This window comes from Pantoea sp. PvP021 (genome assembly GCF_054056055.1).
In genome coordinates this window covers 230,686-346,028 of sequence record NZ_JBSRXX010000004.1, presented here as the reverse complement: position 1 = coordinate 346,028, position 115,343 = coordinate 230,686, and the positions used below count along the sequence as shown (strand labels likewise).

The 115,343-nt window shown below is 47.4% G+C and carries 77 protein-coding genes and 18 pseudogenes (2 of these 95 only partly in view); 45 read left to right on the top strand and 50 right to left on the bottom strand.

The window, feature by feature from the left end; all coding sequences use genetic code 11:
• Positions 1-818 carry the 5' portion of a tyrosine-type recombinase/integrase gene (locus tag ACVKSX_RS14600; RefSeq protein ID WP_163763183.1) on the bottom strand. It extends 211 nt beyond the left edge of the window, so only the first 818 of its 1,029 coding nucleotides appear in the window; the start codon lies at positions 816-818; the stop codon falls past the left edge of the window.
• A 488-nt stretch (positions 819-1,306) separates the two neighbouring features.
• Between ACVKSX_RS14600 and ACVKSX_RS14595 the strand changes: the two are divergent.
• The 3 genes and pseudogenes from ACVKSX_RS14595 to ACVKSX_RS14585 all read left to right on the top strand — a co-directional run.
• Positions 1,307-1,721, top strand: a pseudogene (locus ACVKSX_RS14595) (DUF2913 family protein); the annotation flags it as partial.
• A 2,049-nt stretch (positions 1,722-3,770) separates the two neighbouring features.
• Positions 3,771-4,691 (top strand): manganese catalase family protein, encoded by a 921-nt coding sequence (locus tag ACVKSX_RS14590; RefSeq protein ID WP_163762546.1) that lies wholly within the window; start codon positions 3,771-3,773, stop codon positions 4,689-4,691.
• Positions 4,692-4,852: 161 nt separating this feature from the next.
• The gene (locus ACVKSX_RS14585) at positions 4,853-8,674 is read left to right on the top strand and encodes an FAD-dependent oxidoreductase (protein WP_163762547.1); all 3,822 of its coding nucleotides are present in this window, start codon (positions 4,853-4,855) and stop codon (positions 8,672-8,674) included.
• 97 nt (positions 8,675-8,771) lie between these two features.
• Here the strand turns inward: ACVKSX_RS14585 and ACVKSX_RS14580 are convergent.
• Together ACVKSX_RS14580 and ACVKSX_RS14575 are read right to left on the bottom strand one after the other, a co-directional pair.
• Positions 8,772-9,782 (bottom strand): annotated as a pseudogene (locus ACVKSX_RS14580) (DUF4158 domain-containing protein); the annotation flags it as partial.
• Positions 9,783-10,054: 272 nt separating this feature from the next.
• Entirely contained in the window at positions 10,055-11,857 is a 1,803-nt protein-coding gene (locus ACVKSX_RS14575; protein WP_163762545.1) for a glycoside hydrolase family 13 protein, read from the bottom strand.
• A gap of 487 nt (positions 11,858-12,344) precedes the next feature.
• Here ACVKSX_RS14575 and tnpB point away from each other — a divergent pair.
• Positions 12,345-12,689 (top strand): annotated as a pseudogene (gene tnpB / locus ACVKSX_RS14570) (IS66 family insertion sequence element accessory protein TnpB); the annotation flags it as partial.
• Positions 12,690-12,935: 246 nt separating this feature from the next.
• A pseudogene (locus tag ACVKSX_RS14565) lies at positions 12,936-13,207 on the top strand (IS66 family transposase zinc-finger binding domain-containing protein); the annotation flags it as partial.
• Here ACVKSX_RS14565 and ACVKSX_RS14560 read toward each other — a convergent pair.
• Positions 13,204-13,863, bottom strand: a complete 660-nt coding sequence (locus tag ACVKSX_RS14560) for a DUF421 domain-containing protein (RefSeq protein ID WP_163762543.1) — start codon at positions 13,861-13,863, stop codon at positions 13,204-13,206. The pseudogene ACVKSX_RS14565 and the gene ACVKSX_RS14560 sit on opposite strands and share 4 nt — an antisense overlap.
• Before the next feature lie 200 nt (positions 13,864-14,063).
• On the opposite strand from ACVKSX_RS14560, the pseudogene ACVKSX_RS14555 reads away from it, so the two are divergent.
• The 8 genes and pseudogenes from ACVKSX_RS14555 to ACVKSX_RS14520 all read left to right on the top strand — a co-directional run bounded on the left by ACVKSX_RS14555 (position 14,064) and on the right by ACVKSX_RS14520 (position 24,182).
• Positions 14,064-14,766 (top strand): annotated as a pseudogene (locus ACVKSX_RS14555) (IS6 family transposase).
• A 329-nt stretch (positions 14,767-15,095) separates the two neighbouring features.
• Positions 15,096-15,725: a hypothetical protein gene (locus ACVKSX_RS14550; RefSeq protein ID WP_163762542.1), complete on the top strand. Its 630-nt coding sequence runs from the start codon at positions 15,096-15,098 to the stop codon at positions 15,723-15,725.
• Between the two features lie 912 nt (positions 15,726-16,637).
• A pseudogene (locus tag ACVKSX_RS14545) lies at positions 16,638-17,460 on the top strand (IS3 family transposase); the annotation flags it as partial.
• Positions 17,461-18,836: 1,376 nt separating this feature from the next.
• On the top strand, positions 18,837-21,677 hold the full coding sequence (locus tag ACVKSX_RS14540) for an RHS repeat protein (RefSeq protein WP_163762541.1): 2,841 nt from the start codon (positions 18,837-18,839) through the stop codon (positions 21,675-21,677).
• A 128-nt stretch (positions 21,678-21,805) separates the two neighbouring features.
• Positions 21,806-21,925 (top strand): annotated as a pseudogene (locus ACVKSX_RS14535) (recombinase family protein); the annotation flags it as partial.
• Positions 21,918-22,130, top strand: a pseudogene (locus ACVKSX_RS14530) (IS481 family transposase); the annotation flags it as partial. The pseudogenes ACVKSX_RS14535 and ACVKSX_RS14530, both read left to right, overlap by 8 nt.
• Positions 22,084-23,106, top strand: a pseudogene (locus ACVKSX_RS14525) (AAA family ATPase). The pseudogenes ACVKSX_RS14530 and ACVKSX_RS14525, both read left to right, overlap by 47 nt.
• Before the next feature lie 677 nt (positions 23,107-23,783).
• Positions 23,784-24,182 (top strand): H-NS family histone-like protein, encoded by a 399-nt coding sequence (locus tag ACVKSX_RS14520; RefSeq protein WP_132500316.1) that lies wholly within the window; start codon positions 23,784-23,786, stop codon positions 24,180-24,182.
• Positions 24,183-24,373: 191 nt separating this feature from the next.
• On the opposite strand, the gene ACVKSX_RS14515 is transcribed toward ACVKSX_RS14520, so the two are convergent.
• A complete protein-coding gene (locus ACVKSX_RS14515; protein WP_242459348.1) occupies positions 24,374-24,844 on the bottom strand; it encodes a transposase in 471 nt (156 codons plus the stop codon).
• 72 nt (positions 24,845-24,916) lie between these two features.
• Positions 24,917-25,138 (bottom strand): hypothetical protein, encoded by a 222-nt coding sequence (locus tag ACVKSX_RS14510; RefSeq protein ID WP_242459349.1) that lies wholly within the window; start codon positions 25,136-25,138, stop codon positions 24,917-24,919.
• Between the two features lie 656 nt (positions 25,139-25,794).
• Here ACVKSX_RS14510 and ACVKSX_RS14505 point away from each other — a divergent pair.
• Positions 25,795-26,885: pseudogene (locus tag ACVKSX_RS14505) on the top strand (IS3 family transposase).
• A 42-nt stretch (positions 26,886-26,927) separates the two neighbouring features.
• On the top strand, positions 26,928-27,257 hold the full coding sequence (locus ACVKSX_RS14500) for a hypothetical protein (protein WP_163762540.1): 330 nt from the start codon (positions 26,928-26,930) through the stop codon (positions 27,255-27,257).
• 172 nt (positions 27,258-27,429) lie between these two features.
• On the opposite strand, the gene ACVKSX_RS14495 is transcribed toward ACVKSX_RS14500, so the two are convergent.
• Together ACVKSX_RS14495 and ACVKSX_RS14490 are read right to left on the bottom strand one after the other, a co-directional pair.
• A complete protein-coding gene (locus ACVKSX_RS14495) occupies positions 27,430-28,410 on the bottom strand; it encodes a DUF6685 family protein (protein ID WP_163762539.1) in 981 nt (326 codons plus the stop codon).
• 239 nt (positions 28,411-28,649) lie between these two features.
• Complete coding sequence (locus tag ACVKSX_RS14490; protein WP_307378441.1) at positions 28,650-31,136, bottom strand: autotransporter outer membrane beta-barrel domain-containing protein; 2,487 nt, start codon at positions 31,134-31,136, stop codon at positions 28,650-28,652.
• A gap of 388 nt (positions 31,137-31,524) precedes the next feature.
• Here ACVKSX_RS14490 and ACVKSX_RS14485 point away from each other — a divergent pair.
• From ACVKSX_RS14485 to ACVKSX_RS14460, 6 genes and pseudogenes are all read left to right on the top strand, one after another.
• Positions 31,525-31,900: pseudogene (locus ACVKSX_RS14485) on the top strand (transposase); the annotation flags it as partial.
• Between the two features lie 854 nt (positions 31,901-32,754).
• The gene (locus ACVKSX_RS14480; protein WP_163796328.1) at positions 32,755-33,375 is read left to right on the top strand and encodes a helix-turn-helix domain-containing protein; all 621 of its coding nucleotides are present in this window, start codon (positions 32,755-32,757) and stop codon (positions 33,373-33,375) included.
• Positions 33,376-33,819: 444 nt separating this feature from the next.
• Positions 33,820-34,071 (top strand): type II toxin-antitoxin system TacA family antitoxin, encoded by a 252-nt coding sequence (locus ACVKSX_RS14475; RefSeq protein ID WP_307378610.1) that lies wholly within the window; start codon positions 33,820-33,822, stop codon positions 34,069-34,071.
• A gap of 342 nt (positions 34,072-34,413) precedes the next feature.
• Positions 34,414-37,362 carry an RHS repeat-associated core domain-containing protein gene (locus ACVKSX_RS14470; RefSeq protein ID WP_457170972.1) on the top strand — a complete coding sequence of 983 codons (2,949 nt, stop codon included), beginning with the start codon at positions 34,414-34,416 and terminating at the stop codon, positions 37,360-37,362.
• A 249-nt stretch (positions 37,363-37,611) separates the two neighbouring features.
• Positions 37,612-37,821, top strand: a pseudogene (locus ACVKSX_RS14465) (recombinase family protein); the annotation flags it as partial.
• A gap of 591 nt (positions 37,822-38,412) precedes the next feature.
• Positions 38,413-38,636: pseudogene (locus ACVKSX_RS14460) on the top strand (Tn3 family transposase); the annotation flags it as partial.
• Positions 38,637-38,766: 130 nt separating this feature from the next.
• On the opposite strand, the gene ACVKSX_RS14455 reads toward ACVKSX_RS14460, so the two are convergent.
• Positions 38,767-41,571 carry an RHS repeat protein gene (locus ACVKSX_RS14455; RefSeq protein ID WP_354439165.1) on the bottom strand — a complete coding sequence of 935 codons (2,805 nt, stop codon included), beginning with the start codon at positions 41,569-41,571 and terminating at the stop codon, positions 38,767-38,769.
• Between the two features lie 548 nt (positions 41,572-42,119).
• Positions 42,120-42,479: pseudogene (locus tag ACVKSX_RS14450) on the bottom strand (Tn3 family transposase); the annotation flags it as partial.
• Positions 42,480-43,930: 1,451 nt separating this feature from the next.
• Here ACVKSX_RS14450 and ACVKSX_RS14445 point away from each other — a divergent pair.
• The 16 genes and pseudogenes from ACVKSX_RS14445 to ACVKSX_RS14370 all read left to right on the top strand — a co-directional run bounded on the left by ACVKSX_RS14445 (position 43,931) and on the right by ACVKSX_RS14370 (position 64,189).
• The gene (locus ACVKSX_RS14445) at positions 43,931-44,386 is read left to right on the top strand and encodes a tail fiber domain-containing protein (RefSeq protein ID WP_163762668.1); all 456 of its coding nucleotides are present in this window, start codon (positions 43,931-43,933) and stop codon (positions 44,384-44,386) included.
• Between the two features lie 1,647 nt (positions 44,387-46,033).
• Positions 46,034-47,425 (top strand): UDP-N-acetylglucosamine--undecaprenyl-phosphate N-acetylglucosaminephosphotransferase, encoded by a 1,392-nt coding sequence (wecA, locus tag ACVKSX_RS14440; protein ID WP_163762667.1) that lies wholly within the window; start codon positions 46,034-46,036, stop codon positions 47,423-47,425.
• 101 nt (positions 47,426-47,526) lie between these two features.
• Positions 47,527-48,657, top strand: a complete 1,131-nt coding sequence (locus tag ACVKSX_RS14435) for a polysaccharide export protein (protein WP_163762666.1) — start codon at positions 47,527-47,529, stop codon at positions 48,655-48,657.
• Between the two features lie 2 nt (positions 48,658-48,659).
• Positions 48,660-49,106, top strand: a complete 447-nt coding sequence (locus ACVKSX_RS14430; protein ID WP_163762665.1) for an arsenate reductase/protein-tyrosine-phosphatase family protein — start codon at positions 48,660-48,662, stop codon at positions 49,104-49,106.
• A gap of 255 nt (positions 49,107-49,361) precedes the next feature.
• Positions 49,362-51,494, top strand: a complete 2,133-nt coding sequence (locus ACVKSX_RS14425) for a polysaccharide biosynthesis tyrosine autokinase (protein ID WP_163762664.1) — start codon at positions 49,362-49,364, stop codon at positions 51,492-51,494.
• Between the two features lie 276 nt (positions 51,495-51,770).
• Positions 51,771-53,006 carry an oligosaccharide flippase family protein gene (locus ACVKSX_RS14420; protein WP_307378448.1) on the top strand — a complete coding sequence of 412 codons (1,236 nt, stop codon included), beginning with the start codon at positions 51,771-51,773 and terminating at the stop codon, positions 53,004-53,006.
• A gap of 94 nt (positions 53,007-53,100) precedes the next feature.
• Positions 53,101-54,288, top strand: a complete 1,188-nt coding sequence (locus tag ACVKSX_RS14415) for a hypothetical protein (RefSeq protein ID WP_163762662.1) — start codon at positions 53,101-53,103, stop codon at positions 54,286-54,288.
• Positions 54,281-55,249: a glycosyltransferase gene (locus ACVKSX_RS14410; RefSeq protein WP_163762661.1), complete on the top strand. Its 969-nt coding sequence runs from the start codon at positions 54,281-54,283 to the stop codon at positions 55,247-55,249. The genes ACVKSX_RS14415 and ACVKSX_RS14410 overlap by 8 nt, the downstream gene beginning before the upstream one ends.
• Before the next feature lie 59 nt (positions 55,250-55,308).
• Positions 55,309-56,406 (top strand): glycosyltransferase, encoded by a 1,098-nt coding sequence (locus tag ACVKSX_RS14405; RefSeq protein ID WP_163762660.1) that lies wholly within the window; start codon positions 55,309-55,311, stop codon positions 56,404-56,406.
• Positions 56,407-56,448: 42 nt separating this feature from the next.
• The gene (locus ACVKSX_RS14400) at positions 56,449-57,591 is read left to right on the top strand and encodes a glycosyltransferase family 4 protein (protein WP_163762659.1); all 1,143 of its coding nucleotides are present in this window, start codon (positions 56,449-56,451) and stop codon (positions 57,589-57,591) included.
• A 12-nt stretch (positions 57,592-57,603) separates the two neighbouring features.
• Positions 57,604-58,728 (top strand): annotated as a pseudogene (locus ACVKSX_RS14395) (nucleotide sugar dehydrogenase).
• 126 nt (positions 58,729-58,854) lie between these two features.
• Entirely contained in the window at positions 58,855-59,115 is a 261-nt protein-coding gene (locus ACVKSX_RS14390; protein ID WP_163762658.1) for a hypothetical protein, read from the top strand.
• A 62-nt stretch (positions 59,116-59,177) separates the two neighbouring features.
• Positions 59,178-59,822: a YjbF family lipoprotein gene (locus tag ACVKSX_RS14385; RefSeq protein ID WP_163762657.1), complete on the top strand. Its 645-nt coding sequence runs from the start codon at positions 59,178-59,180 to the stop codon at positions 59,820-59,822.
• Entirely contained in the window at positions 59,822-60,571 is a 750-nt protein-coding gene (locus ACVKSX_RS14380) for a capsule biosynthesis GfcC D2 domain-containing protein (RefSeq protein ID WP_163762656.1), read from the top strand. Before ACVKSX_RS14385 ends, ACVKSX_RS14380 begins: the two co-directional genes overlap by 1 nt.
• Positions 60,568-62,676 carry a YjbH domain-containing protein gene (locus ACVKSX_RS14375; protein ID WP_163762655.1) on the top strand — a complete coding sequence of 703 codons (2,109 nt, stop codon included), beginning with the start codon at positions 60,568-60,570 and terminating at the stop codon, positions 62,674-62,676. The genes ACVKSX_RS14380 and ACVKSX_RS14375 overlap by 4 nt, the downstream gene beginning before the upstream one ends.
• Positions 62,677-63,142: 466 nt before the next feature.
• Positions 63,143-64,189: pseudogene (locus ACVKSX_RS14370) on the top strand (capsular polysaccharide export protein, LipB/KpsS family).
• A 344-nt stretch (positions 64,190-64,533) separates the two neighbouring features.
• Here ACVKSX_RS14370 and ACVKSX_RS14365 read toward each other — a convergent pair.
• Positions 64,534-65,572, bottom strand: a pseudogene (locus ACVKSX_RS14365) (IS481 family transposase).
• A 339-nt stretch (positions 65,573-65,911) separates the two neighbouring features.
• Complete coding sequence (locus ACVKSX_RS14360; protein ID WP_197745986.1) at positions 65,912-68,827, bottom strand: RHS repeat-associated core domain-containing protein; 2,916 nt, start codon at positions 68,825-68,827, stop codon at positions 65,912-65,914.
• A 502-nt stretch (positions 68,828-69,329) separates the two neighbouring features.
• On the opposite strand from ACVKSX_RS14360, the pseudogene ACVKSX_RS14355 reads away from it, so the two are divergent.
• Positions 69,330-69,620, top strand: a pseudogene (locus ACVKSX_RS14355) (IS630 family transposase); the annotation flags it as partial.
• 860 nt (positions 69,621-70,480) lie between these two features.
• Here the strand turns inward: ACVKSX_RS14355 and lysC are convergent.
• On the bottom strand, positions 70,481-70,717 hold the full coding sequence (gene lysC / locus ACVKSX_RS14350; RefSeq protein ID WP_423241766.1) for an Rz1-like lysis system protein LysC: 237 nt from the start codon (positions 70,715-70,717) through the stop codon (positions 70,481-70,483).
• A complete protein-coding gene (locus tag ACVKSX_RS14345; protein WP_163762653.1) occupies positions 70,620-71,075 on the bottom strand; it encodes a hypothetical protein in 456 nt (151 codons plus the stop codon). Before ACVKSX_RS14345 ends, lysC begins: the two co-directional genes overlap by 98 nt.
• An 811-nt stretch (positions 71,076-71,886) precedes the next feature.
• Between ACVKSX_RS14345 and ACVKSX_RS14340 the strand changes: the two genes are divergently transcribed.
• Complete coding sequence (locus ACVKSX_RS14340; RefSeq protein ID WP_163762652.1) at positions 71,887-72,093, top strand: hypothetical protein; 207 nt, start codon at positions 71,887-71,889, stop codon at positions 72,091-72,093.
• 1,153 nt (positions 72,094-73,246) lie between these two features.
• Here the strand turns inward: ACVKSX_RS14340 and ACVKSX_RS14335 are convergent.
• The 23 genes from ACVKSX_RS14335 to flgB form a co-directional block, all read right to left on the bottom strand.
• Entirely contained in the window at positions 73,247-73,468 is a 222-nt protein-coding gene (locus tag ACVKSX_RS14335; RefSeq protein ID WP_354439162.1) for a hypothetical protein, read from the bottom strand.
• An 873-nt stretch (positions 73,469-74,341) separates the two neighbouring features.
• Entirely contained in the window at positions 74,342-75,004 is a 663-nt protein-coding gene (locus tag ACVKSX_RS14330) for a DUF2913 family protein (RefSeq protein WP_132499874.1), read from the bottom strand.
• Between the two features lie 1,395 nt (positions 75,005-76,399).
• Positions 76,400-78,811 carry an RHS repeat-associated core domain-containing protein gene (locus tag ACVKSX_RS14325; protein ID WP_307378460.1) on the bottom strand — a complete coding sequence of 804 codons (2,412 nt, stop codon included), beginning with the start codon at positions 78,809-78,811 and terminating at the stop codon, positions 76,400-76,402.
• A gap of 768 nt (positions 78,812-79,579) precedes the next feature.
• Positions 79,580-80,209 (bottom strand): glycoside hydrolase family 19 protein, encoded by a 630-nt coding sequence (locus ACVKSX_RS14320; protein ID WP_163762649.1) that lies wholly within the window; start codon positions 80,207-80,209, stop codon positions 79,580-79,582.
• A gap of 1,376 nt (positions 80,210-81,585) precedes the next feature.
• A complete protein-coding gene (locus ACVKSX_RS14315) occupies positions 81,586-82,089 on the bottom strand; it encodes a chemotaxis protein CheW (RefSeq protein WP_163762648.1) in 504 nt (167 codons plus the stop codon).
• Positions 82,086-84,035 (bottom strand): chemotaxis protein CheA, encoded by a 1,950-nt coding sequence (gene cheA / locus ACVKSX_RS14310; RefSeq protein WP_163762647.1) that lies wholly within the window; start codon positions 84,033-84,035, stop codon positions 82,086-82,088. Before cheA ends, ACVKSX_RS14315 begins: the two co-directional genes overlap by 4 nt.
• Positions 84,025-84,927 carry a flagellar motor protein MotB gene (gene motB / locus ACVKSX_RS14305; protein ID WP_307378463.1) on the bottom strand — a complete coding sequence of 301 codons (903 nt, stop codon included), beginning with the start codon at positions 84,925-84,927 and terminating at the stop codon, positions 84,025-84,027. The genes cheA and motB overlap by 11 nt, the downstream gene beginning before the upstream one ends.
• Positions 84,924-85,820 carry a flagellar motor stator protein MotA gene (gene motA / locus ACVKSX_RS14300; protein ID WP_132499866.1) on the bottom strand — a complete coding sequence of 299 codons (897 nt, stop codon included), beginning with the start codon at positions 85,818-85,820 and terminating at the stop codon, positions 84,924-84,926. The genes motB and motA overlap by 4 nt, the downstream gene beginning before the upstream one ends.
• A 101-nt stretch (positions 85,821-85,921) precedes the next feature.
• A complete protein-coding gene (flhC, locus tag ACVKSX_RS14295) occupies positions 85,922-86,479 on the bottom strand; it encodes a flagellar transcriptional regulator FlhC (protein ID WP_132499865.1) in 558 nt (185 codons plus the stop codon).
• Entirely contained in the window at positions 86,469-86,834 is a 366-nt protein-coding gene (flhD, locus tag ACVKSX_RS14290) for a flagellar transcriptional regulator FlhD (protein ID WP_307378468.1), read from the bottom strand. Before flhD ends, flhC begins: the two co-directional genes overlap by 11 nt.
• 346 nt (positions 86,835-87,180) lie before the next feature.
• Positions 87,181-87,909, bottom strand: coding sequence for an RNA polymerase sigma factor FliA (locus ACVKSX_RS14285; protein WP_307378613.1), 729 nt, complete (start codon positions 87,907-87,909; stop codon positions 87,181-87,183).
• A 165-nt stretch (positions 87,910-88,074) separates the two neighbouring features.
• Positions 88,075-89,715, bottom strand: a complete 1,641-nt coding sequence (locus ACVKSX_RS14280) for a methyl-accepting chemotaxis protein (RefSeq protein WP_163762677.1) — start codon at positions 89,713-89,715, stop codon at positions 88,075-88,077.
• 64 nt (positions 89,716-89,779) lie between these two features.
• Entirely contained in the window at positions 89,780-90,667 is an 888-nt protein-coding gene (gene flgL, locus ACVKSX_RS14275) for a flagellar hook-associated protein FlgL (RefSeq protein WP_132499862.1), read from the bottom strand.
• A gap of 11 nt (positions 90,668-90,678) precedes the next feature.
• Complete coding sequence (flgK, locus tag ACVKSX_RS14270; RefSeq protein ID WP_163762645.1) at positions 90,679-92,310, bottom strand: flagellar hook-associated protein FlgK; 1,632 nt, start codon at positions 92,308-92,310, stop codon at positions 90,679-90,681.
• A 107-nt stretch (positions 92,311-92,417) separates the two neighbouring features.
• Positions 92,418-93,344: a flagellar assembly peptidoglycan hydrolase FlgJ gene (flgJ, locus tag ACVKSX_RS14265; RefSeq protein ID WP_132499860.1), complete on the bottom strand. Its 927-nt coding sequence runs from the start codon at positions 93,342-93,344 to the stop codon at positions 92,418-92,420.
• Positions 93,344-94,447 carry a flagellar basal body P-ring protein FlgI gene (locus ACVKSX_RS14260; RefSeq protein WP_274594800.1) on the bottom strand — a complete coding sequence of 368 codons (1,104 nt, stop codon included), beginning with the start codon at positions 94,445-94,447 and terminating at the stop codon, positions 93,344-93,346. The genes flgJ and ACVKSX_RS14260 overlap by 1 nt, the downstream gene beginning before the upstream one ends.
• 27 nt (positions 94,448-94,474) lie before the next feature.
• On the bottom strand, positions 94,475-95,188 hold the full coding sequence (locus ACVKSX_RS14255) for a flagellar basal body L-ring protein FlgH (protein WP_132499858.1): 714 nt from the start codon (positions 95,186-95,188) through the stop codon (positions 94,475-94,477).
• Positions 95,189-95,239: 51 nt separating this feature from the next.
• Entirely contained in the window at positions 95,240-96,022 is a 783-nt protein-coding gene (gene flgG, locus ACVKSX_RS14250) for a flagellar basal-body rod protein FlgG (RefSeq protein ID WP_132499857.1), read from the bottom strand.
• A 20-nt stretch (positions 96,023-96,042) separates the two neighbouring features.
• Positions 96,043-96,780: a flagellar basal body rod protein FlgF gene (locus ACVKSX_RS14245; protein ID WP_132499856.1), complete on the bottom strand. Its 738-nt coding sequence runs from the start codon at positions 96,778-96,780 to the stop codon at positions 96,043-96,045.
• Positions 96,781-96,789: 9 nt separating this feature from the next.
• Positions 96,790-97,998, bottom strand: a complete 1,209-nt coding sequence (gene flgE / locus ACVKSX_RS14240; protein ID WP_163762644.1) for a flagellar hook protein FlgE — start codon at positions 97,996-97,998, stop codon at positions 96,790-96,792.
• 28 nt (positions 97,999-98,026) lie between these two features.
• Complete coding sequence (locus tag ACVKSX_RS14235) at positions 98,027-98,710, bottom strand: flagellar hook assembly protein FlgD (protein ID WP_132499854.1); 684 nt, start codon at positions 98,708-98,710, stop codon at positions 98,027-98,029.
• Between the two features lie 11 nt (positions 98,711-98,721).
• On the bottom strand, positions 98,722-99,123 hold the full coding sequence (gene flgC / locus ACVKSX_RS14230) for a flagellar basal body rod protein FlgC (protein ID WP_132499853.1): 402 nt from the start codon (positions 99,121-99,123) through the stop codon (positions 98,722-98,724).
• 6 nt (positions 99,124-99,129) lie between these two features.
• Complete coding sequence (gene flgB / locus ACVKSX_RS14225) at positions 99,130-99,540, bottom strand: flagellar basal body rod protein FlgB (protein ID WP_163762643.1); 411 nt, start codon at positions 99,538-99,540, stop codon at positions 99,130-99,132.
• Between the two features lie 318 nt (positions 99,541-99,858).
• Between flgB and flgA the strand changes: the two genes are divergently transcribed.
• From flgA to ACVKSX_RS14210, 3 genes are all read left to right on the top strand, one after another.
• Positions 99,859-100,494, top strand: coding sequence for a flagellar basal body P-ring formation chaperone FlgA (gene flgA / locus ACVKSX_RS14220; RefSeq protein ID WP_238697674.1), 636 nt, complete (start codon positions 99,859-99,861; stop codon positions 100,492-100,494).
• A gap of 74 nt (positions 100,495-100,568) precedes the next feature.
• Positions 100,569-100,871 (top strand): flagellar biosynthesis anti-sigma factor FlgM, encoded by a 303-nt coding sequence (gene flgM, locus ACVKSX_RS14215; protein ID WP_132499850.1) that lies wholly within the window; start codon positions 100,569-100,571, stop codon positions 100,869-100,871.
• 20 nt (positions 100,872-100,891) lie between these two features.
• Entirely contained in the window at positions 100,892-101,335 is a 444-nt protein-coding gene (locus tag ACVKSX_RS14210; RefSeq protein ID WP_132499849.1) for a flagella synthesis protein FlgN, read from the top strand.
• 77 nt (positions 101,336-101,412) lie between these two features.
• On the opposite strand, the gene ACVKSX_RS14205 is transcribed toward ACVKSX_RS14210, so the two are convergent.
• Genes ACVKSX_RS14205 through fliD form a run of 3 tightly spaced genes read right to left on the bottom strand, consistent with a single transcriptional unit; the run spans position 101,413 to position 103,688 of the window.
• Complete coding sequence (locus ACVKSX_RS14205; RefSeq protein WP_163762641.1) at positions 101,413-101,733, bottom strand: flagellar protein FliT; 321 nt, start codon at positions 101,731-101,733, stop codon at positions 101,413-101,415.
• The gene (fliS, locus tag ACVKSX_RS14200) at positions 101,723-102,133 is read right to left on the bottom strand and encodes a flagellar export chaperone FliS (protein WP_132499847.1); all 411 of its coding nucleotides are present in this window, start codon (positions 102,131-102,133) and stop codon (positions 101,723-101,725) included. The genes ACVKSX_RS14205 and fliS overlap by 11 nt, the downstream gene beginning before the upstream one ends.
• Before the next feature lie 43 nt (positions 102,134-102,176).
• Positions 102,177-103,688, bottom strand: a complete 1,512-nt coding sequence (gene fliD, locus ACVKSX_RS14195; RefSeq protein WP_163762640.1) for a flagellar filament capping protein FliD — start codon at positions 103,686-103,688, stop codon at positions 102,177-102,179.
• Between the two features lie 291 nt (positions 103,689-103,979).
• Here fliD and ACVKSX_RS14190 point away from each other — a divergent pair, with 291 nt between their 5' ends.
• Positions 103,980-105,530, top strand: coding sequence for a flagellin N-terminal helical domain-containing protein (locus ACVKSX_RS14190; protein ID WP_163762639.1), 1,551 nt, complete (start codon positions 103,980-103,982; stop codon positions 105,528-105,530).
• 658 nt (positions 105,531-106,188) lie between these two features.
• On the opposite strand, the gene ACVKSX_RS14185 is transcribed toward ACVKSX_RS14190, so the two are convergent.
• Positions 106,189-107,370 (bottom strand): hypothetical protein, encoded by a 1,182-nt coding sequence (locus ACVKSX_RS14185; protein WP_163762638.1) that lies wholly within the window; start codon positions 107,368-107,370, stop codon positions 106,189-106,191.
• Between the two features lie 921 nt (positions 107,371-108,291).
• Here ACVKSX_RS14185 and ACVKSX_RS14180 point away from each other — a divergent pair.
• Positions 108,292-109,101, top strand: coding sequence for a winged helix-turn-helix domain-containing protein (locus ACVKSX_RS14180; protein ID WP_163762637.1), 810 nt, complete (start codon positions 108,292-108,294; stop codon positions 109,099-109,101).
• On the top strand, positions 109,067-109,591 hold the full coding sequence (locus ACVKSX_RS14175) for a hypothetical protein (RefSeq protein ID WP_163762636.1): 525 nt from the start codon (positions 109,067-109,069) through the stop codon (positions 109,589-109,591). The genes ACVKSX_RS14180 and ACVKSX_RS14175 overlap by 35 nt, the downstream gene beginning before the upstream one ends.
• 13 nt (positions 109,592-109,604) lie before the next feature.
• Here ACVKSX_RS14175 and fliR read toward each other — a convergent pair whose 3' ends face one another.
• The 9 genes from fliR to fliJ all read right to left on the bottom strand — a co-directional run.
• A complete protein-coding gene (gene fliR / locus ACVKSX_RS14170; RefSeq protein ID WP_163762635.1) occupies positions 109,605-110,384 on the bottom strand; it encodes a flagellar biosynthetic protein FliR in 780 nt (259 codons plus the stop codon).
• Positions 110,384-110,653, bottom strand: coding sequence for a flagellar biosynthesis protein FliQ (gene fliQ, locus ACVKSX_RS14165; protein WP_163762634.1), 270 nt, complete (start codon positions 110,651-110,653; stop codon positions 110,384-110,386). The genes fliR and fliQ overlap by 1 nt, the downstream gene beginning before the upstream one ends.
• 10 nt (positions 110,654-110,663) lie before the next feature.
• On the bottom strand, positions 110,664-111,410 hold the full coding sequence (gene fliP, locus ACVKSX_RS14160; protein WP_163762633.1) for a flagellar type III secretion system pore protein FliP: 747 nt from the start codon (positions 111,408-111,410) through the stop codon (positions 110,664-110,666).
• Positions 111,410-111,736, bottom strand: a complete 327-nt coding sequence (fliO, locus tag ACVKSX_RS14155; protein WP_161973551.1) for a flagellar biosynthetic protein FliO — start codon at positions 111,734-111,736, stop codon at positions 111,410-111,412. The genes fliP and fliO overlap by 1 nt, the downstream gene beginning before the upstream one ends.
• 76 nt (positions 111,737-111,812) lie before the next feature.
• Positions 111,813-112,193, bottom strand: coding sequence for a flagellar motor switch protein FliN (gene fliN / locus ACVKSX_RS14150; protein WP_132499837.1), 381 nt, complete (start codon positions 112,191-112,193; stop codon positions 111,813-111,815).
• A 6-nt stretch (positions 112,194-112,199) separates the two neighbouring features.
• On the bottom strand, positions 112,200-113,192 hold the full coding sequence (fliM, locus tag ACVKSX_RS14145) for a flagellar motor switch protein FliM (protein ID WP_132499836.1): 993 nt from the start codon (positions 113,190-113,192) through the stop codon (positions 112,200-112,202).
• A gap of 5 nt (positions 113,193-113,197) precedes the next feature.
• Entirely contained in the window at positions 113,198-113,695 is a 498-nt protein-coding gene (locus ACVKSX_RS14140) for a flagellar basal body-associated FliL family protein (RefSeq protein WP_132499835.1), read from the bottom strand.
• A 127-nt stretch (positions 113,696-113,822) separates the two neighbouring features.
• Positions 113,823-114,968: a flagellar hook-length control protein FliK gene (locus ACVKSX_RS14135; protein WP_163762632.1), complete on the bottom strand. Its 1,146-nt coding sequence runs from the start codon at positions 114,966-114,968 to the stop codon at positions 113,823-113,825.
• Positions 114,965-115,343 carry the 3' portion of a flagellar export protein FliJ gene (gene fliJ / locus ACVKSX_RS14130; protein WP_132499834.1) on the bottom strand. The gene runs 71 nt beyond the window's last position, so only the last 379 of its 450 coding nucleotides appear in the window; the start codon falls outside the window, past its right edge; it ends in the stop codon at positions 114,965-114,967. Before fliJ ends, ACVKSX_RS14135 begins: the two co-directional genes overlap by 4 nt.

Below are 115,343 nucleotides of genomic sequence, written 5' to 3'. Positions count from 1 at the left end.
GAAGTATAACCTGTGTGCCGCCTTGCCCGACGCCAGATGTCTTCCAGGCTTGGCGCACTCATGGGCACGGTAGGTACGGCGGTTATTTTATTTGACCGGTGAACGGGGCAGAACAGCACAGCCTCCGGCTCGTCCACCAGACCTGCCGCGCGTAACCACTCCATCAGCCGTAGTGAAGAGCGGGCACTCAGCGCCTTAACGATGCCGCCCGACTGCAGGATGGTTTTGGTCCAGCCCACGTCGAGAATAACGCGGCCGTCGGCCGTGAGCGTGATATCCCGCATCCGCAGGCGTGAGAGCTCGCTCATTCGCAGTAAGGTGCAGTATGCAACGTGGATGAAAGCCAGATCTCGCAAGTGCTGCAGACGGGCCGAATGCTTCCATAGCGAATCCAGATGATCGAGATCCGGACGGCGGAATGGTACAGCCTGTCCAGTGCGCTCGCCGGAAATAATAGCGGTACGTTTAATTTTCTTTTTTGCGCGCACCACGTCGGGTGACACCGTCGGAGGCACAAGACCAGCGTTACGGTGTAACATTGAAATGAGCGCAGCGTGTACAGAAATTGTTGATGTCGCTCGGCCAGCTGCCTGAAGGTGAAAGAGATAGGCCTGCAGATCTTCCGGCGACATGGGCAGGAACGAGCGCCGGTTTGCCTGTGACCAGCGCCAGCAGATCCGCATAACACTCAGCAGCTGCTGCCACGTATTGGGCGAAAATGCCTCGCGGTGACGAACGAAAGAAGCCAGCCTTCTTGTAAGGTCTTCATCCGACGCTGAGCCAGGGATGAGGCCGTTAAAAACGGAGAGTTCGTTCATTCTGTTCAGTTTTCCCCCATGTACGCTCTGGCGACGTTACGTGAATTCTGAGGGCCAGTCAGGCATTTTGCCCTGCAAGATTTCACGTAGCGCTTTTGGATTTGCAGCCGATATCATAACCGCATACCGCGCCTGTAAACTGCCAGAAAGGTCAGGCTCCTGACTGGAGCCGCATGATACAGGGTTTCCGGCGTCATGTCTGGAATTATAAATATACTTATATAAGGTTTAAAAATGGCTCAAGGTTGTTTTTCTGATAAGTCGAAAGCGTATATATAAAAGACGCAGAAAGTTAATTTGGTCCGTTCAGGAAAGGTATGGTGCTGCAGTAATTTATACGCCAGTAACCGGCTACGCCGGACTTCCGGAGCCATTCAACCACTGTACCTTGTCAGAGATCATCTGGTGCCTTCACGCCGCAGCGCGCCATACAGAGCATAATCTTTGGTGTATTGCCAATCGCTAATAAATTTACCCGTACATATTTTATTTCAAAGGGAAGCACGGTCGGGATAGTGAATTTCGTTCGTTCTGCTGCTCAAGAAAATCTCTTTCTGATACGCTGGCCTGCAACCGCCCTGAAGCAGCGCAGCTTTTCCCTTGATATGGCCCTGACATTGAGTGGCGGCTAAAGCAGAGGCGTCAGTATGATGTTAGCGCAAAGCTTGCTGGCAATCTCGACTAACTCTGGCGCTCCTGTAACGGCAAGTTATCTCAGCAGAATGGCCTGTTCCGGCTGACATATGCACCGGTGATGGCACAAGATATTCGCTGAGCTTCCCGGCTCCTTAGCGACCGGGGGGGGCGGGAAGGGATGCCACTGTACTGAACGCTGCCTTAAATGAAGTTTTTTTGTCCCGGAGCAGCCTGGATACTTCGTTTGACGATAAAGGCCAGCAGGTCATGTGCGCTTTGTGCTGCGGCGCAATACTGCTAACCTCTTCACGGAGCAGCTGTGCTATGCGCATGCAGGAACTTATGATGTCCGCTGGCGTGCCAGTGGACTGGTATTTCTCCAGCCAGTATCCCTCACGCACTGCATCGCCCGGCAGCCCGTCGTGCAGTTGCAAGAGCGCACTGAGGGCGCAGGCGGCTCCTGGGTGAGGGTTCCTCAGAAATGGGTAACAGGCCAGCCTGCATCCACCTTATTCTTTTCAATCGTTATTTCCATGCCGCGGAAAATCTCGCGGCAGTGGTGAGGGTTGGCCAGCGATACGCAGAAGCCTGTATCATGCAAGTCAGTGGCGAGTATCTCGTGATAGACGCCGGTTAACTTTCATCTTCCTTGTTTAACAAGCCGTTTATACCCTCATAAAGCATGCACAGGTCAGGCAAGCACTTAGTTACGTCTATACTCGCTGAAAACATAATCTAGCTTCCCTCACAGAACCCGTCACGTCTGTTAGGCATGTACATTTGGCGTCATGCCCACGGTAACCGTTCAACCTGATCTGCTGGCGTGAAAGGTGAAGCGGGAAGGGCCTGATGCTGCTCAAAGATTGTTGTTTGTGATACCAAGAACATCGTAGTCAGCTTTGTTTCAAGCTCATAAAAGATGTCATTCTCTGCGTAGGTTCGGGCCACAAAATATTACATACAGAATTTATCTAAGGGCGCTTTAACTGCATGACCTAAGGCAGGATGCTGTTAAAGCACATAAAGCACAAGATAGAAACGAGACAAAAACCGATATATCCTCTACAAGTGCTGCAAACGAATCCTCTTCATTGACTTCGTTAAGAAATTGTCAGGTCGGCTATTTGAAGAACTCTCATCCGCTCCGGCTTGGCCTGCTTAAATTTACACTATCTGACGACAAGTTTTTGCAGCAGAGGCAAATCGCCCACCTCATTAAAATATATTAAAGTTCATTAAAATATGAACATAAGCGTAAAATTAATGATTATTCAATATACTCTAAAAAGGGGGCGGGTAAGAACCAACCTGGAAAATTGCAAACAATGCAAACAACCAAAACATTCATACTATCTTCTTCATGCTGGTACTGGTGAATGAGGTTCAAACTTGTTTTTGAGGGGTTTCGAGACTATACAAGATCAATGTTATTTTCTAATCCTAAGAAGCATGGTTTTCTAATCCTTAATGGAAAAACCCAACTAGACTCACTAGTAGAGAAAGATGAGTTCTTATCAGAGTGTGGTGGCTGCTTATTTTTTGCCATACTCAGATCCTCTACTAATGCAATACCGGTGATGACATTGATGTTGCTGAAATTTACTATTTATAATCGATGTGCCTCAATGTCAGCAATGCAGTTTTCAGAATATGAAGTTCAGCTTTTCGCTCAAAATGACTTGTCACGCCTGAGTAAGGAAAACGATTAATGTAGGAGTCTTTCATTTTAAAGTTGGGCCAAAAGATACGGGCGAAAATAACATTGGCAGCATGAAGAATTAATTTTTGAAAGGTAAAGACCTTTGTCTATTCATTCATAATGAGAGCTTAATCTTGACCGATTTATCTAAATAGACAGAAGCCTGAAAGGTAAAATAATTTTGTTTAAAACTCTCGCAGGCCTGTTTATTCATGATTTTTCAAATATTTACCGCACAGAAAAAAACACACGTGCATCGTTAAAAATGGTCAGTGCCGGTACGGCTAACGAACTCATGTATGCCATTCATTGCTCCTAAGGCTGGGTTACAAAAAGGCGGCAGCGCTATTGGCTGAAACTCTGCAGGAATAGAAGAGTACTGACGAAGTGCTGACTGCAATGGCAGGTAAACAGTAAGCCACCACTTCAGGCAGGCAGGAGGTCCGGTCAAACCCGGAGAAACAACCTGAGCAGATTCTAAGAAGAAAATTATTTGGGAGACATGCATAACGTCTCCGGTTAGTTAATGGTGCGGCTGAAGGCATTTAAACCAAAAATAATTCGCGGAGCCTATAAACGTCCCTGACAAATTTTTCCCATAAATAATGGAGCGAGCAATGTTCAGACACATTAAACAACTACAGTATACCGTGCGCGTCGCCGGTCCTAATCCGGGACTTGCCAATCTGTTGCTGGAGCAGTTTGGTGGTCCGCAGGGTGAGCTTGCTGCGGCCTGTCGATATTTTACCCAAGGGCTGAGTGATGAAGATGCCGGTCGTAAAGACATGCTGATGGATATCGCCACGGAAGAGCTTAGCCATCTGGAAATTATAGGCTCACTGGTCGGCATGCTGAATAAAGGGGCCAGGGGCGACCTTGCAGAAGGCACTGAACAGGAAGGAGAGCTTTACCGTAACATTACGGGCAATGGCAATGACAGCCATCTGACCTCTCTTCTGTATGGTGGGGGCCCCTCCCTGACGAATTCCGCTGGCGTTCCCTGGACTGCGGCTTATATCGACACAATCGGCGAGGTCACCGCCGATCTGCGTTCAAATATCGCGGCAGAAGCGCGTGCAAAAATTCTGTATGAACGACTGATAAACGTTACGGATGATCCGGGCGTCAAGGATGCTCTTGGCTTTCTGATGACTCGTGAAGTGGCTCATCAGATTTCCTTTGAGAAGGCGCTTTATTCAATTCGCAATAGTTTTCCACCGGGTAAGTTGCCTCCAATTAAAGAGTACGCGGGGGTTTATTACAACATGTCCGCGGGTGGAGAGGTGCGCGGTAGCTGGAATTCAGATGAAAACTTCACCTACGTCGCTAACCCGACGGCGGCCGTGGACGGGGGCAATGGCATGGCGAGCGTAGTCTTACCCGAGGACCAGCAAGCTAATATTGATCGTCTCAAACTCCGTACGGCATCTGATACCACACTCAACCCTGTCACTGGTACGGATTTGTGTGCTGTGACTCCTGATGAAAATAAAGGGGCATGGATAAAACCGGCTTTTACAAAAATGAGATGTCCCTAAAGATAGTCGGCAATCATTTCAGGATGAACCAAAGCCAGCAGATATTACGCCCTGATTTTTTCAACCTTGCCGGTACGAAAACAACCTCGACCAGCAGAGCCATAACTTCAGGTAGTTGCTAATTCATCCTGACAATAATGCAAAATTTCAAAGGAGATGGAATGACGTTATTTTCCAGCTTTTGGCAAGCCGGCTATGAGGGAGCTGATCATATTAATCCTAGTGGCCTCAGGCTGTCGATGAACGAAGTTAACGATCACCTGAATCGGGCATGTGAAGATTATGCCGTACTACGGCGCTTCAACATCCGCACCGTACGTGAAAGCGTGGGCTGGCACCTCGCGGAACCAAGTGAAGGAGAGTATGACTTCTCGCTGGTCGCACTGCGGATGAAGGCAGCACAAGAACATGGCATCCAGATCAGCTGGACAGTATGTCACTATGGCTGGCCTGAAAATCTAAGCCTGTTCTCCATTGATTTTGTGCCGCGCTTCGCGACGTTTTGCGGGGCGCTTGCTCGCTATCTTGTCCCCTGGTATCAGGACGCGCCTGTATATTCTCCCATGAATGAGATCTCTTTTCTCAGCTGGGGAATAGAAGCTGGCGTATTTTCCTGCCCTGATGCACCAGAGCATGACCGGGGCGAGGGTAGTAAACGTCAACTGGTGCGCGCCACGCTGGCAGGTTGTGAGGCCATCTTGCAGGCCGACCCTCGTGCACGTTTTTTGCATTGTGATCCTGTCATTCACGTGATCGCTGAAGAGGAAAGTGAAGAGTGTCGCGCTCTCGCCCGCTCTTTGTGTGAATCTCAGTACCATGCATGGGACATGATTGCTGGCAGGCTCGCACCTGAACTAGGCGGGGCTGAGCGTTATCTTGACCTGATCGGTATTAATTATTACCACGCAAATCAATGGGAAGCCTTTTCGAACCATCGCCTTTACTGGCATCTGGGTGACAGGCGGCGTAAGCCGCTACATAAGATATTACAGGATTTGCAACAACGTTATCAGCGGCCCCTGTTACTGGCTGAAACCAGTCATGTCGGTAGTGGCAGGGGGGCCTGGATTTCTCAAATTGCTACGCAGGTTGCCCAGGCGCAGCTGGCCGGGGTAGATCTGCTAGGTGTATGTATCTATCCGATCATCGATCGTCCGCAGTGGGAAGATACAACAATCTGGACACACAGCGGACTCTGGGATCTCGACCGGTCTGGCCCTGATCCCTATGCGCGTCATTTACAATCTACTTACGCCCAAGCATTGTACCAGGCGCAACGTTCGCTGGGGCAATTTCACAGGATTATTACATCTGCCAAGATGGCTCAGGAGAAAGATATGAAACAGACGACTCTAATTGTATTCAGTCACTTACGTTGGAATTTTGTTTTTCAACGCCCTCAGCACTTAATGACGCGTCTGGCGCAACATTATGAGGTTATGTTTATCGAAGAGCCAGTTTATCAGCCTGGGCCGGCGGGCCTGCACCGGAGTTTACCTGCGCCGAATATTACGGTAATTCAGCCGCACACAGATATTGACACCCCAGGCTTTCATGACAGCCAGATCGCTCTTCTGCAACAGCAGCTCTCTACTCTCGTTAATGAAGATGAGCGCCCACTAATCTGGTTTTATACCCCTATGGCATTACCGTTATTAACAACGTTCCAGCCCTGTGCAGTTATTTATGACTGCATGGATGAACTTTCCGCTTTTAATTACGCGCCACGCCAGCTGCAGCAGCTTGAGTCAGCGTTGATCAGCCGCGCTGACCTGGTTTTTACCGGAGGCACAAGTCTCTACGAGGTGAAAAAATCGAAGCATCCGCGGGTATATTGCTTCCCCAGCAGCGTTGACACTGTGCATTTTGAACAGGCTCTGGATCGGAACAACGGGCATCCTCTGCAAAGCTCGCTGCCCTCACCACGTCTCGGTTACTACGGGGTGATTGATGAGAGAATGGATATAGAACTAATTGCCGCTCTGGCTGACAGTCATCCGGAATGGCAAATCGTTATGGTAGGACCGGTGGTTAAAATTGATCCCGCATCCCTGCCCCGGCGCGACAATATTTACTGGTTTGGTCAGCAGCCTTATGAAGCGCTGCCGCAGTTTCTGGCGGGCTGGGATGTCTGCCTGATGCCTTTTGCCCTGAATGCCTCAACGCGCTTTATCAGCCCCACTAAAGTACTTGAGTATATGGCCGCACAGTTGCCTGTTGTAAGTACTGCTATTACCGACGTTGAAAGGCATTATGACGGGCTGATCGCCATTGCTCACTCTCAGAAAGAATTTATCCTGGCCTGTGAGAGTGCGCTACATCTGCCTCCAGAATCACGTCAGAAGCTGGCTGAACAAATGCGAGTCAGGGTCTCGGCTACCTCCTGGGATAAGACAGCAGAGCAGATGTATAAACTGATTTATCAGGCAAACCACACAACAGACGGGAAAACGCCCTGTGCGGGCGAGTCTACTCAGCCGCCGCCAGCGATTGCTGAGATGGCCACCTTAATGGAAAAAACAGATCTCGTGTCCTGTCTGATTATTGGCGCAGGCCCTACCGGCTTGAGTGCGGGTTATCACTATGGTGAAGGTGCTGTAATTCTGGAGAAAAATGACACGCCGGGTGGCTGGTGTCGTTCTATTCAGGATAAGGGCTTCACTTTTGATTATGCAGGACACATTATGTTTTCACAGGATGCCTATGTGCATCAACTTTACGAGATGCTGTTGGGTGACAACCTGCACTGGCAGGAGCGAGAAGCCTGGGTCTATAACGACGGAGTCTATACGCGCTACCCCTTCCAGTCAGCACTCCATGGTTTGCAGCCGGAAGTGATTAGGGAATGTATTCTCGGTGCGGTCGAAGCGCGTTATGGCGTAACTGAAATGAGTGCTATGCCAGTGGAACTAGAAGCCTCTGTGGTGAAGGACCCATTGCTTAGCGAAAGTCATAGCTATATTCATGATAGCTGTACCGAGGATGCTGCTCAGAATGAAGAGCACTGTCTTGCAAAGAGTGATGAGAAAGCCACCGAGAATTTTGAACAGTTTATTATGCGCACCTGGGGCAGGGGGATCGCCCGCCACTTTGCACTGCCTTATAATAAAAAACTCTGGAAATTACCTCTGACAGAGATGGAAACTTCCTGGCTGGGTGGACGTGTGCCTCTGCCGGATCTTGCTCAAATCATTGATGGTGCGCTTCAACCACCAGCGAAACCGATTGGTCCTAATGCGCGTTTTGGTTATCCGCTGCGCGGGGGTTTTCAGGCTCTGATGTCCGGCTTTCTGCCTCATCTGAAATGTACCCTTCAAACCAATGCCGCTATTGTAAAAATTTTGCCGCAAGCTCATGTTGCCATCTTAGATGACGGGCGCAACTACCACTATGACCAGCTGATTAGTACCATGCCATTGCCAGAGTTGATTAAGTTGTTAAGCAACGAAGCCCCTGAAAATGTCCAGGCCGCGGCGAGGCAGCTACGTCACGTTTCGGTGCGTTGTGTGAACCTGGGTATTGGTCGTACTTGCCTGACAGAGAAACACTGGATTTACTATCCTGGCGAAACCCTTTTTCATCGTATTTTTGTACAGGGCAATGCCAGTCCGGAATGCAATCCGGAGGGTGGGTTTGGGATCACCTGCGAAATTACCTACAGTCAGGATCAACCTTTGCCGCTGAAAGAAGAAGCACTGATTGCTCGCTGTGTGGGGGACTGCATTAAGGTTGGTATAATTCGTCCCGATGACGTCATTCTAACGGCAAACGAGGTTGATATGCCATATGCCTATGTGATTTATGATCACGCACGTAAGGCAAACGTTGATCTGATTCGCCAATGGCTGCTGACACAAGATATCCATCTATCTGGGCGTTATAGCGAGTGGGAATATTATAACTCCGATCATGCTTTTCTTGCCGGGAAACGAGCTGCGGAAAACGTAAGAAATCAGATGCTGGTAAAGAACATGCATTGTTAGCCAGTACCTTTAATCTGTGCATATTGTACAGAGAGGAGTAACTTAAGCAGAGTAGTATGGTGTGGAAGTTACACGCTCCGTTCGTATACAGGAAAATGGGTACACAGTTGAGGATGACCCGCCTCAGTTTTGGATCATCTGCATTAAATCCAGCGACAGTGAACACTCCTGTAACAGCGCTGCTCGCTCAAGATCTTACGGCGTCCTGAGCCGTTTTCTGTCTGGCTTTCTTTTAAGTCCAGAATCAGCATACCGAGCACGTTGACGGCCTCATCCAGCGCTATTAATTAGCGCTATATATTTTCCCGGCGCCATACCTGCGTAATACGCCAGATTACGCAGGTATGGCGAGCAGGCCGGTAAAATTCAGTCGAAAAAACTCAAGGTTCCTAAATCGGCTATACCGCTCAAGTGCCTCAGTAAACTCAGGTCCGTTGACTGTAACCGGAAAATTTTTCAACTGTTTCGGTGGCGATACACGCACCCGCTGACCTTACGTAATGTCCAGAAACTCCGTCACACTGACGGTCTGCCAGCTCTCCGGCAAGGGGCCAGCTTTTTCCACAGTCGCTGATTTGACCGTTCGCGAATTTCGCTGATGGGACGTATAGGTGTGGTTACTCAGGGCAATAGTACCTTATTTTAAAGCAACCACGCGTTGGCAACATTATACATCAGACCGAGGCGCTCATTACTGAATCATGCCCCGGTGTAGAGCAGGCGCTTCAGGAGGAAAGACTATGGAGAATCGCCAAATTCATTGGTGCCGTAATATTCGTTAATGGATGCAGTAGTATGCTCTCTGAGGTTGGTGTGCTTTCTGCATAGAGGGAGAGCACTTTCTGAGGGTAGATATTAAGCTCTACCACGACAAATTGCTGAACACCCGGCAGTGACTGGATTCAATCCGTAATAAAGGTCCCCAGAAAACGAGCCGTTGTGAGTTGAAGCGCTATTCTCAGCCGGTTATGCTTTCCCGTCGTTTGTTAACAAAATAAAATTCCTGTTCATCAAAATTAAGATAGCGAGCCAGCTGAATGTCATTGGGTTTTGCAACATAATGTCTGAAATTCTGATCCTGGTTACTGGTCAGGAAATCGACGGTAATATCATCCCCTTTGCATGACTGGATTTTTAAAAATTTGTAATTGCCCGATAATTTATAATGTTAAAGAAAGGGAAAATAGCATCAAAAAAACGCCTTACAAATCGGAAAACCTAAGTTCAGAGAAGTTTCTGTCAATGTATTTTTTAAAAAAACTTTAACGCTCAACGTGAGTATTCGCTCTATTGAGCATTAAAGTCATTATTTAAAAACCGGCACGAGGCGTCTACGGTGAAATCTTAATACTTTAACATCACCTGTTTAAATAAATTCCCTTACTGATTTAATTTATATATTCCTGACTGCCATGGTTGTAATTCAAGAATTGCGTCATTCTTTTTAACAGCATTCTTACTGTTGCTTTCGATAATGACTTTTTCGACAGAAAGTTTATCTGGTAATTTATAAATCATTGCCTGCTCCCGAAAGTTAACAACTACTAGAAATTTATCCGGCCCAAGGCTGCGCGTATAAGCATAAACAGATTCATTTTTAAGATCTAAATCTTCATACCGACCATAAGTAAGTGCTGGGATGTCATGTCGTATCTCAATCAACTGCCGATAATAATTTAATACAGAGTCAGGGTTTTTGATTTGATTTGCCGCATTGATTTTTGTGTAGTTTGGATTAATAACGAACCAAGGCTTTCCACTGGTAAATCCTGCATTTAGGCTTCCATCCCATTGGAATGGGGTTCGGCTATTGTCTCTGCTAGTCAGGTGTACGTTTTGCAAGAACTCGTTGGCTTGCACCTTTCCTGTTTCAACGTAATCATGCCAAAATCCCTTGACCTCTATATCATCAAAATCATCAATATTTTTGAAGGGGTAATTGGTCATACCCAATTCTGAACCCTGATAAATGAAAGGCGTTGCTCGTTGTGTTAGCAACAATGTTGCAAGCGCTTTAGCTGATTTTTCACGCCACTGTGGACGTTCATCACCAAAGTGAGAGACGGAGCGCGGATTATCGTGGTTATCCAGGAAAAAAGCATTCCAACCATATTTACCTGCAGTATGATCAACCCTATTGATAATCTGTCGGAATTGCGACAAAGTCCAGTCTTTATGACGCCATCTTTCGTTAGAGTCTCGATCCAATCTGATTAAGTCAAATGTAAATGCAATGTCAAGCTCGTTACGACGTCTATCAAAAAACTTTATCGATTGATCTAAAGGGACACCAAAAATTTCACCAGCAGTCGCAACATCATATTGTGATAATACTTCTTTATTCATTTCTTTAATATAACGGTGAATGTTAGGGCCTTTAGTATACTCCTCTGCGAAATTATTCAACTCTTGTTTAGTAAGATTTGGAAAATTCGGTATTTTTGAGTAAGTGGCCACCGTATCAAAGCGTAGCCCGGAAACACCTTTATCTAGCCAGAAACGTAGCATTGTATAAAGATCTTGACGGACTTTTGGGTTATCCCAATTTAGATCTGGTTGCTGTTTAGCAAAATAATGTAAATAGTATTGATTGGTTTTTTCATCCTTTTGCCATGCAGAGCCACCAAAAAATGAGGGATAATTATTTGGTGGTGCACCTTCTTTCGGATCTCTCCAAAAGTAATAGTTGCGGTAAGGATTATCTTTACTACTTTTGCTTTGAACAAACCATTCATTTTGGTCGCTAGTGTGATTGATTACAACATCAATCATCAACCGCATATTACGTTTTTTCATTTCAGTAATCAGGCGGTCAAAATCTTCCATTGTGCCATATTCAGCCATGATTTTTTTATAGTCACGTATATCATAACCATTATCTGTATTAGGAGAGTCATAATGAGGATTGATCCAAATGGCATCTACACCCAGATACTTTAGATAGTCTAATTTAGCTATGATACCATTAATATCACCGATACCATCTTCGTTGGTATCTTTAAACGAGCGCGGATACACTTGATAAAAAACAGCCTCCTTCCACCATTTAGGTATGTTTTCCGACTGTTTGATAAGTTTTTCGTGATGTGCGGTTTGCGAACCCCCAAATGCTTGATGACATGAACCATATAATGAAGTGGTTAGAAATATGGCAAGTGCAGTTTTCAATCCTTGATGTGACATTAAATACAACCCTTATCTACTTGAAGTAATTATTATAACTTCATGCCCAAAGATATTAAATGATTTTAATCTCTAGTCAGAAACCATTACTTTAAAAATTGACCAGAGATTTCAATTATGCGATCTAACAGTGGATTGGTAAAGATGGGAAACCGATTTATAAATTTTTAAGTGATATTTATTTTTAACTAATTAATTTTCAGCACATTCTGCTAAATCATGCTTTCCAAATATACATAAGCGTTTCAAAAGACTATTATTTTGCGGAGATAAAAAACATTTATATTATCGTCAGCAGCTTTAACATAGCACGATAATAATTAATCATGAAGTAATCACACCTGATATAGCGATGCTAAGCCTGCCGCCAGGCAAAATAAAACTTTATCGGCAAATCTGCCACCGGTCATCAGCGGAAAACTAATACTACAGAGCGGCAGCCTGAGCTGCTGCGTGCACTGGCTAGCGAATTCAGGGAGGATGAAGCATGATTAAATTTCCGCGGGGCTCACGCATCTGGCCGGTCGCTGGTGTGACGGATATTCACTGCAGCCTCAACGGGCTTGCGGCTACGATGCATAAAACGCTGCGCACGGACTCGCTTAGTGGTCACCTGTTTTATCGTTCGCGGCCGGCGGGGCGACATGATAAAAGTGCTGTAGGCTAACCGGGATGAACTTTGCATATTTACCAAACGCTGGAGCGGGAGCGCATCATCTGGCCAGTAACACACGACGCTAAAGTTCATATGATACCGGCGCAGCTTTCCATACTGGTGGTGGGCATCAACCGTAGGTATCCGCAGCGGACGGAATACCTTGGCCTGCGGTTAACCTGCTGTAAAGCGGATTCATGTGAAACCTCACTCCCAGATGAATATACCCGACACAGAGCGTAGCTGCAGGAGCAACACACTACCATCCACAGAATGGCGAATTAAAACCGCCTGTATTTAAAGCTGGCGGCAGCATACGCACGCCTGCGAAATAAACCGGCTAAGGTGCTGGTCGCCAAACTTCAGCATGTGAAGTTCGGCAACATTACCTAAAATCTACATGAGTAAACGGCTTGCAAGGTGCGCGAAAACCGAACACAGGCACCAGCCGAAACCGCCTGTCCAGCGTGCGGCGGGGAGCTTCTCAACGTGCTGGGCTGCAATGTGCAGGAGCAGCGGGAGCTCATAAGCATCTCTTTTAAAGTCATCGAAACGCAGCGGCCAAAACTGGCCTGTTTCAGCTGTGGCCACATTGTTCAGGCAGGCATGCCTTCCAAACCATCGGGCGCAGCTATGCAGGTCTCAGTTCGCTGGCCCTCATTAAGCTTTCTCTCAGATATCAGGCTAAAATCTATGGGTGTGATTTCTTAACTTCCCCATCTTTCAGAATGAATGTTAGTCGTCCACTCCAGAATTCGGCAATGAAAACATCTTCATAAATCACAGATGCCTTTTTCATCTCATCTTCTAGCCATCGGGTATCCTTTCCTATCTCATTGAGTGCATATTCACGGGCTTTGCCACTTTTCATAATGATAACGGAAGGCATTTCGGAACCTTCGCACACTGCCGTTATCTGTCCGTTGGGTTCAATCTGCGCATAGACAATCTCCTGAAATGAATAGATGCCCTGCGCATGAAGCTGAGATGACACATTCAAAATATCTATCTTGTTCCTTTTATTAGATATAGTTTCGACCAAAAACCTCCCTTTCTTTATGATTGGAATCGGCTGACCTATAGTCATTTCTCTGAAAAAATGCACGTACTTACTTATCGCATTAAGTAAAGAAATCAGACATACCCCGATAAGAAGTACGAATACATATTGATATAAGGGAATAGAGTCACTGTAAATGACGCCCCCTATGATTCCACCTAAAACAAAATTCCCTATGAAGTCTATCGGCGTCATCTGGGACAACTGTGTTTTTCCTGATAAGTTGAGGTGGGTTATGACGATCATAAAACCAATGATGAATTTTACTAACACGAGCCCATAGTATTCCATGCTAACGTTGCTCCCGAACATCAATTTCTATGAAAACAGCTCAGCTCCCTGAGCCCCCCTTACGGCATTGATATGTATACCGTAATTTCGCAACCTGTCTGTAGCTGCGACCACCCATGGTAGCCATAAAATTATAGACTCTGCAGCAAAAAACTTGAGGTGGTAAACTTATCGCCCCCTTTTTGCTGGCTGAGTAGCGCATGAAACCATTCAAAGGCCGGCATTTTCAGCGTGACATAATCCTCTGGACGTTACGCTGGTACTGCAATACGGCATCAGCTATCGTGAACTAAAGGAGATTCTGGCCGAGCGTGGTGTCAATGTCGATCACTCCTCTGTTTACTGCTGGGTGCAGCGTTGTGCCATGAAATAGAAAAGCAACTGCGCTGTTACTGGCTTAACCTTTCCGACCTTTGCCTGTGGTACATATATGAAATATACCTAGAGGTAAATGGCACCGCAGCGCTTATCTTAACCAGGCCGTTGAAAACAGGATTCATAATGTCGTTTTTTCCTCGCCCCACGTGGTAACAGCAAGGCGGCATACCGTTTCAGGGTAAAATATTCAACAACGTGAAGAAGTGGCAAACCTCTGACTCATCAACACGGATAAAGCGCCCACCTATGTTCGTGTACTCGCTCTGCTAAAACGCGAAGGTAGATGTACGCCTGCGTTGAAAACCGACATATAAAGTACCGGAATAACGTCAATGAATGCGATCATGGCAGGCTGAAAAGGATAATCGGCGCCACGCCGGGATTTAAATCCATGAAGACGGCTTGTGTCACAATTGATGCTATTAAGGTGATGCGTGCGGCCAAGCCGCACCGTTTTAAGATAGTGATCCCCCGGGCAAGATGCGTCTGGTAAGCAGGCCTTTGAAATGTAAGACCTTTCGATAAATCTTCATTTCAGTCTCATCCAAGTAACGAGGTCAAACTGGAGGTAATATACAATTAAAGGACATTTGCGGATATTTGAGCAATTTCATGTTTACATAGTCACTAATAACACCTTTCGTCCAAGGAAGATATACTTTCAGCAAATTTATCGTTATTCATAAAGCCACGGTTAACCGTCTGAATATAAAGAGAAAAAGGGGGTGATATTACGTAAGCTTTATATAATAAAAATAATCATCTGTAAAAGGAGTGTTGTTTACTTTTTGTTGCAACATTATTTTATATTATTTGCATGAGCTGGTTTTTTACTAATTAAAAGGGTGAAATTAATGAAGCTATTCGGAACATCGTCATTATTATTCGGTTGCATGATGGTATCCAGTATCGCACAAGCCAGCGATATCCATATGTGGCGTGAACCCAAACCTGTTGTACATAAGGGGAAATATTACAGCTTAATAGTAGATCGTGGCGAATTACAGAAAGCAGTAAAGAACAGCAATAGCGACTATCTCTTTTCCGAAAAAGGAGCAGGAGTTAAGCCCTTGGTATTGGTTGGCTCTCCGGTAGAGATTAGTGAATTTCTGTTTCAAAATGAAAGTCGCGGCATTGAAAACCATATTAATGAGCTACCAGATATTTATATGGGAGTCGCAAATTATAAACCAAAGAACCGTTTTACCGGCTTGTTTCCGCTACAAGATGTATTGACTCAAACTATTGATCAGGTATCGAAATTTGTGCCCGGTACCTATATCACCGATGCGGCGGGAGCCCCCTCCGACCTAAAAGCATTAAAAAAAGCCATATTGGCTATGAAGCATAAGGATAAAACCAGCAGTAATATATTGTATGTTAAATTTAGCTACTTGCCTGAAGATGGTATGGTGAAAGTAGGACGCAAAACAGTTTCTTTCGGTCGCATTCTGGAGCAAATGCAGCAGAGTAATCGTCTTTAGAGTGAATAAGTGAGAAGCCGCCAGTATTTCCATGTTCAGCAATACTGGCGGAGTAAATCGCTCAGATCTTTGCCTGGACAGGGGTATTAGGCAGAATGTTAAGATTTTCCAGTATTCGACACCACACCTGATTCAATAGCTTTGTTCCGTCAACTCGCAATTGGCTATACGGAGCAATATACCTGTAAAGAGTTTACAGGATTATCTTCAGTTTCTGACATTTGTCTCTGGTCGTACCATTGATGCGATTATCGGTTGCAATTTTATTGAGGTAATTTTCCGTCGTTTCGTCCGCTTGCACTTGTTGATGCCAAGCCTGCGGTTATTCTCTCGGTAATTGATTAACGTTCAAACTCGGACAGTGCGGCAAAGATCTTTAGAGATGAGATAGCCAGCAGTGATCGTGGTATCAGTGGCCGCCCCCGTGGCCGGTCACTACGCTGTAGTTGCCAAAATTGACGGAAAGTAAGATTTAATCGGCAAAAATGTGGGTGTCGTTCATATAACTGATCAATAAACCTTTCAGGAGTGACAACGCTACGTGAATTCTGGGGAAAAAGCAGGGGTAAGACCCGTCAGATTTCATGTAGCGCTGCCTTTATTTTAACCGGATTTTGCCAGATCTTTTGACAATGACGGAGCTCAATACAAGCTGTGGCGAAAATATGGCCGACAAGCTCAAGATCCTCTGCCTCGATCTAAGTACTACAAAGTTCCTCCGACCATTTCTGGCCTTATATAATAGTAATTATATAAGGTTTTTGATTTAATAATTTATCGACTTAGGGCCTATCTCAACAGGACTTTATTCCAGACGATAAGACCGCTGGCAAAATGCAGCATAATGAATATCCACCGGTTTAACAGACACCTCAGAGTCATTTAAAATGGCTTAAGAGAGGTGCCCATGAGCTGTTACGTTATCCCGAAGAGTTCAAAATTGAAGCGGTCAAACAGGTTGTTGATCGCGGCCATTCCATCGCAAGCGTCGCCACCTGTCTTGATATCACCCGCCTCAGCCTCTATCCCTGGGTAAAAAAGTATGGCCCTGATTCATCAGCCACTAAAACGCAGTCCGATGCCTACTCTGAGATCCAGCGACTTCAGAAAGAACTGAAGTGTGTTAATGAAGAGAGAGACATACTAAAAAAAGCCGCGGCGTACTTCGCGAAACTGTCCGACTGAGGTACGCCTTTATCCGTGACAACAGCCATTGCTGGCCTGTTCGTCTGCTCTGTCGGGTTCTGGATGTTCATTCGAGTGGATTTTATTTCTGGCTTCAGGAGCCACATTAACAACGTCACTAGGCAGACCAGATGCTGACCGGGCAGAAATAGTTCTGGCTTGAGTATGAGAGTCTCTACGGTTATCGCAAGATCCATCTCGATCTGTGTGCTACCGTGCTATACATTGCGGAGTGAACCGGGTCTGCCGGTTGATGAGGCGTGCCGTAATAAAAGCTTACGTCGGGTACCGGAGCCCACTAGCACGCAAAAGTGAGGCCAGCATCGTGGCACCCAACAGGCTCCAGCGGCAGTTCAATCCGAACACACCGGATGAGCGTTGGGTGACGGACATAACCTACATCCAGACCCATGAAGGCTGGCTGTATCTGGCCGTAGTGGTTGATCAGTTCTCCCGAAAAGTTATCGGCTGATCAATGCAACCCCGGACGACAAAAGATATTGTCCTGAACGCATTACTGATGGCGTTATGGCGGCGTAATCCTCATAAATAAGTGGTGGTTCACACTGATCAGGGCAGTCAATACATAATTCCTGAAATCACACGGTCTTGTTAGTCGGAAAACCGCTTCTTCATGGGGATGTAGTTTATGAAGACATTACTAACATCGCGGTGGGTTAATCAACGGGGAGCAGGTCAACAAGTCAACAAGTCAACAAGTCAACAAGTCAACAAGTCAACAAGTCAACAAGTCAACAAGTCAACAAGTCAATTTATATTCATCACATAATGATACGAAATCGAAGATTTTTTATTATTACTGAGAGATTTTTATCAAGGTTCGAGTACAGACTTATATTTTATATTTTCGTTAGATATTCATTGAGCACGCAGGAAACATAAAAATAACGATAGGTAAAAGTGACACTGTCACCTATGACATTAAGCCTCACTTCCATGCTAAAAATAAAACAATATAAGGCTCTTTTAAGAGATAAAATGCGTAGCCAATAAATGAAAATTAGCAGTACAGACTTCTCTGACAATTTTAAACAAGAGCAGGATAAAAAATGAAATTTAAACTTGTTGACCATGTGAACGATACTTTTAACGTCGTTCTGGTAGTTATCCATATATTTAACCCGATTACCGAATTGAGTCCCGCTCTTCAAATTGATACCAACAGGCCACACTGACCCCTTTTAAATGGCGCTGCCGGTGTTTTTGGGACTATCCGGCAGCTGTGTACCGCGGGCGGGCAGCAGACTCGGCTGCTGCAGGGGCAAAGCCTTATCGGGACGCCGCGCAACGAGCGGCTGAAGTTAGCTGGCAGAAAGCCAGATGCATTCAGAAGACGCGACGGGTGTTCCACTGGACATAGTGCAAACCGGACGGCATAAGGTTTACTTCATGTGGCACTTTGTGGGTATGCCCGTGTTTCAAGCAGCAACACCTTAGCAAAGTTGTAAGCATTAAAGCGTCAGCCAGTCCTTAAATGTAGAAGCAGGTCTGGGTACTGGTGAGTTCTTGCCGCCCATGCTGACCACCTACGAATGATATAAGGGCCACGACAGCCTGGGCGTTTCTGTAAAATATATCTGCTTATACGCTGCAGGCACTGGTTCATCATTTTGTTAATTTGCCATTATTACGACCCCGGTGAAATGTATAGCATTTATCATTTGCAATTAACTGTAAGGGCTAGCAAACGCAGTTTCGGCTCACATTAAGTGATAATGGGCTCGCATCTATCCTGCCAGACTCGCCATCCATTTTATCGGGCTCACAATAACTGAAAATTAAATTTAACTATTAGCGTCTTTTTCCATGCGGCCCTGAAAGCTCCCATACACGCGAAACCATCCAGATTACTGTATGATTTTCTGTGCAGTCATACCGGCTGCACAGCATAAACAGGAGATTACCATGTGCACATCACCGTTCAGCAACTCCCCGGCTGTCACTGCCCTCGATAACCGCGGCCTGACCGTGCACGATATCGCGTACTACCGCCACCCGGATATCCCGGAGGTCACCAGCATGCGCATCACCCGCTACCGGTACGACGCCCGCGGCTTTCTGACACAGAGCGCTGATCCGCGTCTGCATGAATTAGGGCTGGCAAACTTCAGCTACCTGACGAACCTGGCCGGCAACGTCCTGTGCTCACAGGGAGTCGATAGCGGCATCACCTTCAGCCTGAACGATGCCGCAGGACGGCAGTTTATCGCGGTCAGTAACATCGGCACCACTGATGAAGATACGGAAGACCTGTGTCAGGCGGTGACCCGCACCTGGCAGTATGAGGACGCAACACTGTCGGGGCAGCCGTTAAGCATCACAGAGCAGCTCACCGGCGAAGCCGCCTGCATCACAGAACGCTTTGTGTATGCCGGCAATACGGATGCAGAAAAATCCCTGAACCTGGCCCTTGCCTGCGTCAGCCACTATGATACCGCCGGCCTGTTGCAGACGGACAGCGTGGCGCTAACCGGCGTACCGCTCGCTGTGACCCGCTGTGTGCTGAAGGACGCGGATAACACTGACGTCATGGCCGACTGGCAGGGCGGGGAAACCTCTGCCTGGAATGACGTGCTCGCAGGGGAGAGCGAGGGGTATACCACCCTGACCACTGCCGACGCTGCCGGCACGGTGCTGACCACCACTGATGCACAGGGCAATATGCAGCGGGTGGCATATGACGTGGCCGGGCAGCTGTCGGGCAGCTGGCTGACCCTGAAGGGCGGCACGGAACAGGCTATCGTGCAGTCCCTGACGTATTCTGCAGCCGGGCAGAAACTGCACGAGAAGCACGGTAATGGCGTGGTGACCACGTATGCGTATGAGCCACAGACGCAGCGGCTGGTTAGGATTAAAACGGCGCGACCAACAGGGCATGCATCAGGTGTGAAAGTGCTGCAGGACCTGAGATATGAATATGACCCGGTGGGCAATGTCCTGAAGATCACCAATATTGCCGAAGAAACGCGCTTCTGGCACAACCAGGAAGTGGTGCCGGAGAACACATACACTTATGACACTCTGTATCAGTTGGTTAGCGCCAGCGGGCGCGAAATGGCGAATGCCGGTCAGCAATGCAGCAGCCTGCCGCCCGCCACTATCCACCTTCCCACCGACAGTTCCGCATATACCAACTACACCCGCACTTACAGCTATGACAACGCTGGCAACCTGACACAGATACACCACAGCTCACCGGCGACGGGCAACAATTACACCACGGCTATCACGGTGAGCGACCGCAGCAACCGTGGTGTGCTGAGCACACTGACACCAATGCCATCCGAAGTTGACGCACTGTTCACAGCGGGCGGACAGCAGAAACAGCTGCAATCAGGGCAGAGCCTGGTCTGGACACCACGTAATGAGCTGCTGCAGGTGACGCCGGTGGTGCGAGATGGAAGCGCGGATGACCGGGAAAGTTACCGCTATGACGGTAGCAGCCAGAGACTTCTGAAAGTCAGCATGCAGAAAACAAACAGCAGCCAACAGACGCAACGCGTGCATTACCTGCCGGGGCTGGAGCTGCGCACGACCTCAACAGGCAATACAGAAACGGAGCGTCTGCAGGTGATAACCGTGGGCGAGGCGGGCCGGGCACAGGTGCGGGCGCTGCACTGGGAGAGCGGCAAACCGCCTGACATCCGCAACGGTCAGTTGCGTTACAGTTACGACAACCTGACTGGTAGCAGCCTGCTGGAGCTGGACGGCAACGGCAACATTATCAGCATGGAGGAATATTACCCGTACGGCGGTACGGCGGTATGGACAGCACGCAGCGCGACGGAAGCGAATTACAAGACCGCGCGATATTCGGGCAAGGAGCGTGACGCAACGGGGCTGTATTATTACGGGTACCGCTACTACCAACCGTGGGTGGGTCGGTGGCTTAGCGCAGACCCGGCTGGCACAGTGGACGGGTTGAATCTTTTCAGGATGGTACGGAATAATCCTCTAAGGTATTTTGATAAGGATGGACTTGCTCCAAATGAGGGGGAATTCCAACAGAAGAACGGCAGAAACTATATTAAAGAAGCTAAATATTTAGCTGCAGAACAATTATCAGTCGCTGAAAAATTTTTGAATAACTCATCTAATAATGAAGTAGCATTAGATATCTATAAGACGTTTTTTGGGTTGCATATGGGAGAAGAAAAACTAGGTATATGGAAGACACAAATAAAAAGCGTGTTAGAGGGGGTAAATAAACTGGATACGAAAAGAAATATCCAATATTCGCCGCTGAAGATAACCGCATCTGGAGAAACCTCGCAGAGTGTAGCAGCCGAAGTCGATACTCAGGCATTTCAGCGAGGGGAGAAAATTTACATGAATGCCTATACGGATATACTGGGAAAAGTCAAAAAAAATGAGACACTTGGCGTTGATCATTTGGCTCATATTTTGATTCATGAAATTTCTCACCTCCGCCTGAACACGGAAGATAAGGCGTATATTGGGGTGGTGAAGAATGAGGGATATCATGAGTTAAATGGTATGCTCGCTCTTCTTGAACCAGACAAGCTACCGACAAGTAAAGGAGAGCGCGAGGAAACTATCCTACAACGACGTACCCGAGGAAGTCTGGATGCGCTGAAAAATGCAGACTCTTTTACAACAGCGACTCGTTATCTCGCTTATGCTGCAAAAAATGCTAATTCCTACAGCTATTTTTCCCAGCAGAAAAAAAATTTCAAACCCGGATCCCCGGCTCTTATCGCGAGTCCGCGTTGGAAATCATTGTAATTTACTAATACTATTCAGGCTATTTTTTCAAAATATTTTGATTTGCCTTTTATAAGTAGACCCAAAGCAGTCAATCCGATGAGACAGTATTTCTGTCTCATTTGGGTTATTTTTATACCACTCTGGTGTTGTGTTTTCACCATTTCGAGTTAAACGAGATAGTTTTCATCATTATGGCACTTTACAGCTATGTCCGTATTTCAACCAGCGACCAGGATCTGACCCTGCAGACACAAATTCTCCGCGCTACCTCAGCCCTTCGATACCCGAAAATTTGATTACCACTTTCCTAAATTTATTGCGGCAAAACTGGCAATTGCCGATGTTCTAGCCATACCGCTGGCCAGAATGTCGCTTGAAGACCGGGCGTTTATCGACAGTATTCTGACTGAGATGCTTAACCGTAGTGAAGTACTCGCCCACATCAGAGACTATTTTCGTAACAGACCATAAGGAGAAGACCATGCGGGTTGAAGTGATAGAGCATTATGGACTGACGCAGTCTATTGAACCGGCGGGGTATTATGAAACTGTTCACCATAATCCACTGTTGAAAGACCTTAAGGGGCGATACGCGAAGGACGACTGATAGCCGTCTGTGGCGTGGCCGGAAATGGCAAAACGGTCACTCTGCGACGGCTGCAGCAGCCACTGATGGATGAAAAAAAAATTATTGTCGCCCACTTCCTGTCGTTTGACAAACAGAGTGTCCGGCTCGCCATGCTGATTAACGCCCTGTTCTACGACCTGGCGCAGGATAAGCAGGTGCCGAGCCCCAAACAATGTGAACGCCGCAAACGGGAACTGCTGGAGCTGGTCAAAAAAGGCAAACGCCTGGTGGCACTGTTTGTTGATCAGGCGCATGACCTGGACGGCAACACACTGACGGGGCTCAAACAGCTGATGGAGGTGGTTGAAGATGGCGGTCGACGGCTGTCTGTCGTTGTGGCCGATCACCCAAAACTGCGTAATGACCTGTGTCATCCGACAATGGAGGAAATCGGTTATCGTATCGATATTTTTACTCCGGACGGGATCACCAGCAACCAGCGCGAATATATCCAGAGGTTGCTGAAGACCAGCACCGGAAAGGATAAGCCGGAAGATATTCTGACGAGCGAAGCCGTTGACCTGCTAGCGATGAGACTTAGTACAACATTGCAGGTCCAGTTGCACCTGACTCTGGCGATGGAAGCACGATACCAGATAGTTAAAAAGCCGATTACCGCCACGCTGATTTAATCTATGCTGTCACGCCAGCCGGATGACCTGGAACCGAGGCTCACCCGGCATGGTTAACGGTTAAAGACATGATACAGCAGTTCGATGCAAAATCTGCTGAAATCAGAGCATTATCTAACAATAAGTAGACCCTGCCCGTATGGCAGAACTGCGCGACAGAATGCTGGCGGTTAGTCTACCGATATGACAATGTTGATTTGCAGTTATTGTGAGTCCGGTGGAATGGATTGCGAGCCAGGCAGAATAGATGCGAGCCCATTACCACTTAATGTCAGCCGGTGGTGTTTTTCATTTGCAGTTAATGTGGGCCGAAATTTACGCTGATTGCGAGTCGGAGGGGTTTTGATTGCAAGCCGCTACTATTACCATGCGCAAACAGGCGCTTATTAGCTTTAGCAGATTTTTTATCCATCCGTGCGAAGCCTTTTGAACTGATCAAAATCTACTATTTTTAATCTAACCCGATGCTTTGAGAAAATGCTCATAAGCATGATTGAAATCCTCACTGTTGGTCTCAAAATCTGCATCTCGCCTTTCTCCAGGGTAAAAAACTTTGCTGATTTTATGAATTTTTCATAGTCAACGCCAATGCTTGAAAAACTGTAAGTAAAAAGCTATTACAGATATATTCTAATGTATAAATTATAACCGCATGAGATACCATTAAAAAGTATTTATTGAGGGTAGATACGTATCCTACTTTCGAAAATAGTACTGCATGCCAGTATAAATTTTACCGTTTATTGAACAGTGGGATCACAATAATTTCAAATACAACTATTTCCGCTTGAAATATTACATAACCTATGTATAAGGATATGACATCCAGACAAATGACAATTTTCCTTCTATCGAGAGGTTTTAATGAGTGACAGCCTGAAGTCTTTGAACAACATCCGTACACTTCGCGCACAAGCGCGTGAATTACCACTCAGCATTCTGGAAGAAATGCTCGAAAAGCTTACGATTGTTGTTGAAGAACGCCGTAACGATGAAGCAGCAAATGCTGATGCCATTCTCGAACGTGCTGAAAAAGTTGCAAAATATCGTGCTATGCTAATCGAAGATGGTATCGATCTTGACGATCTTACATCTGCACAGTCTTTTGAAAAACCTCGCAAAACGCGCACTGAACGCCCTGCAAAATATAAGTACACTGATGAAAACGGTGACGAAAAAAGTTGGACAGGGCAGGGCCGTACTCCACGTTACATCAAAGAACAAATTGACGCTGGTAAATCGCTGGCCGATTTTCTGATCTGAAACCTGCATGATCGAACCGCCACATGGCGGTTTTATCCTTATTTTTAACTCTATTCGGTATGCTTTTCCCTCCTTCATTTCGATACTCATCACAATCTAAGCGCGAATAGCTATAAGATATTGTTCCTCTTCTACAGCATGCATTCAATGCAGACTTGCAACCGTGTCAGCTACTGTCTTGATAGTCAAATTTATGAGCTGTAATTCGGGTCAAACTCCTGCTGTTTCATCAGCACTGCATAACAGATATGAACCAGCTTCCTCATCACTGCGCACAGGGCTGACATTTTAGCCTTAACGGCTTTTAACAGGCGCTCGTAGAAAATCCTGAGCATGGAATTGTGTTTTATCGCCGTCATGGCCCTGAGATAAAGTTTAGCCCGTAAATCGGCCGGACCCGTTTGGGTCAGACGTGACCGGCCGTTCACTGAACTGCCTGACCGTTTCTTCTGGGGAACAAGATCCAGCCATGCCGCCGCCTGTTTCGGGCTGCTGAAGGCGTTTCCACGCAGCACTGCCAGCGTATTCGAGCCCACCTGCTTACCAATGCCTTTCACCGACGTCATGTACTTCATGTCCTGCTTCAGGCCCGGATAGTTATCAATATGATCGCCGATCTGTTGCTGGATCGAAAGCAGCTCTGCATCCAGCGCCGCAATCATTTTTGTTACTGAAGCTTCTACGCGTGTGGAAAAGCGGGTGACGTGCAGTTTTTCCAGCCGGTTCTGCTCACGCTACATATCTTCCCGCAGCACATCGCGCCTTTTCAGCAGCGCTTTCAGTTCCCGGATGGCCGGTTGCGGGGACACCCATGCTTCCGGCTGGCGCAGTGCGCCATAGAGTGCCAGAACATGGGCATCTACATGGTCGTTTTTCGTCAGAATGCCCATACCTGTTGCAAAAGAGTGTAAGCGGACCGGACTGGCAACCACCACGCGAAGTCCTTTTTCATGCAGACCATAAGCAAGATGCTCATGATAGGTTCCCGTCGGCTCCAGGATGACCTGCAGCTCAGAGAGAATGACTTCTCTGGCTACCAGTCAGTCCATTAACTGCCAGGCCACGTCCGGTCCGTTAGAAAGCACCTTAGTTTTTTTCCTAACCCGGGCCTTCCGCAAGCAGGCAGACATCAATTTTACTTTTCCCGACATCAACACCGGGCTGTATCATTTTGCGTCTCCTTTCACCTGATACCATCACGCCTGTTTCCCTTGTGCATGCGGAGTCGCTGCTTCTGGCAACTGTTCAAAGCTAATGCTGGCGTGAAAGGGGAAGCAGGAGACCTAAGCTGACACACAGGATCGAATCCTGATGGATGACACAGATTCATCGGAGCTAACAACTACAGAAAACAAGATACAGGGATGACCAGCGATTTGAGCATACTTTCAGTCTTTTGGATCTTTCATGTCTTTTATGACAAGTTAATTTTTCCACTCTCTTTTGAAGTCTTCTAAAGCTAAGCGTCTAATCATTATAAGATGGTGTGATTTTATGCCTTCATAATCTATAGATTGCAGGATGACCTACTCCCCATGTATTTACACGCCGCGATGTCAGTGACGTCTTTGAGGAAACCCCCATGAAGAAGCGTTTTTCCGACTAACAGAGCATCAGTATCCTCCGCGAGGCTGAAGCCGGGTTTTCTGCCCGTGAGCTCTGCCGTAAGCACGCCATTTCCGACGCCACCTTTTACACCTGGCGTAAGAAGTATGGCGGTATGGAGGTGCCCGAGGTTAAGCGCCTGAAGTCGCTTGAGGAAGAGAACGCCGGGCTCAGGAAGCTGCTCGCCGAGGCCATGCTGGATAAGGAGGCGCTTCAGGTGGCTCCTGGGCGAAAGTACTGACGACAGACCAGAAGCGCGAAGTCGTGGTGTTGATGTGTGATGCGACCGGTCTGTCGCAACGTCGTGCCTGCAGACTCACAGGTTTGTCCCTGTCGACCTGCTGCTATGACGCTCAGCGTCCGGCGGCTGATGCCCATTTATCAGGGCGTATTACTGAGCTGGCGCTTGAACGCAGTCGTTTTGGTTATCGGCGCATCTGGCAGTTGCTGCGTAGGGAGGGCGTTCACGTCAATCACAAGCGGGTATACCGTATTTACCACCTTAATGGACTGAGCGTAAAACGCAGACGACGCCGTAAAGGGCTGGCGACCAAACGGTTTCCGCTTCTTCGCCCGGATGCGCCGAACCTTACATGGTCGATGGATTTCGTTATGGACGCACTGGCCAACGGTCGCAGGATAAAGTGCCTGACCTGTGTGGATGATTTAACGAAGGAGTGTCTGACGATCACCGCTGCTTTCGGTATTTCAGGCGTTCAGGTCACACGTATTCTGGACAGCATCGCGTTGTTTCGGGGCTATCCGGCGACAATAAGAACCGACTAGGGCCCGGAATTTACCTGCCGCGCGCTCGATCAATGGGCCTTTGAGCATGGTGTGGAACTAAGGCTTATTCAGCCAGGTAAGCCGACGCAGAACGGATTTATTGAGAGTTTTAACGGACGCTTTCGCGATGAGTATCTGAACGAACACTGGTTCAGCGATATCGTTCACGCCAGGAAAACCATTAACGACTGGAGGCAGGATTATAACGAGTGTCGTCCACATTCGGCACTGAATTATCTGACGCCGTCAGAGTTTGCAGCACGGTGGCGAAATGGAAAATGTGAAGGTAAACAAGTCGACATTACTAACTGACGGTTGTATCTAATCCTGGGGGCAGGTCAGATCCATAAAAAGTTGGCCAGCCTGACTACAGATCATCAATTGCTTGAGAAGCAGAGCGCCGATCTCCTCCAAGAAGTGAAAGACAAAACCAGCCTTATTGACTCAGCTGATTTGAGGATTAAAGAACTTGAGAGTATTCAAAATGAGCTTATCGCGTCTGGCCTTGCTAAAGATAAAAGGCTTGAAGAAAAAGATGAACGATATGAAAACACCCTGGAATTATTGCATGAAAGCAGGAAAACATGCTCAGAATTGGATGGGGCTTTAGCTGCGGAGCGCAACGCAAGCCGCTCTGCATTTGATAAAAATAAGAGCATTACAGATCAGCTGAAAGAAGCTTAAGCACAGATAGGTAAGCTCCTGACGGCAGTGGGTAAAAATAAGGCTTAAAAAGAACAAGCGTTCCTACGTGAATTCTGACAAAAAGGGAAGGGGGGTAATTCCCTGAATTTTCACGTAGCGCTGCCTAAAAATGAACATGTCATCATTGAGAATAAAATTTCCATGAACGAAATTATTGGTTCAAACTACCTGCTGATTTTCCCAATGCATCAAGAATAAGGCCAAAATCCGCAAACCCACTTATATCCAATACCTGAGCTACTGCTAAAGCTTTAGGATCGTATTTACTTAGCCAGATGACGGTAAGCTGCTCGTCTCTTTCCTGGGCATTGTGCAAATTTCTTGGTAATTCGCATTGGCCGAAAGCACACTGAAACGCAGCCATCGACTCATAGAATTTTCCAAAGACCTTATGTTTGGGCAACAGGTACATCGACCATCGGTTTCTCAGCTGAAAAAGGCAGTCACTATCTACAGAATACCTGTTCAGCTTGCCAGACAGAGTTACGCGGCAACCAAGACGAATAGCCTGATAGCGGGCAGCGGCAAAATGGTGTGATCCGCCTGCGTTATGCCAGTGAATTCGTCGCTTAGCCCACTCGAAATCTGAAAATCGCATATCATCAAGCCTGATTTCTCCATGAGACATGTTCTTTTGAAGATGTTCTATTGATATCGGCTCAACAAAATCCCGACAACGTAGCAACGGAAAGTCATCAATGCTTTCTATGTCATGGGTCATAGACTTAGAAGCAGATATCCCAAACACATCATCAATGTTCAGTCTGTAGTTTTCAAAAGTTTTCTTTTTGATCAAACTATCCAGTTCTGGAATGCGTAAGAAATCCTTTTCAAGTCTGTTACGCTGACCATTAGGGCAACGATAGTCAATTCCGTTTTCAGCGCTGCCAGAGAAGCGTAATCGTTCACCTTTCCAATCTTCCCACCGCACCACAGATCGTGTCCACAGGGTGTCCTGTGCAGGTTGTAAAGGGACAGGATATAGAGAGCCATCCCCGATGTAACGTAAAAGCGTTTGAGGGCGCATCAATTTGTGGCAAATGTCTTCGTATAAATACAGAGCTATTTTTTTCCAGATGGAATGACCAGGCATAAACAAGTCGTCATCGATTTTGCTGTTACGAATTTTCATAGTTCCCACTGTATCCAGCTCAGGTAGGTATAAATGTCAAATTATCCATTAATTAGGATGAACACGGTTTCAATAAGTCCTTCCCAGGTTGAGAATGTAACATTCTTAATGCTGAACCAGTTAGATTAGCGTCATTATAAAAAAATAAGCCTAGCAGGTTACCAGGCATTATTTTAATGCTACTGATTAAAAACCTATACAGATTTTTCCGTTAATTTTGCAATTTGGTTACTGCATGATCAGAAGCTTATCCGGACGCCAGCACTCCCGCCAAAAGGCGTTTCGTTATGCTCACCTTTACTGTATGTTGCTTCGATCCATATACGTGACAATGGCGTTACCGATATGCTGACACCAGCCCCGGCCCGACCACTTATTCCAGTGTAGTCATTTTCAAAATTAAAATCGTTATTAATTTTCACACTATCGCTCTTCGCCATTTCCTGCAAAATTGCAATATTTGCATATGGTGTTACGTTAGCTCCCGCAATATGCAAATCAACCGCCGTTCTTATACCTGCCTCACCTCGCAGTGAACGGCCGTTGCCCAATTCAGCGTTCATACCGTTATCAAGACTAATGTGCTTATCTTGATTCTGAAAGCTGCTAAGCCCGAGGTAAGGTGTCAGACTCGCATTTTCGGTGGGATAAAAGTGATAACCTGCTTCCAGCATTCCCCCCCAGCCGCTGGAATCCCATGAGCCGGAAACGGCTGAACCATCACTCATCTCGGCTGAAAGGTCGTTGCTGAACCGGTTTACTTTTAATATTCCGCTTGCATACCAGCCTGAGGCAGTATTAAAAACTGCGTACAGGCCGGTTCCCCATGCATCCACGTTGCTTTTACCACCACGAGCATGCTTCACATCACCTCCGGATTGGCTGAGAAAAATACCCGTTATGAGGTTTCCAAAGGACGTGTACGTCGCCGTATCTACTCCGAGCAAAAGTCCATTCTGATGCAAACGATATTCGGAGCCCCATGCACCATTGAAGCGTGAGGCATTATTGATGAAAGTTCCCCATGCTCCGCCAGCAAAGTTGTTTTCGCTCGTTCGATTCCTGAGTATATCCATTTCTCCATAAAACATATTTTTCTGTACAGATGCCATGCTCAGCACGGCATCTGTTGATGCTGAGGTCGAAAGGCCGGGTGATGGGTTGATGGAGACAATATCGTCAACAGGCTTATCAGGGGTAGGGGTAACAGGGGTAGGGGTAACAGGGGTAGGTGTAACAGGAACAATACGTCCATCAGGGTCAACAAATGCGGTGCCAGCCTGCACCAGTCCCCATTCATTTCCATGTTTAACCAATTCATATTGCCAGGTTCCGATATCTACTTTGCCGTTGGTCAGACTGAAGTTGGCGTCACCACTACCAGCATGAACCAAGTCCGTGATAACTGCAGATTTTTCAGGTTCAGCACCGGTATTAGCTACGTGCAATAGATAGCTTCCAATTGCACTGCCGGTAACGTTGAGGAAATCTCTTTTCTGGCCTGCCACATCAGTCTGCATGTAAAATTCGCCATTACCACTCAATTCTCCGAGCGTTAGCGTACGGAACTCAGATGATCGCGATACACCGAAATTTACGGAGCCGGCATTCATCACCATGGCACCAACGTTACTGTTCTGCGTCATCTCCCAGGTTGACCCTGTTGAAACTGTCATGCTATTCAGGTTTAGCACTCTTCCCCGAAGATAACTGCTGTTATTGAGGGACATTTCAGCGCTGCTTGTATCATCGACGATAATATCACCTTCAATACGACTAGCATCACTGCGAAGTTTGGCTTCGCTGCCATATTGAACATTCATGGCGGTGCCATTACTGGCATTTAGAAGGCTATTATTGGACATCAGGATGTCAGCCTTGCCTGCATTTTCGGAACCAAAACTTGCAAAACCCACGTTTATTCCAGGTCCCGTCGTTGAGCTGACAGATGAGTGGTCGACGATTAATGAAGTAAAATTATTAGTTGCAGCAGCTTTGTCGAATTGTACGCCGACAGAACCTTCAACAGTGCTTCCTATCAGTTTTGCAGCGCTTTCATCTGTCATGTAGAGCGCTGCTATGCTGGATGTATCTGACGCGATGTGGCTATTCGTCAAGATAACATTATTAACGGCTGAGCTTAAACTGATGCTGTTAATCGACGAGTCGCTCGCCTGAATCGTACCGCCTGAAGCCTCTATCACGCCGAGAACAGAAGAGCGCTTCAATACTAAATTAGAGTTAGTGTCAATTACATAAATACTGGAAGTTACGGTTGCATCATCAAGCTCTGCTGAACCGTTATCATACAACTCAATAAAACCGTTTATTAACGACCCTTCGGTTAAATGAACTCTACCCGATGTAGGATCTGTGAAGGAACCGACGGAAAGGTTGCCTGTTCTAGCTTCAGATCCAGATAGTAGTGCGCCGCCGTGCACGCGATAGTAATCCTCGGTAGTGCTTGATGAAATGTCGGTATCTGTGACGATCTCGACTGTGCTGGCATTAGCATTTATCGCAGCAGAGAGTGCTAAACTAATGCACGCCACTTTCCATTTGAAGTCAGAAACTCGAGAATAAAACGAATGATTAGATTTCACGATACTTCTCCCCAATATTTCAGGCATATACAATCGATTTAAAATAGCTGTGTTAATTTTTACCCAAAAGGGCGCCATAGCTGGTTGAATATGAATACGCAGCCAGCTAATTTCTCCCGCCACTTTTCGATAAAAGCTTAGTCACGCTCATCCAGATTGAATTACCTAGCGTGCTAATTTTATAGTTATGCCCTGCGAAGAGCATGGTTTCCGCCTAAAGTGAGGTCAAAAAACAATCAATCACCGCATATGGTTTTATAATTAAGTATTCTCCTGTTAATAATGTCAACAGTTAATGATTTTAGCCCTTTCGAAAATACTTAGACCATGGTATCAAAAAAGAGTGATAGCAAAATTTTTTTCTTCTATGAGTCTACACAGTAACAATACCATTTTCTGAGACCGACATTACATTAATGGCAACTGCAGAAATATCTTCCTGACCTGCTCCCCGTTGATTAATACATCATAATGTCAGTAGTATCTTCATCAGTAACGTGAGGGCTTCCCTATGAAGCAGCGTTATTCTGACGAACAAATCATCAGTATTCTCCTAGAGGCCGGGGTTTCTGCTCGTGAAATCTGCCGCAAGCATGCTATTTCAGACGCCACTTTCTACACTTGGCGCAAGAAGTTTGGTGGCATGGACGTTATCTGAGGTAAGCGGCTTAAGTCGATTGAAGAGAATAACGCCCGCCTCAAGAAGCTGCTTGCCGAAGCCATGCTGGATAAGGAGGCGCTTCAGGTGGCTCTGCGTCGAAAGTACTGACGACAGATCAGAAGCGGGAAGCCGTAGTGTTGATGTGTGATGCGATCGGTCTGTTGCAACGTCGTGTCTGCAGGCTTACAGGTTTATCCTGTCTGCCTGCCGTTATGACGCTCAGCGTGCTGAAGGTTGTATCTGATTCTGGAGCAGGTCATTCCAGCCAGTATAAGCAGGCTGTACAATGTGCTGACTCTGGGACTGATTGTATTTTCAGTAAAATGATGTAGCCCGGAGGGTATCAGGGATATTGTTTTAATTGAGGTAGAAGTGTCGTGAGTTTAGTTTAGGAGGTGATGCCTTAAATCAATGACTAAACATAAAAACCATCTAATTTAACATAATCTATGTTATACGCACTACGGTCCCAGTGCAAAGCGTTATTGTTGTGTTTCAGCAAATGTAAAATGTCATACTTCGGTCAGCCTGTCCTTATTCATACAGCAAGGAGTATCACTATTATGTTGGTCACCATAAGCCAGAAAGAACTCGACCGCATATCTGTTTTACAGCAACTATATGATAAACATCTGACGCTGTCGCGCGTAGCTAAACTTATGGACCTCGGCATCCATCAGGTGCAACGACTTCTCAGCCGCTATTAGAATGACGGTACTGGCGGACTGTCATCCCGAAAACTTGGCAAGCCCGCAAACAATCGTGCCCCTGATGAGTTGCGATTTAAAATACTGACGCTGCTTCCTGAAAAGTACAGCTATTTCGGCCCTGCGTTAACCACCGAGGGGCATTTCTAACTTCATAGCATCAGAATTTCCATTGGGACGCTGCGCAGCAGGATGATCGCTGATGGTCTCTGGGATCCGCACTCGCGACGTAAGTCACGGATCTATCAGACTCGTTAGTATCCAGAGGATTTGCACCGTTCTTCAGACATAATGTCTGAAGAACGCGATAATATCTTTGCCTGGCAGGACCAGCATAAAACTCCCGGAATCGCTGACATTTCAGTATGCTAAAATGATATATATAATTGAACCGATTGATGAAAACATCTGTATCGCTGGTGAAAAATCCACGGTCAACGAGTATCCGGACAGCAGAATCGCCTTCCGGTATGCGCACAGGCTACGACGCTATCAGGTCTTTGACCGTCTCGCCTGCGTGGATCAGGACGCGATCGTTGATAACAAGCGACTGGGTGCGGTGCTAAGGCTGGCGCTGGAAAAGCAGGACGGACTGGAAGCAGAAGTCCAGCGTTCACGGAGTAAAAAAATGCCGCGCAGGCGGGTTCTGAAACGCGCACTTAAGGAGCCGAAAGCCACGAACTGGAGCTGGTCAGCCCTTAAGACTTTATTCCCTACTGAAGCGATGAGGTCTTTCCCCTGCCCGCTTTGGCTGGCGGCAATAAAAGGTGGATACACGAGTGAAGATAAATCTTTAAGACTTCTGCGTGGCCAGCTTCGGGCAGACGTCATTGAAGCGCATCTGGCGAGGGATATCTCGCTCGATGAAGCTGCCGAATCGATGGAACTGAACCACCGGCAATGCCGTCGCCTGGTTGAGCTGTATCGCGAAGGCGGCCCGGAAGAACTGATTAACAAGCGTCATGGCGGTTATTCAATGCCGGCTTCGGGCTGAGCATCTCAAAGCAAACCGTCTGGAAGCTGATGATTACCAAAAATACATGAGCAGCATTTATCCGGGCGCTAAAATAATCTTCACGAACCTGCTGGTGAACTTTATGGACGTAAAGTCCTGTACAAAATAAAGCTGAAGTAATGTATTTATCGTCTGGCCTATACCGTTACAGATGACGTTGTTACGGTATTTTTTATTGGCGTCGGTCAGCGTGAAAAAGACAACATATATTAATCCGATGAATATCGGGAAAAAAAGTCCTGACGTGGCGCTGACCGGCCACCGGCACAGACAGGGAAGCTTCGTGCCTTTGACTGCCTGACGTGTAGCGTTTAGTTATACGTCAGCGTATACTTTACACACAATCGCTACACAGAGATAATCATGAGCGCACAAATCAAAGAAGCCCCGATCAACATTCGCGCAAAGCCCTTATAACGCGAGCTGATTGATATGGCCGCCAGCCTGTTATCCAAATCACGCACGGATTTCATGCTTGAAGTCGCTTGCCGCGAAGCAGAGAACGTTTTGCTGGACCAGCGCCTCTTCATTCTGGATGCAGAACGCTACGACGCATTTGCTGAAGCCCTCAATGCGCCGGTAACGTCAGAGCAGCATGAGAGATACGGTGAAGCGCTCTTTGAACGTGGCGATTCACGCAGGCGCGAAAGCCATCCAGGTTCACGCACTGAGTAACGCAGTGAGATACTTTTATATTAAATGGGGCTTCGCACCTTCGCCGGTCGCAACGCATACCCTTTTTCATCCGCTCGATGTCAAATAACAGTAATGCCATAGCGGATGGACCGGTACGATTACCGCACCTGCGTGTAATCACATCCCTCCCCTGCCCGCACTTTATCAGCCCCCTAAAGATTGAGCCCTATCAAAGCCCCCAGAAACGATGGCTTCTCCACTAGTTTCCTATGATCTGTTTGCTCATTTCACGAATAGTAGCCATCCAAGTGAAACCATCCTGATTGCTGTATGATTTTCTTTGCAGCCTGACTGGCTGCATAATAAAAAAAGGAGAATACAATGAACACATCGTTGTTCAGCAACACCCCTGCTGTCACGGTTCCCGACAACCGCGGCCTGACCGTACGCAACATCGCCTACCATGGCCACCCGGATACACCCGACGTCATCAGTGAGCTCATCACCCGTAATCAGTACGACGCCCGCCGCTTTCTGACGCAGAGCGCCGACCCGCGCCTGCACGACGCCGGACTGGCGAACTTCACGTACCTGACTGGCCTGTCCGCAAGCATCCTGCGCACGCAGGGAGCCGATAGCGGGACCACCGTGGCACTGAATGATGCCGCCGGACGGCCGTTTATCGCGGTCAGCAATATCCGCACCCCCGACAGTGGCAAAGACGACCGGAGTCAGGCGGTCACCCTCACCCGGCACTATGAGGACGCAGACCTGCCCGGTCGTCCGGTCAGCGTGACGCAGCAGGTGACAGGCGAGGCTGCCCGCATCACGGCACGCTTCGTGTACGCCGGCAATACGGACGCAGAGAAGGCCCTGAACCTGGCGGGAGCCTGCGTCAGCCATTACGACTCGGCGGGCATGGTGCAGACCGGCAGCGCTGCCCTGACCGGCATGCCGCTCTCCGTCACCCGCCGCCTGCTGAAGGATGCGGACAATCCTGACGTTATGACTGACTGGCAGGGTGCGCATGCGCCGGCCTGGAACGACCAGCTGGGCGGTGAGGCATACACCACCCGGACCGCCGCCGACGCCACCGGGGCGGTGCTGACCACCACCGACGCCCGGGGCAACCTGCAGCGCGTGGCGTACGACGTGGCAGGCCTGCTGTCGGGCAGCTGGCTGACCGCGAAGGGCGGCAGGGAGCAGGTTATCGTCGCCTCCCTGACGTACTCGGCTGCCGGGCAGAAGCTGCGCGAGGCGCACGGCAACGGCGTGGTGACCTGGTACGCGTATGACGCGCGGACGCAGCGCCTCTCCGGCATTAAAACGGCACGCCCCGCCGGCCACGCCGCCGGTGCGAAGGGGCTGCAGGACCTGCGCTATGCGTACGACCCGGTGGGCAACGTGCTGAACATGACTGACGACGCCGAAGGGACCCGCTTCTGGCGCAACCAGAAAGTGGTGCCGGAGAATACGTACGCCTACGACAGCCTGTACCGGCTGGTCCGCGCCACCGGGCGCGAGATGGCCGGTGCCGGCCTGCAGGGCAGCAGCTTAACGTCCGCTACCGTTCCCCTCCCCACAGACGGCTCCGCGTATACCAGCTATACCCGCCACTACACCTATGATGAAGCCGGCAACCTGACGCAAATCCGTCACCGCGCCCCCGCCACGAGCAGCGGTTACACGACAAACATCACCGTCTCAGACAAAAGCAACCGGGGCGTGCTGAGTACGCTCACCGAAAGCGCCGCGGACGTGGACGCGCTGTTCACCGCGGGCGGACAGCAGACCCGGCTGCAGCCGGGTCAGAGCCTGGTCTGGACGCCGCGTAACGAGCTGCTGAAGGTCACGCCGGTGGTGCGTGACGGTGTAACGGAAGACCGGGAGAGCTACCGGTATGACGGCAACAGCCAGCGGCTTCTGAAGGTGAGCGTGCAGAAAACCGGCAGCAGCACGCAGGTGCAGCGGGCGCTGTACCTGCCGGGGCTGGAGCTGCGCACGACTGAAGCAGGCAGCACGGAAACGGAAAGCCTGCAGGTGATAACCGTGGGTGAGGCGGGCCGGGCGCAGGTGCGGGCGCTGCACTGGGAGAGCGGCAAACCGCCTGACATCAGCAACGGTCAGGTGCGCTACAGTTACGATAACCTCACCGGCAGCAGCGGGCTGGAGCTGGACGGTGACGGGAACGTCATCAGCATGGAGGAGTACTACCCGTACGGCGGCACGGCGGTGTGGACGGCGCGCAGTGCGGTGGAGGCGGATTACAAAACGGTGCGCTACTCGGGTAAGGAGCGTGACGCGACGGGGCTGTACTACTACGGGTACCGGTACTACCAGCCGTGGGCGGGCCGGTGGCTGAGCTCCGACCCGGCAGGTACCGTGGACGGGCTGAACCTGTTCAGGATGGTGCGGAATAATCCTATAATATTCAGGGATGTAGATGGTATGTATCCTGAGATCGCTCATTATATTTGGTTGGGTAATGCTGAGATCCCGGCTAATGCAATAAGCAATATGATACATTTCAAATCAAATAACCCAAGTTATAAGGTAAATCTCTGGAGTGATTCTCCTGACAAACTAAAGAATAATCTAATTGAGAGAGGTTACAGCAAGGAATTATTAAACAAAATAAGTATCCAGACACCGCCAGAACTTCCTCACGTATTGAGTTCAGCTATAGCTCGTGAATCACGGAATACCCCTTATGCAAACTATGCAGCTGCTTCTGACCTCATGAGATTAGCAGTTCTAAAAAAAGCAGGCGGTGGAATTTATATGGATGTCGATGTGATGTTAAAGAGTAGTTTAGGGAAAATAACATCCCAAAGGGTAAGCAGTACTGGGCCATCCGACCTCCTCATCCATTACGAATTATGGCAGAGGAATCCGAGAGTTTCAAATGCAGTAATAGTTGCCAGTGAAAATTCAGCCAGTCTCGACAGAATGATATCGTATGCCACAGCTCCTTATAATGGAAAATTATATGACATGGGGATTGGCCGAGCAGCAGGAAAAGACTGGCTCAGTAAAAAACTCCAGTCATCACCCTATAACCGGGTTTCTGTTGATGATGTTATGTGGAGACTAAAAAGATTTATACCGATGGTTCGTCGTGAAATAACAATGTTTGTCTCTGGTCCCGGTATGATTGATTCCTGGGTTCAGGCATCCGGCCTGAGTGCACGTTTACAACCATCAAAATTTTTAGCTTCGCCTGAAATATTTGGGCAAAGAGCTTCAGGAGCATTAGGGGGGTGGTCAAGAGGAATGAATGGAGATGGAAACTGGGCTAGCTTATCAGGAAAAAGGCGTGCATCATTATGATGGAATTAAAAATTTAATTTTACTATCACATAGTATATTGATGATTAGTTACCTTTAAAAAGGATAAACATTAAAAATAATTAGTGAATGACAATAAGATATTAGCTTGCTGAACTTGATCGGCATTTATGAGTCTACTCAATACCGGCAACCCTGTGAGACAGTTTTTCTGTCTCATTTGGGTTGTTTTTTCCTCATCTGCATGTTGAGTCTTTCTCATTTGAAGCCTAAAGAGACACTTTTAGCAACATGGCATTTTATGACTATGCACGCGTTTCACCAAGTGACCAGGATCTCTCCTGCAGACGCGAATTCTCCGCGCTGCCGTGCGTGAAATCATTCATGCAGAAAAAGCCAGCGAAAGCAGCCGGACCGGAAGTAGCGACTTGCAGCTCCTGCGTCTCGTTGATGGTGACACGCCTGGATCGACTGGCCCACAGCATTAATGACCTGCAGGATCGCCTGCCGCCAAAAATTGCTGAACGCACCACTCAGATTGCCGCTGCCGCGCATTTCAGCCACGACGGTCTGCCATGCCCTTCGCTTTGTCCTCATGCCACGCAAAGCTCACCGCCGCTATCATGATCTGCTACGGATACTCTCCTCGTCTGAACTGGAACATTATTGTGAACTGATTGCCGCGCCGAAACTGCGAACTGACACCAAAGGTCAGGTCTGAATTTCCTTTGCAGGACCGTCGGAAAAAGCTGTACCATCGATAATGGACCTGTGATCAAAAGCCATGTATTCCAGAATGTGATGCAGCTCCTGAAGGTTGACTGGTTGACGCATACACCGGCAGGCAAGGATGGCACCCGGACGTCGGTACGGTCCAAAGGTAAAGTAGTTTATCCGCTCTGGACCGTCAAAGAGGCGCATGAAACCCTGTATCAGTTCATAAACCGGAGACAGCGCTGCAGGACAACGTATGGCTATGGAACTATCTTAATCGTTACAATCCACAGCGTTACCGCAGCGAAAAACACTCCTGACAGGAGGACTGGCTGGCAAATACCCCCCCGGGACGCCGTGAGAAATATGTGCAGCCGGGAACTATTTATCAAAGGGAAAGCGTACCAATACCCGGTACTTCAGTCACTGATATCAACAAGCAGCCTGAACCTGAAAGAGATCGAAATTCACTGGCGTGGAGTGCTGCATCTGGTAACCTCAATAAAGCAGGGAGCAGTGACAGCATCCCTGATGTTAAAAAAGTTTTCTAGTTATCCCAAACAAAAGGGCTGACCAAAGCGCTGAGAGAAATTGATCGCATTTAGCGAACTCTCTTCATGCTAGATTGTGCAGCGATTCTGCATCGCGTCGGGGGGACCAAGCAGGTTAGAATAAAGAAATTGATTGACTGCCTGAAGAACAGGCAGTGCAAATTTTACTGACTTGCCACCGTTAATGCGAAAGAACGCTTTTCAACCTTCCACTCAACTTATTGAAATTTGAATGATTCTGGTTAACATGCGATAGTACCCTTTCTTCAATCTCGGTGTTGCTCCTTCCTTCTGAGGAAAGATGCCTGATCAGAGCGAGAGACTGTTCAGAATCATTTTTATCGACATCCATTCTCGAGAGAAAACCCGCAATCAGCAATTCTGGCTTCACATGCGGAGTGGGATCCGAACCGAGAACTAAACCTGCAACTTCAAATATATTATAAGTTCCAATATCCACAATTTCTTCATGTACAGGTGAATTCGAGAATAATTTTATATCGACATTTTCCTGATCTTCCTCTTCAAAAGGGTCGATATATAGTGAAGTTTCGTTGACTATCATCCTATGTTTAATATGTAGAACTCCAGATTTCTCTGCAACAGACTCTATTTTTATCAAACTGTCGGGCAAGCTTATATACTTATTTTCCAAGCCTTTTATTTTTGACTTGTATTTACTTACACTGATGGGTGAGCCATCACGATTTCCAATGTCAATATCAATATCTTTGGGGGCACGCGCTGCTCCGTATAGCCTGGCAACTAGACTTCCACCTAGCTTGGCATCTATTTCAAACTCAAGAAGATAACTGGTCAACGCCATGCCTAGTATTGCTTTACGCTGTACTTCAGGAGACTCACTTTTCATTTTTTCTTCCAACTTACTAAAGTCTTTTCGTGGATTATACTCTGGAGCACACCCATCTTTGTCCAGCATTGGTACGGGGTTATTCCTGCACATTCTGAACAGGTTGAGCCCGTCCACCGTGCCCGCCGGATCTGCACTAAGCCACCTGCCCACCCACGGCAGGTAGTATCGATAGCCGTAATAATACAGTCCCGTCGCATCACGCTCCTTGCCTGAATAACGGATGGTTTTATAATCCACTTCTGTTTGGCTGCGTGCTGTCAGGATGGCTGTCCCGCCATACGGATAGTACTCCTCCATGCTGATAATATTGCCGTCAGCATCCAGCTCCAGCCCACAGTTACCCAACATGCCAACGTAGCTGTAACGTGGCTGGTAGTCAGTGATTTCCCCCGGCCCGCCTGACGTCCAGTGCAGCACGCGTACCAGCGCCCGTCCCGCTTTACCCACCGTAATCACCTGAAGGCTCTCAGTTTCCCTGTTTATGCTGGCCGTGGTTCGCAGCTCCAGTCCCGGCAGGTACAGTACCCGCTGCGTCTTCGTGCCGGCTCCGGTTTTCTGCACGCTGACCTTCAGGATACGCTGGCTGTCACCGTCGTACCGGTAATTCTCCCCGTCATCTGTGCCGCCGTCGCGCACCACCGGCACTACCTTCAGCAGCTCGTTGCGCGGTGTCCAGACAAGACTCTGTCCCGGCTGCAGCTGCCTCTGCTGCCCGCCCGCCGTGAACAGCGCATGCACGTCCGCGGCGTTTTCGGTGAGCGTACTCAGCACGCCCCGGTTGCTTTTATCTGAGACGGTAATTTTTGTCGTGTAACCGCTGCCCGTTGCTGGAGAATGGCGAACCTGCGTCAGATTATCGTCAGTATCGTAGCTATAAACACGGGTGTAGTTTGTATATGCTGAATTGTCGGTGAGAAGGGGAACGGTAGCGGGCGGTAAGCTGCTGCCCTGCAGGCCGGCACCGGCCATCTCGCGCCCGGTGGCGCGGACCAGCTGGTACAGGCTGTCGTAGGCGTACGTGTTCTCCGTCACCACTTTCTGGTTGCGCCAGAAGCGGGTCTCTTCGGCGTCGTTGCGGACGCTGAGCACGTTGCCCACCGGGTCGTACTCATAGCGCAGGTCCTGCAGCACCTTCGCACCGGATGCGTGCCCGGCGGGGCGTGCCGTTTTAATACAGGTCAGGCGCTGCGTCTGCACCTCATACGCGTACGAGGTCACCACGCCGTTGCCGTGCGCCTCGCGCAGCTTCTGCCCGGCGGCCGAGTACGTCAGGGAGGCGACGATAACCTGTTCTTTGCCGCCCTTAACGGTCAGCCAGCTGCCCGACAGCAGGCCCGCCACGTCGTACGCCACGCGCTGCAGGTTGCCCCGTGCGTCGGTGGTGGCCAGCACCGCCCCGGTGGCGTCGGCGATGGTCAGAGTGGCTTGAGATTCACTATCCAGCAGGTCGTTCCAGGCCGGCGCGTCCATTCCATGCCAGTCAGTCATAACGTCAGGATTGTCCGCGTACTTCAGCAGGCGGCGGGTGACGGAGAGCGGCGCGCCGGTAAGGGCAAAACTGCTGGTCTGCATCAGACCGGCCGTGTCGTAATGACTGACGCACTGGCCAGCCAGATTCAGTTTTTTCTCCGCTTCAGTATCGCCTGCGTACACGAAGCGTGCCGTGATACGGGTAGCGCCACCTGTGACCTGTTCCGTGACGCTCAGCGGCCGTCCGGGCAGATAACCCTCCTCATACTGCCAGTTGCGTGTCACCGCCTGACTCAGGTCTTCCGTGTCGTCCTCAGTGGTGAGGATATTACTAACGGTCATAAAAGCCCGGCCGGCGGCGTCGTTAAGCATCACAATAGTTCCGTTGTCTGCGCCTCTGGCGCGCAGGACGCGGCCAGCCGCGTCCGTCACGGAACTGAAGTTGGCCAGCCCTCTTTCATGCAGACGCGAATCGACGCTCTGTGTCAGGAAGCCACGGCCGTCATACCTATGACGGGTGATGCGCTCATCAGTGGCTTCCGGTGAGCCGGGGTGCCGATGATACACGATATCGCGTACGGTCAGGCCGCGGTTGTCATGACCAATGACCGTGGGAGTGCCGCTGAACAGAGATATACTCATGGATTGCTCCTGAAAAAGAAATAATACCGGGCATAATGCATAGACATATGAAACGGTAACCAGGGAGGGGCAGACCTGAGCGTGCGCTGTCAGGTTCACACAAAAGTCTAGCAAAGCTATGCCGGGGCGGCAGGAATCTCAGTTTTTTGGGGTCATGGCCGTGAACCTTAGGCTTCTGCCGCATGAAGAGTCGCCTGGTGCATCCATTTTGAAAATCCTTGTCCACGTTCACCTATTTTGATACTACACGCGACTATCTGGAGCAGCCTTGTCGCTGACATTCTGTCAGCGACAAGGCTGGCATTTTTCGAATTAACAACAAAAATACGGCTGGCGGTGACGGCCAGATGCAATTCGGGCGCATGATGAACGAGATGAACATTATTAGAACCAGCACTAATACCAGCTATGCCCCGGGCTCATGTTGAGCGTGCTCACCAGACGCTTCAGGGCCGGCTGGTCGAAGAGATGAGGCTGTACAAAGTCAGCATGCCAAAGCTGCCGACGCTTTTTCACTGACTTCATGGCAGACAATAATCCAGTTCTGAGTGTCGGGAGCCACGCACACGGCTGATAACTTTGGTGTAAAATAAGCTGTATCGAGCTGAAACATGAGTGTACGCCTGGCTCCTGGCAGTATTTCAGATTGAACTGACCCGAATAACGACCGTGACTGCCCGCCCGAAAATTTTACCCGTCAGACGATAAATTTGTTCAATCGCCCCGGAATGCTGCCAGAGGCCGTTTTTTCTGAGCATTAACCAACTCGGCCAGCGCAACCGAATAGGCTTCATCAATGATGTACCAAATCTGAGTGCCCTCAAGTGCCGATTTTACTATTTCCGGACAGGATTTGACCAATTTTTCAGTCTAAAGTTAATGCCATCAGCCAGGATGGTGGTCAGTAAAAACCCGGCCAGAGTGGCCATGGCTCCCTCTATGACATATACCAGTGAGGCATGGCGGTGAACATAAATTTTCCTGAAAGAAAAAATAAAAAGGCACGGTGTTTGAAAGTGCTATAAAATAAATAATAATTGTATGATGTAACTAAATCACCGCCCTGCACGCTTACCAGAAGCTCATGTTTTTCTTGCACAAAGTACTCTTCTACGAGAACACAGCCGTTAGTTACGAAAGTATTATGCAGGGCAAGTATGAGGTCATTGCACATGCGATGCATAGAGCTGTCTGCATAGTTTGTGAACTATTACCGGCGGAATACAACATTAGCTGGTTTACATAAAGTTACAGCTCAGCTTTTAAGATAAAATAGCTGCTCATGCCATGTGGAAATGAAGTCTCCCCTCAATAGATGTTCCAAATAACAGAACACTCAAACGGAATGAGTAACGCCGTCCATAGCATCGGTCCCCACGATAAAAAACGTAAAATACATAAAACCCGCGGCATAATCATGCCCGCAGCTTGACTACTAAGCTTAAGCTTGATCGTAACGACAAGCTCAGTGACGTCCTAAAATGCTTTGCAGCGCGTTCATCACTGGGCCGCTGAATTAAGTGGTTCACTCACTGTTTATAATACTGAAAGCATGTAATCATTGCGCTGAGGTTACAGATAACGGCAGCGGTTCGAGCATATTTGCGCACTGATGTGTCAGTTGATGGCGCTCAACGTAATAATTTAGTCCTCAGCGTTCTCGCTGTAATAAGAAAAGATGAGCAGCAAATAACGTGAAAGCATAAGTCATATTACCGGTCCGAGAGAGAAGTTATACCCGGTTACAAACTCATCATCTGGAGGGGTTTTAATGCTGAAGCAACTCAAAAGACCCTGAACAAAAGCTTTACAGCTATTACACTTTATCAGGAAACCAGCCGGAATATGTACAACGGTGCGTATTGCCCGCCGGAATGTTGCTATGGACAGTTCCATATGGATATTAATCCCTACACTGGTTATCAGGCCTCTAAAGGAGAGTAATTATTTCAGAAAAAATAGAATAAAAAGTCTATCAACTTGTCGGAAAGGTATAGCAGAATAGTGGCGAAATGACAGATGACTGTTGTCACCAGGATTCGAGATGCAGAAAATCATAAAGTTAAAATTATTAGCTTGCTAATTTTATCTTTGTGAATGCTATGGGTGATCATTTTACGCAGCCTGGTGGCTGCTTAAATCGGTACAAGATTTTTTGCACATAAGCAAACAAGTCGTAAATCCAGAAAAATAAGAGAAAATTTCGCCTATCTCGCTAATTGAATGCAAAAAAGCAATCTATTATCACTTTAAAAGTTAACAGGATGTTGCTAACTTAGCCATTGATGTAACATGAGAAACGTTATTAACTTAGTAATTTTTAAACCTCCCTATGAACCTGAAAACTAAGGATAATATTATGTCCAAAAAAGCAGTTACCTATGCAATAATGGCCTTCACCGCAACTGTTACTACCGGTTTTATTACCAATTCAGCATTAGCAACAACGACTACGGAAGCTGAAATGTGCGGCAATTATGAGTGCACTCAAATCCCTTCTCTTGGAGAGACGTGTTGTCCATTTAGTGATGAGAAATTGAAAGACAACATAATGCCATTACGTAATCAACTGAAAGAATTATTAAAACTGAAAGGCGTAAGTTATACATGGAAGGATAACGGCGCGAAAGATATTGGCTTGATTGCGCAAGACGTGGAAAAAGTTTATCCAGAACTGGTAATTGAAAAAAACGGTTTAAAGCAGGTTGATTATCAAAAACTGATAGGGCCGATTGTAGAAGCTTTACGTGAACAGCAGAAAGAAATCTCAACACTGCGCGAGGAGTTAAAGGTATTTCGTAAAGAGCAAAAGTAGCGGAGCGTTATTAATATAATTGGGCAGGTGCTGTATTCACAGCGAATCTTGTCAGAAGGCGCTGCCGGATGATGACATTATGCTCCGGCAGCGCATAAAAAACTTGCTGGGAAATGAATTTCTTTAGCTAAAGATATTTTATTTTGATGCTATAAATTCGATTCCCCGATTAGCCAGGATAGAGGTCAGTAACAACTCAGTCAGAGTGGCCATGGCTTCCTCTATGACATATATCAGTGAGGCATGGCGGCGAACATAAATTTTCCTGAAAGAAAAGATAAAAAGGCACGGTGTCTGGATGCGCTAAACAATCAATTATCATTAGTGATGTAACTGAGAAAATGATTGCGTATTTCCTTTACGCCACCAGCCTGACCTTTTAAAGCGTGTTGATATTCATGACATTGCTAAGGAAAGAGTGAGACCCCAACGCTAAGCTGATTGACCAATACTGTGACCACATTAATCTCCACTTAGGCAAGTGTCTCCCGCAGCAGGCGCAGTTCATTCAGCAAATCGTGGTTTACTATGAACTGCAACGATTTCATCCTGCACTTCAGATTCAGATTGAGCGCGCTAAAGTCATAGCAGCTGTACTCCTGGGAGGTTTACTTAATCAGATATCCCCCACTCCGAAATCCGGTGCCGCCTCGAGAAAATTGTGCGGCCATATGAAATTACACTGCCGAACATTCGCGCAATAATCAGACAAGATTGCGTTTCGTCAGGCGGGGGCATATCGTGCTCCAGGCTATTGCGGAGAGCGAGTACATCAAGTCGCCGAATGATACGAGGTTTTACTGGCTGGCGCTCCGCGAAAGAATGCGCGATCTTTTACTTTAAGAAGGCTGTCTGATAGCTGTAAACAGGAAGCTCTGCGGATTCACCCTATGTGTAACCCTTCACCACCTGAACTGTCATTACTTCAAGAATTGTTCACTGGCTGGAATGGCTTAGTGCTCCTTATAGAGGTAGAACGGCTGCTGATATGTGCAGACGGTATCCGGAGCCAGATAGATGAAGTCCATGTCTTTGTGAAAGACACTTATCAACGCACTTAATGAACGATACAGTTTTAAGCAAGATGACGGTGAAAGCCTGCTTCCGGATTATCTCAAATCAGCCTTTTTGCAATATACTCATAGCCGCTAACGCCACCTACTGAGGTGAACAGGCTTCCACTGATGACCAGCATCGTGATTTTTGCGTCGAAAATGGAAAACAGTGCTAAGACCACCGTCATCTTGCACGTGCCTGCACCCGTACGCCCCTTTTACCTTCGGCCACTCTTAAGTTACGCGTTTCACATTCACTCATCTTGAATCGTTTAAGCCTTAGCTTTACAAAAATCCGCCAGTTTAGTTTTTTTATTTTGACTTAAACCGTCAGCTAAATAAAAATTGATCGGCATTATGTTCAATATCGAACATCCCCATTAGAGAAGATTAAAAAAGAAGAATTGCGCACAGAAATTACACCAATTATAAAACTGAGTGAATTACTGGTAATTAATCCTTTCCTTTGCAGCATTTAATGGCAACTTATCATGTTTTAAAACTTCCGATCAGGAAAATATACTATGCCAATTCGTTTATTCACCGGACACTCTCGTTTCGGAGTCAATGAAACGTTGGAGTTTCAATTTAAATGATTCATTTGAATGGCACAGGGCATGATCCCTGTTCGCCATGGGCGGTAGCGTGGGGCAAAGATTACAAAAGCCACCATGAGCGGATCTATCATCATGCAATAACAAAATTTATAGCTCATGAACAACGCCTGCTCTTGCGGGCATTTATGATGGCTTATTGTGTTTTAAAAAAACACAGTCTGGAAAATATACTATGCAGGTTAATTTCATCGCCAGATACTCTCGCGTCGGAATCAATGAAATGTGGGAATTTTAAGTTAAATGATCTATTTGAATGGCACAGGGCATGCCCCCTGTTCACCATGGGCGGTAGCGTGGAGAAAAAAGTCACAGGAGCAGCCATGTGTGATGCTATCAGCATATTTTTTATAGCAATGACGGCCTTAATCATCGCTTACCCTTTGGCCAGAAAATACAGCTTAGTGGATAAACCCGGGGGCCGAAAACAGCACAGCGGTAACATTCCTTTAGTTGGCGGCATCTCATTGTATTGCGGTATCGTAATATTCCATTTCCTGCAACCTGATATCGCTCCTTTTACCAACTCAAATCTGACTGCATATATAGCCGCTATATCTATATTGCTTGCAGTAGGTATTGCAGATGATTATTACGATCTTCCGGTCATGACGAGGATCCTGGCTCAGGCCTCAGCAGTTATTGTTATCATCTTAGATGATGTGTACCTCAATACCTTCGGGTTCGTCCTGGGTGAGTATGAACTTTCGCTCGGCCCGGCCGGGTATCTGATAACGCTTCTGGCCGGATGGGCGGCAATAAACGCCTTCAATATGATAGATGGGATAGACGGTCTTCTGGGCTCGGTTTCTGCCGTAATATTTGCAGCGCTGATGGTCAAATTCATGTCTGCTGGCGCAAAGCAGCCCGCGATGTGGTGTCTCCTGATGATCGTGGCCCTGCTCCCTTACCTAGTGAGCAATTTTGGCCTGGCGGGCGCAAAGGTCTTTATGGGGGATGCCGGAAGTATGGTTATCGGCTTTACCATGCTCTGGCTGATCCTGAATGCGAGCCAGGGCAACCAGGCTGTCATGGCACCGGTGACGGCACTCTGGATTCTCGCCCTGCCGCTGATGGATATGGTCAACGTTATGATCCGCCGCCTGCGCCGCCGTCAAAGCCCGTTCCATGCAGACCGCGATCATCTGCACCATATTTTATTACGCTGCGGTTTGACGAGTCGCCAGACTTTATTGGTGATGGTTCTGCTCACAGCCACGCTGGCTGGAATGGGATTGACACTGGAAAAGTTTGCTGCAACAGAAAGTGTGTCCATAGCTCTGTATCTTGCCGTTTTCGGTATTTACGTATTGATGAATAATGCTTTGCAGCAGCGGCACCCCGACCCGAGAGCCCTTGCAGTCCGATAATCACTCCGGCCACTAAAGCCCGTAGCCATTAGCCCTCATGCTTTTTCAGTGAAAGCGCGCCAGCAGGGCTTTCACCTTCTTTTATAAATAGAGTTTTCACTATGATGACCGTTAAGTCCGGGGCCCTCGCCCTCTCTGCTGTTCTGCTCTGCGGATGCACCCTCTCGCCCGGCAGTAACCTGTCGACGTCAGGTAAAACCATTATTAATGCGAGTGACGCCAGCGCAGATATCAGTGACAAAGTGAACGTCTACAGCATCACACCAAAATTGATTGAATCACTAAAGCCCTCGCCAGTAGCCGCTCGCACAAACACTGACCTGGCCGACGAGATCCGCCGCTACGAATATCGTATTGGCGTCGGCGACGTCCTGATGGTCACCGTATGGGACCACCCTGAGCTCACCACGCCTGCCGGGCAATATCGCAGCGCCTCTGACACCGGTAACTGGGTAAAGTCCGACGGTACTATCTTTTATCCGTACGCCGGCAAGATTAAAGTCGCGGGCCGGACGCTGGCCCAGGTCCGCGACGAATTAAGCCGAAAACTGGCAACCTTTATTGAGTCGCCACAGGTAGACGTCAACGTTGCCGCCTTCCGTTCGCAAAAGGCTTACATCACAGGTGAGGTTACCCGCTCCGGTCAGCAAGCTATCACTAATATTCCGCTCACCATCATGGATGCCATTAACCAGGCGGGTGGTCTGGCAGAAGATGCCGACTGGAAAAATGCGGTGCTGACTCACAACGGTAAAGATGAGCAAATCTCGCTTCAGGCGCTGATGAAAAATGGCGATCTGCAGCAAAACCGTCTGCTTTATAACGGCGACATCCTTTTTGTCCCCCGCAACGACAACCTGAAAGTGTTCGTGATGGGCGAAGTGAAAAAGCAAACCACCCTGAAGATGGACCGCAGCGGCATGACGCTGACAGAGGCGCTGGGCAATGCCGAAGGTATCGACCAGATGAGCGCCGACGCAACCGGCATTTTTGTCATTCGCTCGACCGGCGGAAAAGATACCGGCGGCAAGCTGGCCAGCGTTTATCAGCTCAATATTTCTGACGCCACCGCGCTGGTGATGGGCACGGAATTCAAACTTCAGCCTTATGATGTGGTCTATGTCACAACTGCGCCGGTTACCCGCTGGAACCGCGTGCTGAGCCAGCTGGTCCCTGCCATTTCCAGTATCAATGATGTGACCAATACAGCCCGAATGATTAAGCAGTGGTAATTATGTTTGACTCAATTTTAGTTGTTTGCATTGGCAATATCTGTCGCTCACCCACCGGGGAGCGGTTATTACGCAGGGCCTTTCCGGATAAGAAAATTGATTCCGCCGGAATATGTGCGCTGATTGGTAAAGAAGCAGATGCCACCGCAGCGGAAGTCGCGGCATCACATGGCATATCGCTTGAAGGACACCGCGGGCAGAAGTTCACCTCTGAACTCGCCCGGCAGTACGACCTAATTCTGGTGATGGAAACATCCCACCTTGAGCAGATCAAAAGAGGCTATCCGGAAGTGACCGGGAAAGCGATGCTCTTTGGCCACTGGCAGGATCAGCTTGAAATTGCCGATCCCTATAAAAAAAGCCGTGAAATGTTTGAACTGGTTTATAAACAGCTGGCTCAGAATGCATTGCACTGGAAATTGGTGCTCAACAGAAATTCGCCTGTATGACAAAAATCTTGTAACGCATGAAGGCTATGACAATTTACAGTTGATTCTCTTTGAGAGATTTGTAATAGCTATATCTTACGTTTTCGAGGAGGAATTTATCTTCGAAAACCTCTGCTGGTAAACATTTTTCCTTCAAGGTTAAGGTGCTTACCGATGAAAGATATAATGCATTTTTTAAATCATGCAAGTAATCCTTGCATGAAATGGATGAGTGTAAAGTAGAGATTTAATGAAATGCCTGAACATAAGTCGGATATGAATAAGAATAATAGATTGATCGGTAATCAAATTGATTTTAATGATATACTGGGTGTGTTAAAGGATAATAAATGGAAGATTTTATGTATCACAATTATTTTTACTTTCGTTAGTATATTTTTCGCTATTGTTGCTACACCTGTTTACCGTTCCTCCGCTTTAATACAAGTAGAGCAAAGCGCAGGCGGGAGTGTATTAAGTAAATTATCTGAAATAATACCAGACAGTAAACCGGAATCAAAAACTGAAATCGGATTACTTAAATCACGCATGGTACTTGGACAAACGGTAGATGATTTAGGTCTGGATACGGTAGTATACGAAAAACACTTTCCACTTATTGGTAAAGGAATTTCACGTGTACTAGGTAAAGATGATGGAGAAATCGCAGTTTCACACCTTGAAGTTCCTGAATATATGCAGGATTTGCCATTATCTTTAAAGGTTGTTTCGCCGGAAAGTTACATTCTTTCAGTCAATGATGAAAAATCACACGGTAAAGTGGGAGAGATTTTAACTCATAATGGGGTTAGTACGCTTGTTAGCAATATTAATGCCTCAGTCGGAACAAAATTTACAATAATCAAGCTTGACCGGTTGACTGCTATAAATAAAGTTTCAGAGAATTTCTCAGTTAGTGAACTAAGCAAAGATAGCGGTATGCTACAATTGCTCTATAGAGATGAAGATGCAAAGCGAGCCACCACAATATTAAATAGCATAAGCAATAATTATCTACAGCAAGATATTAATAGGAAATCTGAAGAAGCAGCCAAAAGTCTGGATTTTTTAAAAAAACAATTACCCGCTATTCGCGGAAAATTGGATGAATCCGAAAGTCGTTTAAATCTCTTCCGACAAAAAAATGAGTCTGTCGATTTATCATTAGAAGCAAAGGCTGTTCTAGATGCCATGGTATCTTTAGAAAAACAGATAAATGAGCTTATTTTCAAGGAAGCTGAAATTTCCAAGCTTTATACCCGTGATCATCCAGCGTATAGAACCTTAGTTGAAAAAAAAGAACTTTTGCTGAAAGAAAAAGAGAAATTAAATCTGCGGATCAGCAATATGCCAAAAACTCAGCAAGAGATTTTAAGTCTTACCCGTGATGTTCAATCCGGGCAAGAAATTTATATGCTTTTATTAAACAAACAGGAAGAGTTAAATATTAATAAAGCAAGCACAGTAGGTAATGTTAGGATTATTGATGCTGCTATAACGGATAAAAAGCCAGTGGCACCGAGGAAAGTATTAATTGTTATGTCAGGAACGATTCTAGGCTTATTAGTTTCGATTATGATAAATGTTTTGTGCCGAATTTTTCACAATGGAATCGAAAGTAGCGAACAAATTGAAAGTTTAGGGCTTAACGTGTACGCAACTATTCCAAACTCAAAATGGCTAAAAGGAAAAAACTCACAGTTAGCTAAAGAAAAAAGTAAAGCGGTGCGATCAATAAATTTACTTGCTAAAGATAACCCTGCAGACTTATCAGTAGAAGCAATACGTAGCTTGAGAACAAGTTTGCATTTTGCAATGTTACAAGCTAAAAATAATATATTACTTATATCTGGCGCAACACCAGAAGCAGGTAAAACTTTTGTAAGCTGTAACTTGGCTGTTGTCATAGCTCAGTCCAATAAAAAAGTATTACTAATTGACGCTGACTTACGAAAGGGCCAAGTTCATAACGTCATTGGTTGCAATGAAAAAAACGGTCTTTCAGATATATTGATTAGGGAAATAATTTTTGATTATGCAATTCAAAAGACTGGAATTAATAAATTGGATTTTATCTCCCGTGGTCAAATCCCTCCAAATCCATCTGAATTGCTTATGAGCGAAAACTACGAAAAACTCATGAGATGGGCCTCTGCAAACTATGATTTTGTAATTATTGATACGCCTCCGATATTAGCTGTGAGCGATGCCTGTATTGCTGCGAAGTATGCAGGTACAGTTATGCTTGTAGCACGTTTTCAGAAAAACACCTTAAAAGAAATGGAAGTTTCGGCGAAACGATTTTCTCAAAATGAAATTTCAATTGGAGGTGTGATTTTTAATGGCGTTGAAAAAAGAAGTGTAAATAGCTATGAGTATGGAGCATATAGTTATTATCAAGAAGTATAAAAAACATGACATCAACTTTCCTCTTATGATTAATGGACACTGATAAAACATACTCTTATTGTATAGGGTGTGTTGATCGTCTATGGTTTAACTATAGAGTTATCTTTTATTAATAAGACAATTTATTACTTTGGTGCTTAATTTTAAAAGAGGATAAAATGCGTTTTCTTGGAGAATGGGTTAGCTGCATAGCACTGCCTATAAACTTAACCATGATTAAGGCAATTAGGCTGAATTAAATTGAGCACCTCATTTATAAAAAAAATAAAGTTGATTTTGAAAAGCAAAGTATTATCAAACACCTTTTCGGTTAGTTTGGTTAAGTTTTTTGATATGTTCATCCCACTATTATTAATACCTTTTTTAACGGATAAATTAGGTATTAATATGTATGGCGTATTCGCTACTTGCTTAGTGACATTGAACTTTTTAATAAATTTTGCTGACTTTGGGATTAATGTAAATGCGTCAAGAAAAATAGCTATCCATCAAAATGAAGATATTGCCCTTAAGATTTTGAATGTTAGTTTACATGCTAAGATTCTGCTGCTGATACCCGCACTTTTAGCTTTTAATATAATATCTTATACTTACGGAAAAACATATTTATATTCAAGTTCTTTATTGTCTCTGATTCTGGTTTGTGAGGCGTTAACACCTTTTTGCTACTTCCAAGGATTACAAAAACTAAAAACTTATGCTGTGGTATGCCTCATATGGCGATGGATATCTGCTTCTTTGATATTGCTGTTAGTTAATTCAGGTGAAGATATTTTAATCTATTGTTTGTTGCATAGCTTGTCATATCTTGGGATAGCAATTAATCTGTATGCTTTAATGCCAAAAAAATTAAACTTCCTCTCTAAGGTTGAATTATCATCTATAAAAGAAGTCTTGCGTGAAGGTTGGAATATTTATGCATCTACTTTCATAATTGGTTTGTACATTCCGGCTATTACAAACTTTGTCGCGGTGACAAATGGAGCTAGTGCAGTCGCAATTTTTAACGTTACGCAAAGGATATTTTCTTCGGCATATCGATTTTTCGAGCCCATAAACACTGCAATCTTCCCCTATTTAAGTAGGTTATATACTAAAGATGAAGTTGATTTTTTTAGCAAAAGTAAGAGGTTTTTTTCATTCTTCCTTTATGGATCTCTGGGATTATATTTGTTGCTATTTTTGCTAAGGGAAAAAGTAGTGCATCTTTTCATAGGTGGCGGAGATAACAATGAAAATACATTATTAGTATACTCGATATGCGGGTTATCATTAATTGCTAATGTTATGAATCTGTATATAACACATGTTCTGATAATTATCGGGAAAGCAAGGTTGCTTTTCCGGATTTTTCTATTAGGATTAATATCTTTATTGTTAGGGCTTTTGATAACATACGAAATGGAGCTAAATATATTATATACAGCAGTGGTCGTAAACATACCTGTGTATTTATCTTTTCTGCTGGGTTGCTGGATTTTTGTTACTAAAACTCAACGAGATTTTCAATAACATAAAGCTAGCATAAGTGCTTTACTTAAGATTTTATAAAAAGCATTTAACTAATTATAAATAATCTATACGATAAATTACCGGTGTTATCCTCATGGTAGATATTTTTTTGCTTGCGTTTTTTCTTATATTGCCCAAGTTTGGAATTTTAGATCTATCTTTGCTGATCTTATTTTTGCATTTTTCTGTTGCATTTTTTACTTCTCATGAAAAAAATAAGGTCGTAATAAATAATAAGATAGTCATTCTTTTTACTTTAACGGTGCTGCTTTATTCTCTTTCAGTTTTTTCTTTTTTCATTAATGGCGGTGATTACTACGATGAGCAATTTTTATTTAAACCACTACGTATAATTATTTTGCTTTTTTTACTTAGTTATATAGTTAATAAACGAGGCATTCCATTATGCTCTATCCTGAAAGCCATACTTGTAGCTTCTTTTATAAATTCTATCGTTATTTATTTACAATATATTGATCATTTTCTTGGTGGCTCAGGTAATATACTAATAAATCCAAATTTCAATGAGTCAGTTATGACGCCTTACAGGAAGTCTGGTTTAATGTCAGGTTTTCCTGTTGCAGGAATTTTATCTTTTTGTGGTTCAATGATTGCATTTCATTTTTTTTATAAAGGTAATGGAAAGCTATACTTGCTTTTATACTTCATAATTGGATTAACGTGTTTCCTTACCTCAAGAACCGCGATGTTTTTATTCATACTTGGAACAATAGCATATTTTCTTACTCTGTGTTTCAAAAATGGAAGAGTCGATATTCTATTGGCTTTTATATGTATTGTTACACCGTTATTTTCTTATGTTTTGAATTCCGAAAATGATGTGATTTCAAAGACTAGAGCTAAAATGTTTGCTAATGTTATCAATTACTATGAGAGTGGTGATGCAAATGATTACTCAACAAATGATTTATTTTCAAACCACTATGTCATGCCTACATCATCAGCGGTTTTGTTAATTGGTAATTCCGTACCTCCTGAATCAAATGTAGTTAATACGGATGTTAGCTTCTTTAGAATAACATGGAATAATGGGCTCCTCTCCACATTTATATATGTGACTAGTTTTTTGTTTATGTGGCTAGTCGTAATCAAGTCATCATGTGCAGAATTTAAAGAAAAGCTTGTTGCTTTTGTTTTATTCTTAGGGGTCTTTATATCTAACTTTAAGGGTTTTTATTTTTTTTCGCGAGTCATTGGTGATTTGATTTTTTTGATTTTTATCGCCTGCACTTTAAGTCAAGAGAAGAGAAGTAATGGATAAAATATCAGTATTAATGGCTGTCTATAAAGAGCCTCTTGAATGGATAAAAGATGCTATTCTTTCAATCAAGCTTCAGGAGAATAACGGTAATTTCTTAATTGAAATAGTACTTGTCCTTGACGATCCTGATAGAGAAAAAGAAATGTGCGATTTTCTCAAGGAGTATGATTTTAAGAGTGATGAGTTTTTTTCATTCGTTTTTATATGCAATCCTCAAAATGTTGGGCACGCCGAGTCGTTAAATAAAGCTTTCAATGCATCAAGCGGAAATTACATTGCTCGTTTAGACGCTGACGACATTAGTTACCCAGAACGCTTTATAAAACAATACGATTACTTAAAAAAAAATAATGCAATCTTCGTGGGTGCTGGTATTACCAGAATCGACGCATTAGGTTCGAACATAAATGATGTTTTTGTATCTAATGATTTAGATTTTATCAAAATAAAAATCTTCTATTCTTGCGTTGCATTTCACTCAACTTGGTTTATGACAAGAAAAGCTTTTTGTAAAGTTGGCGGTTATTTACCTTATCCCGATGCTGAGGATTTTGATTTCTTATTGCGCTTATATGAAAATGGGATTGATATTCATAATATACCAGAACCACTTGTGTATTACAGAGTGCATATGTCTTCCAAATCTAATAAAAACGAATTGCGTCAAAGAAAGTGTAAGTATTATTCCCTTAAGCAATACAACTTAAGGCGTGGGTACTTGCAGCACCAATTCGAAATTGATGATATGCGAAAAAGCATAGAAATATCATATTTTACAGATAAAACTTATAAGCTGAGTCAGACCGTATTTAATAAAGCAATGAGTTTACGCCTGCAGAAGAAGTTAACATCCACTTTTTTTCTATTGCTAATCTCTATGCTTTTATCCCCTTGGCAAGCTAAGCATATTTATCTACAGGCAAAATTTTATTTTTTATGGTGGGTCTATAAGTCGAAATGAATGGTGTGGGTTATAAATTAATACGAATCAGAACCTACCATAAGGGAGTGAAAACAACAATGAGAAAAATAGCTTTTGTGATTACCGATCTTTATCTAGGAGGTGCTGAAATTCAGGTGTGTAATCTTAGTGATGAGCTGTCTAGAAAAGGGTATATTGTTAAGATAATAACATTAACAGGCGATGCAATTATCAGCCCCGAAGATAAAAAAATTGAGATACTTCCCCTTTTAATGGATAAAGGCCTGTTTAGCTTTATTCGTGCATACTTGCATGCTCGTAAACACATCCTCAATTTTCAACCAGATATTGTCCATAGCCATTTGGTACATGGTAACATATTTAGCCGGTTGCTTAGAGTAACGACACCTATCCCTAAGTTAATTTCTACTTCACATAGTTCCTATGAGGGTGGACGGTTACGGGCTCTTATTTGTCGAATCACTGATCCTTTAACAACGATTTCTACTAATGTCAGCCACGAGGCGACGGAATGTATTGTCAAAAGGGGTAGTGTTAATCATAAAAAAATACAAACTATTTATAATGGTATCAATATCGAAAAATTTCGTTTTAATGAAGATTATAGAGAAAAAACTCGCAGAGAAATTGGTATCGATTGTTATACACCGTTACTGCTATCGGTAGGTCGACTTACGCCGGCAAAAGACTATCATAACTTATTACGTGCTTTTACTGCTATCAAAGGCAGGATGCCAGTGGATCCGCAACTAGTCATCATCGGCGGTGGGCCTCTTGAATCTGAATTAAAAAGTTTAGCCGCTACTTTAGGTATTGCTAACCGAGTGCACTGGCTTGGAATCAAAACAAATATTAACGAATGGATGAGCGCTGCAGACATCTTTGTATTGTCTTCTGCTTGGGAAGGTTTTGGCTTAGTCGTGGCTGAAGCGATGACAGCAGAGAGAGTAGTAGTTGCGACAGATTGCGGGGGAATAAAAGAAGTATTAGGTGGCAATGGTTTCTTAGTGCCACCTGACTGTTCCCCAGCCTTGGCTGAATCCATTATCACGGCGCTGAATCTTTCTCCTGAAGACGCGCGAAAAATGGGCGCAGCTTCCCGTTCCCATGTTGAACAATATTTCTCGATGAGTGCCATTACGCAAAAATGGCTTGCGTTATACCGCTCTCTTTAATCACCACTTCAGAAATACCTCTGACCACACTGCAGTTAAACCATGAATAACATTGCTATTACGGCCAACACCAGTTGGTATATTTATAATTTTAGAAAAAATACCATTATTGAGCTCATCAACAGAGGAATCAACGTTCATGTTATTTCTCCTTTTGATGATTATACTGGTAAGCTTCGTGCTTTAGGCTGCATGGTTCATGATATTAAAATTGACGGCAGAGGCATAAACCCCGTCATTGATGCTTTTACGTGCCTCAACTTTCTTCGTCTTTATTTGAAAATCAAACCACAAACGATTTTAAACTTCACCCCAAAAAATAATATTTATAGCTCACTTGCTGCAGCACCACTCAGCATCCCCGTAATCAACAATATTGCAGGGCTGGGTCATGCGTTTATTAATAACGGTTTATTAAATAAAATTGTGCGCACACTGTATAAAATAAGTCAATGTAGAGCAGAGTATATTTTCTTCCAGAACGAAGAGGATATGGCTGTTTTCCGTAAACACAACATTGGCTCAGCAGCAATCAAAGAACGAATACCCGGCTCAGGTGTCGATCTCATACGTTTTTCTTTCACGCCGGTACAGAAAGAAAATACAATTAAATGTCTCCTCTCAGCCAGAATGCTGAAGGAAAAAGGTGTTTATCTTTTTGCGGACGCGGCGCGGCACTTCAAACAAAAATACGGTAATAAAGTCGACTTTTCTCTTTTAGGTTTTTGCGATGCTCAGCATCCTTCAGGTGTGAATATCGAAGAAATTAACACCTGGGTTGATGAAGGTATTATCAATTATCTTGGCGTAACGGATAAGGTCGAAAGCGTACTTAAAGACGTGCACTGTGTGGTCCTGCCTTCTTACTACCGGGAAGGGGTTCCGAAATCACTGCTCGAAGCCGGAGCCATGGGTAAACCGATCATTACGACGGACAATGTTGGCTGCCGCGAAACCGTGGTGGACGGATTTAACGGCTATCTCTGTAAACCAGGCTGTCTGACAAGTTTGGTTGAAGCCATCGAAAAAATTATTAATTCGTCGGAACACGAGCTTGATCAGTTAGGAAAAAATAGCCGTAAGCATATCGCCAGCCATTTTGATGAAGCCATCGTCATTAATAAATACTTATCATCCATCAGTCAGGTGACTAAGCATCGCAGCAAGTTGCTTATTCACCCATAGAGTTAAACTGTTATGAAGATCGACATCGCCGGTACAGGCTACGTTGACCTGTTCAATGGTATTCTGCTTGCTCAGCATCATGATGTTGTCGCGCTTGATATTCATTAGCACAAAATTGATTTACTGAACGATAAAAAGTTGCTCATTGTTGATAACGATATTGAGCATATTTAACGAATTAGAATCTGAACCTTCGGGCAATCACCGATAAACACGATGCCTACTTAAATGCTGACTTCGTGATTATCGCCACCCTGACCGATTACAACCCGGAAACAAACTATTTTAATACCGCCTTCGTTGAGGGGGGTGATTAAATCTACTGTTCCGGTGTGCTACACGCAACATATCAGGTAACAGCTCGGTGTCCAAAATATCTTCTTCTAACCAGAATTTCTGCGTGAAGTACGAGCTCTGCACGATAACCTTCACCCTTCGCGAATAATCGTGGGTGAGCGCTCCGAGCGCGCCTCGTTATTCGCGAGTTTGCTGCTGGAAGGGGCAGTCGAAAAACACTGTCCGGTCATTTTTACTGACTCGACTGAAGCCGAAGCGATCAAGCTTTTTGCCAATACCTACCTGGCGATGCGCGTCGCCTACTTCAACGAGCTTGATAGTTATGCCGAAACGCACGGTCGTAACGCGCGTCAGATTATTGAAGGCGCATGTCTGGACCCTGGTACCGGTCATCACTATAATAATCCGTCATTTGGCTACGGTGGCTACTGCCTGCCCAAGGACTCAAAACAGCTCCTGGCCAACTACCGTGATGTACCTGACAAGCTTATCGGCGCAATCGTCGAGGCGAACAGCACGCGCAAAGATTTTGTTGCCGATGTTATTCTCAGCCGTTCTCCGAAACGCGCGGGCATATACCGCTTGATTATGCAAGCCGGCTCGGACAATTTACGTGTGTCATCCATTCAGGGCATTATGAAGCGCATTAAAGCCAAAGGCATTGACGTCATTATTTACAAACCAGCGCTGAAGGAAATTGAGTTTTTCAATTCCAGAGTGATTCAAGATCTCAATGAATTTAAGCGCAACGCCGACTTAATTATCTCCAACCGTATGGCAACCGAGCTTTTCTATGTCCAAAGCAAAGTTTATACGCGCGATATTTTTGGCGATAACTGAATACATCCTCCCCTGAAAATATTTAACCTACAGACATTCACCGTTTGGGGTTTCCCTTATTTCTCTGCACGGCAACTCTTTGCCATTTGAGGAATACACCACTGTAATAGCCAATAAGGAAATAACATGAAATTTGTTAAAATATCTGCCCTGCTGGTCTGTGTCCTGTCTGCGCCAATGACTTCTTTCGCTGCAACCGAAACTGCTGCTGCGGGTAGCGCAACCGGCACCGCAGCAGGCTCTTCTGCCGCCGCTGCGGGTGTGGCGACCGGCACAGCTGTTGCCGTTGGCGCTGGCTTAGTAGGTGCCGTTGCTATCGCTGCCGTTGCATCCAGCGACAGTAGCAACGGTAGCGGCAACACCGGGACCACGACGTCTACGCGTTAATCGACGATACTTTCATGGGGCTCATTTGAGCCCCATTTTTCCTGTTTCTCTATAAGTCTCATATGTATAAAAAAATTTGTCTGGCGAGTGCGGTGATACTGATCAGCGCATGCGGCCAGCATCGCCCCGGGCTACTCTTCCAGACGATTGTCCATTCACTTTCTTCACAAGATGCTTTCATCGACCGTGCTAAGGTCGACCAGGTGCCGTATGCCTCAATGGCGCTCACCGTTGCTGACGGCCCACAGGCGTTTATCGTGCTTGCCTGGGATGAGGACAACACGCAAAAGTGGCTCACTGCCGATGCAAAGATGATCGCCACGCGAAGTGGACGCCTCATAAAAACGCTCGGCTTCAGCGCTAACTTGTTGAGTCTGGAGAGCAATATACAAGATCCGCTTGAGGCTCCGCTCACCATTCAGGAAGGCCAGCAATGGCATGCGCAGGCACGGTGGGAGGATACCGGATTTCACGCTGCCAACATCATTTCTAGATTTCACTGGGCGGATTCGCAGGACTTTACCGTACTGGGCGTAACGCATCGCTACCGCGTGCTGGAAGAAACCGTGACGGCTGAAACCGACGGGGCGACCTGGCAGCAGCATTACTGGGTCGACCCGAAATCCGGCCGCATCGTACATAGCAAGCAAGTTTTGTATCCCCACGGTCAGACGTGGTCTCTTACCCTGCTTAAACCCTATTCCTGATGAAAAAAAATCTCATACTTGCCGCCACGCTTCTGGCTGCGGCTCCGCTGAGCTACGGCCAGGGGAAAATCACACTCATTTGTCAGCCCGCCTGTGCCGTGACTGAGGTTACCGCCACCGACCTGAGCGAGCTGGTGACCCATCCGGCCCTTCCTAAAAATATCGACTGGAACAGCGTCAGGCTTTCCACGCCTGCAGGCGATGCTGAACAGCAGTTTCTTCAGCAGCAGATTCTGCTGGACCTTACTTCGGCAGGAAAGGATCTACACGAGCTGGGCGATACGCGTCAGGCGCAACGCATTGCAGCGTTAAACCAGCGCCTTAAGGTTATGAACGTCATTGGTGGTTTTGCTTTACCGATGGATCCGGACCTGGTGCGGCTGAAACCAGAGAATTCGCCCAGACTTGAGGGTGATTATCGCCTGTACCTTCGTACGTTCCCGCCGCAAAGCCTGACAATCTGGAACGGTATCCACGATAGCATGCAGTGGATAGCCAGCCAGCAAACCGCAACCCTGACAGATACAGAGCGGCAGCAGCGCGGTATTGACCCGGATAATGTCACGGTGATCGCGCCTGACGGCACTGTCGAAACGGTACCCACAGGCTACTGGAACCGCCGCTACCATGAACCCCAGCCCGGCAGCCAGCTCTGGCTGAACCTGCAGCTCACTTCATTATCACCACGATATCAGACACTGAACCAACGCATCATTCAGTTGCTTAGCCAACGGACAGTCAGACCATGAAAATCACTCCTCTCAGCTACAGCATCGCGCTGTTATTTAGCGGGATCAGCACGGTTGCCAGTGCAGATTTCGGCACCCCGCTCTATCTTCCCTATGTCTCCCCTTCTCAGTCCGACTTTGGCGGTGTGGGATTATTGCAGACCCCGAGCGCGCGCATGGCCCCGTCAGGTGAATTCAGCCTGAACTATCGCGACAACGATCAGTATCGGTTCTGGGCCCTGTCGCTACAGCTCGTGCCATGGCTGGAAACTACGATTCGATACACCGATGTCCGCACACGCCAGTACGGTGATAAAAATTTCAGCGGCGAGCAGACTTATAAAGACAAAGCGATCGACCTCAAAGCACGGCTGTGGCAGGAGACGCGCTGGACACCCGATATGTCGCTGGGATTTCGGGACATTGGCGGTACAGGACTTTTTGACAGTGAATATCTGGTAGCCAGCAAAGCCGTCGGGCCGTTCGATTTCACAGCGGGAATGGGCTGGGGCTACCTCGCCAGCAGCGGCAATATCGTTAATCCATTTTGCCGCGCAAGCAACGGCTACTGCCGGCGCAGCGAAAGCTATAGTGGCCGCGGCGGCTCAATTGATGCCGATCGCTTTTTCCATGGCCCGGCAGCAGTGTTCGGCGGCGTAGAGTACCAGACGCCCTGGCAACCTTTGCGCATCAAAGCTGAGTACGATGCTAACGACTACCGCAATGACCGGGCCGGGAGGCTGAAGCAAGACGCACCGGTAAACGTCGGCGTGCTGTACAGTCTGAATGACTGGAGTAACTTCTCTGTGGACTATGAGCGCGGAAATACCCTAACCTTCGGCATTACACTCAACACCAATTTCGACACAATGCGCAGCCAGGCCTATAAGCCACCGAAACCTGACTACCGTCCGTCAAAGCAACCGGCAAACTTTGATCCTCATGTCGCCGCGACACAGCTAACCGCCCTGCGCGATAATGCCGGTTTTGCTTCACCGCGCATCAATCGCGTGGGCGATACCGTGTATGTCGCAGGCGAGCAGACCAATTATCGCGACCGGACCGAAGGCGTGGACCGCGCTAACCGCATCATAATGAACGCCCTGCCGGCGGGAACCCGCCAGATTGTCATTTCGGAAGAGCGTGAGAATGTGCCGATGGCTAGCTATCGCAGCGACAGCTTATCCCTCGCAAAGGTTATGCGTGGCCTGCCGCCTGGAGTTCCGATGCCAGAGAATGTGGACAAAGTTGAGGAACCAAAGCAACCTGCATCCGTGCAGGTGGGTTATGCCCTGGAAAAATCCCCCTGGCAGTTCAACTGGTCTCCTGTGCTCAATCAGTCGGTTGGTGGGCCTGAGTCTTTCTATATGTACCAGATCGCCCTGAGCGGCAGTGCCAGCTATCAGATTTCCGATAACTGGAAAGTGGGCGGTGTGACGTTATTCAACCTGAATAATAACTACGACAAATTCAATTACACTGCGCCACCTGCGGACAGTCACATTCCGCAGGTCAGAACCCATATTCGTTCTTATGTAAGCAGCAGCGATGTCTATCTCAATAATTTGCAGCTGACTCACACCCGCGCGCCGGGCAATGGCTGGTACATGCAAAGCTACGGCGGTTATCTGGAAATGATGTTTGCAGGCGTCGGCAGCGAAGTGCTTTATCGTCCCCTGAAAAAGCATTGGGCCATTGGTGCCGACATTAATCATGTTAAACAACGGGACTGGGACGATCCGGTGAAAATGGCGGATTACAGTGTCACTACGGGACACGTGACCGGGTACTGGCAGCCATCGTTTGCAGAGGAACTTCTGGTTAAGGTGAGCCTGGGACGTTATCTCGCGGGTGATAAAGGGAGCACAGTGGATATTTCGCGGCGCTTCGCCAGCGGGATTACGGCAGGAGCCTATGCCACTTTCACCAATGTGTCATCCCGGGATTACGGTGAAGGTAGCTTCACCAAAGGCTTTTACATTTCTATTCCACTGGATTTAATGAGTACTCACCCCACCAATACCCGCGCGAGATTCAACTGGGAACCGCTGACCCGCGACGGTGGACAGCCTTTGCAAAAACGGTATTCACTGTATGACCTGACCCAGGCCAGAGGCCTGTACTAATCCTCCCTGTCATCCCTCCATAAAAAAATATCCCTGCAGAAGCAGGGATATTTTTCCTTTAAGTGAAACTTTCTGAGCTTACTGTAAGTACAGCGATCCAGTGCCACTGCTTTCAACTATGCTACCACGAAGTCTTCGACGAACTTCTCTTTGACATCGCTGCATGCATACACTGACGCCATAGCCCACAGAACGGCGTTGGATCCAAACAAGAGGTCCGCAAGGGTCGCAATATGCTTAACTTTACTGCTCTGAGGAAAACACTCTTCGAACAACCCGGCGGTCTTGTTGGTCGCTTGCTCATGGGTGACGCGTATCCATAAGATAGAAGAAGAATTTGTTGCCGGGCACATCCGGACAACTTGTGAATACACCCTTTTGCCGTTGGTAAACGTTCGCCCCAAGGACATGCAAGCCCCCCACCAGCTCTCTTAATTGTGGCGCGGTCGGCGTTAGCTATTGTTTTTTGTCAGACTTCGCCTTCTGGCTGCGCGAGCTGCGCAAGGAGTACCCTTTCGACACCGTTGTCTGTTTCAGTGACTGCCGCCCGATGCACATCGAAGCGAAGAAATGTTCCCGAATCCAAAGGATCGACTTTCTGGCATTTGAGGAGGATTGTTTCCGTCCGTTTTACACCGCCCTCGAAAAAGGAGGAGTGAATGGTTACTCCTAGATGCCGCTGGAGGCAAAATATTACCGCAAGGAGCCGCTACCTGGGCTGAAAGTGCCAGCGCCGTGGAAACCCAGTGCTTTTAACCGTGCCGTTCATACCACGGTCTATTACCTGGCAGGCTGGTTTGGTCGCCATCGTTATCGAGGCTACCGTCACCACAAATCGTTCTCGCCGTGGCATGAGATGCGCTGCTGGTTCCGTGCCGGCTGGCATAAGGTGATGTATCGCTGGCAGCAGCGACATATGCTGAACCACATTACCGGCACGCTGGACAATCAATACTACCTGACAATTTTGCAGGTCTACAACGACAGCCAAATCATTTATTACAGTCCGTACAAAGACGTGCGAGAATACATTGAAGACGTGATCCGCTCATTTGCCCGTCACGCGCCGAAAGCGCCCCATCTGGTGTTCAAGCATCACCCGATGGATCGTGGTCACCGTTTTTATGGCACCCTGATTGACGCCCTGACCAAAAAGTACAGCGTCACTGGACGGGTGCTCTACGTGCATGATCTGTCCCTGCCTGCACTGCTGACACACACCCGGGCAGTAATCACGATTAACAGCACAGCGGGCCTGTCGGCACTGATCCATAACAAGCCGCTAAAGGTCATGGGCAAGGCACTGTACGATATCGAAGGTTTAACATGGCTGGGGCCGCTGAATCAGTTCTGGCAATCCGATTTTACCCCGAACAAAGCGTTGTTCGAGAGTTTTCGTGCCCACTTGCTCTATAACACGCAGATCAATGCCGTCTTTTACGGCAAGCCTGACTGGCTTAATATCCCTTCCAAAATCTCCCTGCAAAGCTCTCTTCCCAAACCCGAACAATAATTCACCACTCCGCCAGGGGAACCACCCAGGCGGAACTGCTCTGCCCTGCATAATTATTCCCCGTTGCTAAATTTCATTTGCATCTATTGTGAGCCAGGTGAAATGGATTGCGAGCCGGGCAGGATAAATGCTAGCCGATTAGCACTTAGTGTGAGCCGGTGGCAATTTTTCATTTGCAGTTAATGTGGGTCGAAATCTGCGCTGATTGCGAGTCGGAGGGATTTAAACTGCGAGCCGCTACACTTACAGGGGTGTGACGCTCAGTGGAACGAAAACTCACGTTAAGTGTACTAGCTCAGACCTGATCTGACGGTTACCGGTTATTTATACAGGTGTCTGTGAGATTAAATCTGGTTCAGATTCTTTTCTGCCCAGACCCGTTTGCCATCAAGTAACGTGGCCATTGGCGTACGCCAGCAGCACATTTTCCCCTGATGAGTTCGCTCATTATTTTAATGCCACAACAACTTGTCCAGATCCATTTGCAGGCTCTCCAGGTATGCATATAGCATCTTGCGGAACGTAACCTGATAAAATTCCTGCAAAATGGTTTTATGGAAGCGCTCGCAGATACCGTTCGTTTGCGGGGACATCGCCTTTTTTTTCGTATGGTCGATATCGTGGATGATCAGATACAGCTGATAACCATGTTGCTCTACTTTACCGCAATACTCTGTGCCTCTGTCGGTCAGTATTCTCAACATCGACAGCCCCTGAGCCTCATAGAACGGCAGTACCCGATCATTAAGTAGGTCGGCAGCAGTGATCGGCGTTTTACTCGTATACAACTTGCAGTGAGCCATTTTCGAGTACGTATCCACGAACGTCTGCTGGTGGATGCGGCCCACGCCTTTCAGATTGCCAACGTAGAAGGTGTCCTGCGAGCCCAGATAACCCGGGTGAGCCGTTTCGATTTCACCGCAGGCTTCGTCATCGTGCGCCTTTTTCTCCAGCACAACGATTTGAGCATCGGTAAGCACAATGCCTTCTCTGGCGACCTTTTCCTCAAGCGCCTTCAGCCGCTTACGGAAGCTCTCCAGGTCATGTCGTTACCAGATAGAGCGCACGCCGCTACCGTAGATAAACACGCCTTTTTTACGCAGCTCATTACTGGTCCGGTGCTAACCGTGGGCCGGGAACTCAACGGCGTACTCAACAACCGCCGTTTCAGTGGCTTTATCGGCCCAACTCTTCAGGTTGGGCACCCGACGATTTTGATTAACCAGCGCGTCAATGCCGCCTTCTTCAGCCAGCTCCTGGAAGCGGTAGAACGTGTCGCGTGACACCCATGATTTTACAGACTTTTGATACGTTACCGAGTTCTTCGGCCAGATTGAGCAGGCCGGCTTTGTGTTTGATGATGGGATTGTTAGTATGAATCATGAGAGTTACCTCGTGTTTTGTATAAGGATTGGACACCCATGTCAAAACCAGTAACTCTCAACCTTTCAGGGTACAGTGTCAGATCAAGTCGCGACTAATACACTTATCCCCTTATATCAAAATGTACTCGTAATTGTTATCGGGCATGCCTGATTTCTTTACTTAACGCGATAAGCAAGCACATTCATTTTTTTCTAAATATGACTATAAGCCAGCCCATTTCTATAATAAATAAATTGAAGTTTCAGGTCGCGACCATATCTAATAAAAAAACACGATTGATGTCCTTAATGTGCCATCTCAGCTGCACGCATAATGTTGCATTCCCGTTAAAAGCTGTCACCAGCAGTGCCCGCTATGCTTCTGAATAATTGATTCGAATCTGTTTCCCAGATCAATAGCCGCATAAGCCAGAGAATCAGCATTGTCTGCAGCCACCTGCGCCTGCAACTCTTTGTCGCTGTTAAACAGTACCACCACATCAGAAAGCGTCATTACATTATTTCCGTTGTACCACATTTTGACCTCGCGGGTTTTGTACTGCTGAACTTTTCTGATGTCATCTATTGAGTAGTTTCGTATTGAAGCGATTTTTTTAAATGTGTCTTTTACCGCGTGAAATCGACTGGTTCTAATCCCCGTGCCGTTCAGAGTCTTCTCTGAATCTTTTTCCGGAAAGTCGTCAGCAAGGTAGTAGTGGTCACGGGAGTCAGCGCCCTGACTGTTAATGTCAGGATCGGTATCGACATGCGTTGCCTCATGAATCATTGCAGCTGCCTGTTTATTTGCATTAAAGTCTGTGGTAAAAAAACCATCAAACACGTAAATGGCTTTTTCCATATCATTCCACAATGCCACATCTTTTGGGTCATCAGATTCTTCCCTGATGATTTTGTACTGGCCGGGTTCCTGAAACACTTCGATATACTTCCCGAGAATATTCCGGGATGCAGACCAAGCAGAAAGTACGTTTTCACGAACATCCTCATGTTTTTCCCCAAAAAATGTTCGCATAGTCTGCCCGGCTTCATGTGGGATTGCGTCAAGTATATAGATTGCCCGCGCCACACTGTTCCTGGCTGTAACTAATGCCTCAAACGTCTGTTCACGTTCGCGTTCTGAAAAACGTCCGTCACTGTCTTTCAGTGTGACAGGATTATTCCTGCACATCCTGAACAGGTTGAGACCGTCCGCAGTGCCCGCCGGGTCCGCACTCAGCCACCGGCCCGCCCAAGGCTGGTAGTAACGGTACCCGTAGTAATAAAGCCCCGTAGCGTCACGCTCCTTGCCCGAGTAGCGCACGGTTTTACCGTCAGCCTCCGCCGCGCCGCGCGCCGTCCACACCGCCGTGCCCCCGTACGGGTAGTACTCCTCCAGGCTGATGACCTTTCCGTCATCATCCAGCTCCAGCCCGCTGCTGCCGGTGAGGCTGTCACAGCTGTAACGCAGCGCGTCACTGGTGATACCATCCGGCCTGCCGACGTCCCGATGCAGCGCCCGCACCTGCCCCCGGCCCGCTTCGCCCACGGTAATCACCTGCAGGCGCTCCGTTTCCGCGCTGCCCGCACAGGTGCTGCGCAGCTCAAGCCCCGGCAGGTATAGCGTCCGCCGCGTCTGAGTGCTGCCGCCGGTTTTCTGCCGGTTCATCTTCAGGATGCGCCGGCTGCCACCGTCATACCGGTAGCTCTCGCTGTCGTCCGCCTCGTCTCCGCGCCGTATCGGGCTGACCCTGAGCAGCTCACTGCGCGGCGTCCAGATAAGATGCTGCCCCGGCATCAGCTGTTTCTGCTGCCCTCCCGCCGTGAACAGCGCATCCACCTCTGCCGGACTATCCGTCAGGGTGCTCAGCACGGCGCGGTTGCTCCGGTCGCTCACCGTCATGTCCGTGGTGTAGCTGCTGTCTGTGGCCGGGGAGCAGTGGCATATCTGCGTCAGGTTGCCGTCCGCATCGTAGGCGTAGGTGCGGACGTAGCCAGTGTACTCAGAGCCGCCCGCGGCCAGGGGAACGGCGGGAGATGGCAGGCCGCTTCCCTGCTGACCGGCACCGGCCATCTCCCGCCCGGAGGCCCGGACCAGCCGGTACAAACTGTCGTAGGCGTACGTGCTCTCCGGTGCCACCTTTTGATTGCGCCAGAAGCGGGTCGCTTCCGCGTCGTTGCGGACCCTCAGCACGTTGCCCCCCGGGTCGTATACGCAGCGCAGGTCTTGCAGTACCCCCGCCCCGGAAGGGTGTCCGGCAGGGCGCTCCGTTTTAATTCCGCTCAGGCGCTGCGTCTGCGGCGCGTACGCGTACGAGGTCACCACGCCGTTCCCGTGGACTTTGCGCAGCGTCTGTCCGGTGGCCGAGTACGTCAGAGACGCCACGATAACCTGTTCCCTGCCGCCCCTCAGGGTCAGCCGGCTGCCCGAGAGGAGGCCGGCGACGTCAAAGGTCGCCCGCTGCAGGTTACCTTCTGCATCGGTGGCGGCCAGCACCGCGCCCGTGGCGTCCGCAATGGTCAGGGTGGTATATCCCTCACCGTCTGCGGTAAGGAGGTCGCTCCACGCTGACGCATTCTCACCCTGCCAGTCCGCCTGCACGTGCGGGTTGTCAGCGTCCTTCAGCAGGCGCCGGGTGACGGACATGGTCACGCCGGTCAGAGCAGCGCTGCCGGTGTGCAGCAGCCCGGCGGTATCGCATTGGCTGACACACGCACCGGCAAGGTTCCGGGCCCTGTGCGCATCAGTGCGGCCGGCGTAAGTAAAGCGCTCCGGGACGCGGGCGGATTCGCCAGCGGCCTGCTCCGAGACGCTGAGGGGACGCCCAGGCAGGGCGTCGTCTTCGTAGTGCCAGGCGCGGGCGACAGCAAGGCTGCGGTCGCTGGTGCCGTCGTCAGCGGTGCAGATGCCGCTGACCTCAGCCAGGGGCCGTCCGGCGGCGTCGCTGAGCGTAATGCGGGTGCCGTTGTCCGCGCCCTGCGCGCGCAGCAGGCTGCCGCCGGGGGCATTGACGTAGGTAAAGCTGACACGTCCGGTGCGGTGCAGGCGGGGGCCGGTACTGTGCGTGAGAAAGCCGCGGGCATCGTGTCGGTGGCGGGTGACCAGCGCGTCCTTCACCGACAGTGTGTCCGGGTGACAGCAGAAATCTATGGTGCGTATAACAGACCGGCGATTATCTGCAGCCTTTCCTGCCAGACCAGGGAAGACGGTTACCCGGGGCGTGCCTGCATGCAGGCGGGCAGTATTTGAGGATGAGATAGAATGTATGACTGACATTTGCATAGCCTTCTAATTTCGACAGGATCTGACTGACAAATCCTGTTATGTTTCACCTTCCCTGAGAAGAAGCTTTTAAAGCCCATTTGTTTCGCACATATATTTTCACGGCTTTAATCAGTAAGCCCAGGGGGCAAACCTCTGTGCGCTGCAGAGCATGCCGCGTCCTACTGCATGGTTTCAGTCTGAATCGCTTCAGATTGCCTTATCTGCGTTCTGTATCTGCTTTTTTACAGAACCAGTAATAACAGGACGGCACGCTTATAAAGTTCAGTTTTTTTATGAGATCAATCATCAGCATAATGACTGTGGCTGGCAGATGATTGCTGAAGTTGCAAAACCGCATCTGAATTTACGGTTTCAGAAATACACTTTATGCGTCATCCTGTTTGGTATTCAATAAATAGCTGCGCGGAATAGTAAATCCCTTTAAGGGAACTCAGCCCGGATTGTGCGATCTGATCAATCGCCAAATATCTCACATCACTCACCGGACTGAGCGATGCCGATCGTAGTACCCATTCTCCGTAACGAACGACGCCTGTTGCAGAAAGCAATCCATATAACACGTGATAAAAATCATGCCCGCAGGCTGACCGCCATGCTGATGCTGCACCGGGGAGACTGTGTCAGCGATGTCGTCAGAACGCAGTGTTGCGCCTGTTCATCTGCCGGACGCTGGATTAACTTGTTTACGCTGACGGGGGATGAAGGCCTGAAATCCTTACCCGCAGGACGTTCATGCTACTGGTCATTTGAACATATCTGCAGGTTGTTACGTGAACTTATAAAGCAGCCGGCACAGTAGAAATTGAGAGCAGGGGCAATTGGTGCCATATTCTTGGATGGCACCAACCAGTGATTATGGTCCACGCGCGTTCATTGTGCAGGTCTGGAATAAGGACAACACGTAGATACCTAAATACTATGCCAACGATTATCGTGACGCCCGGCCCGGGCACTTAGAAGGATTATCTATTAAATATCGGAATTCTGTACCCGCTGAGCAACCGGAGTGATCTCACTATTGGTTACGAGGGCGGTAATATACTAACCTAAGGACTGATAATAAACTCAAATTTTGAAACTGTACGCATCAAGATGGTTAAACAACCGAACCTGACTACAGTTTCTCCGAGAAACAGGCATACTTTGATCCCCATGTCGCGACTTTCCAGTTAACAGCACCGAGCCATAATACCGGTTACGCCCTAAGATGAGCTCTTCACAGTACATTTTAAATGTATTTCCCTGCTCTGACGGCAGCGATATTCGATTAGATCGCAAAACCTAATGGTGGTTTTTTGTTCGCTTCGCATGACTAATCGACTAAAGAATAAATGTTTCATTTTCATTTATTACTGAGTTATCAACTAATGCATCAAAAGCAGAGACGACTGAGGACGGTAAACGGCTGAAAATGATCCTTATGGCGAGACTTAGATAAGAGATTTCCATGTTAATATCAGCGAACATTTTGCCTTCTTTGTTGGTTCACGCTGGTTAAGGCGGCTTTTTATATAAACCGGATAATACTTATTGAATTGACAAACCTACACAGAGACAGCGGATAAACCTTAGCTTTAATAAACGCCTCATTTTTATCCAGCAAAGCCACTGAGCGCTCAGCTGCAATGCCCGATAAATTCTGAATTAGTTATTTAATTTTGTTTTAGCTTCTAATTTTCTCAGTGTGCTTCTATCTTTGTTACACTGACTTAGGATACTGTAAAGTACTATATTCAGTTCTACAGCATCCCCATAGGTCATGTCTTTTCCCGGACCAGGGACATCAATTGGATTTATCAGTGATGCTGGTATAACCCACGGGGACGTCGTTGCTGGTTGAAGCGCTGCCGGCAGCGTTTGCTGCGTTCCGCAACCGCTCAACAATGTGGTTGTTAATATAATCACGGGAACAGTTATCTTCCGTAAGTAAGATCTTGATTTCATCATATAACACCTTATATTGTTGCGCATTTTCGTAGCGTTCATTGAAGGCCTGATTCATTATTTTATTATAATCATCAAATTTTTTATGAAGTTTATGGATACCTTCATTAAGTCGGGCATTTTCTGTAGTCAGTAATTTATGACCCTCCTCGTTAGCAACAATTCTTTCTCTCAGCTGCTGATTTTCATTGGCCAGATTTTGATTGCGTCCATTGGCAACCCAGAAAGCCGCACAAAATGAAAAGACAACGACCAGGCTGGCTATTTTTTTTAGAAACAAAAGATTATTCAGCAAAACACCTTCCTTTAATTTTGACAAGAGATATGCGGTTATGTTTAATATTTCCAATTTTATAAGCAGCCATAAATTAATTTATGGATGAGGAAATAATTATTATGGTATTTTTAGATAGCCATATTGGCGTATTTTACAAAATAACTGACACTGCAGCTTTCCAGTAACAGCAAAACCACACTCAAAGTATGCTTTTGGAAAAGTTTAATCCACACATTAAAGTAGACTGTTCCGCAGCCTGGTCTAAATACCTTTCGCCATAACCATTTAGTGTTTTTTCTGTGTGGCACACTATTATACCGCCCTGACAGGAGTTAAACATGACTTATTCAGTACATCTAAATCAGCAAAATACTATAATTTCACATTTGGAAAAATGTGTTTATTCCAGGGGTGTAATTAACTTTATTATTAGGCTGTAGAATTTTGCTAACGTTTCATCAGGAAGTATCACATTGTAAGAGATTCAACAAGCTCATATGCATTCATTTTTCTCCAATCTGGTATAGAAAACCTCTATATTATAAGCTTACAGACCTCCTACAATTAAAAATTGGACTATAACTTCTTAAAGCACATATTCTTTACCATTTCAAATGCAATTTTTAGGGGCAGGATCCCTTTCATTGTAAACTAAGCGCTAAGAAATAATAGAGAATAAAATGAATCAACAAGCCTATCACTGCGCTTGATATTCACATGGGCTGGTTAGTCGACTGCATTAAAGTAACTTAAAACCTCCAGACAAAGCGTGTAGCGGGTATGGCTAATAATATATTTACCGTTGGAATTAACAACAAAGGAAAATGATATGGACGAAGCTGATTTGGCACAAAAACACGTGGAAGCACATCTTCAGGCAGCCTTTCTGGCCAGAAAATCCCGCCCTAGAAGTTTGAACGGTATGTGTATATGGTGCAAATACGAACCTGTTGTTGCAGAAACGGCTTTCTGCTCAGCTGAATGTGGTGAAGATTATTTTAAACGTAAGCGTGAGATGAGCCTGCGGATGAAATGATAGTAATAACATTAATTTCACAAGCATTATCAGATGAAAATATAAAAAATCCAGATCTTAAATAATGTGGTTTCAACTGGCAGGGTGTCAGCGCGGGCGGATATTCAAATTTACTCTGCAACTTTTTATAAAGCATCGTGATTGTCTAAATGACATGGAATGATAGTCAGTATGTGCAGGGCTTAAATATATCCTGGACGAATCAGAATCGACTACCTTATATATGATTGGAGATTATTGCTGCACTCAGAACGATTTTAACGTTGAACACAACTGGGGCTGGCTCAAGGCTGAGTCAGTCCCTACGGCCCATTAGTAAGTTTAGTATTCAACTGGAAGGCGCTGGCCGTCGATCTCCGGATCACGCCACGCTTTGGGCGTTGGGCGTAGTTTTGAGGATGCCGCTGTCGGCGTTTTCGTCACGTCTGTGCTTCCAATCTGTCACCATAAGTTGCCATTCCGGTTGTATATAACAATGTCGGATCAATGAAGGATGTACACTAGCATTTCAGCCAATCCATCGTAGTTAAGATCCTGCATTAAGGTCTAGCAGGAACCGACCTCCCCCGGGCAAGTAATCAATGCCTTTACCTACTCTTCTGCGCCTGCCACCAGCTTTCTGGTGGCGTTTCGTTGCCCGGGCGTGGCGAGATTGCTTGCCTGAGATTAATCGTGTCAGGCTGAATGCCTGCCGTATTATGACCTGGCAGGATCTGTATCAGCACGCCTTTTAACCTCACCAGGTCCTTTAGCCACTGAAGTCGTGCATTCAGCTGCAACAAATGCTTTACACGACGAGCCACCATACCTTGAGATCCGCCGTGTCTGCTAAAGCTTCGCCCTATTCTTAGCGTGCCTGCTGGGTTTTCACCATAATGCGCCATGGGTCGATGACCGGCGAATGTAGCTAAAACAGCCATAGCCCGGTAACGCCATCATCATGATAAAAGTATTCATATTGCTCACATCCTGCGATCATGCAAGACCTTTAAACCGCACCACTAACAGCAATCTGGCAAAAATGATGAATGAAATCACCACGCCATAAATACGATCTAACGTACAGAAATAGCCGTCTGCACGCACATAATGCTATACTGGCCAGCAGATGTGTCAGCAATAGCGAAGTCATTATCAGACAAGTGGTAGTGCGCTACCAGCGTGATTTATCTGGCACTTTTTTGTCTACAATCGTGATGAAAATAAGCATCAGAAGCATCAGAAGCATCATTGTAAGCCGCAACATGGCGGCCGAGAATGATTTAGAAATAATCGCTAATCTCGTAAAGAGCCAACGGGCCAGGAACAACAGCAGCAGCCAGAACTGACCGGTCATGGTGGCGGTCACGCCCAGTGTAAAAGCGTTTCGCCACATCGATTAGTTATATTTGCTGTGGGAGATGTTGCCGGATTCATGGAATACGGGGTCTAAAAAAAAAGCATCGTCATTCCCGGCATGAACAAAATTATGGCACTGTTTCTGGAATGAAACTCATCGGCGGGGAGCTCCGGAAAGTTTCAGTGTAGCAAGCCGGTCATAAGCACGACAAAAGGCAGCACCAGAAGCGGACACAGTCAAGGTTTAATAACTTACGGAAAATATAGCGTGAAAGCCAAAACGCTGGGAGAAGAGAAACAGCAGCATATAACGCGCACAGGTGCCGACAGATGAAGAAAATCGGGCAAGCCCATATCAGCCCGGCCAGCATACCGATGGCAATAATGGTCTAGTTGGTTTTGTTGGGGAAAACATCTTATTACAATATTGTGATCCTTTGCTGTTGAGCTGAATGTGTAGATAATCCCGAGGTCGACGAGTATGCGGCATTATAAATGAACATATAAGATTCAGAATATTTGCAGACAGTTTATTTTACCATAAATTCATAACGTCAGTTGTTTCTGTTTATAAAATCATCATATCATTGATAATGGGCGCGTTCCACGTAATGGCTATAAACCACTATCTGGCGCTAGTTTGCCATTTGTCTGTCATCTGGCCTTACTATGACCATTGAAATGCCGAACGTTAACTACATACTGATTCCAACTGGATACTTTTTATCATTTTTAGATAGCAAAGTTAATTAGATGCAGTTTCAATGCATTAGAGCTTCCGGCATCAATCTGGCGGGCTAGCATCATCATGAACGGGTTTACTACAGCTCAATGAGCTTTGTCTGCAACTTAATCACATACATAGCATTAATACGTATAACTAAAAATCACCTTGCGATATCAGCTTAAGTTACTCGTCGCTTTCTGCATATTCTCGACTGGTATCAGAACCACTATTATCATGTACACTGGCAATAAGTCGGTGAAGGTACGGCGCAGTGTTATCATACTCTCGCCTCCATCCAGCCCGCGACAAAAGTTTATCTACTGCTGGAATATCGGCTGTAATTCGCACTGCCAGCGGTGCTATCTGGATACCATATTCATTAAAACCATTGTCGAGGTCTGCTCTTCTGATAAACAGCCCCGCTACCTTTGGGCTTATCCTGATAGCATGACGTCCCTCCCACTCAGTTTCAGTCAACACGCCGTAATTGATACCTGTTAGGGTGATAGCGTGCATTACGTGTTGTAGCCTGAAAAGGTCATTCTGTGCCAGCAGGCTCCCGGTGCTGGCGCGCCAGAGATACTCCAGCTTACCCGGTAAATCTGCCCGCAGCCCCTTTTTTCTTCCTTCCTTGAGCAACCAGCGGATATCATTTGCCAGTTCGCGGCGAAAGAGCCGCTTCTTTTCAGCAGTAGCAAGCCATCTGCATAAAAAAAGGTTTTCCTGAGCTGGAGAATTGACTGTTCCGCATTTCCGCGCCAAATGCAAAGCTACGAGTCCACACCAGGCAAGGTGTCCAACATAGACATTTGAGAATTCCAAATTAAGTCCTGCTAATTCTGTCATTTGTTTATGAAACTCATCCGGGGGGTTTATCAGAAATTTGTTGTTCTGATCATAATCAGATAGTGATTATATCAACATTTTTACTTGTTAAAGAAGTGGGTACAGTCGATCGTGTGCAGTTTCTGCCGTCCTACAGGATATCAATTTTTAATCTTTTTGGCTTTTGCTGGTCTTAAACATTAAGCTGATCTCTAACGTTGAAACTGACTGAAAGCCGTTATCCGGCAGGTTTAAGGAAATCATAGTCCAGTATTGCGAGTCAGATGCTGAAAACAATGAAAAAAATCCTTGCGGACATTCTGTCCTGCATGCTGACGAAAATGCATGTTTTCGAGCAAAAATTATTCTGCCAGGACAGTACAACCGTCAGTAGCGAAAGTGCTATGCCGTCGCAGGTATGACGTCGTTGTAAATAAGATGCAGAGAGCAGTCTGCATCTTATCTGAGCTATTACCGGAGGAATACTATACTGACTGATTTACTTAAACTTACGGCTAAGCCTTTAAGGTGCTATGGTTGCTAAGGCCATGCGGAACTGAAGCCTCGCCTCAATAGCTGTTCCAAATACTAGACCGCTTAAAGGAAAGTAAGTCCGATTAAAGCGGTCTGTCAATCGCTGAATATTCCACACCACTTAACCGGACTGAGTTATACCGATTTTAGCACCGGTCCACGCGATGAAAGACTTTTGATAAATTAAACACGTGGCAAAATCATGCCCGCAGACTAACCACCATGGTATGCTTCATCTTGACGACAAAATCAGTGACGTCGCAAAATGCTTTGCTGCGCGTGTTAATCACTGAAACACTGGATTAACTGATTCACTCACTGTTCATGACACTGAATGCCTGTAATCATTGCGCTGAGGTTGCCTGACAACGACGGCCATATGGGCATATTTGTCACTGATGTTTCAGTTAAAGGCGCTCGACGTAAGAATTTGGACATCAGCGTGCTCGCTGTGAGAAGAAAAGGTCAGCAACAAATAGCGTGAAAGCATAAGTCATATTTCCGGTCCGAGAGAGGAGCCATGCCCGATTGCTGCAGTCTGGCATTAAACTCCTGTGGTACTGTTATGGTACGCGACCAGCGCGATGTGGCGCATTTTCATCAAAATGCCGGTTGCGAGTTATGTGTCATCAAATCTTAACCAGATGAATCCTAAGTTAAGTTAATACTGGTACTCCTTTTTAAAACGCTTATTTTTGACATATTATCCCTGCGAAAATCACTCAGGCTGTTTCTGCGTTTTGGCGTAGCAACCACCTCTTCTAACGTTAAAAACTTTTTCACTCCCGTGTATCTAATCCCTTCACATATGCCACTGTCATTCTCGAATCGGTATCTTTCGAATGACAGTTCCTGCGGCATTGAATGACTGAATAGAACTCTCTATTTTGTTTGCGTCGGAAATACAACTTCCTTCTCATAACTCTCACTCGAAATTGAAGAAATATCACTGCCGTAAGCCCCAGGCAACCCTATTAAAACGGGATATTGGCCTTCAAAAACCGGACGTGAAAAATCTTTGGCTGTTCTCATTGACCGGCTTGTTGAAAAGAAATATTTGGTTCTAAACACATCCCCTGAATTTAATCGAATGAAAAAGTTATCTGCAGGAAGTCTCATTCCGAGAAAAAGAAAACTCTCACTCTGCCTGCCATCAGCTTCAGCTAATTTCTTTATTCCGCTGTTCGCGGCACTGACATAATTTTTCAGGCTTTCTTCAGGTGAATCATCCAGTAACGCTTGATTTGTCATCATGTAGGTACGCGTATACATTTCTAATGCGCCGTACTCGATGTGATCAATTTTTGCAGAACTTCTGCCTTGCCTGCTGTTCCACTTTTTCAACATATCAATCGTGTCAGTACCGAAGTGCTCATACCCACGCCCATCACCTAATGGATAAATTTCAAGCAACTCAGCCACCTTTTTTTTAGTATCTGGATCATTCATCCGGGGATCGTTGAAATAATTTTCAGGGGCAGGACTCGGTTTTTTTCCGTCCGCATCAATAAATCTAATTGGATTTGTCTTGCAGAACCTAAAAAGATTGACTCCGTCAATCAGCCCGCCGGGATCAGCATTCAGCCACCTGCCGGCACCAGGCTGACAGTAGCGCCACCCGAAATAATACAGGCCAGTCGCGTCCCGCTCCATACCGCTGAAACGTCGCGTTCGTTTGTTTATGCTCAACTCATCATCATCAGCTCCCAGGCTTTCGCCGTAAGGCGCATATTCTTCTCGCGAACTCACCGATCCGTTTTCATCTGTCTCACCACTCAGACTTCCCAGATGATCACGCCATGACCAGCGCGCCAGCCAAGCCGTCTGTCCACTCACCCGGGTGCGGATTACACGTAAGCATGCTACCTCCGTTATGACAGCCTCCGCGCTCAGCAGGTTTTCATGCTCTGTGCGCTGTCGCCATTCACATCCCCCCGCGTAAGTAGTCAGCCGCACCTCTGAGCCCGCTAATTTACCGGGGGTGGTCACGATCACTCCCCGGTTACTACGCCGCGACATTAACGTGTTACGCGTCCATCCATTGCCGCAGGCGCTCCCTTTGCGCACAGTTTTTATCAGGTTGTCGCCGTCGTCGTACGTATAGCATTCAGCATAACGTACCCATGTTAGTCCCGCGCTGCCGTCTGCTTGCTGTCCCGGAAATGGCCCCGGACGGCTCGCGGCGACCTTCTTCTGGCGGCTCTCTACACTTAACAGACGTGAGACCGTGTCGTATAAATAAGCCCGAACTCCGCCGCTTTCGCCATTACGGTGCCACTGAGTATTCACGGCCGCGTTGCTAAGAGTTAGCATGTTTCCCGCCGGCTCATACGTGTACCGCAGTTCGCTGAGCAATACACCATCGCGGTTAAGGGTAAGATGCCGCGAGAGCCTCCGCGTACGCATATCATATTCCCATACCTGCGCCATACCGTTACCGGCGCTTTGCATGATCACACGTCCGTCTGCGGCCCGCTTTACGGACGAGAGTGCACCATACTCCATGCCATCGCTGGTCGTGAGGCTGACCCGGCTCACCGCGCCAGTGATGTTATATGCCGTGGTAGTAACTCCCCCCGCGGCATCTTTCTGAGAGAGTAAACTACCAGTGGCGTCGCAGGCACCAGAGGTGATAAGGGACACTTCCATGCACGGCGAGTCCGGGCCCCAGTCGGGCGGCGGCGCGTCGGCAGGCAAAAGCCGCTGCTCTGCTTCCAGAGGCTGGCCAGTCAATGACATTGATAGCATCGCTGAAGAGCCTGCGTTGTCATACTCTGTCAGCGGCATAAGGGCGAGGTTTCGCGCCCGGTGCTCGCTGCCGGGCATACGCCAAACCGTCATAGATCGCGCGCGCGGAACACCGCCTGGCGGCGTTTCCGTGATTAAAAGTGGACGCGCTCCGAGCTCCGGGTGTTCATAAAAATACGCCGTGACGGTGTCCTGTGCATTGCGGACCATAACTGATCGACCTGCAGCGTCGGCCATTGTAAAAATGCGGTCGCTGTCGGCGGTATACAAACTCACAGAGTGGACGCCGATGCCGAGGACGGTCGATGCGTCTGGCACTAAGTTATCCCGTTCATCTTTTAGTGCCCTGGCACCGTATTGATGGGTGGTTCGCTCAACTAAATTGTTAGCGACGCGGGAAGTGAGGATGCGCGCAGCACGGAACTTTACCGATGTGCACTGTTCATCCGGAAGGCGCAGAAAGGTAAGCGTGCGGACGGGACCGATAGTACTTTTAACAGTCACATAAGGTGTATCCGCGTGCAGTGAGGAAGAAAATTTTGACATCGCGCTCTCCAGCAAAAATTGCTCCAGCTTATCGCCCTGTACAAGCTAAAGATTGTTAAATACCGCCCTTCGCTCATTTGTAAAAGGCAATTTAAATTTGATAATACTGAAAATATAAATCAACTAGTGGAAAGACAAGGTAACATCACAACTACCCGGACCACACTGATAATCCCTAGGCTCTCCACGAAGCTTATTAAAATACACAAGCTGTTTATCAGCAGACCGTATAGCAAGTACAATTCATTAAATCTTCAATCGAGCATAACTGACACGTATGATGTGATACTTATGTGATAAAATCTTTATAAGGATATTTCTCTTAGGAAAAGTGCAAACTGAAAATAGTACAAAAACACCAACCGTATTAACTCTCAGCACTATGTATAACCTTTGACCCACTTCCCACACCGCATTGTGTATATATACAATCAGAGCAATACTTTTAAAATCAGTGAAGACAGGAAGTGATGACCTGAAATACAGGTTACAGGAAAAGAAGAGTATTCTATCCCTGAGTAGCAAGCATATTTACCTGCGGTGGTTTTTCTCAAAATATGCCGGTGATGTTATGTTTCTCCTGATGGCTATTTTCAATTCTTCCAGACCGAACATTCAAAAATTTAAAGCCAGCATATCATTAATGATAGCTAGCAAACATTTCATGACTAGCGCCGTGATGGAAATGATGGGAAATCATGATGATTACTTTATACGGTATAAGTGATCTCATAGTAAGAAAGTAATGAACAGATCGATGTAAAAAAATTATTTTGACAAGACATTTAGAGCCATTTTCGTTTTAATTATACGCTCCTGTAGCCCATTGCTGCCACCATTTATTATGCGTGTGAGTCCACCAATATCACCGGCATCAGCATATCTGTTACAATAACGTGAGGCCCAGTACCAGCCAGCTGAGCGCGCAGCGTAACTATCCTGAAGCAAAAGATCTGGCTCAATAATAAGCGGCAGATTCAGCGCTTTTCCGCATGCTTCATAGTTTTCAAAAAAGGTGATCTGTTTGAGACCGCGCCCGCGAAACTTCCAGCCATCACCGATGTTGTTATTACCGAAACGACCACTATAAACCAGATTTGCTATTGCAGCCTGTTCCTCATGCGTCAAAGATCCTTGCCCGGGTTTGCGTCCAAGCTTTTCACGCTGTTGGTTACTTAATCTTGACCCGAAAACCTTCAGTCCTTCTGTCGAATAATTAAAATTTTCGCTAAGCGTGAGAAACCCACCGGACTCATAACCTGTCTGAGCTATAAAATGTGCCCGCTGTCTCGGCGTATCAATACTGAACTCATTCATTGCCATGCTAACATGCAAATACCATCTTTCTGTAAGGGCTTCACTGATGCCGGCTGCAGCCATAAACTGTTCTTTATTCATTTTTTATACTTACCAATAAAATTTAAAATTTTCGTTAGATTTTGTTTGGGCCCATTTATGAACCGGCTGAATGAAAGATCTTTCGTTATAACACCTGATACTTTAACGTTAAGCTATCCGTACCAACACCAGAATCGATAGCCAAAAAGTTTTCATATGCATATAAATCTTATAAAAGCATACATAACTGAGACTTATTGTAATATCCTTTGAACTCTAAAGAAAGAATGATAATTATTGTGCTAATCAATTATAGAAAAACAGACTTCCGCCAAATGATTCTTAAATTCAGCAGTTATTAACAATTAAAAAGTTGATAATGTGGTTCATCTTTCTTTAAAATTAGTAGCCAGTCATACTCTACATCAATTTTTCTTGCAAACTTTAATCCAATCCTGCAAAGCATTTTCAGCTGAAGGTTTCATATTTTATACATGTAAAGTATCATTAGAATAATGAAAAATCTTATTCTTTATAGAAATCCATTAACTTATTTTTGCAAGATATATCACATCTTTTCAACCAAGATTGCCATAACTTGTCAGTATGAGTATATGATTCCAATCCCCAGATAATTCATATGCCGAAAATCCAATTTAGAATTAAACGAAAAATTCCCTCCTTTACGTTAGCATGTATGCATAAAAATTAAGGTCAGACTTAAAGAGATTGGAAAAAGCTCCTATCAGTAACTTCAGTTGGTGACTACATCATCATTTTTCGGTCTATATACCAATGTCATGCCCTTCACCGCCTGTATGTTAATTATTAAAACTCATTATTAATGATTAATTAATATTAAATGATAAACGCATTGTTGAATGTGGCTGATATTGGCCTAGTATTATCTTTATCAACGGGGGGTGATATGCAGCTCCATGTCACTTATTTTTTATTCAACCATAAGTGGTCATTAGATGTGTGTTAAGCAATTTGCTCATAAAGTTGTTCTTTTGACAATGATAAAGCGCGCTACAACGATGCCTGCTATCTGTGATGAGCATGATCTGGCATCAAGAATAGTAATCCTGAAATATGCGGAAGAAAATATCGAATGCCCTAAATTTAAGCGTTGGGTACTAAATTTTTGCAAAAAAAATAAGCATTGATTTTTTTCATTGTAATTGTTGCCTCACCAGGGAATTTAACAATTATCGTATATCAGTATCAGAAAAAAAGATGCAGCTTTTAAACACACATTTCACGCTGGGTAGATTATCTGGTAAGAGAATGAATACCTTATCAGTCAATACCTTTCGCGCAATGATAGGCTTCCGACACGTCGCATTAACATGCATACCGAAAGCCTATAAATTTTACTTTCATTATAATAACTATATTTTATAGTACCCAGAAGTTATATTGATATCAGAATTTCACAACTTGCCTTCTGCCTGGGCATGTATAAGCTCAAGTTCGTCTGTACTTAACAATTTTTCGATGTCGACAAGAATGATCATACGACCGTCTGCAACACCAAGCCCTGCCAGATAACGATCTGATAATACTGAAGCCATATCGGGTGTTGGCTTTATCTGCTCAGTGTTAAGAGTAATAACATCAACAACACCATCCACCACCACACCCACTACCCGTTCTTCCAGATTAAGAACAATAACAACAGGCTGGATATCATCATGCACTGTAGATAGCTTAAATCTCAATCTGAGATCGATTATAGGAACAATTACACCACGCAGATTCGTAACGCCAGTAACAAAAGCAGGTGCACTCGGGATTCGGGTCATACGTTCACAGTTGCGTATTTCCTGTACCTTAAGAATATCAGTACCGTATTCCTCGTTGCCTAAACGAAATACAAGGTAATCCTGTGGATAGGTGTCATTTTTATTCATCTTATGCTCTTCCGATAATGTCATGTTGTTACTCCGTCAACCCGAGATATACATTCGGGAATCTTCTTTTTATGTTTGTCAAAAACGAATAATTCTGCCACATCAAGAATTAACGCTACGCTTCCGTTGCCAAGAATTGTGGCAGCAGAGATGCCTTGCACTTTGCGATAATTCTGCTCGAGGTTTTTTACAACAACCTGCTGCTGCCCGATCAGCTGATCTACACATAATGCATAGCGACAACCTGCACTTTGAACAATAACAACAATACCATCAGCGCTTTCTGTAGGGTCTGATACCCGTAAGCGTTCGCGCAGCCTGATAAGCGGAAGATACTCCCCTCTTACATGCAGAAGTCGATCTCCACCTACAAATCCACGTATCATTTGAGGAGTTGGGCGCAGCGATTCCATAACGGCACCAAGAGGCAAAACATAAATCTCTTCTTCAACCTGTACGAGCATGCCATCAAGTATGGCAAGCGTAAGTGGCAGAAGGATCCTGACCGTTGTGCCGGCATTCAATCTGGAAGAAACATCAACATGTCCTCCCATTGCATTTATATTTCTGCGGACGACATCCATACCGACACCGCGGCCAGAAACATCTGTAACACTTTCTGCTGTGGAGAAACCAGCTGAGAAAATCAGCATCCATACTTCTTCATCACTCAACGTGTCACTGACAATCAATCCCTGAGATCGTGCCTTTTGAAGGATTTTTTCCCTATTGAGCCCGGCACCATCGTCAGACACTTCAATAATAATGTTACCGCCATGATGCTCTGCTGAAAGAGTCAGTTTTCCGGTTGCTGGTTTTCCTTTTGCAACACGTTCATCCACAGGCTCAATGCCGTGATCGAGCGAGTTTCGTACGAGATGAGTAAGAGGATCAATGATGCGTTCGATAAGACTCTTATCCAGTTCAGCGGTGCCACCAATAAGAATCAATTCAACTTCTTTATTCAGACGAGCACCAAGATCATGTACTAATCGCGGAAAGCGGCTGAATACATAGTCCATAGGCATCATCCGCACTGACATTACTGACTCCTGAAGCTCACGGGTATTTCTTTCAAGCTGCGCCACGCATTGCTGAAGACGATCACTACTACCGGTATCAGAATGACTGGTGAGCTCTGTCAGCATTGCCTGGGTTATGATCAACTCACCCACCTGATTGATTATCTGATCCACCTTGCTCACTGCAACACGTATATTTCCTGTTTCAGGTGGAGATGGCCGCGATGATTGTGCAATCTGGGTATTGGCAATAGCAGGAGTGTCAGTATTTCCGTCTGGCGTATTACAGACTTCTTCGGGTCGTACAGTTATCTGAGACTCGTCCAGTATGAAACAGAGTACGCAAACAATGTCCTCTCCGCTCGCGCTTGTAAGAAGCCTGACTGAGAGGCTGGTGGGCGTTGATGATACGTCTACCAGTTCTCCAAGATGAGTAAGCTCCTCTTTCAGAAGGATTTGTTCCTCAGCATCAACATCTTTGATTAATACAGTCAGCAACGACTCCGCAGAATTCCTGATCGCTTTGTTCCCGGAATCTGCCTGATCCGGTAATGCTGATGCTTTTTCCTGTAGTGCAATTTGCTGAAGTGCATCAGTTATGTACAGGTAACCTGCTTCATCGGGTTCCTGTGATGTTTTATAAGCTTCCAGTTGCGCCTGCATAATATCCTTGGCCTGTAAAAACAGATTGATAATGGTTCTCGTGAGCGTCAGCCTGCCGCTTCGCGCGTTATCCAGAATGTTTTCAAGCAGATGTGTGGTTTGCTGGAGCAGGGAAAACCCAAACGTGCCAGCTCCCCCCTTGAGAGAGTGCGCGGCACGGAATATAGCGTTAAGTTCCTCTGCGTCAGGCCTGTCAATGTTCAGCTTAAGCAACTGCTGCTCCATCTCGGCCAGCAGTTCTTCTGCTTCACTGAAAAATACACCTGAGAACTCGTTAATTTCCATCGGTAAAGCCCTGAACGTGGCTAACATTACTTTCGCTGTTGTCTGCCTGCATATTTTGCATTAGTGCATTTTTAGCCATGATCTCATTTTCTCTCGTCCTGCTGAGCACAAGGATGCTTATGCGGCGGTTACGCGGATCATCTTTATCTATATCTTCAAGCGGCATCTGGCTTCCGGTGCCGATTACACGCAGAATTCGATCATCGTTAAGGCCGCTATTTACCAATACTCGCCGTACAGCGTTAGCACGCCCTGCAGATAGCTCCCAATTGCTGTAACCACCCACTCCGCCTGAATAGGGCAAAGCATCGGTATGTCCTGTCAGGCTTATTTTGTTTGGCAGCTCTTTTAGTAATGGGACCATTGCCTGTAATATGCCGTCCATATAGGATTCGGGCATTTCACTGCCCAGCCTGAACATCGGACGCTGCTGAGAATCGGTTATTTGTATCAGCAAACCGTCGTTGGTCAGAGTGAGCAGCAGATTTGATTTAAAATTATTTAATCGCGGATCTGTTTCGATCATCTGTTGCAGTTTGCGTTTAGCATGCCTGAGGTTATCAGCCATCATAATTCGCTTCCCCGGTACAGCCTGGCTTCGATTTACTTCACCATCCTGTTTTAACGGATCTGCACCTCCACCTGGAATGACACTGTCACTGAGGCTTGTCCGGTTCCCTTTGGCCAGAGCCGGGTTCAGTGGCGCAGAAAAGTACCCTGCAATCTGCTGCTTATCCATTTCGCTGGACTGAGATAACAGCCACATAACCAGGAAAAAAGCCATCATTGCAGTCATAAAATCGGCATAGGCAATTTTCCACGTTCCTCCATGATGAGCGTGCTTTTTCCTGCCACGTTTGCGTGAAATGATGATTGGAGCGTTGTTTTTCATGCTGCCGCGTCCGCAGACGAGCCTTTGGCTTTACTGACTGATTTAACCTCACGAACATGTTTTTCAAGCTCCTCAAAGGATGGCCGGTCATTTGTGTAAATGGTTTTACGACCGAATTCTACGGCTATCTGAGGCGCATAACCGTTAAGGCTTGACAGGAGCGTGACTTTGATACACTGAAGGATTTTTAGCTGATCGGAACTTTTCTGACGCAATAGGGTGGCTAACGGAAGAATAAACCCGTATGCAATAAGTATGCCAAGAAACGTTCCAACCATAGCATGAGCAATAAGCTCACCGAGTTCTGCCGCCGGACGGTCTGCTGCGGCTAGTGCGTTAACTACACCCATGACCGCTGCGACAATTCCAAACGCAGGAAAAGCGTCGCCAACATTATTGAGGCTGTTAGCAGGAACCTCCAGTTCCTCTTCGCAGGTTTCGATTTCCTCGTCCATAAGCGCTTCAATTTCATGTGCATTCATGCTGCCACCTACCATCAGGCGAAAGTAATCCAGAATAAATGTACTGAGTACCGGATCGTTGAGCAGCTGGGGATAGGCACTGAAGATCTCACTGTTTTTCGGGTCTTCAACATCTTTCTCAAGTGACATCAGGCCCTGAACGCGACTTTTCGTAAGCAGCAAAAACAGAAGAGCCATAAGGTCCATATAAACAGCTCTGTTATATCTTTTACTGATTATCAGTTTAACCAGCGCTTTACCCGTTGCTTTGAGCGCTTTGATATTATTTCCAACGATAAAAGCGCCCAGCCCGGCACCGCCGATGATCAGTAATTCTATCGGCTGAAAGAGAGCAGCAAGGTTGCCGCCGGAAATGTAGAAACCACCAAAAACGGTGGCAATAACAATGCAGTAGCCAATGAGAACCAGCACAAAACCTCCCTTAACGAATTAAAGCAGCACGCCGAAATTCGTGCTGCCTGCGAAGCGTTACTTACATCATTACATGGACAGAATTGAGGCATTTAAACCTTTCAGCACAAAGCCTGTACCGGCTCCTGTGTCATCAGGGATACCTTCGATTTCTTTAACGCTCTTGAAGGCGGACTGCACAGGCTACAGGTAAACGGGTGTTTTACTGATTCCACAGTCACCACAAAACCACCGCGACAAACGCAACAGGTCTTACGGGTAATAATTCCGCAATCAATAAAACGAATGAGCGTCCATGCACGCGTCAGATCCAGTACGATTTTATCTGCAGGTTCAGGACAGCACTGCTCCAGATATAACCGGTACGCCTTCATTAGAATTTCAATTGACCGACCCTTTTCTGATTTTTTCAGATAAAGGTAAATATTGTAAAACATTGAAGAGTGAATATTCTGCTCCCATGACATAAACCAATCTTCGGAAAAAGGAAGCATTCCCTTTGGGGGCGGATTACCACGAAGCTCCTTGTACAACCCAAGTAGCCGGCGACGACTTAAAGTTGTTTCCGTTTCCAGCACCTGCATTCTCGCGCCGAGTGAGATTAACTCAACAGCAACCTGAGTCTGATAGATATCCTGAAGCAGACTTTTATCGCGCATTCCATTCATTCCTTTTTACCTCTACAGGCTCCTCTTCACTGATTGCATTGAGCAGTTCTGTGGAAAGAATGATGCCAGTATGCACCTGCTGCAAGGCTTCAATACGCGAATCTTTTGTCAGATTTTCAATGACAACTTCATTATCCACACGCAGACGACAAATAAGCTGGTTCGTGAATGCGAGTTTCATTAACTGAGGCAATGACAACTCTTTTAGATTATCCAATGTGGCCTCGGTCAGGCCGAGACGAAAACCTGCAGCAAATTTATCCTGACGAATCAGACGCTGTGCGAGCAGAAGATAAGACAGATTTATATCGTGGATATCCTGCAAATATTCATTTGAAACAGACATGGCACTACACCTCAACGTATAAGTATTATAAGAAGTAACAGTTAAAATAAAACCAACAACGGATACAGCTTCTATTACACATGGCAAAATTTCGGCATCTCCGCCCAAAGAGGGGAGAATATCGATACCGCATGTTCTGCATGAAGAATGCTGTCTCCGGGAGTGGAAAAATCATAACCTTAAGAACTTTCCTGAACAACAGACCAGAAAATTCCCACTTCGGATTAAACACGTTAATTCGTTGATCTGAATCAAATTAAACGGTTGTTAAACGTTCTTAATCTCGAAAGTCTTAAGAAGATTCTCAGATTAACACCGCATTTAACTAAATTATGTTACAGAAATGTTATTCAAATTTATCCTGATTTAATCGACTGCGTAACCTTTTTATTGCAAGACTATGCAACTGACTAATCCGGGTTTCGGTTAGATCAAGAATAAGAGAGATTTCTTTCATATTCATCTCATGCTGATAGTACATTTGTAGTATCCGCTGCTCTCGTTCGGGTAGAAAACGAATGTGCTTTGCAAGTACATTCGTTATATTTTCCCTGAATGCCTCGTTAAACGGGTCGAGAGACTCCTGCTCGTTGCCGTTACTTTCCCAGGAATCATCATAGTTTTCCTGCAACTCTTCTATAGAATAAATCTGACTTGAGTTGTTATCCGATAGAACTTTATGTAATTCATTAATGGAAACTCCCATTTCCTGTGCAATTTCAGTTTCGGTTGCTTCTCTACCCATCTCCTGTTCAATTTTCTGTATAACAGAAACGATCTCGCGAGAATGTGTTCTTATGCGCCTTGGAACCCAGTCTCTTTCACGTAGTTCATCGAGGAATGCCCATCGCACACGTTGCGTAATCCATGCACTTAAAGTTACTCCTTTTTTAGGATCATAATTTTCAATTGCACCTAAGAAACCTATTGCACCGGCCTGGATTAAGTCGTCCAATTCCACACTGGCCGGAAGGCGCTTATGGAATTTCAAAGCCTCCTTCCGGACAAGATAGTAGAAACCAGACCACAATGATTCTTTATCCTTAATGCCTTCAGCTGTATATATTCCTTCCACTTCGTCCCCCACCTGAATTTCAGCCACCTATTATCCGATGGTGAGGTGAGATCGAATAGCGCAATAAGCTATTACAAAAATATCCAATCTGCTATTTAGAATCTGACGTCACTGCTTAGGAATTAAAGCCGCAAAAAGTAAAGTTCATTGTGTATTCAAACTTCTTTAAAAGGTCTCCCACTCAGCGTTATCTGTTGTGGCAGGAGCAATACGCTGACGGACAAGTGTTTTATCCTGTAACAACACAGTTTTATCTGTGCGTCGATCGGAATCAAGTTCAAACTGACCCACCAGCTTTTCAAGTGTATCTGACTGATTCTCCAGATCGCGAGCGGCCATAGCGGCTTCTTCTACCATTGCTGCATTTTGCTGAGTTACCAGGTCCATTTCATTAACCGCCTGGGAAATCTGATTAATGCCGGCGCTCTGCTCGTCTGATGCAGAAGTAATCTCACCCATAATTTGCGTGACCTGTGCAACAGAGGTCACAATGTCATCCATAACTAAGCTTGCCTGTTTTACCTGATGGGAACCGACATCCATATTACTGACACAGGTATTAATAAGCTGATTGATTTCCTTTGCAGCTTCAGCGCTACGTCGCGCAAGATTACGAACTTCTTCTGCCACTACCGCAAAGCCGCGCCCCTGCTCACCTGCGCGAGCAGCTTCGACAGCTGCATTGAGGGCCAGAATGTTTGTCTGATTGGCGATACTGTCAATGACACCATTAATATCGGCTATCTGGCGGGAACTGTTGGATATCAAATGCATGATCTCTTCCAGATTCTTCATCGCATTACCGCCCTGCTGAGCATTCCCGCTTGCACTTTCAGCCAGCTGTTTTGCAGTATGTGCATTGTCGGCGTTCTGACGAACCGTTGTCTTGATTTGTTCCATACTGGCAGCAGTCTGTTGCAGTGCAGAAGCCTGCTCTTCAGTACGAGATGAGAGATCATTATTACCGGTCGATATCTCCTGGGCGCTGGCGTGGATCGTAAGTACGCTCTGACGGATACCAAGAATGGTATCAGTCAGTGTATTACGCATGAATTCCAGTTCACGCAGCATTTTGCCGATTTCATTATCACTGCTGTTTTCGATTGCCCTACTGAGATCACCAGAAGCAACACGTCTCAGAATTTCAATCGTGGCTTCCATACGACGCACCAGTGCCTGACGAAGCCAGAAGCGCACGCCCATTAACAGGATTAAGGAAAAGATAATCACAATGCTGCCCGTAACAATCATAACGAGATTGTCATGTTCAGCCTCGTTGATATAGCTCTGACTGTTCTGCTTTGATACTTCAGCGTAACGCCCAATTTTTTCACGCAGTACTGTGCGCAGCTGCATGTCATTTTCAAGGGAACCTGTATAACCACGTGGATTGCTCAGAAAGTCAAACCGCTGCTGTGCTACCTGATAAATGTTATCAAAGGCAACCCTGATTTCTTCAGCAGCACCCTTTTCCTCTGCGGTATTGAAAGGAGATGCCAGAAAAGCATCAATATTTCCTCGTGCTTTTACGAGGACGTTGTGGGTGTGTTCTGAGAGCTCTCTGGATACGGGCTGCCCGAGCATCGACTGCAGCATGAGACCGTTGGTATTTGCCATTACAGCTGAAATGTTGTAAGCGGCATCCCTCATCTGATCGTTGTTATCAGAGGCAACGAGGATATGTTTAAAGTTTGTGTTGGTTCCCAGCGAGTTAAACACTGAATAAGACGTCAGCGCCAACAGTAAAAGTGTGAACATGAAAATGATGGCACTAATGCCGGTGTAAATATTTATTTTCTTTAACATAGGTGTTTGCCTGCTGTGCATCAGCTTCAACAGGCTCTCCTGAAATGAGATTAAAGGGAGAAGTTTAACGATTGAACAGATTCATTTTCTGCATTGACTGAAACACCATCATTGAAGCATTCAGCGCAAATTCAGACATTTTTGAGTCCATTATTAATGATGTCATCGTTCCATAATCTGAACCGATTGCATTCTGAACTTTTACAATCGTGTCATTAATCAGCACATCGCCATTTGTATCCAGTGCGTCCAGCTGCTGAAGATTTGTGCCAATTTCGGCCTGAGCCTTGCCGACTTTTTCAAGTCCTGTGCTGAGGCTATCCATGAGGTCTTGTAGTGCAACCTTCAGAGTTGCTTCATCAACAGGTGTATTATTCAGTTCTGTTATAGCTTTGTCAGCAATGGAGAAGATACTGTCAAAAACCTCATCGCCAAGATGTCCAGATGGCATTTCTGAGCCCTCTGCTACTGACAATGTTTTTACTGTAGTGCCACCCTGATAATTTCCGGACGCATCAAAAGCTGCAGAATCTGTGTCATATCCGGCGAAAATATAGCGCCCACTGCTATCGCGGTTATTAGCGAGGTCCAGCAAATTATCCCGGATGCCTTTTATTTCAGCGCCCAGCGCATGCCTTGCTTCATCTGAGCTTTCAGATTTAGCCGCAACGGCTTTCTCATTCAGCGTTGCATAGAGGGCGCTTACGCCATTCAGGATGTTTTCTTCATGTTGCAGGGTACCGCGCACACGTGAACGTGCATCGCTGTAGAGCTCAAGCTGCGAAAGAGCATCCTGATAGCGAACTGCGTCTGTTGCTCCCTGCGGATCATCCGATGCACGAAGCAGCGTTTTTCCGGAAGAGAGTTTCATGTAGACCTCATTGTTTTCACTGACGCGCTTCGACATGCTCTCCGCGCTTTGCTTAAACATATAAAGCGTGCTTATCCGCATCTTTTTTTCCTTTATCTGATGGTGAGCAGCGTATCGAAGAGCGTCGTGGCAGTCTGCAGGATCTGACTGTTAGCCTGGTAGTACTGCATGAACATCTGCATGTTGACCATCTCTTCATTCATATCAACACCAGAGAGGGCCTGCTTGGTGTTGTACTTTGTTTCAAGATCAGTGGTGGCTGATTTGAGTCCGGACTGTACTGATTTTGCACTGGCTCCGATGGTACCGACAAGGCGGGTATAGGCACCGGTCAGCGTATCTCCTTTAATGAGTTTTTCGTTCTGTATTTCCAGCAGTGCCTTGATGTTTTCGTTGTCGTCTGATGCACCACGCGTTTTGGCTGCGGCAATCTGATCAGCATCAGTGAGGTGACGACTGATACCTTCTGCCATGCCTGCCATAGGATTGAGTGTGAAATTGTCTCCCGGAGACGGATTCATGCCGGTTGTGTCGACTTTTATGCCGTCGAAGGCGAGCTCCTGCCCCGGATTTGCGGTTTGTTGATTTCCTGATGCATCGGTCACTGTCCAGTTTGTGCCATCGAAACTGATCGTGTAATCCTGAGATTTTACCTGCGTGTAATCATCAACCTTAATACTGCTGAATGCTCCGCTGCCCTGATTGCCAGAACTGCCTATAGCCTTTGGATCAGGCAGGTTAAAAATTTCTTCTCCTGCTTGTCCGTTCTTGTCGACGCCCAGTTTATGCTGCTGATTCATGCGGCTTGCCATCACGAAAGCCATTTCATTGAGCTCACTGCGCGCTGTGGCAAGGTCATCATTACGGAATCTGAACAGTCCGGCCAGCCGGCCTTTGGTTATACGGCTTTCGTCTAGCTCTGCTGCCTTGCCATCACTGCCGATGTAAGAGACAGATGTTTTTCCCGGATCAGCTGACGACGGGCCTGCAGAAAAGCGATAGGCCTGCTCTCCGGAGACCAGCGGGCGGCCATCTGCAAGAGTTACATCAACCCGCCCCGTGATTTTGTTTTCACTGACCTCAATTCCTATCTGTCCGCCAAGACTCTCGAGAAGCTCATCACGCTGATCGAGTAAATCTGCAGGCACAGAGCCATTCTGCGCCTGAATCCGCTCGAGCTGCTGGTTAATTTCAGCCAGCTGTTCGGTGGTGGTGTTAATATCTTTCACCGTTTGCTCAATGTGCGTATTGGTACTTTTTTCGAGTCCGCTCAGTCGCTTCCCACTTTCATTAAAACGCTGGGTCAACGCGCCAAGGCTGTTAAATACAGCAGAGCGTGAGGCGCTGTCTGAAGGATCAGCACTGAGCGTAGACATTGCTTTAAAGAGGTTGCCCAGAGAAACGGAAACGTTGTCAGATTCGTCGCCAAGCATATTGTCGATATCGGTAAGCTGCTCGCTGCGCGCGTCCAGCGCGGACCACACAGACACGGAGGTACGAAGCTGCGAACTGGCAAATGCGTCATAGGCGCGTTCAACGCCCCTGACCATTGCCCCATATCCGTAAAAGCCGTTGCCAGTGGTCAATCCGCCGGATTCGCCAATGATAATGTCACGACGGCTGTAGGAAGATGACATACCATTAGTCAGATTACTGCCGACAATGCTTAGCGCGGACTGTGCTGTGCTAAGTCCGCTTTTAGCAAGATTAAACAAGTTATTCATATGCGTTTAATGCCATCCGTTGTAGACAGCCCGACACCGGATGCCGGGTTAGTGTTTTATGCCCTGATTATTTCATCGGCGATTTTGAAATTATCTGAAATGAATACTCAAAATATTTTCGATAGATCGTTCCCGTAGGCTGAAACACCCTGCTGAATGCTGCCTTTGATCTTTTGAATAATACTGACGAGCTTACTGGCATAAGCTGGATCTGTTGCGTAACCGCTTTCCTGGAGGGCTCTGGCACCCATTTCCGGGTTTGCAGAATTCAGTACACGCTTGTAACGCGGATTATTCGTCAGTAATTTTGCATAGTCTGAAAGTGCGTGCTCATAAGACTCGTACACACGGAAGGCTGCGCGGACCTTATGCTTTACGCCGTTAACATATTCTGTGGTCGTAATTTCAGTGGTTTTGCCCTGCCAGTCACCAGTAGCTTTAATACCAAAAAGGTTATGGCTGGGCTTTCCCTCAGATGTTGTTATTTCTCTACGGCCCCAGCCGGATTCGAGCGCAGCCTGCGCGAGAATGAGATGAGGATGCACGCCAGTTTGCTGAGCTGCCACTTTTGCCGGACGTATCAGTTGCCGGATAAAAGTATCAGAACTCTGTCCTGCAGGCGTAAAATCCACTGGCGCCGGAAGTCTGAGCGGGCCTGTGGCAGTGCGGGCGTGAACATTGTTTGGCAATGAAAAAGGCTCACGTGGTGGTGCACTGATGACAGCAGGGGTTGTATCACCACCAGCCTGTCGTACGATAAGATCGGCGAAGCCGAGGTGTCCACCTGCTGCAATATTCTGTGCCACCTGCTCGTCATGCATTGATGTGAACATGTCGGATGACTGACTGTGCAGCAGATCATCTTTAAATGTGGCATCACGCATGCTTTTCATCATCATCTGTATAAATACAGCCTCAAGCTGCTTTGCAGCAGCTCTGAGCGCGCCTGGTGATGCCTGTTTTGCTTCGCGTCTGAGCCCGTCCAGAGTTCGGACATCAAAGGCTGCGCCCCTGAAACGATCAAGCTCGTTCATCAGTTGATCTCCAGTTTCGCGCGCAAACAACCTGCGTTTTTCATTGCCTCCAGTACAGCCATAAGCTCATTGGGCGTTGCCCCGAGATTATTCAGGGCACGGACAACGGCATTGAGATCAGTGCTGGTACGAACATTCTGCACTGCCCCGCCACCGTCTCTGACCGTAACGGTATTCTGCGGGAGCACTACCGTTTCACCACCGGCAAACGGTGTATCGGGCTGGCTTACCGTATTGTTTTGTGCTATTTCAACAGACAGTGCGCCGTGTGCTACTGCACACGCATCCAGCGAGACATGGCGATTCATAACAACCGAGCCGGTACGGGAATTCACAATAACCCGTGCATCCTGAACGTTCACGCTCACCGGTATGTCCTGGACGGTTGCCAGAAAGCGTACCCGGGATGGAGCATCAGCAGGCGCAAACAGGCGTACTGTTCGTGCGTCTTCTGCCACCGCGACACTGCCACCGGCGTACCGGCTATTAATGGCATCGCTGATATTCTGCGCCAGTGAAAAGTCAGACTCACTGAGCTGCAGCCGCACTACATTCTGACTGGCAAAATCATTAGGCACTTCGCGCTCAACCATGGCACCGCCGCTGATTCGACCGCCGTTGAGCTGATTGACCTGCACACGTGAACCGCCCGACTGAGCGCCGGCACCGGATATCAGTACGTTACCCTGAGCTACTGCATAAATCTGATTATCAAGCCCCTTAAGTGGCGTCATCAGCAGCGTCCCTCCCCGCAGACTTTTTGCATTACCGAGAGAGGATACAACCACGTCAATCCGGTCACCGGCATGTGCAAAAGGAGGCAGCTCTGCTGTCACCATGACCGCAGCGATGTTTTTGAGTTGCATATTGGTTCCGGGAGGAACTGTGATACCAAGCTGTGAGAGCATATTGCTCAGGCTCTGGCCGGTAAACGGAGCCTGCATGGTCTGATCACCAGTTCCGTCTAGACCTACCACAATGCCATAGCCCATCAGCGCATTGGGGCGAACTCCCTGGACTGTAACCAGATCGCGGATCCGTTCAGCATGAGAAACTTTAGGGATATTCAGCACAATGCTCATGAACAGTGCACTGATTATCATGATAATTTTTTCTTTTTTCATAAGATATCAGAATGGAGAAAGATTAAGGAACAGGCGCTGTAACCAGCCCATATTTTGTGCTTCGTTTATATAGCCATTGCCGATATATTCGATCCGGGCATCCGCCACCTGCGTTGAGGAAACCGTATTACTGCCGCTGATTGTGCGTGGATTAACCACACCTGAAAAACGGATAAACTCTGTTCCCTGATTGATGGCTATCTGTTTTTCACCCACTACCCGCAGGTTGCCATTGGGCAGCAGCTGACTGACAGATACGGTGATCGTGCCGGTAAATGTATTCCGGGCTGCCGCGCCGCCTTTGCCTGAAAAGTCATTTTTACCGCTGGCTTCAAACGGCCCGATGCTTTCACCCAGCAGATTTTTCAGGCGGGGTGGCAGTGCCGTTACGCCCAAATCGGCGGAACCATTACGGTTAGCGCTGGCAGAGGAGCTTTTGCTTGCGCTCACATTCTCCTGCAGCAGGATGGTGAGTGTGTCACCCACATTGCGCGGCCGGCGATCTTCAAACAGCGGCTGATAGCCATAGTTCATAGCCTGACCGGCCTGAAATAAAGATCCATGACTCGCAGCCAGTGCCATCGGTAAAGGTTCAGCTGAGGTTGGCCCGTCGACCAGCGGTTTCTGCATAATATGCGCACAGCCACTCAGCAGCACTGGGGCTGCCAGCAACGCAAGACGCTGGCTAATACGGGTTAAGTACACTGATTTTCTTTTCATTTAATTATCACTGAATTGTCCGGCCTGCAGTCAGGCCGGACCATGAGGTCATTACAACTGTGAGAGGCGTTGCAGCATCTGGTCGGATGCTGAGACCGCTTTACTGTTAATTTCGTAGGCACGCTGAACCTGGATCATACTGACCAGCTCTTCAGCCACATTGACGTTGGACGTCTCGATATAGCTTTGTTTAAGCGTGCCGGCATCCTCCATCCCGGGGTTGAGCTCATTTGGCGCACCAGAGGACTGCGTTTCCCGATAAAGGTTTCCGCCCACGCTTTCCAGCCCAGCTTCGTTAACGAAAGTTGCAAGCGTCAGCTGCCCTATTTGCTGAGGCTGGGCCTGTCCTGCCATGGTTACACTGACGATACCGTCTGCGCTTATCTGCAGGTCTTTGGCATCAGGCGGAATAACAATACCGGGCTGTACAGGATGGCCTTCGGCGTTAACCAGCTGACCATTTTCATTTTTGTCAAAATGTCCGTCACGGGTATAAGCCGTGCTGCCGTCAGGCAGCTGAACCTGAAAAAAGCCTTTACCTTCAATAGCAACATCTGTTTCGTTGCCAGTCTGATTAAAGCCACCCTGCGTGTGGATCCGCTGTGTGGACACCGGGCGAACTCCGGTGCCGAGCTGCAGTCCGCTTGGCAGCGTGGTCTGTTCAGACGCCTGCGCACCAGGCTGGCGCATGGTCTGATAAAGCAGGTCCTGGAACACCGCACGCTGGCGCTTAAAACCATTGGTATTGACGTTTGCCAGGTTATTTGAGATGACGTCCATGTTGGTCTGCTGCGCTTCCAGACCGGTTTTGGCAATCCATAAAGAACGGATCATGATGTAACTCCTGGTGAGGCTCAGCTCACGCTTAGCAACTGATTAGCTTTCTGATCGTTTTCGTCGGCGGTACGAATCACTTTCATGTTCATTTCAAACCCTCGGGAGCTTGCAATCATTTCGGTCATGGCCTTCACGGGACTGACGTTGCTGCCTTCAAGCGATTCAGTTTCAAGCCGAAGGCCATTCGCACGCGCCAGGGGATTGCCGTCTAACGAATAGAAAAGCCCGTCATCACCGTGTCGCAACGCATTCATCGGTGTGCTGACCATTTTCAGACGCCCAACCGGTGTGACAGCGGCTGGGTCGTCTCCTGCTCCCAGAGCGGAAATCGTGCCATCCGGGGCGATGGTAAGGTTTGCCTGTGGGGGTGCCACAAGTGGCCCGCCCTCTCCCATCAGCGGCTGGCCAGCCACGAAAAGCGCACCCTGACTGTCAGACTCAATCGCACCGTTGCGGGTATAAGCCTCTGACCCGTCAGGCTTCATGACGGCAAGCCATCCATCCTGCGGCATCGCGACATCAAGGCTGCGCCCGGTACGCATAACGGGACCCGGAGTAGCGTCATGTCCGGGCGTGGACTCCACCACCAGCGTGCGCGTCTGCATCGTATCGCCTTCAACCGGGGCTGCACGAAACGCTGACAGCTGTGCACGAAACCCTGTAGTTGAACTATTGGCGAGATTGCCGGCTGTCACAGCCTGACGATTAAGCGCTCCGCTGGCTGCACTCATGGCGGTGTAAATAACGTGATCCATGACCTGTCCTTACCGCATGTTAACCAGCGTCTGGAGGAGTTCAGACTGTGTTTTGATGGTCTGTGAATTTGACTGGTAGTTACGCTGATAAACAATCATGTTTACCATCTCCTGCCCTAAATCCACGTTTGACTGCTCAAGGGCTCCACCTGAGATGGCACCAAAACTGCCTGATCCAGACAGACCAAGATAAGGCTGCCCTGACTGTGGCGTTTCGCTCCAGACGTTATTGCCTTCAGCAGCAAGGCCGCCGCTATTGGCAAAATCAGCCAGTACAATCTGCGCTACCGTCTGTCGCTGACCGTTACTGTAGGTCGCAATAACTTCACCGCTGTCACCAATAGAGAAGCTCTGGTATTTACCGGCAGACTGGCCATCAATTTTGTCAAGTTTGACCTGATTCTCTCCGCTGAATTTGGTCATACCGGATAAATCGAGATTTACGCTCAGGGCCGCTGAGCCATTCAGGGAATTACCTGTAATATTTATCGTGCCGTTACCAGTGAGGTTGCCGTTTTGATCAAAGGTAAGCGCAAGATCTGAGAATCCATTACCGCTTGTACCCGGTGAGGTTTCGTCAATAGCATGAACTTTCCAGTCGCCCGCTGTCTCCTGGGCAAAATAAAGTTTAAGTGTGTGCTTATTTCCCAGGCTGTCATAAGCCTCTACCTGACTTGTGTAGTTATAAGTATCCTCCTTCGCCGGATCGAATATGGCACCGACAATTTTCTTATCACTGGCATCAAGATTTCCTGCGATTTTGCCAGTCGTTGATGCAGCGGGTGGCATATCACCAGAGGGCACCTGGATGGGGCCTACCGGTGAGCCAGGCTGAATAGCCGGCGGAGTACCTGTGGCCTGATAGCCGGTCAGAAACAGGCCGTTTGTTTTATTAATGATGTTGCCGCTGGCATCCAGATCGAATTGACCGTTGCGGCCATAAAGGACGCTGCCACCTTCATTTACCATACGAAAGAAGCCTTTGCCGCTGATGCCCATATCGAGGTTACGGTTAGTGGTCACCAGACCACCCTCGGCAAAGTTCTGATTTACGCCTGCGACCTGAACGCCGAGTCCGCTGGTGCCTGCAAAAATATCGGCAAATGCAATTGAGCCACTTTTAAAACCATATGTCTGGGAGTTGGCAATATTGTTGCCCACGACATCCAGCGCTTTTGATGCAGCATTCAGGCCACTGAGGCCCTGTGAAAAACTCATAATCTGATCCCAAAAAGTATGTTTACGACTATTTCTGAATAACTACCACATCGGCCATGCCGACCGGGTCATGATCCTGTAAGTGGAGGACTGCTCCGTTTGCGGTCATGGTCACGCCTTCAACCTGCCGCTGGATAAGTCCTGAAATTTCCGGCTTATCGCCACCTGAATTACTGGCCTCAAAAGAGAGACTGTAAGTGGTGTCAGGGGCGGGAACGGCAGGCTTGAAGTTTGTCAGGTCTTCGAAGCTGAACGTCTGAACGCCTGTGTTCACATTTTTCAGTTCCGCGGTATACGCGTTCCCCTCATTGTCGGTGAGCGTAACCGTCACCGTTTCGGCCTCCCCGCCCAGCAGGAAGCTAAAGCTTTCCGACCCGGCGCTGTCACCGCGGGGGGACGGCGTGGGGGTAATTTCGGGATCGCCTTCAATCAGAACGTGGCGACCGACCCATGAGGCGGCACTCATACTGCCAAGCTGTGCCATCATGGCCTGCACGCCCGTCATGGATGTGTTGAGCTTCTCCACACCTGCTGCGGTATTAAACTGCGCCAGCTGTGCGGTGAGCTGGTTGTTATCCATAGGGTTGGTGGGGTCCTGGTTCTGCATCTGTGCAACGAGCAGCTTCATAAAGCTGTCTGACAAATCAGCAGCGCTGTTACCCGTTCCATAGCCACTATCTGTGCTGCGGGTACTGTTGAGAGGAGCAACCATGTACTTTGTCCTTATTGTCCGAGCATTAACGTTTTCTGCATCAGTGATTTGGCCGAGCTCATCACTTCCACATTGGCCTGATAACTGCGTGAAGCTGAGATGGTATTGACCATTTCGCTGACCACATTGACGTTTGGCATTCGTACATACCCCTGTTCATCTGCAAGCGGGTGGCCGGGTTCATAGAGCAGGCGGGCGGGCTCTGCGCTTTCAACGACTTCAGTGACTTTTACACCCCCTGTTCCTTCGGGGCCGGTATCAGCTTCAAATACCACCTGACGGGCACGATAAGGTTCACCGTCAGGGCCGGCCACACTGTCAGCGTTGGCCATATTGCTTGCGCTGACGTTAAGCCGCCTTGACTGGGCGGCCATGGCCGAGCCTGAAATATCGAATATGTTTAATAACGACATGATTAGTTACCCCTGGCTCAGTACTGACATCATTTTTTTTATATCCGCACCCATAAATGTCAGGCCTGACTGATATTTCATGGCATTGTCAGCGAAGCTTACCCGCTCCTGATCCATATCAACCGTATTGCCGTCAGCACTGGATTGATCCGGTATACGGTACAACAGGTCCGGGTCATCAAATGGCATTGCGTTGCCCGCAAGATGCCTGTCAGATGTCGCGTTCATTGTCACCGGTGATTTCACTGCCGTATTATTCATCGCATTTTTCAGCTGTTCAGAAAAATCAATATCGCGGGCCAGATAACCTGGCGTATCTGCATTAGCAATATTCGAAGCCAGTACGTCCTGACGACTTGAAAGCAGGTTTAACGCCTGCTGCTGAAAACGAAAAGCTTCATCGAGCTTATTTATCATTTACTGAGACTCCTGCCTGTCAGTATTGAAACCGCAATAGTGTAGACAGCACTGATGAAATATCACACTGCAAAGAGCTGACAGAAATAAGCGCAATTGCAGACTTAATAATTTTCCATAAATATTCTTACCGGTGAATCAGCTAATAGCTGACAAAGATGATGGCATTAAAAGCAATCAACTGCTTGATGATGTGAGTATAATTTAGCCAGACACCAGAACTACGTTTTTTAATATCAGAGGGAATTTATGCGGCTAATTTACCGCGTGTTGCCCGGGTTGCTTACGCTTGTTTTCTCAGCAGGTGCTCAGGCAAGCATGCCCGTTAATAATATCAGCGAAACTACGCTGACAATCCGGCTGAATGCGCTGCTGGCTAGCCCGGGGGTGTTATCAGACGATGTGGTGCGCACGGTTTCTTTGCATGCCACCCCGGAACAGATTGCAATGCTCTGTGCCTCGCCAGAGCTCAGTATCAAGGGAAATGATAAGCGGCTTACCGGCAGGCGCACAGTGCTTGCCCGGTGTGGTAAGCGTCATGTTTATCTGCCAGCTGAGATCCATGCTAACGGAACTTACTGGAAAGCAAGCCGGGATCTTCCCGGAGGTCAGGTAATACAGCGCAGTGATATTGAACCGGATACAGGATCACTGGATGGTCAACCAGCAGGGCTGACATTTATGCCTGAGCAGGTTGTTGGCCAGCGGCTGACGCGTGCTGTCAGTGCAGGAACACCAGTTCTGCTGAATTATCTTCGAAAGCAGTGGAAGCTTCGCGCCGGCCAGCAGGTTGAAGTTGTGACATCGGGACAGGGATTTCGCATCCGCAGTCAGGGACGTGCACTGAGCAATGCAGCAGTCGATGAAAAAGTGAAAATAAAGACTTCCGCAGGACGCACGGTAAGCGGAACGGTTGATAAGGACGGACGGGTTTTAGTTTTACTGCAGGAATAATTTTAGTTTTTTCCGGAAACTCCGATTAGAACAGTATACGCATCTGGACGAGGCCCTAACCGGCGAGGATCACTATGAGCATTGACAGCAGCAGCCTGCATCTGGCAGGCATAACCACTCAGGCCACTGGCCATGACGTTCGTACCCGCGCTGCTGGCCAGCATGAGAACGTTGCCGGTCAGCCCAAAGCGACACACACGGACAAGAGCGACGTCACTCTGAGCAGACTGACGAAAATGATACAGTCTGATGACAGTCAGGACATTGACTATGCTCGTGTTGCCAGAATCCGTACAGCTCTGCAGGCAGATGAGTTGCCTGTTGAGCCTGAGAAAATCGCGAATGCCCTGCTCAGGGACATTTTTCAGTTTCAATAACAGCAAGGCTTCATCAGGATATGAACAAGTTGTACCCGATACTGACCCAGATTAAAACGTCTCTGGAAGAACTGGAAGCCATACTGCTTGAAGAAGTCAGCCAGCTCGGCAGAGCCTGCATCAATCCTGTTTCTCTGCAGGTACTGACCGACAGCAAGAGTAAGCTTCTTTCTGCAATCCAATACTATGACGAATTACGGCGTCAGCAGGAACAGCTTTCCACTGTTGCGGCCCCCTATTCCGGGCAGGTGAAACTGTTTCACTGCTGGCAGCAGATAAATGAGAAAGTAAAAAGCACTAAAGAGCTGAATAATAAGGTTGAGTCGTTATTACAAGACCATATGCAGAAAAGTGCTCACCGCAAAAAAGTGGTTGAGCATGTGGATAACACCGCCACGCTGTATGGTTCTGCGGGTGAGTCCGCACTCGGCTTTACCGGTCACAGATATAATATAAGTATTTAGCCCCTCTCCTTCGTTATCATGTAGCATTTAACCCGCCACAAGGCGGGTTTTTTTCTGTCATCCATCGGCCCAGTACATCAAAAGTCACTGTAGGCGCGCGCTGTATTGCGGGATTTTTGCAGGGAAGTCACCGCGTAAGTGAGTTGATCAAGACGGTTTCGGGTATGGCTGATAACAGCGTCATGCTGCGCCTGCAGGCGCAGCATGACAGGCTTTATCTGTGCCTGTGCATCAGGATCATTGAGAGAAAAACAGACATTACAGAGTGCCTGAAGTCTGAGCATGTATTGCGGCATCAGTTCGCCAAAATTCACCCAGTCTTCTGCTGTGGCAAATGCCAGCAGCTCAGTGCTGCTGGCAAGAAGGTCTTCCGTCTGAAGCAGGGCATTATGGGGCATAATTCACCTGTCTGCGCTGCGGATTAATGCTTTTCCATGTATCTGCCATCTCGCTCAAAAGATTAATGAGGTGCGGCAGTTCTTCGGCCGATTTATTGAGGTTTGCCAGGAGCAGGCTGCGTGAGATGTATTCATAAAGCATCTCGAGCCTTTCTGAAATTTCGCCGCCCGCTTCGTGATCGAGCGCTGCGCGCAGGCCGCTGTCGATGATAGCGATAGCGCGGGAAATCATTTCCCCGCGCCGGGCGACATCGCCGGTCCGGAAGTAAATTTCAGCACGTCGCATGGCATTAATCGCACCATCATACAAAAGTGTAATCAGCTGGTGTGGGGTGGCTCCGGCAATTTCACTGTCCAGAGATACGGCTGAGTAAGCATTTTTGCCTGTATTACAATACATGACTCCATCCTGCGGGCAGCCCTGCTGCCCGGTATTAAGTTAATTACATGATGCCTGCGAGTGCAGACTGAAGCGAACTGCTGAGGTTATTCATCTGTCCGATGGCCTGGTCAAGGCGCTGGAATTCATTGCGGCTGCGGTCAAGGCTCTGTTCAATGCGCTTTTCCATGCTGGCAATCTGTTTCGCCACACGGCTTTCCTGCTCTTTGAGTCCTTTGATAGAGTCGGCAATGGCACCATCTGTTTTAACGGTCCCCTCTTTATCTCCGAGATAGTCTTTAAACAGCGCGTCCATGCCTGCCTTGATGCCACCTTTGCCTTCGGTACCAAGAAAGAGGGCTTCGGCTTCTTCAGGGTGGTCCTTCAGGGCGGCATCAAGTTTTTTACTGTCAATTTTAAGCTTGCCGGTTACAGCGCCCCCGTCTTTGCTGTCCTCAAAACTGACCTCAATACCAAGCCTGCCAAGCGTCTGGAACATATCACTTGCTTCACTGTAGTCTTTTCCGATGACCGATTTCATCTGACTGGTGAGGCGCCGCAGGATACCGTCACCGAGCAGAGCACCGTTGGCATCGCTGGGCTGTGAAAGCTCTTCTCCGGAGGTTTTAACCGGCTCTACATAATTTGTGGCGCTCGCTGCTGCCGAAAGATAGCTGTTATACGCACTGACAAAACTTTCAATCAGGCCTTTGACTTTGGACGTGTCCGCGGTAACAGAAAGGGTTTCAGCCTTGTAAAAATCCGGATTATCTTTATCGCCTGTCGTGGAATCCGGGTCTTTTGCAGAAACTTCGCGCAGTTCCAGGGTAATACCCGGTATAGCATCTGAAATTGTGTTACCGGAGCGCTCAATTTTCTGGCCATCCAGCCAAAAAATCGCATTGTCAGGCGCAGTGACCTGACCTGCTTTGTTGTTGTCTGGGGGGTTTTTATTACCCGGCTCATATTCCAGTGCACTTTTCAGGGTTGCGTCGCCCTGGACATCGACCGTGATTTTACCGTCATCACCGGTTTTTTTTGAAGACAGAACTAACTGATGCTGATTGTTTCCGACAGCAACAACAGATGCAGAAACGTTGCCATTTTTGCCGTTGATTTTTTTGGCAATATCATCGAGCGACGACTCATCCGCAGGCAATTCTACCTTCATTTCCTTACCATCACCGGTTTTGATGGTCATGGTAGAAGATGCCTTCGCCAGGTCATCCTCTCTGTTATCCTGATAAGACGAACCTACTTTATGGGATTTTGCGAGCTGCTTGATCACCATGGAATAGCTGTTGGGTACAGCACCTTTCTGCGCGGTGGCTTTGAAAGTTGTATTAGTACCCACACTCACGCCGTTAAAGCCTTCGTCCTGAAGCTTTTCAAGGTTGGTTTTAATGGTATCAAGCGAGCCTGAGATTTTGCCCCACGTAGAGACCTGACCGGTATATTTCTGCTGCTTTTGCAGATAGGGATTGAGCTTCTGGCTCTCAGCTTTTTGCAGCTGCGCAATCATCGTCTCAAAATCAATTCCGGAGCCACCAATACCTGGAACGGGAAAAGATGCCATGTTTTACGCCTCTTATTTTATGCTGGATTTCATAAGTTCTATCGGAGGATAGAGAAATAACTGTAATCTTTTTGATACTCAGCAGATAACAATCACACCCAAACATTGTCCCCCTCACTTAAAATCCGCAATCGGCCGAAATGCGCACAATAATTACGGCATTCTGCGCAACTGAAAAATTACCAAAAAAAATATTTCAGAGTTTTTTTTTCGTCCCGATGAATTAAGTATGCGCAACACACAACGCATATTTCAGACATAACCTTTTATATCATTCATAAGGATACTGATATGGCCCAGGTCATTAATACCAACTCACTGAGCCTGATGGCTCAGAACAACCTGAACAAATCCCAGACCTCACTGGGAACCGCTATCCAGCGCCTGTCTTCTGGTCTTCGTATTAACAGTGCAAAAGATGATGCGGCGGGTCTGGCCATTGCTAACCGCTTCACCTCGTCTATTCGTGGTCTGACTCAGGCTGCACGTAACGCCAACGACGGTATTTCTCTGGCTCAGACTACTGAAGGTGCACTGGAAGAGGTGACTGAAAACCTGCAGCGTATCCGTGAACTGACCGTCCAGGCTAAAAACGGCACCAACTCTTCTGATGACCGTTCATCCATCAAAAAAGAAATTTCAGAGCGCCTGAACGAAATCACGCGCATCGCTGAAAGCACTAAATTCAACGGTGTAAGCGTACTGGATGGTTCAAAATCTGAGCTGAACATTCAGATTGGTGATAAGGGTGATGATACCATCGCCATTGAGCTTAAAGAGATGACCCTTGAAGGCCTGAAGATCGATGGTTTTGAATCACAATATAATCAGCTTCAGTCACTGTTTACTGCCCCAAAAGCAGACGCACCTACTGTTACCGGGCAAGGCGACACGACTGCAATTACTGGTATGACTAAGGGTACTTTAACTGGTACTACAGACGCTACTGATTGGAATCTTAACCAAGCTTCCGATAAACAAGCTGTTTATGATCAACTCCAGAAAATTGACACCACTCTTTCAGCAAGTGGTGATGTTGAACTTAGCTATACAGGCACTGCAGGTGCCGCTGACTTTAAAATTTACGCACGTAATACAAAAAACGACGCAGTTTACGAAGTTTCAGGCGTAGAATTTAAGGATAATGCAACTACTACCACAGACGCTGAAATTGACGCAAATTCTACTCTAAAATTCGAGAAACTTAGTGCAGTCGACGCTGATATTATTATTAATGATAAAGCAGCAACAACCCCTGACCTTAACAATATGAGCCTGTTGGCATACGGTACGGAGGTTGCTGACAAGACTACTGGTACCAACGTTAAAATTGACCCTTTCAGTATCGGTAAAGAATTGTTTAAGGCTGACATTGACAAGGCTAATAACACCGTTATTTTCCAAGATAAAGCAAGCGGTGACTTATATGCCGTTACGCATAAAAATGGCGAATACGAAGTTCAGACGTTTGAAATTGATAACGGTGTGGCGACGACGACTGGTCAGGCTGATATTCAGACAACAAACGTTTTAGGAAGGGCAGTCCTGTCAGCAGCATCAGGCGCGGCTGACCCACTCATTGATACGCTGGATGGTGCCCTGGCAGGCGTAACTGATTTCCAGGCTGATCTGGGTGCAAAACAGAACCGCCTGAGCTCAATCATTGCCAACCTGAACACCACGGTAATCAATACAACCGAAGCCCGTTCACGTATTCTGGATGCGGACTTCTCTGTTGAGGTATCGTCAATGAGCCGTGCCAATATCCTGCAACAGGCTGGTGTTTCTGTTCTCGCCCAGGCAAACCAGGTACCGCAGAACGTACTCAGCCTGCTGCGTTAATCTCCTTCTGCACCTCAATTGTTAAGGTGCACGTCAGTGCACCTTTGCCCCCGCCGCCGGGGGCTTTTTTTATGCATATACCCTTCTTTGCGCAATTATTTCCTGCGGTTTCCGCCTGCTCCGTCGATACGGGGACCTCTCAGTATTTGTTCCGGTAAGGCTACCTGCAGGGATGACTTTGCCTGCATAAGGTGTAAGGCTCTGCTGACCGGGCTGGGATTATGTGCAGCTCAGTAAGCCTGCGTGCGTCAGCGTGCCCCACCGCTTCGTCATATCTTCAGATAACTTTTCCCGGATGTAGCTGCTTATACTTAGCGTTTTCAGATGGACACAGCGCGACTAAGTGCAGGTTTCAACTTGTCAGGCTGAGAGAGTTGAGGCAGCCGAGGCTGAAAAGAACATGGTGCCCATACGAATAAAAAATCCGACGCTGTTTCAGCGTCTGCACTTATATGAGCCGGATACAGTGCCTGCTGCTGATGTGCGCACGGGTCATTAAATTCAGAATCCTGCCCTCATCAGTTTACAGCCGTGCCAGCAACCCGAATAACGTACCGGAGGTCTGACGGACATGGGTACAGTGGGAAAAAGGACACGCCCGGCGATATCAGATAATGCCGGGCGAAATCGGGAGTGTATGCAGGCGGAAGGTCAGCAGCTACAGGCGAATGCCATGCTTTAGCCGCTTGTTCAGGACACCAAGTTCTTCACACAGCTGTGCGTTACTGCGATATTCTGGTGGCAGATTACCGGACTCCATCAGGCTCGGGTTTGTGAAGATACCGGGTATTTCTCCTGCTGACCGGGCGCAGCACTGCGCCAGAGCTTTTGCTTCGCGGGCAAATGCGTTGTCACTACTGTGTAACGCACAGGTGTAAGCCCGGCTTAAAAGGGGCACCAGCATGCCACAGACATCAACAATGCGCCGCGCGGCTTCGCTCAGTTCCGACACCGTGCACACCACGGCCATACAGCTGTCCGCGAGCATGGCTGTAAGATTGGCATCCTGTCCGGGCATTCTGTTCAACTGCTCATTAAGCCAGCCAATCTGCTGAGCAGCCCCACTAATCACCTGTATATGTTCCGATATTTCGCGGAAAATAGCAGGTATACCAGCACTTACCGCGCGGGAACCAGCCTCACTTTCAAGTATCAAAGCAGGAAGCTCTCTCTGCATCACCGGGATATGCTGCAGCAGGTCGCGCAGCAGTTGAAGCGTGCAGGCAAGCGTCATCGTAACAAGCGGCCATGACTCATAAATGATCTTAGCTGTATTCTCATTGAGACACCGGTCAGGCATATCAATGGCCAGCAGCCAGGGTCTGTTTATGACAGGCTGCACAACAAGAATATGTTCTCCGCTTGCTGTTCTGAATATGGCCTGCCTTCGGCCTTCCGTCTTTCGGGCAAGCAATGATTTCAGCGGATCAGCCATAGGAAGATCGGGAGCGCTCAGCAACTTTAAATTATTTACTCCCGCCGGCTCGGCCACTACCTGACCGCTTTCATCTACAAGCCAGAAACGCCCTCCCACGCGCTGTCCCAGCGTTCTCATCACAGCACTGAAGAGCGCATACTCCTGGCTGGCGTCGGTACAGAGTCCTCCTTTACCTGCTGATCCGGGATTAACGGCATAGCTTTTCATCATTACTATTTCCTCGACCACGGTTCGCTGCTGCGCCTCAACCCGGTCAAGCTGCGTCCGGAGGCTGGAAGTCATTTCACTGACCTGTCTGCGGGTGCGCTCGCCATATGTTTTCAGTACCACTGGCATGACGGAAGTCTGAAATATTATGAATAAAATAATTAAAGAAATGACAAGTATGATTGTAAGTGACATTTGATGTTCCCTGTAAAGGCACACGCGCAATACGCTGTACTGGAGGGATATTTTATTATGCAGCCCCTTCAATCCTCTCATGAAAGTTGCCTGTCAAACGACCAATAACCACGCATTTATGCTCCATCCGCCCGGGATATGACCGAAAATGAACATCACCGTATTTCTGAACTTCCTGCAGGTTAGAGAGTCGGTCACGCACGTTTTATAAAAGTCTGACAGCATTCCCGGCCGTAAGAACTAAAAAGCCCGGGCATGTGCATGATTACTCATGAAGCGGGGGCTCACTGTGTATTAACCTGCATGTGCGGTCTTTTGCTTAACATCACTGACTGTAACGCCACGGGATCGGGATAAATTTTCTGCATCCCGGACTTGAATCACTCTGAAAGTGCTTTTTTTTCTCAGCATTACGCGCATTGGCAGGCGCACGCTGCGCTTATTCATGTTTTATAATATTAATTAACCTGGTACAGATTAAGCCCCACCCCATATGCCATAGCTGTTAAAAACACGATGATTTCATGCTCAATGTGTGTCCGGACAGATACGGCCCGAATATGCCTTGAAAAGAGGATTGGGTCCGGCACGTTCAAATCCCGGAAAAACAGCGAGATAGTGGAACAAAAACCCTTTCAGAGAGTCGTTTATCTGTTTCATGGCAGGTGTACAAAACTGCCACACTCAATTAATATCGATGCATTAAAGCATTTTCCTCCCTGCGCCACGGCTGCGGGCAGGAAATAAAGTGTTAATAACATTAATAGTGATGGGGTTTTACTTAAGAAGTGGTTGATTTAAAAAGCTGTAAATATAAATATCTCTTTCATATCATCAGATTCAGATGAAACCGGTGAGATGCGTTGTGGAAGCAAATCTGCCGCAAATCATGAATCTCAGAATTATAAGAATCAATAATATATGGATAACAAAATTGCGCTCGGAGCGAATGCAACGCTGGACCTGCAGACGCGTTCGCTCACACGAACTCATGATGGCTACTCCGTTAGTCTGCCAGCCAGTGCCTGTATGTGTCTCAGGGCAATGGTGGAAGCGCAGGGAGAAGTATTGTCACAGGAGCAGCTGATGGATATTGGCTGGCGGCGCGCAGGCGTCGAGGTAACGGAAAACAGCGTGCGGGTTATGATAAATAAACTCCGGCGCGCGCTTAACATTATGGAGCTTCAGGATACTGTCACCCTGCTTGCCGTCACGCGAAGCGGTTACAGGCTTATTATACGAGAACAGGGCATTAACCCGGAACCGGCAGCCCAGTCTGCTTCAGCTGAAAGTTATCCGGGTATTCATAATGACCGACAACGCGCAGCGCCAGTTAAACAGTCCGCAGCCAGGCCTTCTCCAGCCCGTTTTGTAAAGTTATTTTTACTGGGCGGGCTTACGGGTCTCATCATTGCATTGATTCTGACTGCCCTTCTGCGTGTTGATATTCCTGCAATCAATTTTGTGGACTGGCAGGGGCCGGGTATACCTCAGGGTACGCAGGTGCGTGTGCCTTCTGGTAAAACCGATCAACAGGAACTTATTCAGGCGACACTCAGTACCTATACAAACCATGTGCTCATCAGGCGGCCTGGTGAGAAGCCTGCATCCATACTTTATATTACACTCGGCGCGGGCAGGTTGAGTAAATATCAGGGTTTAATCGCCTGTCACAGGCCTGTAGAGGAACCGAAAAATGGCTGTGAGTCATTCTACTTTCGCATTCGTTAATCTGAAAGCCGCAATGGTATTTGTGCTGGGTGCTTTTATGGCACTTGGTGTAATGTTATTAAAAGAATGGTACGCGAGCCCGCTACGGGAAGGCTGCGCCATGCCCATCTCTTATTATGATCTGCGGGATGATGAAGTCACTCTCACCCGCGGAATTTACCGGAATTATCGGGACGGACTAAGCCGCGGGCATGTGACCTATGAAGGCAACATCACGCAATTTCAGGGAGACAAGCGCGTTGCGCCGCCCGAGCCCGTAAACCGTGAAGTGCGTTATGATGCCTCGATTGCCGGCAACACAATCAGTATGACCGTCACAGGCCATAACCGCCGCCTTGGTGATAAAAGCTCGGATGCTAACGTCACTGATTATGTTTTCCCGCTGATAAAGCCTGGAGAAAAAGGTACGTCCTGGCTTTATCTTCTTGAAGGCAAAGCGCTCGCTACAGGTACCGAAACCGTTCCCAGAATGGTGTGCGCAGGCTGGTAACGGGCACTCAACATCAGTTCAGAGCCTTTAGAATGTTGTAAGCTGCACTGAAAATGCGGGCGATGAGGTGCTCAGTGAATACAGGCATCGATGGGGCAATCAGATAAAGCGCCATCATGCCTGCTGTCAGCGTCAGCGGAAAGCCTATAACAAAAATAGACAGCTGTGGAGCCAGGCGGTTAAGCAACCCGAGAGTTATATTGATGCAGAGCAAAAGTGCGATCACCGGCATGCCAAGCATCAGGCCCTGGCTGAATATCAGCCCTGCGTGACCGGCCAGCTTCATCATTCCGGCACTCATCAGCGGAGCACTGCTGACAGGAAGGATAGTAAACGACTCCGCAAGCAGACTCAGTATCCATAGATGCCCGTTAAAAGTCAGGAACAGCAGAGTCAGCAGAAGATTGAGAATTCGTGAAATGACAGGACTGTTGCCGGTGCCCGGATCGTAGAAATTGGCAAAAGAAAGCCCCATTTGCATGCCAATTATTTCACCTGAAAGTCGCACGGCGCTGAAGATAAACTGCAGTGTAAGACCCAATGCCGCGCCTGTGATTGCCTCCCTGAATAAAATCCAGCCCCCCTCAGCAGACATCAGAACGGCCTGAGACTCTGGGATAACCGGAGCCAGCAGCAGTGTTATCAGGAATCCAAGCGCTGTGCGAAGCCGGCGACTGACCGCTTTGTCTCCGAAGACGGGAGCAACATGCAAAAGCACGGCAATCCGGCAAAGAATAAACAGATAGTGTGCGGAGTGTGCATAAATATCCGGCAGAGAAAGTCCGAATGCCATCAGCCAATCACATAAGGTATGTTGATAATCAGGCCGCGTGCATATTCAATAAAAATTTTCATCATCCACGGTCCCAGCAGCACAGCCGTCCCGACAATAACCAGTATTTTCGGGATAAACGTCATGGTCATCTCATTTATTTGTGTTGCGGCCTGAAGAATGCTGATAATCAGCCCGACCGCCAGCGCCACCAGCAGCAGTGGGGCCGAAATCAGCAGGCCAACTTTGATGGCCTGCATTCCCATGGCCATTACACTTTCCGGGGTCACGGCTTTCTCCTTAACTGTAGAAACTCTGGGCAAGCGAACCCATCATAAGTTGCCAGCCATCGACCAGAACAAAAAGCATGAGCTTAAACGGCAATGCAATGGTGGCAGGCGGCACCATCATCATCCCGAGTGCCATAAGAATGCTTGCCACCACAAGATCGATGATCAGAAAAGGAATGAATACGGTAAACCCTATCTGAAATGCCGTTTTCAGCTCACTGGTCACAAATGCCGGTACCAGAATACTCAGGGGAACGGCTTCCGGACCGGCGAAATCACCGGCTTTTGCAATACGCGCAAACATCGCAAGGTCGCTTTCCCGCGTCTGGTCCAGCATAAATCCCCGCAAGGGCTTCACGCCTTCTTCAAGGGCCGTTTCCATGGTGATGGCATTTTTCTGCAGCGGCTGCCAGGCGTTATCATATATCTTGGTGAAAACCGGAGACATGACATAAAAAGTCAGAAACAGCGCAAGGCCCACCAGCACCTGATTCGGCGGTGCGGTTGGAGTCCCCAGCGCGCTGCGCAGCAGTCCTAACACGATGATAATACGAGTAAAGCCGGTCATCATCAGCAGCGCACCGGGAATGAATGTCAGTCCGCTTAACATCACCAGCGTCTGAAGAGGCAGTGACCAGTTCTGTGTGCCGTCTGAACGGGCCAGAACAATGTCACTGTTTGCCGCCAGTGCGTCCCGGACAGGCAGAAAAAACAGTGTACCCAGCAGCACAGTCGATAAGAGCGTACGTATGTGCATTATTTCTTCTCTCCGGAACAGCGCTGTCTGATAGCTTCCAGAACACCGGAGAAGGAGGCCGTCTCCGCTGCGGCATCTTCTGTCGTAGCAGGCTTATCTTCTGCGTCCAGACAGGTTATCTGGCCGGCTGTGATCCCTAAAAGTAAGCGGCGGCCCGAAGTTTCCACCATTACCAGACGCTCCCGCCCCCCCAGAGAGCGGGTTGACACGACATGAATACTACCGGCCTGACGAGCTGACCGGGGCATCATTCCTGAGCGTCGCCAGGCCCAGATCAGTGCCAGCACAACAAGCAGCACCAGTACAAGAAACCCGGTGAGGGTCATCAGGAGCGTATCCGCGGGGACAGCCCCACTTCCGATGGGCGACGAAATTGTATGAGCAGCGTTTTTCATAATGTTTTTACCGGCTCAGCCGGTGCATGCGTTCAGAGGGAGTAATAATGTCGGTGATGCGGACACCAAATTTATCCGAAACCACAACGACTTCGCCCTGTGCGATGAGATAACCGTTAATCAGAATGTCCAGCGGCTCGCCGGCCAGACCGTCGAGCGCAACCACGGATCCCTGACTGAGACGCAGAAGTTCTTTGATTGTCATTTTGGTGCGTCCCAGCTCTACTGTCATTCTGACCGGGATATCCAGAATCAGATTGAGCTCTTCGGGGAAATTCTTCATTCCGCTGAAGTCACTGCTTCCTGCAGTCTGTTGTGTCATTGCGTCTCCCCAGGACGGCTCGGTAGCCGTAACATCGGCATCTGAAGAGGTATACATGTCGCTCATAGGAAATTATTCCTTGTTTAATGATGATAATGCAGTCTGAACCATGCGTTCGACTCTAAGCGCGTACTGGTTGTTTACCTGGCCGTAACTGGCTGTAAACACCGGAACTCCGCCGGCACAGGCTTCGATAAACTCCTGTTTTTCCAGCGGGATAACGTCCCCTTTCTTCAGACGCATCACGTCTGAAAGCCGGGTTTCCACATCCGAAAACCGTGCTACCAGCTCCAGTTCAGTTTCCCGCATCTGGCTGGCCAGCATGCTTCGCCAGTTTGAATCTTCATAACGTGAGTTATCCATGGGTGGATTACTCAGCAGCTCACGCAGTGGTTCAATGGTGCTGAACGGAATACAGATATTAAATTCACCGCGGTGTGAACCGATTTCGACGGAAAAAGGAGTAGTTACCACCACATCATTTTGTGATGATGTAATATTCGTGAACTTCACCTGAATTTCTGACCGGATATATTCGGTTTTGATTTTAAAAATGGAGCTCCAGGCTAATTCATACGCTTCACACGCCATGTTAAGCATGCGGTGAATAACCCGCTGCTCTGTAGGCGTGAATTCCCGCCCGTCTGCTTTTGTCGGGAAACGCCCGTCTCCGCCAAACAGATTATCCACGGCCATAAACACAAGTCCTGAAGAAAAGGCCATCAGGCAGGTTCCGCGTAGCGGATTGAGGTGCAGCAGGTTGAGGTTCGTTGGCACCGGCAGATTTCGCGCAAATTCATGGTATGGCTGAATAGTGATGTTCCCTGCAGTGATATCTGCACTACGACGAAGCAGGTTAAAGAGCCCCATACGAAACTGACGGGCAAAACGCTCGTTGATAATTTCCAGCGAGTGAAGACGCTCACGTATTACCCGACGCTGCGTGTGCGGGTTGTAAGGTTTTACTTCATTGTCTGCCGGGTGACCTGATGAAGAATCACCGGCTTCAGCGTCTGTATTCAGCAGACGGTCGATCTCATCCTGGGACAAAAAACTATCGGACATTGTATTCACCGCAGAATAAATTCATTAATCAAAATTTCAACCGGCTGGATAGCACTTCCCGTCACTACCGGCCTGCTTAGCTCATCTTTGATCCGCTGAATCAGTTTAAGCTTGCCTTCATCGGTGGAAAGCTCTTCATAAGTCAGCTGAGTAAACAGCATCAGCATACGGCTGCGGTATATAGGCAGGTATTTCTCCAGCCTGCTGGCAGACTGCTCATCAGCAACCTGCACGGAAAAACCCACGTAAAGAACGCGCTCTGATTCCTCAGCCGTGGGCTTCAGGCTGACTGTGAACGTGTTCATGGGAAAATAGTGAGGCACATCTTCACTGATTATTTTCACAGTCGTTTCCGCTGGTGCCAAATCGGTTGTTTTAGCCTTCATTTCCCAGACCAGATAACCTGCAAAAGCGCAGGCCGTTGCAGAAAACAGTACCAGCAGAACAGATGCCCACGAACGTCCGCCAGATTTGTTTGTTCCGTTTTTTTTGTCAGTACTCATTGAGAAACCCGATTAAGTTGCGCGGTGACAGTACTGTCTGCCCCCGATAATTGCGGCACAGTGTAATGCATGTATAGCGCTGCATAATTAGGCAATGAAATTTCATTACTGACGGCAATTCGCTATATTATGCAAAGGTATTGATCCCATACTCTTGCGCGGAAGAAGCGTCCGCCAAAGCTGAGACAATAATTTCCTCTTCAGCGACGTTTTGCTGCGGGTTCTTGCCCGGCTCCTGATTTGCGTGTTTCTGCTGATGTGTACCGTCTTCGTTGAAGGGATTATCTGCACTGACGCTGGTCTGTCCCAGCTGAATACCTGATTCAGCCATCGCGCTGCGCAACTGAGGCATAGCATGCTCCATTGCCTGGCGAACATGTGCATGTTCGCTGACAATGTGCAGGTGTGCCTGCTCTCCACTGAGCTTCAGTGTTATCTGGAGCGCGCCAAGATCCTCAGGATGCAGACATATACTGGCGTGCTGAATGCCTTCGCGACAGAATAGTGCTATATGCTGGCTTACTGACTGCTTCCATTCCGGGGAATCAGGAGCATGGGATACGATGACGGACTGACTCAGGCCGGAGGCAGACAGCGTGCGTTGGGTAGCGGCGAGCGGCGAGCCTGCCTGAACGGACAGCGTTGCAGAATTACTGATCTCCTGATCTGAAAGCGTCTGTGTAATACCGTTCCGGGTGCCCGCGTCAGAAAATACGGCGTCGGCTATGCCTGTCATATCAGGGAATCCGGGAAGGTGTTTTTCTGTGCCGGACTGAGGTGACACAAGATTATCTGCACTTACCGGAACAGCCTGCTGCGAAAAGCGTGCAGGCGGCGTTTTGTTCACCAGTTGCTGGAGCATCCAGTGGGGATCTGACATGTTTTCCTGGATATCAGGTGTGCCTGCTGAAGGCAGAGTATAGCCAGTGTGTGCAGACTGTACTGTGCTGGCAGACAGGTCCGGATTATTGTCAGGGCTGGCAGACCACTCTGCTTCAGGTACCGCAGGCAGCTGCACAGAAGGCACCATACAGGCTATTTCTGAAGAGCAGGCGTTTTCAGGAAAAACGTCGAGCGCATCCTCCTCCTCATCGGGCAAGTCCCTGTTTCCTGCAACACGCTGCCCTTTACCGATATTTTCTGCCTGTACCGGAATAAAAGCGTCTGTCAGCCGGTGAACAAGGGCAAGGGAGAACAGACCGGCAGAGTCCGCATTCCGGACCAAGGCTTTATTCTGTCCGGCTGGTATGAGCATGTTTATATCAATTTTCATCGTTGTTCTCTTTTTCGAGCGGCGCGCTGCGCAAATTCGTCCATGAGCTTCTGATCCTGCCTGTTCTGTCGCATCATCTCTGCCGCTTCGCGGCGTACAATAAGAGTTTCGAAGGCGTTAAGACGCTGTTTATCTTTAACCCATAGCTGTCTGGCCTGTATGACTGCCTCTGCGCAGTGGTTTACGTGTTTTTCCTGCTGCTTGACGACCTGCCCAAGCGACAGGATAAATGCCTGCTGATTAATCAGATCAGCTACACACATCCCCTTATCTGTCATTCCCTGCCGGAGTGCCTGCTGATATTCCTGTTCGTAATGCTGCAGTTGCTGCTGCTGTGCCACTGCGCTCTGCCATGTCTGCTGAACGTCTCCAAGC

Bases quoted from the DNA above. Each gene is read 5' to 3' on its own strand.
- ACVKSX_RS14590 (WP_163762546.1), top strand. From the start codon at position 3,771: ATGTTCAGACACATTAAACAACTACAGTATACCGTGCGCGTCGCCGGT.
- ACVKSX_RS14585 (WP_163762547.1), top strand. From the start codon at position 4,853: ATGACGTTATTTTCCAGCTTTTGGCAAGCCGGCTATGAGGGAGCTGAT.
- ACVKSX_RS14575 (WP_163762545.1), bottom strand. From the start codon at position 11,857: ATGTCACATCAAGGATTGAAAACTGCACTTGCCATATTTCTAACCACT.
- ACVKSX_RS14560 (WP_163762543.1), bottom strand. From the start codon at position 13,863: ATGGAATACTATGGGCTCGTGTTAGTAAAATTCATCATTGGTTTTATG.
- ACVKSX_RS14550 (WP_163762542.1), top strand. From the start codon at position 15,096: ATGAAGCTATTCGGAACATCGTCATTATTATTCGGTTGCATGATGGTA.
- ACVKSX_RS14540 (WP_163762541.1), top strand. From the start codon at position 18,837: ATGTGCACATCACCGTTCAGCAACTCCCCGGCTGTCACTGCCCTCGAT.
- ACVKSX_RS14520 (WP_132500316.1), top strand. From the start codon at position 23,784: ATGAGTGACAGCCTGAAGTCTTTGAACAACATCCGTACACTTCGCGCA.
- ACVKSX_RS14515 (WP_242459348.1), bottom strand. From the start codon at position 24,844: ATGATTGCGGCGCTGGATGCAGAGCTGCTTTCGATCCAGCAACAGATC.
- ACVKSX_RS14495 (WP_163762539.1), bottom strand. From the start codon at position 28,410: ATGAAAATTCGTAACAGCAAAATCGATGACGACTTGTTTATGCCTGGT.
- ACVKSX_RS14480 (WP_163796328.1), top strand. From the start codon at position 32,755: ATGATATATATAATTGAACCGATTGATGAAAACATCTGTATCGCTGGT.
- ACVKSX_RS14470 (WP_457170972.1), top strand. From the start codon at position 34,414: ATGAACACATCGTTGTTCAGCAACACCCCTGCTGTCACGGTTCCCGAC.
- ACVKSX_RS14455 (WP_354439165.1), bottom strand. From the start codon at position 41,571: ATGAGTATATCTCTGTTCAGCGGCACTCCCACGGTCATTGGTCATGAC.
- ACVKSX_RS14445 (WP_163762668.1), top strand. From the start codon at position 43,931: ATGTCCAAAAAAGCAGTTACCTATGCAATAATGGCCTTCACCGCAACT.
- wecA (WP_163762667.1), top strand. From the start codon at position 46,034: ATGATTCATTTGAATGGCACAGGGCATGATCCCTGTTCGCCATGGGCG.
- ACVKSX_RS14435 (WP_163762666.1), top strand. From the start codon at position 47,527: ATGATGACCGTTAAGTCCGGGGCCCTCGCCCTCTCTGCTGTTCTGCTC.
- ACVKSX_RS14430 (WP_163762665.1), top strand. From the start codon at position 48,660: ATGTTTGACTCAATTTTAGTTGTTTGCATTGGCAATATCTGTCGCTCA.
- ACVKSX_RS14425 (WP_163762664.1), top strand. From the start codon at position 49,362: ATGAATAAGAATAATAGATTGATCGGTAATCAAATTGATTTTAATGAT.
- ACVKSX_RS14415 (WP_163762662.1), top strand. From the start codon at position 53,101: ATGGTAGATATTTTTTTGCTTGCGTTTTTTCTTATATTGCCCAAGTTT.
- ACVKSX_RS14410 (WP_163762661.1), top strand. From the start codon at position 54,281: ATGGATAAAATATCAGTATTAATGGCTGTCTATAAAGAGCCTCTTGAA.
- ACVKSX_RS14405 (WP_163762660.1), top strand. From the start codon at position 55,309: ATGAGAAAAATAGCTTTTGTGATTACCGATCTTTATCTAGGAGGTGCT.
- ACVKSX_RS14400 (WP_163762659.1), top strand. From the start codon at position 56,449: ATGAATAACATTGCTATTACGGCCAACACCAGTTGGTATATTTATAAT.
- ACVKSX_RS14390 (WP_163762658.1), top strand. From the start codon at position 58,855: ATGAAATTTGTTAAAATATCTGCCCTGCTGGTCTGTGTCCTGTCTGCG.
- ACVKSX_RS14385 (WP_163762657.1), top strand. From the start codon at position 59,178: ATGTATAAAAAAATTTGTCTGGCGAGTGCGGTGATACTGATCAGCGCA.
- ACVKSX_RS14380 (WP_163762656.1), top strand. From the start codon at position 59,822: ATGAAAAAAAATCTCATACTTGCCGCCACGCTTCTGGCTGCGGCTCCG.
- ACVKSX_RS14375 (WP_163762655.1), top strand. From the start codon at position 60,568: ATGAAAATCACTCCTCTCAGCTACAGCATCGCGCTGTTATTTAGCGGG.
- ACVKSX_RS14360 (WP_197745986.1), bottom strand. From the start codon at position 68,827: ATGTCAGTCATACATTCTATCTCATCCTCAAATACTGCCCGCCTGCAT.
- ACVKSX_RS14340 (WP_163762652.1), top strand. From the start codon at position 71,887: ATGGACGAAGCTGATTTGGCACAAAAACACGTGGAAGCACATCTTCAG.
- ACVKSX_RS14335 (WP_354439162.1), bottom strand. From the start codon at position 73,468: ATGTGGCGAAACGCTTTTACACTGGGCGTGACCGCCACCATGACCGGT.
- ACVKSX_RS14330 (WP_132499874.1), bottom strand. From the start codon at position 75,004: ATGACAGAATTAGCAGGACTTAATTTGGAATTCTCAAATGTCTATGTT.
- ACVKSX_RS14325 (WP_307378460.1), bottom strand. From the start codon at position 78,811: ATGTCAAAATTTTCTTCCTCACTGCACGCGGATACACCTTATGTGACT.
- ACVKSX_RS14320 (WP_163762649.1), bottom strand. From the start codon at position 80,209: ATGAATAAAGAACAGTTTATGGCTGCAGCCGGCATCAGTGAAGCCCTT.
- ACVKSX_RS14315 (WP_163762648.1), bottom strand. From the start codon at position 82,089: ATGACATTATCGGAAGAGCATAAGATGAATAAAAATGACACCTATCCA.
- cheA (WP_163762647.1), bottom strand. From the start codon at position 84,035: ATGGAAATTAACGAGTTCTCAGGTGTATTTTTCAGTGAAGCAGAAGAA.
- motB (WP_307378463.1), bottom strand. From the start codon at position 84,927: ATGAAAAACAACGCTCCAATCATCATTTCACGCAAACGTGGCAGGAAA.
- flhC (WP_132499865.1), bottom strand. From the start codon at position 86,479: ATGCGCGATAAAAGTCTGCTTCAGGATATCTATCAGACTCAGGTTGCT.
- flhD (WP_307378468.1), bottom strand. From the start codon at position 86,834: ATGTCTGTTTCAAATGAATATTTGCAGGATATCCACGATATAAATCTG.
- ACVKSX_RS14280 (WP_163762677.1), bottom strand. From the start codon at position 89,715: ATGTTAAAGAAAATAAATATTTACACCGGCATTAGTGCCATCATTTTC.
- flgL (WP_132499862.1), bottom strand. From the start codon at position 90,667: ATGCGGATAAGCACGCTTTATATGTTTAAGCAAAGCGCGGAGAGCATG.
- flgK (WP_163762645.1), bottom strand. From the start codon at position 92,310: ATGAATAACTTGTTTAATCTTGCTAAAAGCGGACTTAGCACAGCACAG.
- flgJ (WP_132499860.1), bottom strand. From the start codon at position 93,344: ATGAACGAGCTTGATCGTTTCAGGGGCGCAGCCTTTGATGTCCGAACT.
- ACVKSX_RS14260 (WP_274594800.1), bottom strand. From the start codon at position 94,447: ATGATAATCAGTGCACTGTTCATGAGCATTGTGCTGAATATCCCTAAA.
- ACVKSX_RS14255 (WP_132499858.1), bottom strand. From the start codon at position 95,188: ATGAAAAGAAAATCAGTGTACTTAACCCGTATTAGCCAGCGTCTTGCG.
- flgG (WP_132499857.1), bottom strand. From the start codon at position 96,022: ATGATCCGTTCTTTATGGATTGCCAAAACCGGTCTGGAAGCGCAGCAG.
- ACVKSX_RS14245 (WP_132499856.1), bottom strand. From the start codon at position 96,780: ATGGATCACGTTATTTACACCGCCATGAGTGCAGCCAGCGGAGCGCTT.
- flgE (WP_163762644.1), bottom strand. From the start codon at position 97,998: ATGAGTTTTTCACAGGGCCTCAGTGGCCTGAATGCTGCATCAAAAGCG.
- ACVKSX_RS14235 (WP_132499854.1), bottom strand. From the start codon at position 98,710: ATGGTTGCTCCTCTCAACAGTACCCGCAGCACAGATAGTGGCTATGGA.
- flgC (WP_132499853.1), bottom strand. From the start codon at position 99,123: ATGTCGTTATTAAACATATTCGATATTTCAGGCTCGGCCATGGCCGCC.
- flgB (WP_163762643.1), bottom strand. From the start codon at position 99,540: ATGATAAATAAGCTCGATGAAGCTTTTCGTTTTCAGCAGCAGGCGTTA.
- flgA (WP_238697674.1), top strand. From the start codon at position 99,859: ATGCCCGTTAATAATATCAGCGAAACTACGCTGACAATCCGGCTGAAT.
- flgM (WP_132499850.1), top strand. From the start codon at position 100,569: ATGAGCATTGACAGCAGCAGCCTGCATCTGGCAGGCATAACCACTCAG.
- ACVKSX_RS14210 (WP_132499849.1), top strand. From the start codon at position 100,892: ATGAACAAGTTGTACCCGATACTGACCCAGATTAAAACGTCTCTGGAA.
- ACVKSX_RS14205 (WP_163762641.1), bottom strand. From the start codon at position 101,733: ATGCCCCATAATGCCCTGCTTCAGACGGAAGACCTTCTTGCCAGCAGC.
- fliS (WP_132499847.1), bottom strand. From the start codon at position 102,133: ATGTATTGTAATACAGGCAAAAATGCTTACTCAGCCGTATCTCTGGAC.
- fliD (WP_163762640.1), bottom strand. From the start codon at position 103,688: ATGGCATCTTTTCCCGTTCCAGGTATTGGTGGCTCCGGAATTGATTTT.
- ACVKSX_RS14190 (WP_163762639.1), top strand. From the start codon at position 103,980: ATGGCCCAGGTCATTAATACCAACTCACTGAGCCTGATGGCTCAGAAC.
- ACVKSX_RS14185 (WP_163762638.1), bottom strand. From the start codon at position 107,370: ATGTCACTTACAATCATACTTGTCATTTCTTTAATTATTTTATTCATA.
- ACVKSX_RS14180 (WP_163762637.1), top strand. From the start codon at position 108,292: ATGGATAACAAAATTGCGCTCGGAGCGAATGCAACGCTGGACCTGCAG.
- ACVKSX_RS14175 (WP_163762636.1), top strand. From the start codon at position 109,067: ATGGCTGTGAGTCATTCTACTTTCGCATTCGTTAATCTGAAAGCCGCA.
- fliR (WP_163762635.1), bottom strand. From the start codon at position 110,384: ATGGCATTCGGACTTTCTCTGCCGGATATTTATGCACACTCCGCACAC.
- fliP (WP_163762633.1), bottom strand. From the start codon at position 111,410: ATGCACATACGTACGCTCTTATCGACTGTGCTGCTGGGTACACTGTTT.
- fliO (WP_161973551.1), bottom strand. From the start codon at position 111,736: ATGACCCTCACCGGGTTTCTTGTACTGGTGCTGCTTGTTGTGCTGGCA.
- fliN (WP_132499837.1), bottom strand. From the start codon at position 112,193: ATGAGCGACATGTATACCTCTTCAGATGCCGATGTTACGGCTACCGAG.
- fliM (WP_132499836.1), bottom strand. From the start codon at position 113,192: ATGTCCGATAGTTTTTTGTCCCAGGATGAGATCGACCGTCTGCTGAAT.
- ACVKSX_RS14140 (WP_132499835.1), bottom strand. From the start codon at position 113,695: ATGAGTACTGACAAAAAAAACGGAACAAACAAATCTGGCGGACGTTCG.
- ACVKSX_RS14135 (WP_163762632.1), bottom strand. From the start codon at position 114,968: ATGAAAATTGATATAAACATGCTCATACCAGCCGGACAGAATAAAGCC.